This window comes from Autumnicola patrickiae, from assembly GCF_031846525.1.
GTDB classification, from domain to species: Bacteria; Bacteroidota; Bacteroidia; order Flavobacteriales; family Flavobacteriaceae; genus Autumnicola; species Autumnicola patrickiae.
Window position 1 is genome coordinate 115,343 of the sequence record NZ_JAVRHM010000005.1, and the last position, 86,846, is coordinate 202,188.

Consider the following 86,846-nt stretch of genomic DNA (forward strand, 5'->3'; position numbering starts at 1 on the left):
TAACAAAATAAAACCGAATTCGTCGAAATTCAACGATTTTCGACGGAATAAAACCTTCTTTTCTTAAATTTTCCCAAAAAAGGTTAAATAAAACCAAATAAAACTTTTTAAAAGAAATTCGGCAAAAGTTCGTCGCAATTCGGCGGAATTCGTCGCCTTCTCATTTTCACCTTCCCATCTTAGCAGTCTCTAAAAATCTCAAAGTTGTGAAACTTCGAAATTAAATGGCTGGAAAACAAGACATATCAACGGCATTAAAGCGCCAATTGCGTAGCGGTAAAGAGTACGAGAAACTTATGCCCGCGGTTAAATGCGAGAGCACCCCACTTGGTGAGGGTGACACTTTTTTTACCGTTGATCAAATGCGTGCCTGGGTTGAAAAATACCGCTGGCAAACTGCAAAATTAGCCCTTGTTCTGGAAGGCCAATCATTACAGGAAACTATTGCTAACATCTATAAGTTCTTGTATGACCATGTACAATATACAGCCGATGGCGCACTACAACAGCTGCGCTCTCCGGCTTGTACGTGGTTACAGCGAAAAAACGGGACCGACTGTAAAAGTTTTTCTGTTTTCGCTTCTTCCATTCTTTCCAATCTAGGGATTAAACACGCTATCCGTCAGGTTAGGCAGCCGTATTTCTACCCCGAAGAATTCACACATGTATATGTAGTGGTTTACCAGGATCAAAACAAAGAAACCTATTCAGAAAATGCACCAACGTTTGTGATCGATGCTACGCGTCATCAAAATACTGAAGTCGAATTCATTGAAAAAGCAGACATTCCAATGCAAAAATTACAACATGTGGGCCTTAATGCGCCACAAGATGAGCGCGCGGCGCGAGTCATAGCAAACTTCAACAAGTTTTGCGATCACTTAATTGAAAATGGTGTACCCGTAGCCCAGGTAAATGCCATTAGACAGGAAGTGAATAAATACACTTCCAAGGGACGTGATCCTAAGTTCCGTTTCCATAAAGACGGGATTTCCATCAACGGGAAATTATTCGTTTTAAAATTCAAAAATGAAGAAGGTTTAGGATTTGTGGCTACAGGTACCGCATTAACAGCTGGAAAGAAGTTAATGGATATGCTACCGGCAGATTTTGTTGGTGACACCTTCTTAGCTGTCTTTGCAAATGGTATGGATTTTTCCTGCTGGAATGCAGCTAGTTCTCCACAAGAATCACAGGGAATTATTACCGAATCTATACAACCTTACTTTGAGCAAATTTCCCAAAGATTATCCAATCCTTCAGGTAATGATGATTTAATGCGGAATCTTAACCTTGCCCTGGAAGGCAGTCATAAACTTGCGGCATTGTACCGGGATATGACAAAAAATACCAGCTGGGCAAAATGTACCATAAAAGGTCATGAGGTAATTGCAAAATTTGCGGAAGGGATTAGAGATCATTTTTTAAGCGTGCTCAACAGTCCGGCTTTTAGTTTTTCCAAGAAAACCGTTAACGGAAATGCAGTATTTGCATTCAACGATTTTAAAATCGGGATCGGCGGTGCCGCTAATTTCCCGGTGAGTTATCCACAGGTTACGGCGATTACTCAAAAAGGTTCTTACACTCCACAGAAACCCACAACCCCTACTACCGGTAATGATTATTCTAACGATTATACCAACAATTACCAGCCAACGGGAAGTAACAACGGCGGTTCAACAGATGGCAACGGCGGATCAACGGCTAAGAAATCGAGCAATACCGGAATCATTATAGGGGGAATTACCCTTGCCGCAATGCCTTTTCTTCTTCCAATGATGAAGAAAGGTGCAACAGATAAGCCAGCAAGTAAACCTGCAAAAAAAGCGAAGAAGTAATGAGCTGTATTTCTGCCATAGTACGAAGATTGGAAGTTGCCGCAATAGGACCGGTAGCCGATGCCCTTAAAATTGTTTTAGAAGGGGATATCGAAACCACGTATAAGGCCGATGCTAATATTCTGGACGTTTCAGCTTCAGAAGATATGGAGATTTGGTTTAACAAGATCTTCTCCAGTTGGTTTTCAAGCTTAACCGCTAGGTTGACCGTGGCAGATGACTTCAAGGTTTTAACGGCCAATGATTTCACGCAGGAACTAAACCAGGTTATAGAAGCTTTGGAAGTTGCCCGTGCTTATTATGCGCAGCAAGCGAATTTCGAAATTATTTCCAGCCTGGAGAATGTAGCCCTGCAAAAAGCAGCGATTTGTGAAATAGCAGCTAAGGCAGTAGTTACAGCTTATGAGGTAGCCCTTAACACTTATGGTAGTGAATTTACCGGTAGGGAATGGGTTTCCATCCAGGCAAATTTTTTTGAAGGTTCTACACCTGAACCTTACCAGTGGCAGAAAAAAAACATCATTGTTAACCTCATAAACTTTAACAACGTGGCAGTAGAAAATTCAGAAAATCAGGAACAACCAGTGCAAACGCGGGTACCGCAATATTTGCCCTGGGTATTCACGGCGGCTTTTGGCATCATTGCCTGGAGCGCAGCCTCTAAAAAGTAAAAAAGCAGCAGTAACGGACACAAGTAAATTAATAATTAATCTTTAAATCTAAATCTATGAAGTTCGGAAAAATAACTTCTAAAACAGTCAGTAGTAATGCGGTTTCCTTTGGTGGCGCAATTGCTGGCGGTGCTTTGTCCGGTGGTATTGTTACCCTTGTGCCGGATGAGCAAAAGATCTATGCTCGTGGTGGTATTGCCGCAGCTGGATTATTGGGAGCTGCTGCCGTTAAGGGTACCAGTTCAAGTGATAACCTTGTAAAATTCCTTCTTGTTGGGATGGCTATTCGCCAGGGAACAGAAATGATCAAGGAATTTGCAGAAAAAGAAATGCAACCTGTAGACGAAAGTACTACTACTGCCAACAAGTTTGTTGCCGGGATGGTAGGTCTTGCCTGTCCAGATTGCGACAATCATGTGCGTGCTCTTAATGCTGCACCGGTGATCAATTTCGACGATATTTCTTCTGAAAGACCAACGCCACGTATCGCCGCATTGTATTCTGAAGCTCCGCAACGCGAAGTATCAGGAATGTTTTAGCAACCAATTTTTATCCATTTATAAATCATCATTCATCAACAATCATTCATTAATCAAAAACGAACATCAAAATGAAAAATAGAGAAAAACTTTTAAGCGCAGCAGCTTTTCTTATTGCCGTTGCATATGCTTTTTCAAACGAATTGGCGCAGCTTATTAATAGCGAACAGGTAAGGCTTACCCGTCATACCGTATTTGTGAGAAAAGAAGTTACCAACGCCGGTGGTCAAATCAGGATCATTGACGAAAACACGAAGAAAGTAGACGGTGTTTCTTCTATTAGTGAAACAAAACTTCCGAAGAACCAGGCACAAATCTTTGATAAGATCGCTATTGGTTTTGGTGAAGCAGATGCACAGGGAGAAGAAGGAACTGTAGATTACACAGCTTCTAAAGCTCCGGCAATTGCCAGGAATTCTAGTATTGTAATTACACAAAATGGCCGCGAAGTAGTAGATCTTCCTTTGGCAGATGTTGTAAAAGCAATTTCTCCTGGATCTCCAGAAGATTATTACCACGATTTAGAAGGCTTCAACTACCTGGTAGACGATCAGCCTATGGACTGGTACCTAAGACTACCTAACGGAAAAGTTTTAGCTCCTTCTGCTGCCGGTAAATTCGTTTACATGGAAGTTAGACTGCAAGGTTTCAAAACTTCCAGAAAAGCCTAAAAATAAAAATTTGGTTGGTTAAATAGTGTGAAAAGCCCTGGCCGCTATATGGGTTCAGGGCTTTTTTAATTCTCACCTCAAATACAACAAAATGAAAAAAGTAGAATGGAAAACCCTTAATGTTACCCTTAAAACAGGGCAAACATTAGCGGAAAAAGAAATTTCCCTTAATCAAGGGGATCGCATTGTTTCGGCGGCCTCTTTTAGCGGAAATAAAGATAAAGTCGTGAATCTGGAGCTCATGGAAAACGGTAATACTGTTTCTGCGGCTATGGATCTGGATTTTTGGAAAAAAAGCAATGCCGGGAAATATTTGGATGGTTTTAAGCCCATTGAATATAAAGGTGGTTCCACTGTGAAGGCTGTTTTGTTCACCGATACTGCATTGGGTGCAGATCTTCCTGTACAAGTAGTATTCGGGATCATAAAAGACGACACCACATGCTAGACAACGGACTAAAAAAGGCTCACCTGGGCTTTAAAAAGATTACTGAAGATACCACCTTCAGCATCAAAGGAATGATAGAACCAACATTCTACAACTTTGGTCCTGAGAATGTTCGTGTGTACCATACTGTAGTGAAGCCGGGCGAATCCTTTTTAGCCGGTGTTCATGGAATGGTGATGGAAGGGGAGTTTCCGATAGTATTCCAGGGAGAAAATAAAAATGCAAGGGACCTTTTGTGTTACTACGGAAGCCCAATTGATAACTGCGAATAATAAATTATGGCAAAGCAAAATATAGCAGAAATAATAGAATGGTTAAGCCGGAACGATCTTAACCGTCTGGAAGTCTTTAACGTGGATACCGAAAAGGAGGTAGACAAGTGTTTGAGTTACGAGGACCTTCAAAAGTTTGATGCCCCCAGGGATTATTTTTTAGCCCTGGCAGAAAAAGGAATCAGAGCTGTACAGGTACAACGGAAAATCAAAAATGGTTCTTCCTGGAGAAGGGAAGGCTGCGGATTAAACTTTGCCATAGATAAGAAGAACGTTGCTGCAAGTGGTGGTCAGGCTCAGCCGGCTGCCACGCCGCAACTCTTTGGAAATGCTTCACAAGGGCTTAACGGCTCAATTGCGGGATTAGGTTTCCCGGAAATCATGAGTATGCGAAGCCAGGCAGACCGCTTTACAGATGTTAAGGAATTGGCTGAAGAACTGAAGAAAAGAAATGCTGAACTGGAGGCCGATAATAAGCGTTTAGAGCGTGAGAACATGAAGTTGGAGAATGATGTAGAAAAACAATCCAAACCTTCAGCAGTAGATAAATTACTGGAAGCATTTGCTCAAAACCCACAGGCTATTTTAGGAGGTATTGCTTCGCTAAAATCAAACGGACAGCCGGGATTAAACAGCCCTCAGCCACAAGCTCCGCAATTGTCGGATGTAAAAAGCATGGTTGTAGATCTTATTTCCAATAACAGAGAGCTTAACGATGAACACGCCACCGGTGTGTATCATCTACTTTCCCAGGCATTGCAGGGAAATCAAAAATTTATCAATGATTATATCAAACTATTACAGGATCACAAAATAATAAAGAATGGCAGCAACGGTACTGGTAACGGGTAGTACGCCCGAAGAAGAAATAAAAAAAACTAAGGCTTTAAGTTTTATGGCCAACAATTTAACGCTTCAGGAAATTACCAGGCTTGAAGAAATGGCCAGAAGCGGAAAAGCCCGTGCAATGCTCAACGAGAATTGGGCAATGCTCCAAACTTTTATCTAAACATGATACCTCTAATCTTATCATCTATGGCTTTATCTGCAATTCCGATCGTTGGCAAAACACAATCCAAAGTAGCGAAATATGCAATTCCTGTTTTGGGGATTGTGGTTATTGGCGGTGTGGCTTACGTCGGCTACAAGTACCTGAAAAAGGACGAACCGCCGAAACTTAATGAAAATCCCAATTACGATAAGAGCACCATTAACCAGGTTCAGGCTTTATCAATTGCAGATCGCCTTTATGCGGCAATGGTTATAAGCGGAACTGATGAAGAAGCTATTTACGAGGCTTTAACCGATCTAAGCTACAATGACTTTGTAAAAGTGTATGAAGCCTTTGGCCGCCGGCAGTACTCCAAATTTTGGGGAAATGAAGGCGATCCTTTAACGAGCGATAAGCATCATTTAATTACCTGGCTTACAAATGAACTTTCTACGGAAGAAATTAAAGCCATAGAAAAAACAATTCCTAACCTGCTCAGCGTGGGCGTTGGCACCTAGAACTATGATCACCAGGCAATTTAAAATAGTAGATGAATTTGGAAGTCCGCTGTACAAGGCGCATGCTTCTATATCTAGCCAGAACGGTGCCGTGGCAAACTCAACCGGGTTTGCCATGCTTACCGGGAATCCTGAAGATCAGGTAAGGATCAGTTTTGTTGGGAGAAAGCCCAAAGTATTTTCCCTGGAGAATATTCCTCCAGTCGTAACCCTTGAAATGAATATTGAAGCTATGCCAGAAGTAGTAGTACAATCAAACCCCAAAGAAACGCCGAAATATTTGTGGCCGGCAATAGGAGCCACAGTAGGACTTTTGATCTTAATGAGTGTGGGATCAGAACCTAAGAAAGTCACTTTGTAATGCTTATATACGAAGAAAATGTACCGTCGAGCTACAGAGCTCCTTTTATTGCAAAAGTGCAGGAAGTTAGCTCCAGATTGGGAATTAACCCAAACTGGTTGATGGCAATCATGAATTGGGAAAGTGCAAGGACCTTTTCTCCTTCTGTCAAGAACCCTCTTTCAAGTGCTACAGGCCTAATCCAGTTTATGCGTGATACCGCAATTGATCTTGGAACCACAGTTGAACAATTGGCGCAAATGTCCGCAGTTGATCAGTTGGAATGGGTGTATAGGTATTATGCCAGGTACAGATCTAAGCTAAATAGCTATACAGATCTATACCTAACAACTTTCTATCCGGTAGCTGTTGGAAAGCCTTCCAATTTTGTTTTAGGAACTTCAGATTCCAGGATTAGAGCTATTGCAAAAAGTAACCCGGCTTTTGACGTAAACAAAGATTTAAAGATCACCAAGGGCGAAATTGAGCAGGTAATGCTACGTAAGATCCCTTCTAACTGGATCAACGAGTTTAAAAAAAAAACGGCGCGCTAAACCTATTGTTAGTGGCCGGAATAGTGGCCGCCGGTTATGCACTTGTGCAAAGTGAAAGCGAAAATTCTAAACTAAAGAAAAAGTAAATGCCAGGATTAATAGTAGATAAAGTTGGGAAAGGAAGTGTAGTGAATAATACAAATATTCAGTACGCTTCGCCTGTTTATAATATTACGGAACTCAATGAACTAACCGCCGCAAAACCTGAAGCTGTTAAAGATCAGCAACGGCGTTTTGTTCGCGAGGAAAACTCCTATTACTACTATAATGCCGGCAACAATACCTGGGCGCCGGTAACTGAGGAAGTGGTTTCTCCCTCCAAGCCGAAAATCTATGCAGATCCGGTTAATGATCTACAAGAGCTTCAAGCCCTTCCGGAAAAAGATCTGGAAGATCAGCAACATAGATTTGTTAATCTGGAGAATGCTTACTTCTTCTATAATGGAGATATAAACAAGTGGGAGAAAGTTAATCCTGAAACCGAAATTCCATTTGCCCCAAAATCAAAAGAACTTCCTAAAGGTCGGAAGGATCAGCAGTATTTTATCACTGAACATGGAACGAATAAAGTGATTCCTGATTATCTGTTAAAGCGGGGAATTATTGTTCAAACCCAGCGGGAATTTGAAGTAGCCAGTAGTGCCGGGATTAATTTAGAGGAAGTTTTTAAGAGATGGGATATGTTTTCTCATTATTCCGGTAGTCATAATCCAGGAGATAGAACTTATGGAGATGTTTCCCCTTCAAGTTTTCCTGCATTAAATCCAAATGATGGTGATGCAGTAAGTTTGACTTCTGAAGAATTTTACAGACAAACGGCATGGGGATATGATCCAGTAAATGAAAGGATTTACTTAAATAAAAATTATCATCCATGCACGGGCTTTATTTCACCGCGCGAATTCGCTTATTACAATTTTGAAGCTACAATGTCCTCTCCGAATGCAGATGATGATTTTATGGCTTTAGTTATTGCTTTTTGGACAGATCCAAAAACAGGCTATGAACATACATTATCCGTTGTGAGGTGTATGATAGAGAATTCAGGGCAGGGGGATTATTCTTATAGCCTGATATATAACTTTTCTCAAACTACTGAAGAAACAATTATAGATGGTACTCACTTAGCGCCTTATCCTGTTGGTGGTTCAGGAGGTTGGAATACCTATGGGCCAACACGGGTTTCTGTAGTTAGAGCCGGAGATACTTTTCAAATTAAAACATCTCAATTCGGTTCGGATGTAATTGATGATGCTACTTTAATAGAATTAAATTTAGCTGATTTTCCACAACTAGAGGGCTTTTCCGTTGCAAGTAGAGTGGGTTTTGCTGCCAGATCTCAAAAAGATGCTTATTTCTCTGATGTTTATTTCTCTGGACTGACAGATTATATTTTTTGGCCTAAAGAAGATTTTTACGACACTTTTGAGTACAACCAGGAATTAGAAGAATTTATCCTTCAAGATCCGCAGACCGTGTTTTGTAAAGATTACTTTGGAATGAACAGATTTGTAGATTCATATATGTTCAGGAAGAAATTCTATATCACTGAACGTGATGAAATTATTTGTTTTCAAGGAGATGAAGGTGTTTCCTGGGACCCGAATAATGCTCTTGTTCTTGGTTCCGACTTAAAACCTTTCTTAAATAAAGCTGATTTAGGTTCTGGATCAGGAGCGGCAACAATTACGAAGGCTACTATTTCAGAAATGATTGCTGACCAGGGCAACCAGCTTCAAGGAGATATTGTAAAAGTAACTGATGCGAGTGAAGATCCTACAGTGGAAGCCGGAACCTGGTATTATGAATATTTAGGCACGCTCAATGGAACTTTAGAAGATTACAGGAAGCTAACCCAAGAGGAAATCAACGATATTAAAGGGAATTCTACTAATGATCCAGCACGTAGAGATTTCACAGGGGAATTAGATCTTTCTGAAGGTAAAAATGTTGCATATAAAGATTACGCGGCTGGGGATCTGGTTAATATTACAGCAAGTGCTGTTAAGAAAATTTGGAGTTTTGCTACAGTCCGAATAAAAGGGGATTTGGTTGGATCTATTCCTGCACAATGGAATTATTCAGGTCCTGCAATATCTCCTTCTCCTTTAAAAGTTAATGAGTTATCAGCATTATGTATCACAGATACCGATATCAGAATAGTTAACAGGATATTTGATTATTTCGACACAGAGGCACCTACAGTACCCCAAAATCTTACTTCATCAGCCGTAACAGATTCATCTATGCAACTTAATTGGGATGAATCTATAGATAATGTTGGAGTAGAAAGTTATAATGTAAAACGGGTAAGCCTTTCAGATAATAATGAAATTGTAATTTCAACTTCTACTAATTCTTTATTAGTGGAAAATTTAATTGCAGAGACTGACTATAGTGTTTCTGTAACGGCTATTGATTTAGACGGTAATGAATCTGATCCAAGTGATGTTTTACTTATTACTACTGAACCTGCTTCTTTATATACTTCAGAATATCAGGCTTGGCTTAATCATGCTGATCAAAATGGATATGTATTGCCTACAGATGAACAAAAATTAATAGACAATCAAAAAATAATTAATTTAAAAACTGAAGAAGTATGGGATGAACTAGATGTCCTATACTTTGGTGGAGCTGTTTATGAACCAACATCATTTGATACTAACTTTTATCGAATAAATGCTAAAAATCCAGGGACATTTACAAAAACTTCACCTGTGGGGGAAGAACCTAATCCAGATATTCATCAACCTACATGGGTAAGTGGAGTTGGTTTTACCGGAGGAAACGGGAAACATTTTAGAACAGCATTTAATCCTTCTCTTCATGCAAATAAATTATCCCAGATAAGTGGAAGCTTAATAATGAATGTAATTGTACCAGATCCTTACGATCAAAGTTGGATTATGGGGGCTAGAGATACAGTTAATGATAATCAAATACTTATTGGTAATACACCTCAGAATACTATGATGTGTAGATTATTAGAAAATGGGCCGAATGTAGTTCTAGAATCTCAAGCAGCATTAAATGGGCATTGGCATTTAGCAACTACAGGAACTAGTTTTAATATATATAAAGATGGCGAAAATGTTGGTTCAAAAAACCCAAATATTGGTAATTTACCTAATGCTGAACTTTATATTTTCGGATATAACGAAAACGGAACTCTCACAACAACTAATGGTATAACAACTTTGAAATATCTTGCCTTTGGTAGTGATTTGGAAGCAAAAGAAGCTGTAATAAGAAGTATAATGAACGAAACCTACTAATATGAATCCTTTTATACACGCTCTTTTTACTGAGTATGGAGAAATGATACAAGTTACAGAAGTAGGAGAAACACTTGCTTATACTTGGTTTGGTCGTCCAAATATTGTATTTTCTGAAGAAGCTAATAAATATTGGGTAGGTTCTACAAGAGATATTTTAGAAGGCACAACACAGCACGTTACGGAATTTGATCTAATCAATAATACATATACTCCTGTTAGAGTGGGTACAGTCTACGAGAAAGATGATCATAACCAAGCGCAAATTTTAATTCGATCAAGCGATAAAAGACTAATTGCTTTTTATTCTGAGCATAATGGAGCTGCTATAAGGTATAGAATTAGTACAAATCCTTTAAGCGGTTTAGAGTGGGGCGAAGAAAATATTCTGAATCCTGGAGGGACTTATACTTATCCTTCACCTTATCAGTCTACCAATGGAAATATATTTTTATTTTACAGAACCGGGCATTACTGGAGATACATTAAATCTACTGATGGTGGGGAAACCTTTGGATCACCAGTTCTGTTCTATGATAACAACAACAGAAAAGCGTATCTAATAAGTAGCCAGGACGGAGATAAGGTTCATTTTGTCGGTTCTTCCGGTCATCCCAATTTTAATTCTGATTTAAATCTGCATACTTGCCACTTCTATTTTGACTTAATAACAGAAACTTTTCACCAAACAACAGGAGAAGTAATACCTGTTCCCTTTGCTTCTGAAAATGCAACAACAGTAAACCAACCTACAAGGAATGATAGTTCTTGGATTTTAGATGTAACCACCAAAAACAGGAACCCAAGAGTCTTATATATATTATATCCTGATGCTTTTATAGCAGATTTTTTTGTGAAGCATTTATACTTTGCTGAATTCATTAATGGAAGTTGGGAAAAAACTTTCATAGCAGAAACTATGAGTGGATATATGTATTCCGGAGAAAAAGGTTATTCAGGTGCATCACGGTTTGATGCTTCAAATCCAGATATAATTTGGATGCCAAAACAAGTGGGCGGAATTTTAGAAATTCACAAAGTAGACCTTAATAAAACAGGAAGCAGAAAAATTGAGCAAATTACTTTTAATTCAGAAGTAGATAATTGGAGACCTATTTCCTGTACAGCTCCTAAAAATAATTTGCTTTGGCTCAAAAACAATAGGTATACCACCTTCACAGATTATGATATCAGCTTAATAGCTAAAACTGTTTAGGTTTAACAAAAAATCATTCATTTAATTCATCATCAATCATGTCAACATCACAAAAACCAAAAATCCTACAAATCATCGAAAATGAAAATTGGAAAAAACAGCTGCTTTATGGCTCGATACTGGCAATCTTCTTCCTGCTCTTATGCTGGTTCGGGGACGTTACCTCATTTTTGGCAGTTATCGCCGTTAGCGTAATCGCAGCAGGGAAAGAACACTACATGCACGATATTACCGGGGAACTTAATTACAGGAATTTTATGCTCCTGGTTTTTCCGGTTCTTATCATTCACATTATTCTGCACTGGTAAAAAGTTCTGCAGTAGCGCTTTTTTTGGCGTTGCTCGAGGAACGTCATTTTTGGCGTTAAGATCCTTGAATCAAAATTTCATCATCATTCATCAATCCCTTAATCATTCATCATGAAAAAATTCCCATTATTTTTATTACTCCTTTCCTTCAGTGCTTTTGCTCAGGAAGAAAACCGTTTTGATCAACCATTCGAGAAAGCAGATATTGCTTTTACAAACAGTTTAACTGAAGTTCCTGGAGCTTCACCCGCTGCGGTCAATGCCGTTCTGAAATTCATGGAAGAAAACAAATATTCCGGAGCCGCTAAGGAAGCAGCTGAATTAACAGATCAGCAACCGGAAGTTAAGGCTTTTGAAAAACAGCTTCAGGAAGATCTAAACGAAATTCAGAGAAAGGTTTTAGATCCGTTAAATAAGGAAACGGATATTGACACCATTACCACATTGTTTAGAGTTGTTTTTATCAATGGTGAAAGTGCAAAAATCACTTCATCTGCCGGCGGCAAAAATTTTAAAATTTCAGTAAATCCAGAGATTAATCCCTTCGGTTATGTTTTAGCTGTTGATCGAGAATATACGATTAGTATAGAAGTCGATAAAAACCTAATGTATGACTTGCAAACACGTGGGCAGACCGGTACTGTAGAAGCTCGTATGCTTTGGTTTGCAGTCTCAAAGTATCAATTGGGCCGCGATGTACGTCAGATGCAGGAGTATATGGAAGAAGAGCCAGGTTATGACCGCAGCCCTAGACACCACTAATAGTAGAAACCGCAAAAAGCCCCCGCCCTATGGTATTATTATTTCAATCGGCCTCAGATGCCGTACAGTTGCTATCCATAAAAGAAGTTAGCGGTTTTGGCCTTCTTATTGCCTTTGGTGCTTACCAGGTCTGGCAAAATAAGATCCTGAAGGATGATTTGAAGGATAAGGACGCCAAAATTGACGCCATTGTAAAAGAACATCTACAGGATCTTAGGGAAGGAACCCGAGACGCTGTTACCATGGCCACAAAATATGAAACCCTGGTTGCCCAGGTAAGTGCACTTAATACACACCGCCATGGCAGCAGACACAACTAACCTTTCTTACGTAGAGAAATACCGCAGGCAACGTAAAAAGATGCGTGCACTTCTGGAAATCATAGATGATCAGAAAAATGAATTCTTCCGGAAAGAAAAGGAAAAACAAAATTCGGTACCATGTTAGATAAAATCAAGACAGAGCATTTTATTATTGCTTTTCTGGTGGTTTTACTTCTCCTGGATGGATGCCAGGGAGAAAAAAAGCCGGACACAGTTATTGAAACTAAAATTACTGAGAAAATTATTACTGAAGTAGATAGCTCCAGTAATTCAGCTATTAAGGATCGTAAACCTGAAAAAGTTTCAGTTATAGAAAACCGGGATCATGTAGAAGTGGTTCCGGAACCGGAAAAGCTTTCTCCTGAAGAAAAGGAAAAAGTAAAGCCGGCTTTTCGGTACCAGGACACAACGCATTTCGATAATGCGACAATTTATAGTGATATTTTAAGCGAAGGAAGAATTCTGAAGCTGGATCTTAAAACTTCCATAGATCACCTGGAACGGACGATAGAAACCACAAAACAAACTACCAGGCAAGCCGGTGGTTTTTTTGTTTCTCCAGCTATCAGCTATACTCCAATGTTCGGAATAGAAGATATATCGGGAGGATTAACTTATATCAAAGGAAATTTCGGTGCTACGGTTTCCGGCTATTATAATTTCCGGCCATTTATAGCGCAAATGGAATTTCATCAAAGAAATCCGTTTGGTGTCCGGGTCCAAATTCATATAAAATTATAACATCATGAACATAAAAACAATACTTAGTGTAGGCGCACTTGCGATTACAGGTTTTAGTTATTTCGGAAAAGGGAAATACGATGAATACCGGGAGGTAGCAGATCGAATGGAATTTAACCTGAAAAATGTCAAAATTCATAACCCGCTTCAGGGAACGCTAAAAGTCAACGTCGAAATTGTGAATCCTACGGCTACCGCTGTTACCGTGCCTGGTAATCTTATCACTATTAAGAATATTCATTTTTACACGTTGTCCGGAAAGAAATTAGGAACTGCCAAAGCCAATATTTCAGATATTTCACTACCGGCTAATTCCTCCAGGGAAATACAAAATATCCCCGTGCAGCTCTCCCTTGCCAATATTGGCAATAGTTTTTCTGAGGTACTGGAAATTGCCCAGGACACAGACAAGTTGAAAATTTCCGCAGATATTCAAGCCTTCGGGAAATCATTCACAGTAAACGCCTAAGTATGAATTCAGCAGTAGAACAATTCAACGGACTCAACGGCACCGTTGCAGATAGAACAAAACTCAAAAGAATAGCCGTTGCAGCCGATTTGCAGGGGCAAAAAGTAATTTCCGCAAAGCTCGAAAAGTTACTTCGGGAAAATCCCGATGATGAAGAGTTTGATATTACGCTATCTCAGAAGGAAATTGACCGTCTTCCGGAAGAATGTTTAGGCGGTCTGGAATGCCTTCTTCCGGACGAAGATTATGAAGGTTTGGAAAAAGCCGTTTCTCCAGATGAAATTTACCAGTACATCACAGATTTAATGCTTAACACTATTAAAGAAGTTGGGCACCTTCCCTGGCAAAAAGAATGGAAGGAAAGTAGCCTGGCGAATGGGAGTGAAGCCCTAAACTGGAAGACAAAAAAGAAGTATCGCGGTATTAATTATTTCTTGCTGAATTTTGAGGAAAAATTGGTAGGAGGTAAAATAGTCATGGTCCCCAGAAAGTTTACCAATCCTTTCTTCTTGACTTTTAACCAGATCAAAGAATCTGGCGGAACCCTCAAAAAAGGAAGTAAAGGAACCCGAATTGTCTATTTTACCAGGCTTTACAAATATGAGCAAGCAGAACCAGAATTAAGTTTTGGAACGTACAGTTTTCCAAAAATGGTGAATTGGTTAAAGAAAAATCGTAGTAAAATCGGTTTGCTGAATAGTTTTTCTCCTGAAAGTATTGCTGCTCAAAATGCCATCCCGATCCTGAAATATTATAATGTTTTTTCAGCTGAAGATGTGGAGGGTGTGGAGTGGGAAATACCGGAACCGCCAAAACGCACTGAAGTCGAAAAAATTGAAAGTGCCGATGCTATTATCGATGCGATGCCAAAGGCTCCGAAGATTAACCATGGTGGCGGACGTGCTTATTATACCCCAGCAGTCGATTATATCCAGATGCCAAACAAAGAAAGCTTCAAGAAGGTTTTTGGTTATTATAGTACGCTCTTTCATGAAATGGTGCATAGTACCGGCCATCATAAAAGAGTTGATCGGGATATGAAAGGCGGCAAAGGAACAAAGGGCTATGCTTTTGAAGAATTAATTGCGGAAATGGGCGCAGTTTACCTTTGTGCCGAAAGTGGAATCTTGTTTGAAACCAGGGACAACAGTGCAAAATATCTAAAAGGCTGGAATAGCCGCCTGGTAAAAAACATGGAAGAAGATAACCGCTTTTTCTTCCGGGCAGCAAGTCAGGCTCAGGCCGCTTCAGATTTTATTCTGGATAGGGATAAAGAAGGTGTGCCGGCATATTTTAGTTCACTTAAAAGTGAATTGAAGAAGGAAGAAAAACCAGCTCCGGAAAAACCGAAAAAGAGGAAACCGGCTAAAAAGAAACCTGGTACCAAAAAATCTGTAAAACCCACAACAAATGATCTTCTGGAGGAACAGAAGAAAGCAAAGATCCAGGCGAAAACGAAAACTGAATTCGAAAAAGGCCTGCGTAAAATCGGATTTGAAATTATCAGTTACGAATCAGATCAGGTCAGCCCGAAAGAATGGGAACGGATGTACAAATTGAATTACAAGGATGTTGCCGGACTCGAATTAGAAATGAAGGTCAAGCCGGAAGGAAAAGAATTAGAAGGTGATTATAATTGGAAAGCCATAGGGATGAATGCCGGCAGCTTTGTAGATTATAAAAACTTCCAGGAATTCTATGAGGAAATTCTAAAGGATCTTCAGGAGGTTTTCGGAAAGATGACCATTAAAGAAGCTGAAGGAATCCGGGAAGAATACAAAAAAACGCTATTCAGTAAGAAGGAGGCGAAAAGTCAGTTAGGCCTTTTTGGTTCCAGGGCAAAAAAAAGGATCAGGAAAAAAAAAGGGCTAAAAGCACCGGTACAAACTGAAGCCGTTGCACCGGTTCCGCAACGGGAAGAAGAAAAGCCGTTGCCCGCCGTTGTTCAGGAAAAACCAGTAATCCAGGAGTCAAAACCATTGCCGGCAAAACCCGTTCCAACAGTGGTAGAAGAAAAGCCGGTACCAGTTGGAAATCCTAATAGTTTGGCCGCTCGAATGCAACGGAATCTGAACCGGGCTATTGAATATTACAAAATAGAAGATCCAGACATTGCTAAATTTCTCGGTCAGGTTGAAATTAAGGAAAAAGAAAGTGTAGGTATAAGTATCACCGCTCCCCAGGGCGCGGGAAAAACTCGATTTGCATTTCAGTTAATTAATGCCTTTGCGAAGAATTATAAGGTAGGACATGCTTCTATGGAAGAACATCCGGAAAGTGGTTTGTACACCGACAAAGCCGTAGAATATATTGATCCTGAAAATTTTGGCAATATTGATTCTCCGGACATTAATTCTATGAGCGATATTGAAAAGCTTATCCGGAATAACGATGTTATCGTGATTGATAGTTTTGAAAAACTCCGGGAAATGGATAAGAATGTTCAGGTAGATCAGGACTTCAGAAAAAAATATGATGGAAAACTGTTCATATTCATTTTTCAACTAACCAGTGATGGAAAAATGCGCGGCGGTTCCAAATCTCAATTTGATGTAGATATAGTTTTGTTTACGGAAAAATTTGATAATTATAAGGAGAACTACATTTATCCGGACAAAAACCGGTACAACAGTATTCCGCCTTCAGAATTGAAATTTAGCATTTATAATCGTGCTCTTATTTCAAATGAAACCACAGCAGATGTTTCAGATGTACATTTCGAAGAAGTAGAAGAAAGTTCATCAACAAATAGTAGAGTTCCGGAATTTGATCCCGGTGAGTTGATAATTACCCCAATTGATTAGAAGAAAAGCCCCGCATTGTCCGGGGCTTTTTTTATTAGCTATAAATCATTCTTTTTTTCTACTAAAAAAATTTTTTCATCAGTCATTATTCCATATTTAAATCTTTTTCTGCTTGAAAATTCCTTTGCATAATCAATAACAGACACTTTAAATCCGGCCTTTTCTAGTCGAAAAGGATAATCTTGGCCGTACCACCTCACATGATCTTTTTGACCGAAAGCTTTTTCACGGTCTTCTGGTTTAGTTATGGAAAAATCTTCATAGGTTTCTGTTCGTTTTTCATCTATAGGGACAAGAAAAATTCCCTTACCTCCCTTTTTCATCACTCTTAAAAGTTCACTCATCGCCTTTGCGTCATCTGGAATATGTTCTAAGACATGATTGCAGAGTATAAAATCAAAATGAATATTTTCAAACGGCAAGTTTGTGATGTTTCCTTGAATAATTTCAGGACCTTTTAGAAAATGATATTGGGTAGGATCAAGATCTAAAGGACTATAATTTATATTTTCTGACTTTTTAAAGATATTATAAAGGGATTTCTCTGGGGCTATATGGAGTAGGTTAACTCTTTTAGAACTATTAAAAAGTAAATTGTTTTTACTCAGAAACAAATATAAAAGTCGATGCCGTTCTAAACTCCAGCAGGAAGGACAGTTGGCATTCTCCCTAGTCCGTAATCCGAAAGGTTTGAACTTTTTAAACTGATTCTTACAGATAGGACATTTTACTCCCGTAACTTCAAGATTTTTCCTGACTAAATAATTTCTAATCTTTCTTCTTCGTTTATATGGAAGTACGGTGTCGATCATCTTTTTCACTTGGTCCAATAGAGCCATTGATAAATTTTTGAATTCACTGTGCAAACTACAAAAAACTTTATTACAGCTGACAACGCTAAAAATAACGTTGTTGGCCAGGATCGTTAAAAATGGCGTTGGATGATCACCAGGTTTAAATTTCCAGCGTAGAAATTTCGCTATGATCTTTAGGCATAAATTTTTTGAGGTTCCGGAGATAAGTCTTAACAGCTTTTTCGGTCTTGTGCCTGGTGATCGGCATAATTTTATGTACTATTTCAATTTCCGAATAACCTAATTTATCTAAATTCTCCTGAAGGTTAGCAATAGCCGAATGCCTAAAGCTGTACAATCCGTATTCTTCTCCAAATCCCAAGGCTTCTTTTACTGGTGCAAATCGTTTCCCAATATAGCCGACTTTACTATTAAGTTTACTGTTCCAGATCCCCGGTTTGTTTTCCGGAGTAAAAACATCATAGGTAGGAGGGAATGTTTTAAGGTCCATTCTCTCAATCACAGGTTTAATCTTTTCCCCGATTTTCACCGTGGCCAGGGCTTCTGTTTTTGTTTCAACGCGTAGAATAAAATCTTCCGTGTTAAGATCCTTAATTCTTAAACGCATTGCTTCACGTGGCCGCAATAGGCATTGGGTCATAAACGGAATGAAGTTGAGCATGTAAGGATCATGTTTCTCCAGGTATTTTTTAATTTTCCTGATTTCGTTTGGAGTGAAAGGAGTGTTTTGCTGCGGCTCGACGTCGAGCTTGGGAATATCCTTTATAAAATTGTGGTCAATGATCCTTTTATTTTTCAGCTGGGTAAAAAGGGAGGATAGCAGGCGTTTATGGTTCTCGATGGATGAATTACTGAGGCCGGTTCCTTTTTTGGTTTTGTGCTCCAGTAAAAGAAAATCGTAATACTCGTAAAAATTTTCTAGCTGAAATTTATGAACCTGAATTCCTAAATATCCTTTTTTCTTTGCCCAGGACTTGAAGAATTCCAGTCTTACATGATAATCTGCAACCGTACTTTCTTTTTTATTGGCACTCCTGAGCTGTAAGGCGTAGTCCAAAGCCTTTTCCAGCGTCATTAATTCGCTCCGCTTGGCCGTTGTTGGAGATTCTTTTATAAGAGGGTTCCAGCCTCTTTCTAAAGCAGTTGAGAGTGCCTTTTTCATTGCGGCACCAACAGCTTTTCTTTCTTTGACGGTTTTGTAGCGGTTTAATCCTTTGTACCGTTTAATCTTAATATCCAGTTTATCTGTTTCGGGATTTCTCCAAAGAAACCAGACATACCACCTTTTTCCCGGCTTTACAGTTTCAACTTCTTTTCCGTTGATTTTTTCCGTGGGAATGTACAATTGCGGCTCTGAATACTGTTTTTTATCCAATACGATCTTAAAAAAAGTTGGCTCGCTTGTTGGCTCGATCCTTACGAATTGCGGCTTTTTCATGCCGGTAAGAATATTACCAAAAACAAAGAAACCCCTTTGTTATAAAGGGGTTTCAGGCTTTCTGCTTCGGTGGTGCCTCCAGGAATCGAACCAGGGACACAAGGATTTTCAGTCCTTTGCTCTACCAACTGAGCTAAGGCACCAGTGCTTGTAAGCGGTGGCAAATATAATTTCATTTTTATTAACTGACAAAGGAAATATTGAAAAAATGCTTTTGTAATTTAGCAGCTTCAAAATTTTTTCAATGAATTTAATAGTAGATATAGGAAATACTTCAGTTAAAATGGCTGTTTTTCAGGGTAATAGCCTTCAGGAGAAATGGGTTTTTCCTTTGTCAGATTTTTTTAAAATTTTTCAGGAAATATTAAATCAGTATCCAGAAATAGGGGCTTCAATACTTTCCAGCGTAGTGAATTCTGTTTCCGAAGAAAAAAAACTACTGCAAAAGCACACCAAATTGGTAGAACTCACTCCCATATTATCTTTTCCTTTTAAAAATAAATATGCAACTCCGTCTTCCCTTGGTAAAGACAGGATTGCATTAGTGGCAGCTGCTACCGCCCAATTTCCGACAAAAAATACATTAGTTATTGATGCCGGTACCTGTGTGACCTACGATTTTAAAAATGCTAAGGAGGAGTATTTAGGTGGAGCTATTTCCCCGGGATTGGAAATGAGATTTAAAGCACTGCACAAGTTTACAGCAAAATTACCGTTATTAAAACCAGAGGGGAAATTTGAGTTAACCGGAAATTCTACAGAGACCTCTATTGTCTCTGGGGTGATAAATGGTTTGCTTTTAGAAATCGATGGAACAATAGCTGCGTACGCCACTGAATACGAAGATTTAACAATTATTTTAACAGGTGGGGATACGCAATTTTTGTCAATGCGATTAAAAAATGGCATATTTGCCAACTCGAATTTTCTCTTGGAAGGATTGAACTACATTTTAGAATTTAATAAGACTCAATGATAAAACGATTTCTGGTAATCGTCGCTATTCTATTTACCGCTTTAACGTCCGCTCAGGAGAACGTAGCTTCTCCCTACTCATACTACGGTTTAGGACTTACCAATTTTAAGGGAACTGTTGAAAACAGGTCCATGGGAGGATTAAGTATTTTTTCTGATAGTATTCATTTAAACTTACGCAACCCGGCTTCTTATGGAAGGTTAAGACTCACCACCTATAGTTTGGGGGCAAGCCATGAAAGAACTAATTTACAGTCTGATAGTGCCGAAAGTGATGCAAAAATTTCTTCACTGGATTACCTGGGAATAGGTATACCGGTTGGAAACAATTTGGGTTTTGGTTTAGGTGTGGTGCCGTATACTTCTGTGGGGTATAGAATCCTGGATATTCAGGACGATGTGTCAAGAAGGCTTACCGGCAGGGGAGGAATGAATAAAGTTTTCCTTACAACAGGATATCAGATAAATAAAAATTTTAGTGTAGGGGTTGATGCCCATTATAACTTCGGAAATTTTCAGAATAGGAGGATTGTTGTTCGTGAAGAGATTCAATATGGAACAAGGGATATCCGGAGATCCGATATACAGGGATTTAATTTTAATTTTGGTATAGATTATCAGGCAATGCTTTCTGAGAACCTTAGATTGCATGTGGCGGGAACCTATGCTCCTGAAGTAAATCTTTCTTCAGAAAATAAAAGGGAACTGGCTACAGTGGCGCTTTTGTCCACAGGTGAAGCCGTTGTAGAGGCAAGGAATTTAGAGGTGGCTGATACAGATTTTGCGCTTCCGGAGCAATACACATTTGGTGCAGGAATTGGAGACCCCAGAAAATGGTTTATAGGAGGGGAGTATAACGGCATTGGAAAAAGCTCCTTTCTAATTAATGCTTCAACAGATGGTGCCGTTTATAAAGACGCTTCTCAATATAAAATAGGAGGATATTTTATTCCACGGTTTAATTCTTATACAAGTTATTTTGGAAGATCGGTCTACCGTGCTGGTTTTAGATATGAAGAGACGGGACTGCACCTTAACAATGAAAGTATAGATGAGTTTGGCATATCTTTTGGAGTAGGCTTACCTGTAGGAGCCCAATTCTCTAATTTAAATCTTGGAATCGAGTATGGACAGCGCGGTACGACAGATTCCGGATTAATACAGGAAAATTATTTTAAGGTGTCAATAGGATTATCCTTAAATGATAAGTGGTTCGAAAGAAGAAGATTCAATTAACCAAATACATAAAAAATGAAAGCGAATTTTATAGCACTAGTTACGGGGGCATTATTAGGGTCAGGCGTTTTAAGTGCGCAATCTAATGATTGTCCAACAATGGCTGCCCTGGCTTACGATGATGCCAAGGCTAAAAATTATGATGCGGCATACCAGCCTTTAATGGACGTTAGGGAAAAATGTCCTGAATACAGTATGGCGACATACCAGTACCTTGAGAGAATTTTAGAAGATAAGATCGACAAAGCTGGAAGTGAAGCAGAAAAAAAACCTCTTATAGAAGAACTTATTTCTGTGTGGGAGCAACGTCTGGAGCTTTATCCTGAAAAGACAAGTAAAGGAAAGGTTTACGGAGATATTGCACAGCTTAAGTACGATAATAAAATAGGGACTAAAGAAGATCTTTATAATGCTTATGATAAAGCATATACTGAAGATAGTGAGAATTTTACCAGTGCAAAAGGTCTTTATGCTTATTTCGATCTGATGGTGGAGATGCAGGATGCAGGAGACAGAGAGCTTCAGGATGTTTTTGACATTTACGATAGGGTGATGGCTAAAATTGAAGAAGAAGAAAATGATGCGGCTGAAGATTTAGCTCCGCTTATCGAAAAGCAGGAAGCAGGGGAAGAACTTACCTCTAAAGAAGCAACTCAGATAAAATATGCTGAAATTAACCTGAACAATTACAATGCTGTAAAAAAGGCGCTTAATGCAAAATTAGGAGCAAGGGCAGATTGTGATAACCTTATTCCTTTATATGAAAAGGATTTCGAAGCAAATAAAACAGATGTTAGCTGGTTGCAGAATGCCAACGCAAGGTTGTCTGCCAAAGATTGTACTGAAGATCCATTATTCTTTGAGGTTTCTGAAGCCTTACACCAGTTAGAGCCTTCTGCAAATTCGGCTTTCTCTTTAGGGCAGTTAGCTGAAGCTGATGGAGACAGAGCTAAAGCTCTTGAGTATTACAACGAAGCTGCAGAGCTGGAAGAAGATCCTAGCGATCAGGCAAGGATATACTATAGAATCGCAAGTAACTATAAAGAAAGAGGAAACTTTGGGCAGGCAAGAACCTATTACAGTAGAGCTTTAAAGGCCAGACCTTCAATGGGGACTGCTTATTTACAGATTGCAAATATGATCGCTCAGAGTGCTAACAATTGTGGTGATACTCCATTTAACAAAAGAGCGGTATACTGGTTAGCTGCAGATTATGCTGCAAGAGCAGGAAGAGTAGATCCTTCTATTTCAAGTAATGCCAGCCAGGCAGCTGCAAGTTACAAAGGTAGAGCTCCACAGAAGTCTGAAGTTTTTCAGGCCGGTAGAAGTGCAGGGGAGGCTATCCAGATAGGATGTTGGATTGGAGAGACCGTGCGTATCCCTCAAATGTAAAATGAAGATTACATATAATCATATAATTTCAAGTATTGTCACGCTCCTCGGCGTGACAATACTTTTTTCATGCCAGGGTAATCTTAATGAAGTCCGTGAAATGGACATGAAGGGAGATGCGCCCCAGGCGGTTGCTGAAGGTTTGAACCTTAAATTTACCGATTCGGGAAGGCTGGTGGCTATTTTACGTAGTCCCAGGATGTTCGATTATACCAACAAAGAATTTCCCTACCGGGAATTTCCTGATGGGGTTGAGGTGGAATTTTTTGATGAAGAAAATGAAAAGAATACTGTAAATTCCGATTACGCAATTATTTACGATGAGACAGGATTAATAGATTTAAGAGGAAATGTAATAATTGTAACCAGCGACAGTACGCAGCTGGAGGCTGGTCAGCTTTACTGGGATCAGGATAGGAGCTGGGTTTTTACAGACAGGCCAAACACCATAAGATTTCCCGATGGCGGGGTAAACGAAGGACAGGGTTTTGATTCTAATCAAAATTTCGGTAATTTTCGTTCCAGGACAAATATTGGAGTACAAATAATAGACGAGAAAGAGGATGAGTAAATATTTCAAATTTTTTGAATATGCATATTTGGCTTTTGCCGCATTTTTCATCTTCGAAACAATTAGGATCTGGAATGTAGAAAGGGACCGGGCATATATTTTTATATTTTTTGCTCTTATTTCTATCTTCATGTTCTTTTTTAAAAGGCGCTTTAGGAAAAAGATTAAGGATCGTAACAAATAATCCAAATGGATATAAATGTGCTTATTATTGTTCTTTCCCTTATTTTCTCTGCTTTCTTTTCCGGAATGGAAATCGCATACGTTTCTTCCAACAAAATTTTTATAGAAATTGAGAAACGTCAGGATGATTTTCTGGCTAAAGTACTTAAACGGCTTACTAAAAAACCTTCCAAGTTTATAGCCACCATGTTGGTAGGTAATAACATCGCCCTGGTCGTCTATGGCTTTTTTATGGGTGATTTATTAATGGAATGGCTTGTAGGAATGCGGCCTGTAGAGAATGATCTTCTCAGGTATCTAATTGTAGATTTTAGTCTCTTTACCCAAACTGTAATATCTACATTAATAATTTTGCTTACTGCGGAATTTCTTCCAAAGGTTTTTTTTCAGATTTACGCCAACTCAATGCTTAAGCTTTTTGCAGTCCCGGCTTATTTCTTTTACCTGCTTTTCAGTTTTATTTCATCATTTGTTATCTGGGTATCAGATAAAGTCCTGAAAAGGTTCTTTAAAACCGAAGGGGACGAGGTGCAACTTGCTTTCACTAAAGTAGAACTCGGGAATTTTATAACCGAACAAATGGAAACAGTAGAGGAGAATGAGGAAGTTGATTCTGAAATTCAGATTTTTCAGAATGCACTTGAGTTTTCTGAAATTAAAGCCCGGGAAGTTATGATCCCCAGAACAGAAATTATTGCGGTAGATCAAAAAGAAAATCCGGGGGATTTAATTAATAAGTTTACTGAAACCGGACTATCAAAAATTCTGATTTACAACGAAACTATAGATGATATCATTGGTTATGTGCATTCCTTTGAATTATTTAGGAAGCCCACTTCCATAAAATCTGTATTATTACCGGTAGTTTTTGTTCCGGAAACTATGTGGGTAAAAGATGTCCTTAACGCGCTTATTAAGAAAAGGAAAAGTATAGCAGTGGTTATTGATGAATACGGTGGGACAAGTGGGATGATGACCGTGGAAGATATTGTAGAGGAGCTTTTTGGGGAGATAGAGGATGAGCATGATTCTGCTATTCTAATTGAAGAAAAAATAGATGAAGATCATTACCGATTTTCTGCCAGAACAGAAGTTGATTATTTAAATGAAGCTTACAAACTAGGAATGCCGGTAGGCGAAAATTATGAAACCCTTGGGGGCTATATCGTAAATCATACCGAAGAAATTCCGCAGCAGGGAGAAGTCCTGCGAATCGAAAATTTTGAGTTCCATATCCTGGAGGTTTCCAACACAAAAATCGAACTGGTAGAAGTAAAAATCAAACCTGCCGATTAATTTCCTTCTCGTTAATATTTTGCTAATTATAAGTTTTATAATTAGGCTAAAAACACTATTTTCGCCCACTATATTTTGATAAATAACAATTACAAATGGCAGTATTAAATAAAATCAGACAGCGTTCTGTTTTCTTGATTATCATCATTGCTTTAGCTCTTTTTTCTTTTGTTCTGGCAGATGTACTACGTAATGGAGGAATGTCTTCTCAGAAGTCGCAAAATACCATTGCAACAGTTAATGGAGAAGAGATTAGTCGTGAGGAATTTGCAATGCAGGTAGAGGCGCTTCAGCGTAATACCGGAGGAAATGTAAGCACCATTCAGGCTGCAAACAGGGTTTGGGAGCAAAAACTAAGAGAGGTGATTATTAAAGATCAACTTGAGGAAATAGGATTGAGAGCTGAAGAAGATCAGATCACACAAATGATCAGGCTGCAAATGGCAAATAATCCTAACTTTCAGAATGAAGCTGGAATGTTTGATGAGAACAGGCTAAAGGAATACGTGGCCAATATGAGAGCTACTTCTCCAGAAGCTTATGCCCAATGGCAGCAGTACACTCAAAACATGGCAGCAACTGCACGCCAAAATCTTTATTACAGTATGATTAGTGCCGGTGTTGGTGCTACAGTGACCGAAGCAGAGCAGACCTACAAATTAGAAAATAATAGCATAGACCTTAAATTTGTACAGGTTCCTTATTCTTCTATTTCTGATGACGAGGTAGAAGTGAGTAAATCTGAAATTAAAGATTACGTTAAAAACCATCCTGCCAGGTTTGAAACCGAAAAGTCCAGAAACCTTCAGTTTGTATATTTTGAAGAGACAGCTTCTTCCGAAGACAAATCTGAAGCACAGGAAGAAATTCAATCTCTTATGCAAGGTAGGGCAGAGTACAACGCTGCTTCAGGAGCAAATGACTCTATTGCAGGATTTGGTACTACAGAAGATGTAGAAAATTTTGTCAATCAATATTCCGATACACCATATAACGATCAGTTTCAGTTTAGAAATGATCTTTCCGGAGAGCATGCAGAGAGAATCTTTAACCTTTCAGAAGGAGAAACTTATGGTCCTTATGAAGAGGATGGTTATTGGAAGATCACAAGAATGCTGGAGACGCAACAAATCCCTGATTCTGTAAAAGCCAGTCATATTTTGGTGGCTTACGAAGGCACCCGAATTGATCCCGAGGCAACAAGGAGCAAAGCTGAAGCTGAAGCACTTGCAGATAGTCTTGCTAATGTGGTAAGAAGGGATAACTCAAAATTTGAAGAGCTTGTTTCTCAGTTTTCTTCAGATCGTTCTAAAGAACAAAATGCAGGGGATTTAGGATGGTTTTCACCAGGACAAATGATCCCTGCATTCGAAGACTACGTTTTTGCTAATGATGAAGGCGATATAGGAGTTGTGGAAACAGAACTGGGTTACCATGTGATTGCTATAGATGAGCAAACTGAAGAAGAAAAAGCTGTTAAAACCGCTACTGTAGCAAAAGAGATTATAGCATCAGAGCGTTCAAGAAGCGACTTGTTTAACGAAGTAACAAAATTCCAGATTGCAGCAAGTGAAGAGGATTTTGCAGAACAGGCAAAGAGTAACGATTACAATGTAAGAACAGTTCGACAGGTAAATGCATTGGACGAAAACCTTCCGGGTGTTGGTCCGCAAAGAGCTGTGATTCAATGGGCTTTTGAAGAAGATGTGGAAACAGGTGAAGTGAAGCGTTTCGATACTCCAAATGGTTACATTGTGGCACAATTAACAGCTAAAAACGATGCGGGATTAATGAGTGCAGAAGAAGCTTCTTCTACAGTAATTCCTATCCTTACCAAACGTAAGAAAGCTGAACTTATAAAGGAAAAAATTAGTGGCAATACATTAGAAGCCATAGCTCAAAATCAAAATACTATAATTCAGACTGCCAACTCTGTTAACCTGAACAATCCTACCTTGCCTGGTGCTGGTAACGAACCAGAAGTGGTTGGTACTGCATTTGGTCTTGAAACGGAAAATGTAAGTAAACCTATAGCCGGGGATAAAGGAGTTTATGTGGTTGAAGTAACAGCAAAAAATGAAGCTCCGGCTTTAAATTCATACAATGCTGTGGCACAACAGGAAACAATGCGTCGCCGTCAGGAAGCCAGTACACGAGTATTTGAAGCTTTAAAGAAAAAAGCTGAAATTGAAGATAACAGGTCCAGGTTCTATTAGAAGTTACGGCCTTTCAAATATAAAAAGTCTCCACTTCGGAGATTTTTTTGTTTTAAGTCGATAATTGCCATTTTAGGAGGTTGACTTTTTTGAGATATTTTTTCGTAAGGGTAAGATTGTCTAATGTGGTTTTAGAAACAACTTAATCACTAATTCACGGTTGAGTAAAATTCAGACCAGTCAGTTTTTAAAACCTGATAGGTTTGTTAGCTTAAATAAGATAATCCCTCAAGAATGGCAATTATCATCATTTGGAATTATAAGATTATATCGTCATAAGAGAAAATAGTGTCATAACCCTTACTTCTGAAGTATTTTTTATCACTTTCTCCTCCCGTTGCCATTATAAAATCACCGCCCCAGCCGCCAAGGCTTTTTATTTTTCCCGGATAGTCTTTAAAAAGCTTTGTTTTAACTTTAGGAAGGTTAATTGCCTGGGCAATAAGCGTTTCATGAATTTCAATAAGCATTTCAAACTCCTGAAGGTTTGTGCATTCAATAAATTGTAAGGTTAAATTGGAAATTTTATCAATAAGAACATCAAGGTTCTCCTGCGACTGATTTCGATAATGAGCAATTGCCTGCCTGCTGTTCTGTTTGTTGTTCAGATAAACAAAAAACAACTCCTCCTTAAAAGAAGGTCGAAAATTGGCATTTAAGACCGTCCTCCCGTTTTCTGTTAATTGATAAGTTACAGGAGCGTTGTTTTGAGCAGCAGCAATATCAAATCCGCTGCCGCCAAAGGTCTTTTCCAGGAGTTGATATGCATCAATTTCAAACCACTGGGCGATATTGTTGATAAGAGTAGAGGAGGTGCCCAAACCCCAGTTTTGATCAAAATTCAATTTCGATTCAACATCAAAACCACCGGAATTTAGAATTTTAGGATTTAATTGCTGTGCTACCTGTAGTATTTGAGTTAAGCGCGTGGCAACTTCAGAAGAAGCATTTTCTGAAGTACAGTTAACTTCACCATTTTCAATTTGAAATTCCGCTTCAAACCAAAGCTTGTCATCTTTATCAAAGCTTTTCCAGTACAGAGTTGGTTCTTCTCCCTTTTTCACTTCAAGATCCTGGAAAAATTTAGTTGGTATGGTCAGCGCTTTTGCTCCGTTTAAAACGGCATATTCTCCAGTTATAAGTAATTTTCCGTTGCTGTGGAATTTTTTCATTGTTGTCGTAATTTTTCAAGCTGGTCTATTACACTATTATGGGAAACAGTATTTTTTCTGAAGTAATCTATTATGGTCTCTTTTTCCTGAGGAGTTGCTTGTTGCTGATTTAAAATATTCATGAGGTGCATTTTCATGTGTCCCTGTTGAATTCCGGTTGTAATCAGAGACTTTACCGCTCCAAAATTCTGGGCCAGCCCTGCTACCGCTACGATTTTCATTAAGTCTTCTGCAGAAGGTTTTTGAAGAATTTGTAATGCCAGTTTTACCAGGGGATGAAGACTTGTAAGGCCGCCAACCGTCCCAAGTGCAAGAGGAATTTCTATCCAAAATTTAAAGATCTCGTTTTCTACAGAGGCATGGGTGAGGCTCGTATATTGCCCGTCTTTTGAAGCATAGGCGTGTATCCCTGCTTCCACTGCTCTAAAGTCATTTCCCGTGGCCAGTACAACGGCATCAACTCCATTCATAATTCCTTTATTATGGGTGACCGCACGATATTTTTCGATTTCAGCTATGCGGATAGCTCTTAGAAATTTATCAGCGAATTCCTGACCGTCCAATTCAGGACTATCAGAAAGTTCATCTAAAGGGCAGGAAACTTCTGCTCTTACAAGGCACTCCGGAACATAATTAGAAAGAATGCTCATCAGGATTTCGATATCTTTTTCTTCCGCAGTAAAATCTGCATAATTTTGAGCCTCATTTTGCAGCATTTCAGCAAACTTTTCCAGGCAGGAATTGATGAAATTCGCTCCCATAGAGTCACGCGTGTCAAAATTGCAATGCAGCTGATAATAATTTTCCAGTGCAGCTGTTTTATCCTTAAGCTCTATCTCCAGAACGCCGCCGCCACGCTTTTCCATATTTTTAGTGATAGGCTTTACCGCATCAAGTAAACGTGGTTTTAGCTCTTTAAAAAAGCTTTCGAATTTCCTGAAATCTCCATTATAGATAAAATGAACCTGACCTACTTTTTTTGTGTTAAGAACTGTAGCTTTAAATCCGCCCCGGGATCCCCAAAACTTCGCCGCTTTACTTGCCGCTGCAATCACCGAGCTTTCTTCTATGGCCATGGGTATAGCCAAAAGATTTCCATTAATTAGAAAATTTGGGGCAAGTCCAAACGGAAGGTAAAAATTGGAAATGGTATTTTCTGTAAACTCATCGTGCAATTGCTGAAGTTTTTCATCCTCATTCCAGTACTGCTTTAGCACTTTAACTGCCTCTGAATCATTATTGAGGTAAAGATTGCTGAGCCACTGGATCTTTTCTTCTTTGCTGAATTTGGAAAAACCGGCTACGGGTTCTGTCATTTTGGGTTGATTTTTGAAAATCCAAATATACAATTGTTATTTCTAGGAGTATAATTTGAAAGACCTGATAGGGATGCTTTACAGTGAAATCTTTCATTAACAAATTGTTAGCATTTAACACATAACCGCTCCTTTTTTTGCTGAAAATTTAGTAAACTTGGCATTCCGTAAAAATTATAAAAATAAATGAAGTTCCCTACACTCCTTGCTTGCATTTTTCTTGTTATAAGCTCTTTTGTTAACGCCCAGGAAAAGGAAATAACCCTTGAGCAAATCTGGAATGGTACATTTCGGCAAGAACGTTTGCAGTCGCTACAGTCGTTGAAAAATGGTGAAGAATATCTGGTGTTAAACCAAGACAGAAGCACCGGTACTACGGCTATAGATGTGTATAATTACAATACCGGCAAACAGGTTCGGACTATGCTAAGCAGTTCAGATTTAGCTGAAATTCCTTCATTTCAGGATTTTCAATTAAGTGAAGATGAAAATAAAATTCTCCTTACCACAGAGTCAGAGGGAATTTACAGGCGATCTTCCAGAGGAATTTTTTATCTGTACGATTTTCAGACTGAAGAATTAACGAAACTAACCGATAGGATGGTCCAGGAGCCAACATTCTCTCCAAATGCTTCCAAAGTAGCCTTTGTTTTTGATAACAATATTTTCATTTATGATATAGCTTCAGGCGAGGAAACACAAGTAACTTTTGACGGTGAAAAAAACGAAACCATTAACGGGGTGACCGATTGGGTGTATGAAGAAGAGTTCGCTTTTGTAAAAGCTTTTCAGTGGAATCCTTCAGGAGAAAAAATCGCTTATCTTAAGTTCAATGAGTCAAAAGTTCCGGAATTTTCAATGGATATTTTTGGTCAGGATCTTTATCCTTCAGAATACACATTTAAGTATCCTAAGGCCGGTGAAACCAATTCGCTGGTTTCATTACATATGTACGATTTGGCTTCCGAAGAAAATGAAGAAATCGATTTGAGCGAGTATAACGATTTTTATATTCCGCGGATTAAATGGACTACCGAGCCAATGCAGCTAAGCGTTCAGGTAATTAACCGTCACCAAAATGATCTTGATCTTATCTTTGTAGATGCTGAAGGTAATAGCAAGAAAGTAGTGTTAAATGAGAAAGATGAAGCTTATATAGATATTACCGATAACCTGACTTTTCTTGAGGATAACAGTTTTATCTGGACCAGTGAAAAAGATGGGTTCAACCATATTTATCATTACAACAAGAACGGCAAGTTGCTTAATCAGGTAACTTCAGGAGATTGGGAAGTGACAAATTATTACGGCTTTGACAAAAAGAATAAAAGGATTTTTTACCAAAGTACAGAGAATGGAAGTGTAAACAGAACGGTCTATTCCATTAATCCAAAGGGTAAAAAGAAGCAACTTTTAACTTCTAAAACAGGAACCAACAGCGCAGATTTTAGTGCGGACTTCACGTATTTCATTAATTCTTTTACAGATACAAAAACTCCTTACGTTTATACTCTACACCGCGCCAAAGACGGAAAACTGATTAGGGAAATCAAAGACAACAGTCAATTACTTAAACTTGAAGAAGCTTATAGTTTTTCTCCCAAGGAACTTTCTACTATTGAAGTGAATGGAAATGAGTTGAATATGTGGATGATCAAACCTGGTGATTTTGATGAAAATAAAGAATATCCTCTTTTAATGTTTCAATATTCTGGACCCGGCTCACAATCTGTTTCCAACACTTATTTTAATTCCAACGATTATTGGTATCAGCTTTTGGCAGATGAAGGTTATATCATCGCCTGCGTTGATCCCCGCGGAACAGGTTATAAAGGCGCTGCATTTAAAAAAGTTACTCAGCGCGAGCTGGGAAAATACGAAGTTGAAGACCAAATTGCAGCCGCGCAACAATTTGGCTCAAGAAATTATATAAATGAAGACAGGATTGGGATCTGGGGCTGGAGTTATGGTGGCTTTATGTCTTCTAATGCAATTTTGCAGGGGAGCGATACCTTTTCCCTGGCTATTGCCGTGGCACCTGTTACCAGCTGGAGATTTTATGACAGTATCTATACCGAAAGATACATGGCCACTCCACAGGAAAACCCTGCAGGATATGATGATAATTCCCCCATTAATCATGTGGAAAAATTGAAAGGGGATTATCTGTTAATACACGGCGGTGGTGACGATAATGTTCACCTTCAAAATACAATGCGTATGGTAGAAGCTTTAATCCAGGCCAATAAACAATTCGACTGGGCGATCTATCCAGATCGGGACCACAGTATCTACGGTGGAAATACGCGGCTTCATCTCTATACTAAGATGACAGATTTTATCAAGAATAAATTATAAAACCTAATTAAGGATCACATGGAATTCAAATTTGGAGGTTCAGAACAGAATCAGCGTACAGTATTAGGCCATCCTGCGGGATTGTTTATTCTCTTTTTTACAGAGATGTGGGAACGTTTTTCTTACTATGGGATGCGGGCACTCCTTGTTCTATTCCTCGTTGCCTCAATTATGGACGAAGGATGGGGTTGGGAACGAGCAGATGCCTTACTTCTATATGCGTGGTATACCGGGCTGGTTTATGTAACACCTATTTTTGGAGGATTAATAGCCGATAAGGTTACAGGATACCGAAATGCTATTGTTATTGGAGCATTTTTAATGACCCTGGGGCACGCATCCATGGCACTGGAAGTTTTTACTGATATATTTTTCTTTATAGGACTTGGATTGTTAATTATAGGTAATGGTCTTTTTAAGCCTAATATTTCTTCTATTGTAGGTCAGCTGTATCTAAATCAGGGTAAAGAAAAGGATGCAGGTTATACTATTTTCTATATGGGTATTAATGCAGGTGCTTTCTTGGGTATTTTACTTTGTGGTTATATTGGTGAAAGCGTTGGCTGGCACTGGGGCTTTGGTCTCGCCGGGATATTTATGTTCTTCGGGATGTTACAATTTTATTATGCTCAGGGAATTTTTGGCAGGATAGGTTTACGGCCTGATAAGATGGATGGATATGTTGATCAGCGTACCATAACTGGTGAAGTCAAAGATGAAACAGGAGGCAGGATTAAAGATAAAACTTACGAAGAAGCTAAACCTGCGGAAGAAGAAAGTCCGAAAGTAACAAGTGATAGATTAATAGTTATAAGTGTTCTCGCATTTTTTACCATCTTCTTCTGGTGGGCTTTTGAACAGGCTGGTGGATCCATGACTATTTTTGCAGCAGATTATACAGATAGGGTTCTGGTAGGTGGAGGTGCTTTAACCTTCAAGATATTTAATACCTTATTAACCATTATTCCATTAATGATTATCACGTGGGTTCTCATAATGCTGTTTAGACAGACTTTTAAGAATTTTCCTTTAGCGAGTTATGCGCTTGGAGCCAGTTTTGTTATTATTTGGGGGATAGTTATCTGGATGTTAATGAGACAATTTGAAGAAGAGTCACCTGAAGTTCCGGCATCGTGGTTCGGGATTCTTAACTCCTTCTTTATTATTGCCTTTGCGCCTTTATTTTCAAAAATTTGGCAGAGTAGATTTAATCCAACAGGACCGGTCAAGTTTGCTATTGGTTTGATCTTACTGGGTATTGGTTTTGCAATTCTTTCTTATGGTTCTATGGGTATTCCTGTAGGTGCAAAAACGGCATCTGTGAGTATGATATTTCTGGTCCTGGCTTATCTCTTCCATACTCTGGGAGAATTATGCGTATCGCCGGTAGGATTGTCCTATGTAAGTAAACTGGCGCCTGTAAAACTTGTGGGCTTAATGTTTGGTGTCTGGTTTGTCGCAAACTTTATTGCCAATCTTTTAGCAGGGGTTACCGGAAGTTATATTGATCCTATCGTTGAGGAGTACGGGATGACGACCTTCTTCTTAATTTTCACTCTTGTGCCAATAGGAGCCGGAATTGTGATGCTATTGCTGAATAAGACACTTATAAAGAAAATGCACGGAATTAGATAAATAAAAGAAGTACATGGTATACCTGAAGCATTCCTGAAATTTAGGAATGCTTCTTGCTTTACTGAAATAAAAAAGAAAATATGAAGCTTAAGATTTTTACTCTTCTGATAATTGCCATTTTTGGAACCGTGTCCCAGGCTCAGGAAATCAATTGGATAAGTATGAATGAGGCGTTAAAAGCCCAAAAAGAAAATCCGAAGGGTATTTTTATGGATGCTTATACCAGCTGGTGCGGCCCCTGCAAGATGCTGGATAAAAATACTTTTACCAATAAAGATCTTGTTGAGTATGTAAATGAGAATTTTTATGCGGTAAAATTTAATGCTGAAGGTACTGAAGAAATAGAATATAAGGACAGGGTTTTCAAAAATCCGAAATATGACGTAGATCGTAAAGGCCGTAATGGTACGCATGAATTTGCCAGTGCGATGCGGATTACAGGATATCCTACGATGGTATTTTTTGACGATAAAGGCGAAATGGTTGCTCCAGTTGTTGGTTACAGAACTCCTGAACAATTAGAGATATTTCTGAAGTTATTTGCCGGTGATGAGTATAAGAAATTCACCAGCCAGGAAGATTTCACCGAGTACAGGGAGAACTTTGTGGGTGAATTTACAAACTAGATTTTAGAAATAAAGCAGTCAATCTGACTTTGCTGAACTTACAAAAGCTCCCTTTTCACCGGTATAGTGGAAAGGGATTTTTTTATTTTCAGCGGTTTGTTTCCATTGTTCCACATAGGACCTGTAGTTACTTCCGTCTGCGATTATTTGCTTTAAATCTGTTTCTGAAGCAAGTCTGGCGAGGTTTATTTTCGGAGAATTCGTCAGCAGCAGAATATCAGGCTTAAAACCAGAAAAGTTATATACCGCAGCACTGTCTACTACCAAAAGTTTTTCTCCAGTGAAGTTATAGATATTATGCATTTTCTTTGAAATTACAGTGTCTGCTTTTGTGGCAACTTTGTAATTTTTCAAAAATAGTTCTTCATTTGATTGAATATTTTCAGAAGTAAAAAGAGTCAGCGTATCGTTGTTTCTGAAGCCGAGCACCGTTCCGCGGCTTTTATGGAAAACCAAGGCTTCAGATTGTCGAAAATGGAATTTTTCGAAGATCAATCCGAGTTGAAGGAAAATAATAGCAATTAAGAATAAGCTCAGATTTCTGAAATTCAGCTTATAAATCAAAATTATTCCGAAGATAATCAGGAGATAAGCGAGCACTGTTATTAAGGCTGAAAATGGAATGTCATCGAGAACAAATACTTCCTGCGCGGCAACAACATCTACAAAGCGGTTCATGGCGGCGATACAACTTCCGTAGAACTGCGCCAGGAAATGCGGCAGTGCGTTTATAAGCGCTAAGAAAATCACAAGAATCCCAAGGCCAAGAATAAGTCCTATAAACGGAAGAAGCACAAGATTAGTTACAAAAAACAATCCAGGGAATTGATGAAAATAATACAGGCTTAACGGCAAGACCCCAATTTGGGCAGCGATGCTAACGCTAAGGATCTTCCAGAAATAATCCGGAATTTTATTTTTTGGAACATACAGGTTGTAAAGCTTTGGTTGAATAGTTACGATTGCAAAAACCGCCAGGTAACTCAGCTGAAAACCGACCTGGAAAATATAATAAGGGTTGATCAGGAGCAGCACCAGCAGCGACATAAAAAGCGTGTTTAAGGCACTGGTTTTTCTTTTTAGTTGCATGCCAATTGCCAAAAAGGAGAACATGGTAACCGCGCGAATGACCGACGGGGACAGTCCGGCTATAAAAGCAAATCCCCACAACAGCAGCACGATAATTGCCATTTTAAGGTACCTGCCTTTGGGAAGGAATTCCACCGGACGCAGAAGCCAGTTTAGAATGAGCAGAATGATCCCCACATGCAGGCCAGAAACTGCCAGAATATGTACTGCACCTGCCGCAGCATAATTTTCGTAAGTTTCTGTGGAAATTTCCCTTCTGTTGCCCAGGATTAGCGCCTGAATAATTGCCATTTCTTCGGGTTGGAAAGAATACATGCTTAGCGAGGAAATACTTTTGTTTCGCCACTTTTCGGCGAGGGCTTTAAATTGCCAATTTTCGTCCTTCAGTATTTCTATTTGCGATTTTGAAAGGTCTATTTGCCGAAGAACGCCCAAATTCTCCATATACTTCCGGTAATTGAACTGGTACGGATTCAGAGGTTGATTGATTTCCTCCAAATCAGCTGGAATTAGCAGTTCGTCGCCTACTTTCAGGTTCAAATCGGCGGAATCTTTGGAAATATTGATCAGAATTTTACCAGTGAGCTTTTTTCGGCTAAATTTTTCTTCTTCGGAAAGGTTTTTATGAGCTTCAGAGGCTTCTGCAATATATTTCTCGGCGTAAAATCCGTCTTTTAGCCTTTCGGTAATGGTGACTTTAATAATGTCTTCAGAGTTGGCATTTTTAGCATAATGAATATAGTGATTTGGCTGGTTTTCGGGCTTATGAAGGTAAACAGTGACCAGTCCTATGCAGAAAAATACAAGGTAGGCTGTTATTTCGAAGAAAACATCCTGAAAAATATTTTTGGTAGCTCTTATAAAGGCGAAAATGAACAAAAAAAGGGCAGTGCCAAAAATGGCAATTATCGACCCACTGGAGAATTCAGCATAGAATCCGATTAAGACACCGAGTAGAAAAACAAGGCAAAGCTTTATTAAAGCAACATTCAGAAATCTCAAGACACAGAAGAATTTACTTCTGAAGATATATAAAAATTAAATTACGCGGCGCGCCATCACAAAATTATTATGCCAATAACTTTCTGAAAGTGAAGAAATTATTACTCCGCGTGAACTCGTGGAGTGGATAAAGAGAATATGATCTGGCAGTACGTCTACCACCAGGCCAACATGATTAATTACTTTTTTGTTTTTATTGGTTTCGAAGAAAAGCAGGTCACCAATGGTTACTTCCTTTAGAAATAATCTTTTGCCTTCCAGAGACATTGCCCGCGAGGTTCTTGGCAGTGGAATATCTTCTTCCAGGTATGCTGTATAAACCAATCCGGAACAGTCCATTCCTTTTTTTGTAGTTCCGCCATATTTATATCGAGTTCCTTCAAACTTTTTAGCTGTGGAAATGATATTATAGACTCTTTTATCTGCCGGTTCAATTTCAGGATTTGTATCAAATTTTTCTTCTGAAGAGACCATTTTTTTTGATCCGTTTTCGGAAATTGCCCTGGATCTTGAAGAGCCACAGGAAGTAAGAAAAACAACAAAGAAAAGGAGGAAAAATACTTTTAGAAGTCCGTTCTTTAAAAGATGTGATTCATTTTTTCTGAAGATAACCTGATTCACGGCTGATTTCTTTTTCATATATCAAGGTTTAGCGGATCTGTAAATAAGTTCGGCAGTGGTTTTACTTGCACCTGCACCTCCTAATTTCTGCTCCAAAAGATAATAATCTTCAATTATTTTTTCACGTTTTTTTCCTTCGAGGATTTTATCGAGTTCCTGTTTTAAATTCTTTTTGTTGAAGTCATTCTGAATGAGTTCTTTAACTACTTCCCGATCCATGATAAGATTTACCAGAGAGATAAACTTCAGCTGAATAATTCGTTTAGCGATATGGTAAGAAATAAAACTGCCTTTGTAACAAACCACTTCGGGAACTTTAAAAAGTGCAGTTTCCAACGTTGCGGTGCCCGAAGTTACCAGCGCAGCATGTGCAAGGTCCAAAATATCGTATGTACGGTTCATTACCAGATTTACATTGCTCTTTTTGATGAACTGCTGGTAAAATTCCATGTCCTGGCTAGGTGCGCCTGCAATTACGAACTGGTAATTTTTATAATCTTCAGAAATACTCAGCATCACCTCCAGCATTTTAGAAATTTCCTGTTTCCGGCTACCCGGTAAAATGGCAATTATGGGCCTTTCATCTAAATGCTGCTCTTGTTTGAAAATTTCAGCATCTATATTTTTCCTGTTGGAAATAGCATCAATTAAAGGATGCCCCACAAAGTGCACAGGAAAATTGTGCTTCTTTTCATAAAAGTCCTTTTCAAAAGGAAGGATCACGTACATATGGTCGATATCCCTTTTAATATCGGTAATGCGATTTTCTTTCCAGGCCCAGATTTGTGGGGAAACGTAGAAGTGAGTAGGAATGCCCTGCTGCTTTGCCCATTTTGCGATGCGCAGATTAAAGCCGGGATAATCCACGAAGATGAGTACGTTTGGCTTAAAATTGGAAATATCTTCTTTGCAAAAGGAAATATTCTTCAGGATGGTCCGCAGGTTAAAAAGTACTTCTACAAAACCCATAAAGGCAAGCTCCCGGTAATGCTTTACCAGCGTACCGCCCTGCTGCTGCATAAGATCCCCACCCCAAAACCGGAATTCGGCATTTTCATCAATCTCTTTTAGAGCTTTAATGAGGTTGGAGGCGTGGAGGTCACCTGAAGCTTCTCCTGCAATAATGTAGTACTTCAACGTCTTTAGGTGTTAAATTCTTCAGCTTACAATTTTATATATTGCAATGGCTATAGCTACACAAATCGTGGCTAACAGGACTCCGCGGGCATGATAGTGTTGATTTTTCTTCAGAAACACAAAAAACGGAAGAAAATTAAGGATTGCTCCCAATGCTATTAATTTTCCCAGATATTCGTTTCTCATAGCATCGGCCAGGGTGTTGTCGATATTCATTTCAGAAAAAACAGAGATATAGAGAAAGACTCCGGCAATATTTGCGGCAAGGCCTACTAAAAATCCTACAAAAAGATCTTGTTTAGACATTAAGATCGCGGCTGTTTAATTCTTTAATAAAATGATGAGCGGTGAGATCAAACTGTACCGGGACTACAGAAACGTATCCATTTTCTAATGCCCATTCGTCTGTATCTTCTCCCTCATCTTTATTTACAAATTTTCCCGAGAGCCAGTAATAATCCCGTCCCTGGGGATTTGTTCTTTTATCAAATTCTTCTTCCCAATGGGCGTTGGCTTGTCTGCACACTTTAATTCCTTTTATTTTTGAAGCACTTAATTTTGGTAAGTTTACATTTAAAACCACACCTTTCGGAAGTCCGTTTTTTAGAACATCCTGTGTAATTTTCTTCACGTATTTTTTAGAAGGCTCAAAGTCTGCCGTTAGGGAGTAATCCAATAACGAGAATCCAATGGCGGGAATTCCTTCTACGCCAGCTTCCACAGCTGCACTCATGGTCCCGGAGTAAATGACATTAATTGAAGAATTTGAGCCATGGTTAATTCCGCTAACACAAAGGTCGGGTTTGCGGTGCAGGATTTCCTGTGTTGCAATTTTTACACAATCTGCCGGGGTTCCGGAGCAACTGTATTCTTTGTGTTTATAATTCTTTTTTATTGTTACCGGCTCACAAAATAAGGTGTCGCTTATAGTAATTGCATGACCCATCCCGCTTTGCGGGCTATCGGGTGCAACTACGATCACGTCCCCTAATTCTTTCATTACTTCAACCAAAGCTCGTATTCCGGGGGCGGTTATGCCATCATCATTGGTCACTAATATTAAAGGTTTTTCTTTAGGCATAAACAGGTTTTTTGCTTCAGCTAAAATAGTAATTTCCAAATGAAAGCTTATCTTAGTAGTTTAACAAATTATTAGTAGCGACTATATTTGTTGGCACAGTTTTTAATGTATTTTGGAAGACGATAATGAAGAAATTTATGCGGTATATGAAAAGAAATTTTAAAGTCCTAATAATGCTGATGGTAATGGCTGCCTCAGCATGTAGTTTTACAACTAAAAAGTTCGACGATCCCAATAAAGATAAGCTCCTGATAGATCTTATTACTTATGTATTAAATCAGGGGCATTATGATGCCAGAGAAATAAATGATGAATTTTCCAGTGAAGTTTATAGAGATTTTCTGGAGGCAATGGATCCTTCAAAACGTTTTCTCTACGCGAGTGATGTGGAAAAATTGAGTGAATACGAGAATCTTATAGATGACGAAATTAAAAATAAGGAGATAGAATTCTTTAATCTTTCTTATAGCACTTTAAACGATCGCATGGAAGAAGCGCGTGGTTTGTATAAAGAAATTCTGACCCAACCCTTTGATTTTTCTGAAAAGGAAGATATTAATACAGACTACGATCAATTAGATTATGTTTCTTCTAAAAAGGAAATGAAAGAGCGTTGGAGAAAGCAATTAAAATTCTCTACGTTAATAACTTATAGGGATAAGAAAGAACAGGAAAAACAAAAGAAGGAGAATGATGCAGATTATGAGATAAAATCTGATGTCGAACTTGAAAAGGAAGCACGCGAAGTGACTTTGGAAACACTAGACGAATATTATGACTTCACAGATGATCTTGACAGAGAGGATTATTTTTCGGTTTATATAAATGCTATTGTGGAAGAGTTTGATCCGCATACTTTTTATTTCGCACCACAGGATAAAGATCGTTTTGATATTGCTATGTCTGGTAAACTTGAAGGAATAGGAGCAAGGCTTCAGAAGAAAAGCGATAATATCACGATTACTGAAGTTATTTCTGGTGGTCCAGCCTGGAGAAGTGAAGAACTGGGCGAAGGGGATGTTATCCTAAAAGTAAAGCAGGAAGATGAAGATGCCGCTGTAAGTATAGTAGGAATGCGTCTTAACGATGCGGTAGATTTAATTAAAGGCCCTAAAGGAACTGAAGTAACCCTCACAGTAAGAAAGAAATTGATGGGTAATATTGAAGATATTACTCTTACCCGCGATATCGTGGAGATAGAAGAAACTTATGCCAAAACCTCTATGGTAGAGAAGGAGGGAAAGAAATTTGGGGTAATTAATCTTCCGAAGTTTTACTTTAATATGGAAGATTATGAAGAGCGCAATGCAGCTTCAGACATTAAACAGGATATTATTCGTTTGAAAGAAGAAAATGTAGAAGGTCTTGTGTTGGATTTGCGAAACAATGGCGGAGGATCTTTGAAAACCGTAGTGGATATTGCAGGATTGTTTATTGAAGAAGGGCCAATTGTACAGGTGAAATCCAGCGGAGAAAGAAAAGAAGTGCTGGAGGACGAAGATCCTGAAGTACTTTGGGATGGTCCGCTTGTTATTTTAGTAAACGAACTATCAGCATCGGCTTCAGAAATTTTGGCTGCCGCAATGCAGGATTATAAAAGAGCAATTATAATTGGAAGTAAGCAGACCTATGGAAAAGGAACTGTTCAGAATGTAATTGATCTTAACCGTTGGTTAAGAAATAACGACTACGGAGATCTGGGAGCTTTAAAATTAACTACCCAAAAGTTTTATAGAGTAAACGGAGGCTCTACACAACTTGAAGGTGTAAAGAGTGACGTTGTTGTTCCGGACCGCTACAGTTTTGTAGATATAGGAGAAAAAGATCAGGAAAATCCATTACCATGGGATAAAATAGATCCTGCCAAATATGAAGAATGGGATGGTTATGTGGATCTGGAGGGGACTATAGAGCAAAGCAAAGAGCGTATGAATGAAAACGCTCAGTTAAAGCTTATTGAGGAAAATGCGAGATGGATAAAGGAGCAAAGTGAGGATAACAATTATTCTTTGAATTTTGATGAATATTCAGCAAGCATTGAGCAAAGAACGGAACAGGCTAAAAAGTATGATTCGGTAAGAGAATATGAAACTGACCTCACCTATATATCTCTTCCTTATGAAGTGGAGGCTTTTGAAACAGACACTATACTGAAAGAAAAAAGGGAAAGATGGCACAAGAGCCTTGGCGGTGATGTTTACATGGAAGAGGCGGTAAATGTTTTAATGAGTATGAAAATGAACAATATTGAAAGTTCTAAATATGCGAATATTAAAGATTAGTTGAAATAAATCTTAGATTTGCAACAACGCCCTGAAGTTTCAGGGCGTTGTTATTTTTTTAAGTCAGTTTAGTATGAAGAGAAAGATACTCTATCCTGTTATTATCTTGCTGGTTGCAGCAATACTTCTGGTGGTTGAGCAGTGCTCATAGAGCATTGGGATATTATAACAGGTTTTCAGATTCTACGGCTTTAAGTATCCTGCCGTCAGAGAGCTTCCATTCTGTTAGCCCGTTCGCACTTCTTCCTTAGCAATAGCAGCGGTCTGTCAAAATTTTTCACTTTCTCGGAATTAGCTTCTGTGTGTTGGGGGTTTAAAATGATAATCTTTCAGAGTCCAGTTTAATAAATATAAAAAGGAGGATGGTAAAACCCCATAGCCCGGAACCTCCATAGCTTAAGAAAGGGAGAGGGATTCCAACTGTAGGAAAAACGCCAATTACCATCCCGATATTTACCAGGAAGTGCATAAAAATTATTCCTGCCACACTATAGCCATAAACCCTGTGAAATTGATTTTTTTGTCTTTCAGCAAGAATAATAAGTCGCAATAAAAGTGCGACAAAGAGGATTATGAGCAGTGAACTGCCAACAAAACCCCATTCTTCTCCAACTGTACTGAATATGTAGTCTGTATGCTGCTCCGGGACAAAATGTCCTTTAGTTTGTGTGCCTTCGGTCCATCCTTTCCCGGTCCATCCCCCACTACCTATAGCGATTTCACTTTGATTAGTGTTATATCCAATTCCGCGGGAATCCACTTCCTTTCCCAACACAATATTAAACCGATCGCGGTGGTGTTGCTTAAAAACATTTTCGAATACATAATTTACTGAGAAGGAAAAGCCAATTGCCACTATGCTAATGAGTAAATACTTAAATGTACTGGGTCGCTTTCTTTTGTTAATAAAGTAAAGTAACATTATCGTAAGTAAAGTACCACCTATCACCCAATAAGGACCAAAAAGAAGTGTGGTTACAAAGAGTAGGACAGCAAGAAAACCTAGAAGGATATATTCAACGTGGAGACCTTCCCGGTATAGGGGAAAAATAAATGAAAAATAAATAAGGGCACTTCCCGCATCTGGCTGCATGAGCACCAGGAAAACGGGGATTCCAATAATTAAAAAAACCTTTAGTTGATCTGAAAAATTCTGTAGCTTAACATCAATCCCGCTAAGGTATTTAGCCACGGCAAGCGATGTGGCTACCTTGGCAAATTCAGCTGGTTGTAAACTTATCCCTCCAATCACATACCATGCAGTTTGTCCCGCAATTGTTTTTCCGAAAACAAATAAGCCTGCCAGTAAAACAATATTTATAACATAAATAACACTGGCGAAACGTTGATAGAACTTGGCTTCTATAGACAGGATTATAATAATCAACAAGAAGCTTAGTCCAATCCAGAGTGCCTGCTTTCCATGAACTTCATTGAGGTCAAAATAAGATGGTGAGGTGCCGCTTAAAGATGCAGAATAAATGTTGGCCCATCCAAAAAGTACCAGTGCCAGATAAATTAAAATGCTTGTCCAGTCGAATCCTACTGAGCTTTTAGCCATACTAACGGTTAATTATAAAAGGTTCTCCGCTTAATGGTTTGGCATATTCGTCCTGAAGGCTGTGAGATAGGATCCAATCCTCCATATCTGTTCTGGTAATATTTCCACGAATATATTTTTCTATCATAAGGCTGGCAATCCTGCCTGCATATCTGCTTCCCCAATAACCATTTTCAACAAAAACAGCAATTGCGATCTTGGGATTATCCACCGGGGCAAAAGCAACAAATATCGAGTGATCTGTCAGCTGCGTTCTTTTACCATCTATTCTCGTAAAATTCTCGGCTGTTCCAGTTTTTCCGGCAATTTCGATCCCGGGAATTCTTAGAGTTGAAGCTGTGCCATTGGTATAAACCTGATGCATTCCTTCTACTATAGGTTCAAAATGCTTTGGATCTATAGTGGTATGGTTTTTAACCGTGAATTTCTCATCCTTTATTTTTTTACCATCTATTTCTTTAAGTAAATGCGGAGTATAATACCATCCTCTGTTTGCAATAGTGGCGGTCATGTTTGCCAGCTGTATTGGCGTAAGTAATACTTCGCCCTGCCCAATCGCATTGGATAAAGTAGCTGTTGAATACCACTTATAGGTGGGATAATTATAAATCCTGTTATAATATTCAGAATCCGGAATTTTTCCCGGTCTTCCGTTCTGAAGGTCATTTCCTAAATAATCTCCCAGTCCGAAACTTTTTAAATGAGCATTCCATCTATCGATCCCTTCCTGTGGAGTAGGATATTTTTCAATAATCCTTCGGTAAACATTGGCAAAATAGGCATTACAGGAATTAGCGATCCCCGGTATCATGTCCAACGGACTAGGGTGAGCGTGACAACCCATTTTACGACCTCTTCCATAGCTGTAACCATGATTACAGGAGAATTTATCATCAAGGTCCACAACACCTTCCTGAAGTCCTATTAGGCCAGTCATTGTTTTAAATGGAGATCCTGGGGGATATTCAGCCAGGAGCCCGCGGTCATAGAGAGGTTGGGCAATGGTATCGTACCAGAGTTTTGTGAAATTTTCTGAGCGTTTCCTGCCTACAAGCTTAGCGGGATCATAGTTTGGAGCTGTAACAAGCGATAGAATTTCGCCTGAAGACGGCTCGATAGCAACAATTCCGCCACGCTTATTTTCCATTAATTTTTCTCCATAGGCCTGTAAAGTAGCATCTATGGAAATCTTTAAATCTTTTCCTTTCTCGGGAAGCGTATCAAAAATACCTTCTTTATAAGGACCTATATCTCTGTTGAACCTGTCCTTCTGAATATGTTTTACGCCTTTTACTCCCCGAAGTAACTCTTCATACTGCTGTTCAACACCTTGCCTGCCCATCAAATCCCCGGAAATATAATATGGGTTGTTATTTACAGTCTTTTGGTTTACTTCAGAAATATATCCCAAAATATTCGCACTATGATCTACCTGGTAATCCCTTAAAGATCGCTTCTGAATATAAAATCCGTCATATTTCCGCATTTTCTCCTGCAGGTAGGCATATTCCCCTTTGGTAAGCTGAGGTACGACCACTGAAGGTAGCATTGGTGAATATATTTTAGCCTTATCCAATTTTTTTCCGAGCTGGTCGGGTGTAAGACTAAGAATTTCACAAAATTCTGTAGTGTCAAAAGGTTTTAAATTTCTTGGGATCACCATAACATCGTAAGAAGGCTGGTTGGAAACCATTAAGTCACCGTTACGGTCGTATATGTAACCGCGCTGCGGATAATCATATACCACCTTAATGGCATTATTTTGAGATCTTAGGGCAAAAGAAGTATCCACAACCTGTAGATAAAACAAGCGGCCAAGAAAAATAATTCCGGTGGTGATTATTAATATGTAAAGGAGTACTCTTCTCATCTAAATTTTTTACTGAATAGAGCGAGGCTCAGGAAAACTAAAATTATTGTAAAAATACTAGAGTATAAAGTCTTTTCCAGAATTAATAGAACATGGTTAAAACTAAACATTTCCAGTGAAAAAAGTACTAAATGGTGAATAACAACCATTAGAAAAATATAGCTCAACTTTGCTCCAAACGGCGTGGCAGAAAGGCGCAAGGTTTGGTGATCATAACTAATTCCAAAAGAAAATCGTAAAAATTGCGGGCGAATAAAAGCAGCTATTAAACAGGCTGCAGCATGGATCCCGCCGCTGTCCTCAAAAACATCAATACTTATGCCAAGGAGGAAAGCTAATAAAAGGAATAAGCTTCTATTGGAATTAAAAGGATAAAGAAGAATGAACAGAAAATATAGATAAGGGTTTATAAACCCTAGGAAGTTTATATTATTCAGCACCAGGACCTGTAGGAAAATCAGACCAAAAAAACGGGCAATATTTGATATGGTGCTGCTATTCATTTTGTTGTTCCAGAGCCTCGATTTCTTCTTTGTTTCTGTTTTCTATTACATAGACATAACCAATATTGGTCATATCATTAAATAGATTGATGTTTATTGTATAATAACTACCGGTGGCATCCAGGCTAAAATCCTCTATACTACCAATAGGAAGACCTTTTGGAAAAATTAAAGATCGTCCTCCTGTAACGATAGTATCTCCTGTTTTTACAGGAGCCTGCCTTGGTACATCTATTAACTGTATAATATTCGGATCTTTACCATCCCAGATTAAACTTCCAAAATGGTTGGTCTTGTTAAGCTGGGCGTTGATTTTCGACCGACTATTTAATATTGAAATTACCCGGGAAAAATTACCATTTACACGATCTACAATTCCAATAATGCCCTGGCTAGTAATCACACCATATTCGGGAACGATGCCATCATTCTCTCCTTTGTCTATAGTTAGATAATTGTCGAGTTTTGAATAGTTATTATTAATAACTGTAGCTGCCCTAAAAAAATAATCCCCTCTAAAGGAGGTAGTATCAAGATAACTTTCTACCGCAGTAGTGTCAGTTAAATTCGTAAGAATATTCCGAAGTTCTTTGTTTTCTTCCAGAAGGCGCTTGTTGTATTCGTCAAGGTGCAGATATGTCTGGAAATCATTTGCCCAGGAATAGACGCCGCCTGTAACAGCGTTGGCAGAACTTATAAACTTGCTTTTGTGAAAGGAGTGGGTCTGAATAGTTAAAAACAAAGACAGCGCAAGCAGTAATAAGAAAAGAATATTGTTCTTATTCTGGATAAGAAAATTAAAAATCTGCTGCATAACACGCTATTTCCCTATTTAATCAATATCCCTTTGTAGCGATGTAATGTTTTTAGGGTTATTCCGGTACCTCTTACAACGGCTCTCAAAGGATCTTCCGCAATGTAAACGGGTAAATCTGTTTTTTGTGATAATCTTTTATCCAAACCTCTAAGCATAGAACCTCCACCTGCGAGATAAATTCCGGTATTATAAATATCGGCAGCCAGTTCTGGTGGTGTTTGGGATAAAGTTTCCATTACTGCATCTTCTATACGAAGAATGGATTTGTCCAGTGCTTTGGCAATCTCACGGTAAGAAATATTCACCTGTTTAGGTTTTCCGGTAAGTAAATCCCGTCCCTGTACACTCATTTCGTCTGGTGGGACTTCAAGATCTTCAGTGGCAGCACCTATCTGAATTTTAATTTTTTCCGCAGTACGTTCCCCTACATAAAGGTTATGCTGCGTACGCATATAATAAACAATGTCATTGGTGAAAACGTCTCCTGCAACTTTAACCGATTTGTCACAAACAATCCCTCCAAGGGCGATAACTGCAATTTCTGTAGTACCACCTCCTATATCCACAATCATATTACCTTTTGGCTGCATAATATCCACCCCAATTCCAATTGCAGCAGCCATAGGCTCATGTATAAGATAAACCTCTTTCCCGTTTACACGCTCTGCGCTTTCTTTTACCGCACGCATTTCCACCTCTGTAATTCCAGATGGGATACAAATTACCATACGAAGGGCAGGAGTAAAGAGTTTTTTCTTTAGTGCCGGGATTTCTTTAATAAACATCGTAAGCATTTTCTCACTTGCGTCGAAATCGGCAATTACTCCATCTTTTAAGGGGCGAATGGTCTTGATGTTTTCATGGGTTTTACCCTGCATCATGGCGGCTTCTTTTCCTACCGCGGTAATTTTTCCAGTAGTCCTGTCGCGGGCTACTATGGAAGGACTGTCTACCACAACTTTATCATTATGAATGATAAGTGTATTCGCAGTTCCTAAATCTATTGCTATTTCTTCAATGAGAAAATCGAAAAATCCCATATAATAATTGTGTGTTGAGGTTTGGTAAATGTACTAAAATTAATGTTTGAAATGACGTGTTCCCGTCAGCACCATTGCAATATTATTTTGGCTACAGTAGTCTATACTGTCTTTGTCTTTTATCGAGCCACCGGGCTGTATAACTGCCGATATTCCTGCGTCACCCGCAATTTCAACACAGTCTGGAAAAGGGAAAAAAGCATCACTTGCCATTACCGCTCCTGTTAAATCAAAATCGAACGAATTTGCTTTTTCAATACTGTGGCGCAGCGCATCCACACGGGATGTTTGTCCTGTACCGCTCGCCAAAAGTTGTTTGTTTTTCGCTAAAACGATAGTATTCGATTTGGTGTGCTTGCAAATCTTAGAAGCAAATATCATATCAGATAACTCCTTATCTGTAGGTTTATTCTCTGTTGCAAAAGTTAAATCTTCAACAGAATCTGTGATATTGTCTTTATCCTGAACTAAAACGCCATTAAGACAGGTTCTTACCTGATGTTGCGGCAGTTCTGTTTCCTTCTGAACAAGTAAAATCCTGTTCTTTTTTCCTTTTAAAATTTCTTCTGCTTCCGAAGAAAAAGAAGGAGCGATCACCACTTCACAAAATAACTTGTGTATTTCTTCTGCAGTCGCTTTATCAATTTCCACATTACTAATCAATATTCCGCCGAAAGCTGAAACAGGATCACCGGCCAAAGCATCTAAATAGGCTTGGTGAATGCTATCTCTTTGTGCTAATCCGCATGCGTTATTATGCTTCAAAATTGCAAAAGTAGGAGCGTCTGCTTGAAATTCACTCATCAGGTTTACCGCTGCATCTACATCGAGAAGGTTGTTGTAGGAAAGTTCTTTTCCGTGAAGTTTATCGAATATCTCCTTAAATTTACCAAAAAAAGTTCCTTTTTGATGTGGATTCTCACCATATCGCAAAGCTTTTGCAGTCAGGATACTTTCTTTGTATGCGGGAATTTCTATTTCAGTATTAAAATAGTTGAAGATCGCAGTGTCATAGTGAGAGGAAATGTTGAAGGCTTTAGCTGCAAATTTCTTACGATCTGCAAGGCTCGTTTCTCCATTTTTCTCATTTAGCAATCCTTCAAATTCCTGGTAATCATTTACTGAAGAAACGCAAATTACATCCTTAAAATTCTTCGCTGCTGCACGGATTAAAGAAATTCCGCCAATGTCAATTTTTTCTATAATATCCTGTTCTGAAGCACCGGAAGCAACGGTTTTTTCAAAAGGATATAAATCCACAATCACAATGTCTATTTGAGGAATCTCAAATTTTTCCAATTCGCTAACGTCACTTTCATTATCCTGGCGGTTAAGAATTCCTCCAAAAACTTTTGGATGAAGGGTTTTTACCCTTCCACCCAGAATTGATGGGTAAGAAGTAACATCTTCAACAGGAATTACTTTAATTCCAAGATCCTTTATAAATTGCTCGGTACCACCGGTAGAATAAATGGTAATCCCAAGATCATTTAATTTTTTGGCGATTGGTGCTAAACCTTCTTTACTGAAAACAGAAATTAGGGCAGATTTAGCTTGTTTTAAGTTACTCATTATGTTGTGTTTGTTAGGGTGGCAAAAGTAAGTAATTCACTCAAAAATATTAAAGGCTGTTGTTCTTATTTGTAAAGAAATTTTGTAACGAATAATTAATGCCGTCGTCTTATCTGTAATCCCTAAAAAAACAGTGGTTTCTCATGCTTATTTATCTTAGAGTTTTAAAGGAAAGTTTCTTTTTTGCATTAAATGCACTTCGGAATAACAAACTGCGTACTTTTCTTTCTTTGCTGGGAGTTACAATAGGGATATTTTCCATTATCGCGGTACTTGCTGCCGTAGACTCTTTGGAACGGGAGGTGAAAGGTAGTCTTAGTGCATTAGATAACAGTACCGTAATTGTTATGAAATACTCTTTTGGTGCTACAGATATTCCACAATGGAAAAGAGAGCAGTTTCCCAATGTTTCTTATGATGAATACCAGCACCTTACTCGTAGTGTTCCAGATGTGGAAGCTTCGACTTTCGCTCAGGGTGTGCCAGATGAATCCATCAAATTTAAAGATATTACCAGTACTGGTGTTAGTGTAATTGCTATTACCAGCGGTTACTACGATATTGAAGAATTTGAAATTGCCGAAGGACGATTTTTTAATGAATCTGAATCTGCCAGTGGAGCACCTGTAATTGTTATGGGCTACGAAATTGCCAATAACCTTTTTGAAAATACTAATCCGTTAGGAAAGCAGGTTAGGATGTATGGCAGGAGGTTAACGGTGATTGGTGTCCTGGAAAAACAAGGGTCCGGATTATTTGGAGATTCCCGGGATGGCCAGGTGATGGTGCCGGTGAACTTAACGCGCCGGATATTCGGAGATAATAATCAGAATATTTTTGCACAAATAGTTCTAAAGCCTGAAGATGGAGTAGATAATGACGAATTTCTTGCCGTAGTTGAGCAGCAACTTAGGAATTACAGAGGGTTAAAACCAGATGAAGTCAATACTTTTTTTGTTAACCAGGTTCAGGGATTTGCAGATACAATAGACGTAATCACTGGGCAACTCAACGTTATCGGTTTAATAATTAGCGGATTTTCACTTTTAGTGGGTGGCTTTGGAATTGCAAACATCATGTTCGTAAGTGTAAAGGAGCGAACTAATTTAATCGGAATTCAAAAATCGCTGGGAGCCAAGAACCGCTTTATTTTGTCACAATTTCTGTTTGAAGCCATAATTCTGTCGGTGATTGGAGGATTAATCGGACTATTCTTTGTTTGGGTGGTTTCTCTTATTGCTTCGCAGTTTACCGGGGATTTTGAATTTGTGCTTTCTCCAACTAATATTTTGATTGGAACGGTAGTTTCTGCAGTTATCGGTCTTATTTCCGGAATTATTCCGGCTGTTTCCGCTTCAAGATTAGATCCCGTGGAAGCAATCAGGACAGGAATGTGATTTTTGAAGTTAGAAGTACGAGGTACGATATACATTAAATGTTGAATTTTAAATTTTGAATTTTCTTCCTCACTTCCTTTTGCCAGGAGTGAGTAGTGAGTAGTCTTTCCACTCTCCTCTCTCCACTATAACAGCATCCAAAAACTGCAATTATCGATCTCCTGAAAGTTGTTCCGCTTCGAACTACGAACAAAAAACTTCGAACTCCAAAGAGCATGCTCTAAATTGGCAATTATCGGCCTGCAGAGAAGGAAAAGAGTAAAAGGAGTGAAAAGTGAAGAGTGAGTAGTTCAATGAACTTTCCACTTTCCTCTCTCCACTATAAGAGCATTTAAAAACGGCAATTTTCGATCTCCTTAAATGAACCACGAACAAAGAACTCCGAACTCCAAACTCCAAACAATCTAAGCTACAATCCGTGCTACCTTCTCATTCACCCATTCTAAAAACGCTTCATCTTCTTGAGTAAAAGGATCGGGAGTATTGGAATCGATATCTATTTGTCCTATGTTCTCACCGTCTACAAAAAGGGGAACAACAATTTCTGCCTTTACATTTATACTGCAGGCGATATAGTTATCCTGTGCTTTAACATCTGGCACCACAAAATTCTGGTTAGAAACAGCAACCTGACCACAGATACCTTTTCCGAAAGGAATTATGGTGTGATCTGTTGGTTCACCGGCAAAAGAATGTAATTTAAGTTCTTCTTTATCGCCATTCTTAAAATAAAAACCAACCCAGTCGTAATAATCCACATTCTCCCGCAATAGCTCGCAAATTTCAGTAAGTCGTTCTTCTACAGAAGCCGAATTTCTTGCAATTATTTCTTCAACCTGGGTTTTTAATTTTTCAAATGCCATAGCTTTATATTTTCTGCAAAAGTATTTACTTTTTTATAGTCGGCAAGCTTTAGTATTTGTATAAATTTGTTAAAACCCATTACTTATTTGCTTCAGCTATTTCGGAAATACAGTTCGGTGCTTCGGTTCATTTTTATGTTCCTCGGGAGCTACTTTGTGTTTTCGATGTTTTATAATGCCTACCTGATTTTCTTTAAGTCCGACTTCTATTTTCCGGATTATCTTACTCATCTTGTTGGCGTCCAAAGTGAATCGCTTATAAATTCGTTTGGCTATAGCGCGACTGTACTTCCGCATCAAACAGAGCCTTCCATGAAGCTGTTTGTAAATGAAGTTTACCTGGCCAGGATTGTGGAAGGTTGTAACTCAGTTAGTATTATTATTTTATTTACGGCCTTTATTCTGTCGTTCTTTGGAAAGCTTAAAGCCACTTTATTGTACATTCTGGCGGGATCGGCGATCATTTATGCGATGAATATAATAAGAATTGCCATTTTAGCCGTCGGTCTTTACGAATATCCGCAGTACTCTTCGATCCTGCATAGTGTGGTTTTTCCGCTTATTATTTATGGAACAGTCTTTATCCTTTGGGTGCTTTGGGTACAGATTTTCTCTAAATCATTTCAGAAATGAGGCAAAAACGTAGAATAGCAGGCATTTCTTTACTGGTGATTTTACTGGTAATTGTACGTTATTTTGAAAATTCGCTTTTTTACGATCCCTTGATTTGGTTTTACCAGGGAGATTACCTGAATAACAAAATTCCGGAATTTGACTTCTGGCCGTTGGTGCTGAATGTCATGCTGAGGTTCTTCATCAATACAGCCATTTCCCTTGTCATCTTGTACGTTGCTTTTCTGAACAAAAACATTCTAAAATTCAGTGCCCTTCTCTATGGAATCCTTTTTCTCCTCGCCGGCAGTATCTTTATCTATCTTCTGCTTAATATCGAAAATGAGCATTTTCTCGCCCTCTTCTATGTAAGAAGGTTTCTTATTCATCCAATTTTCATCCTGATTTTACTCCCGGCTTTTTACTACTATCGCCTTAGAAACACAAATTCCGGTAAAACTGAAAGTTTTTCCAATAATAGCTAAAGCTGGCCTGCTGTTATTCTGCTATTTTTGTCACTTCCAACTTTTTAGAAAACGGTTTATTAAAAAAGTTGTATTTTTGTAGCCGATGAAAAAGTCACTTCATAATAGTATTTCTATATTAATGGCCTTTGTAGTGCTGTTTTCCACCGTTTCTTTTACGGTAGATAAACATTTCTGCGGAAGCATATTGGTAGACACTGCAATTTTGGCAAAAGCTGAAACCTGCGGGATGGAAATGTTGTCTTCCAAAGATACGATTGATGGAGATGCTTGTTGCAGCAACGAAAAAGTAGCTGTAGAAGGGCAGGATGAATTAAAACATAACTTCCAGTCTTTCGATCTGGATCAACAAATGTTTTTAACCACGTTTACCTGGTCTTACATCAACCTGTTCGAGGGACTTCCGGAACAGGTAATTCCTTTTAAAGATTATTCCCCTCCTTTGCTGGTCTCAGATATACATCTGGTAGACAGCGTTTTTCTTATTTGATAATTTATAGATGTTGTAGTTGGTAAGCTAAAGCTCTACCAGCAGGCACAGTTGTGTCTATTTCAGAAATCTTCCTTCGGACATTTCTGAAGCATTTCATCCTTAAATTATTAAAAGAATGTTCAGTAAAGTTATTAAGTATTTCCTGTACAACCGGTTGGTGGCCGTGATCCTGCTATTATTTCTGGTAGGATGGGGAATTGTTACAGCACCATTTAATTGGGACACCGGATTTTTACCCAACGATCCTGTTCCTGTAGATGCCATTCCCGATATTGGTGAAAATCAGCAGATCGTATTTACAGACTGGCCGGGCCCGTTCCCCGCAGGATATTGAGGATCAGATTACCTATCCGCTTACCACTTCCTTACTTGGGATTCCCGGAGTGAAATCCATACGGAGTTCCTCGATGTTTGGGTTTTCCAGTATTTACATAATCTTCGAAGAAGATGTGGAATTCTACTGGTCACGTTCACGCGTCCTGGAAAAACTGAATTCTCTTCCGGCAGGTTTACTTCCTCCCGATGCACAACCGGCGCTGGGGCCAGATGCTACCGGCTTGGGGCAGGTTTTCTGGTACACACTTGAGGGCCGTGATCCTGACGGGAACGTTACCGGAGGCTGGGATCTTCACGAACTTCGAAAAATTCAGGATTATTATGTGAAGCTTGGTCTAAGCGGAACCCGAGGTGTTGCCGAAGTTGCTTCGGTTGGTGGATATGTTCAGGAATATCAAATAGATGTTAATCCAGATGCTTTAAAAGCTTACAATATCGGTATAGATCAGGTGATGATGGCCGTTAAAAATTCCAACCGGGACGTAGGTGCAAAGACAATGGAAGTAAATAAGGTGGAATATCTTGTGCGTGGGCTTGGATATATAGAATCCATTGAAGATATAGAGAACACAGTTGTTTCAGAAAATGAAAATACTCCGATCTTAATACAGGATATTGCAGAAGTTCATCTTGGGCCGGCACAACGCCGCGGATTACTGGATAAAGGGGGAGCCGAAGTTGTAGGCGGGGTGGTGGTTGCCCGGTATGGTTCAAATCCGTTGCAGGTAATTGAGAATACGAAAGAGAAGATCGCAGAAATTTCATCAGGCTTACCAACAAAAACCTTAGCCGATGGAACTGAGAGTCAGCTTACCATTGTTCCGTTTTATGATCGTACACAGCTGATCAACGAAACGATTGGAACGTTAGAAACTGCACTTTCTCACGAGATCCTTATTAGCATAATTGTAATAATTGTGCTGGTGCTTAGTATTAGAGCGTCCTTCCTTATTTCAAGTTTGTTGCCAATCGCCGTCTTAATGACCTTTATCGTGATGCGGTATTTTAATGTAGATGCTAACGTAGTTGCGCTTTCTGGAATTGCAATTGCAATTGGGGTGATGGTGGATGTCGGGATCGTCTTTGTCGAAAACACTATCCGGCACCTGGAATTCCCTGATAATAAAAATGCCACCGGAAATAAACTGCTGGAAGTGATCCACAGAGCTACCATAGAAGTGGCACCTGCGGTGACCACTGCTTTGGCGACCACTGTAGTTAGTTTTCTTCCGGTTTTCTTTATGGAAAATGCTGAAGGAAAACTTTTCCGTCCGCTGGCGTTTACAAAGACTTTTGCTATTGCTGCGGCTTTCGTGGTAGGAATCCTGATATTACCGATGCTTTCCTACTTCGCTTTCAACTTTAAAATAGACAAAAAACGGACTCAGAGAATCTGGAACATTATCCTGATAATTTCAGGGATTGCACTGGCTATAATTTTTGGATTCTGGCTTCCGCTGGCACTTACGCTTATCGGGATCCTCAAAATAGTGGATGCTCAAAAACCCCAATTATTGGGCAAATATTCAGAAAATATTATTCTCGGGATCATTGTCGCAGTAAGTGTACTTTTCCTTTCGGAAGAATGGATGCCGCTCGGTTTTCAGAATTCTTTATTTTCAAACTACATATTTGTTATCATTTTGCTGGCGCTCACGCTGTTGTTTTTAATGGCGATCGTGAGATACTATGAGCCGATTCTTACATGGTGTCTGGAAAATAAGGGCAAATTCCTGCTTTTACCGCTTATCACTATTTTCTTCGGAATAATGATTTGGTTCGGGTTTCCGAGGATCTTCGGTTTTGTAGCTAACGGACTCGAGAAAACGGGATGGGAAGTGAGAAAAACAAGCGTCTGGTCTGGTCTCACGCACACATTTCCCGGTGTGGGAAAAGAATTTATGCCTTCGCTAAATGAAGGAAGTTATTTGCTGATGCCTACCACGATGCCACACGCGGGGATAGAAGAAACCCAAAAAACTGTTCGTCAGTTAGATATTGCAGTTTCTTCAATTCCTGAAGTTGAAGTGGCCGTGGGCAAAATGGGAAGAGTGGAAAGCGCTCTGGATCCTGCGCCTATTTCTATGTTTGAAAATATCATCAACTATAAGCCGGAATATCTCCTTTCTGAAGTAGGGAAGCCAATGGCTTTTAAGGTAGATGAAGATGACAGGTTTATCCTGAAGTCCGGTGATACTGTAACAAACTCCGAAGGAATTGAGCGGGATATTCTAAAGGAGCAGCTTATTGCAGATGAAGACGGCGAGTATTACCGAAACTGGCGGGAACACATCAGGAGTCCTGATGATATTTGGGACGAAATTGTGCAAAGGACGAACCTTCCGGGTGTCACCTCAGCGCCAAAACTTCAGCCTATAGAAACACGCCTGGTCATGTTGCAGACCGGAATGCGTGCTCCTATGGGAATTAAAATCTACGGGCCGGATCTGCAAAGCATTCAGGAGTTCGGAATTCAGCTGGAGCAGTTATTAAAAGAAGTTCCTGCAGTTAAATCTGAAGCTGTTTTTGCAGATCGGGTGGTTGGGAAACCTTACCTGGAAATAGACATCAACCGTAATGCCATTGCGAGGTATGGATTGAGCATAGAAGATGTTCAGCAAACTATCGAAACTGCAATTGGCGGAATGGAGATCACCTCTACTGTAGAGGGACGGGAACGTTTTCCGGTTAGGGTCAGGTATCCGCGGGAACTTCGGGACGATCCCGAATCTATAAAACGGATTCTGGTACCAACGCGTTCCGGAGCGCAGATTCCTCTGGGAGAACTTGCCGATCTTAACTATGAGCGTGGGCCGCAAATGATAAAAAGTGAAGACACCTTTTTAACCGGTTATGTTCTTTTTGATAAACGCGAAAATTACGCAGAAGTAGATGTCGTGAATGATGCGCAGGCATATATCCAGGAGAAAATAGATGCCGGGGAGCTGGTAGTTCCTGCAGGAATAAGCTATAAATTTTCGGGAAATTATGAAAATCAGGTGCGGGCGGTAAAACGTCTTGCCATACTAATACCTATTTGTCTGATCATTATTTTCCTGTTGCTGTATTTTCAATTTAAAACAGTGATAGCCTCTACGATCCATTTTTCGGGAGTTTTTGTGGCTTTTGCCGGTGGTTTCATCATGATCTGGCTTTACGGGCAGGAATGGTTTATGGATTTTGCGGTCTCGGGAATGAATATGAGGGATTTGTTTCAGATGGGGACAATTAATCTTAGTGTGGCAGTCTGGGTCGGATTTATTGCGCTCTTCGGAATTGCCACCGATGATGGGGTATTAATGGGAACTTATATCCACCAGGTTTTTGAAGAAAGAAAACCCACCACGGTTCCGGAAGTTCGGGATGCTGTAATGGAAGCTGGTAAAAAGCGGGTAAGGCCGGCCATGATGACTACTGCAGTGACAATAATTGCCTTATTTCCGGTGTTAACTTCCACAGGAAAAGGTTCCGATATTATGGTTCCAATGGCCATCCCAATAGTTGGCGGAATGCTGATTCAGATAATGACCATTTTTGTGGTGCCGGTATTACAGGCGTATTGGCGGGAACATTCCCCCTCTGACTCCCCCGAAGGGGGAGAATAAAAATGGTTCTCCAAAACAAAAATTATTATGAAATTATATATAAAAATATTCTTTAAATCATTGAGGCTCCCCCTTCGGGGGCTGGGGGGATTTTTGTTTTTCTTCTTTTGGGGGCTGGGGGGATATGCCCAGAATTTGGACAACTATCTCCAGGTTGCTGCAGAGAATAATCCCGAGGTGCAATCTGCTTACACCGCTTTTGAAGCGGCTATGCAGCAGGTACCTCAGGTTTCGTCCCTGCCCGATCCTACGCTCACCATGAGCGCCTTTGGAAGGATGGTAGAAACGCGACTGGGAGCACAGGAAGCGCGGTTTTCTTTAATGCAGATGTTCCCGTGGTTTGGAACTTTGGAAGCAAAAGCGACTACGGCAGAATTAATGGCTAAAGCAAAATTCCAGGAATACCTGGATGTGCGGGGAAACCTAAGTTATCAGGTGAAATCGGCCTATGCTGAAATTTTCCAGTTATCGGCAACTATTGCGGTAAAGGAGGATAACCTAGAAATCCTGGATTCTTACCGGGAACTGGCCTTGAGAAAATTTGAAGCCGGGAGCGCACCCATGGTAAATGTGGTGAAAATTGATATACAGCGGGAGCAGGCAATCACTGAAATTTTGCTGTTGAAAGAGGAACTCGAAACATTAAGGACTCAGTTTAACTTACTCTTAAACCGAAGAATTAATGAAGAAGTTTTTGTTGCAGATACGCTGATGGTTGAGGAGCTATTTAATGAGATGAAGCCGGAAATAATCAATGAGCAGAATTTTGAAGATCATCCTGCGATAGAGCAGTTTAACCGGCAGGCTGAAGCATATGAGAGTCAGCAAGTGGTAGCCAGGAAAAACGGACTCCCGCAAATCGGAATTGGAGTGGACTACTCGGTAATTTCAGAAAGAACAGATGCAAATCCTGTCAATAACGGGCAGGATGCAATCATGCCGATGCTTTCGGTAAGCCTGCCCATCTTCAGAAAAAAATATAAAGCAGCGCAAAAAGAAGCTGAACTTATGGAAACTGCAACAGAACAAAACAGGGAGGCGAAAATTAACAATATGAAGAGCGAACTGGAGATGACACAGTACAAACTTCGGAAGGCACAGCGGCTAATTTCGCTTTACGACAGGCAGCTGGAAAGTTCGAAGCAGGCCAATAAATTACAAATATCGGCCTTCAGTAATGCGACCGGTAATTTTGAAGAAGTTTTGCAAATGAATCAGGATATTCTAATGCTTCAGCTTCAGAAAATAGAAGCAATAAAAAATGCTTTTGTGGCCAATGCAAAACTGGATTATTTCTTCATTAACAAAAATCAGGACTAATGAAAAACAGAAAAAATATCATAATTATATTGATCACATTGCTGATTGGTGGTTTTATTGGCTGGCTGGTAAAACCTTCAGGCGATACTGCAGAATCTTCTGAACATGATCATGCAGCGATGGAAGAAGATCAAATCTGGACCTGTTCCATGCACCCGCAGATTCGGCAACAGGAGCCGGGAGATTGTCCAATTTGCGGGATGGATCTTATTCCGCTTTCAGAAGACAATGCTACGGGAGATCCTGAAGTGTACAGGATGAGTGAAAATGCGCTGAAACTTGCGAATGTAAGAACGATGATCGTGGGCAGCGGAGATGCTCAAAAGGAAGTTCGTTTAAATGGAAAAGTGGTGGTAGACGAGCGAAATGCCTATACCCAGGCTACTCATATTCCCGGTAGAATAGAGCAGTTGCGGGTGAATTTTACCGGCGAAAGTGTGAGCCGGGGTCAGACGCTGGCGACAATTTATTCTCCGGAATTAGTCACAGCGCAGGAAGAACTTTTGCAGGCGCAGGAAATTAAAGAAGGTCAGCCCGAACTTTTCGAAGCTGCAAAACAGAAGCTAAGAAACTGGAAAATTGGTGAAAATCAGATTCAGCAGATTTTAAATAATAATCAGGCGATACAGCGCTTCCCGATAACTGCTGATGTCAGCGGAATTGTTACTGAAAAAATTGCCGATCAGGGAGATTACCTTGAGCAGGGAATGCCGGTGTATGAAATTTCCAATCTTGAGGAAGTGTGGGTGGTTTTTGACCTTTACGAAAGTGAACTCGGCTGGATTGAGGAAGGCAGTACAGTAGAATATACCATCAGGTCGCTTCCTGGAGAGACATTTACAGGAGAAATAAGCTTTATCGACCCTTTGCTGAATTCCAATACCCGCGTTGCCATGGCGCGAGTTGAGGTAGAGAATGAAAACGGAAGGTTAAAGCCCGGAATGTTTGCTTCGGGAGTAGTAGAAAATCAGGTGGGACAGGAGTCTTCCGAAGAAATTGTAGTGCCGAAATCTGCGGTGTTGTGGACAGGGGAACGTTCCCTGGTTTACATAAAATCAGAGTTGGAAGATGGTGCAGGTTTTAAATTGCGGGAAGTAACCCTTGGCCCTTCGCTGGGAGATTCTTATGTGATAGAAAACGGACTGCAGGTAGGGGATGAGATTGTAGTAAACGGAACTTTTACCGTAGATGCGGCCGTGCAACTGGCAGGAAAGCCCAGTATGATGAATCCTGATATTAACCAGGAAGTTTTGAATGAGACTTTTACACTGCCGGAAGATGCCAGGAGCAAAGCGGCAGCTGTTGTAGAAAATTATCTGCAGCTAAAAGATGCGCTAGTGAATGATGACTTTGATTCTGCAAAGGAGTCAGCGTCAAGCCTGGGTCGAAAATTGGCAAATATCGACCCCAATACATTTTCAGAGGAGGCAAGGGCTACAATGGAACAGTTTAAGACACAATTGCAAAACCGGCACAAAGCAGTTGCTGCAGCCGGTGATATTTCAGCAATGAGAAGTAATTTTGACGAATATTCTGAAGTGATGATCAACTTTGCTTCCACTTTTCAGCCTCTGGATCAAAAACTTTTTGTTCAGCATTGCCCTATGGCAGATAATGATAACGGTGCCAACTGGCTTAGCCTTTCCGGTGAGATTCGAAATCCTTATTATGGAGAAGCGATGTTAACCTGTGGTGAGGTTTTAAAAGAAATAAATTAACTTTAAATATTAAATAGACAGAAAATGAAAAAAGTACTTAGAAATGCAATGTTTTTTGCTGCGATCGCAGGAAGTATAAGTTTAACCTCCTGTAAAGACAATAAAGAAAACGAGGAAGTGGCGCCGCCAATGCAGAATGAAATGCATCAGGATACTATGACTGAAGAAAATGAGGAGGTTACCGAATCTTCCCCGGAATTTACCGAAGAAGCTACCGCAGAGGTTTATAATGCGTATGTAGAAGTTAAAGATGCTTTGGTAGATACTGATGCTTCAGAAGCACAGAATGCTGCGGAAAATCTGGTAAGCCGTTTAGAAGAAAATTCCGAAGAATCTGAACTTTTAGAACCGGCACGTAAAATTGCTGAAACTGAAGATGTAAATCTACAGCGGGAAGCTTTTTCAGAATTAACTGCAGCGATGCAGCCTGTTTTGGAAGGAGCTTTGGCTTCGGGAGAAATTTATAAGCAATACTGTCCCATGGCTTTTGAAGGACAGGGAGACTACTGGTATTCCAGTTCCAAGGAAATCAGGAATCCATATTTTGGTGACAAAATGCTTAACTGCGGAAGGGTAGATCAGACCTTAAATTAATTATGTAATTCAGAAGAGCTGCCTGTTCGATTAAATAAATCCGACAGGCAGTTATTCTTTTAAAATTTTCTTTTGGAGAAAACTACTATTCATATCAAAAATGTGGTTTGCGGCCGCTGTAAAACAACGGTGCGTGATATCCTAACAGGCTTAAAGATTCCGTTTAGTGAGGTTTCACTTGGAGAAGCCATTCTCGAGAGACCGCTAACAGATATGGAAACACACGATCTTCAGAAAGAATTTAATAAAGTAGGTTTTGAACTGCTTCAGAAGAAGCAGGAGCGCATTATTAACAGCATCAAATCGATCATTATCGAACAGGTGTATGAAGAAGGGCTCAGAAATGTCAATCTTTCGGAAATACTTAGTGCAAGGCTTAATTATGATTACAGCCATCTCACCAACTTGTTCAGCAAGAGCGAAGGACATAGCATACAAAGTTTTCAGAATTCCATAAAAATTGAAAGGATAAAAGAGCTACTGGAGTACGACGAACTCAGTATTTCTGAAATTGCTGCCGATATGGGTTATTCCAGCTCGGCCTATCTTTCTACCAGTTTTAGAAAAGCAACTGGTATTAGCCCTTCCGCTTATAAAACAAAACATCTAAACAGCCGAAATAGTCTGGATTCTGTTTAAGTTCCCTTAAAACTGTAAAATCTTACCATAATTTTAAAAGTCATTTCCATTTTTCATTCTTAATTTAGAGATAAACCAATAAAAACTAAGTTATTATGAGAAATGAAAAATTTATTCACACATTAGGAAATTGTATTAATCACTGTAATTATTGTGCAGACGCCTGTTTGGGTGAGGACGATGTAAAAAAAATGGTTCCTTGCGTAAGAAAAGATAAAGTTTGTGCTGAAGCCTGTGCGGCCCTTGTACAAATTTTAGCTGTACAAGATGCCGATGCAAGAGGACTTGTAGAGTACTGCCAGAAAGTTTGTAGAGATTGCGCTGAAGAATGCGAAAAACATGAAGCTCAACATTGTAAAGATTGTGCAAAAGCATGTAGGGAATGTGAACAGGCTTGTAAAGCTTATTTAGCATAACCTAATTATCAGTTACTAATCAATAAAACCCAGTTTTGCTGGGTTTTATTCTTTAACGAAAATTTCTATGAGTCAATACGAAAAGAACAGTCTTAGCCTCGGAAACGCGGTGGCAATGGGAACCGGAGTAATGATAGGTGCAGCGATTTTTGCCCTTTTAGGACAAATAGCAGAACTTGCAGGTGAATATTTTGCCCTTGCTGTTGTAGTGGGAGGGATCATTTCCGGCTTCAGTGCCTATTCATATATCAAGATGGCGCACGCCTATCCCTCTGCGGGAGGTATTGCCATGTTCCTTCAAAAAGCCTACGGAAAAGGAACTATTACTGCCTTTGCGGCATTGCTAATGGCTTTTTCAATGGTTTTAAATGAAAGCCTTGTTGCCCGTACTTTTGGTACCTATACCATGCAGTTGTTTAACGGAAGCGAGGATAGCTTTTGGGTTCCTGTGCTTGGGGTAGGGCTTTTGGTGGCTGCTTTTATAATAAATATCCTTGGAAATGAAGTAATTGGAAAAACCGCTATGACTACTGCAACCATTAAAATTGGTGGAATTCTGGTTTTTGCTGTTGGTGCGCTTTGGGCAGCCGATTTTACTGTGGGTTCTGCTATGCCTTCTGAGGCACCCGAAAACAGTTTTACGAAATACATAGCCTCTCTGGCACTTGCTATTCTTGCTTACAAAGGCTTTACTACTATTACTAACAGTGGCGGAGAAATAAAGGAGCCTCATAAAAACGTGGGGAGGGCAATTGTCTGGTCGCTGGTGATTTGTGGTGCGGTATATTTTATTACTGCCCTTGCCGTAGGAGCCAACCTGGAAATTCCTCAGATCATAGAGGCTAAAGATTATGCCCTCGCAGAAGCTGCACGTCCTCTCTATGGAAATTTCGGTTTGTGGTTTACGGTTGGAATTGCTATTGTGGCCACCATAACTGGTGTTATTTTCAGCATTTTTGCCGTTTCAAGAATGACGGCGATGCTCACAAATATGAAGTTAATTCCACATTCTCACCTGGGATTGCCGGGAAATATTCAGCAACATATGCTGGTATATATTGTGGTACTTTCTATTGCCTTAACCGTTCTATTTGATCTTTCGGGGATTGCAGCTATGGGCGCAATCTTTTATCTCATCATGGATATCATCATTCATGTTGGTGTACTACGACATATGAAAGACAAAGTAAAAGCGAATCCTGTAATTGTAATTACGGCCATTGTGCTGGACGTTGTTGTATTGATAGGTTTTGTGTGGGTAAGAGCACAAACAAATCTTACTGTTATTATTGTTTCCGCAGCCTTAATCGTAGTTACATTTTTTGGCGAAAAATTGTTTCTGAAGAACACAGATCAGGAAGGGAAACTGGAAGATTCTAATCAGGATCAAGACGAAAACAGCGGTAAAGATTAACAGCGAATCATGAAGCTTTATATTAAAAATATGGTCTGTAACCGCTGTGTAATGGTGGTGCAATCTCAACTTGAAAACCTGGGCCTGCCTCCCGTTTCAGTAGAACTGGGGGAGGTGGAGATTCAGGACGATCTTAACGAGGATGGAAAAGAGGCTTTAAACAAAGTGCTCAATGAGGTGGGTTTTGAGCTCATTAACGATAAAAAAAGCCGCTGGATCGAGCAGATAAAAAAGGCGGTAATTGAGCTGATTTATTTGAAGGAGGAACAGCTAAAGACAAATCTCTCCACATATATTGCTGAAAAACTTAACCACGATTATTCATATTTAAGCAATCTTTTTTCTGAAGTTCAGGGGATTACTATAGAGCAATATTACATTGCTCAAAAGATCGAAAAAGTAAAGGAATTGCTGGTTTACGATGAACTGTCCTTAAGCGAAATAGCAAACAAACTCAACTACAGCAGCGTTTCCCATCTTAGTAAACAATTTAAAAAAGTTACCGGCTTAACTCCGTCGTATTTCCGTAAGGTAAAGGAAAAGAAGCGCAAACCCATCGATGAGCTTTAAATTGTACCAAAAGCTTCCAAAATTGTATAATACCTTAAGCTGATCTTTTTCCGAAATTTGTAAAGTAAAGAAGAGAACAATGAAACATACCTATAAAATCACCGGAATGACCTGCAACGGCTGTCGTTCTCATGTTGAGGAGGCCCTAAATACAGTTGAAGGCGTCACAAATGCTTCCGTTGATCTCGAAAAAGCCGAAGCTGAGATTGAAATGGAACGGCACATTAAAATTGGTAAATTTCAGCATGCATTAAAAGAAGCGGGCGGGAATTATGAAATTATGATGCCTTCAGAATCTTCTTCTGAAGGAAAAGAAGGTGAAAATGTGATGAAACACACGTACAAAATCACCGGAATGACCTGCAACGGCTGCCGATCGCATGTTGAGGAAGCCCTAAATACAGTTGAAGGCGTTACAAATGCTTCAGTCGATCTGGAAAAAGCCGAAGCGGAGATCGAAATGAAGCGGCATATCGAAATTGGCAAATTTCAGCATGCATTAAAAGAAGAGGGCGGAAATTATGAAATTATGATGCCTTCAGAATCTTCTTCGGAAGAAAAAGAAGGTCAAACTGTAATGAAACATGCCTATAAAATTACCGGAATGACCTGCAACGGCTGTCGTTCTCATGTTGAGGAAGCTTTGCGCAAGGTTGAAGGCGTGACGAATGCTTCAGTGGATCTTGAAAAAGCCGAAGCTGAGATTGAAATGAAGCGACATATCGAAATTGGCAAATTTCGGCATGCATTAAAAGAAGCGGGTGGGAATTATGAAATTATGTTGCCTTCAGAATCTTCTTCGGAAGAAGAAAAAGGTAAAGATCTGATGAAACATACCTATAAAATCACCGGAATGACCTGCAACGGCTGCCGTTCTCATGTTGAGGAGGCTTTGAGCAATGTTGACGGCGTGACAAAGGCTTCAGTTGATCTTGAAAAGGCCGAGGCTGAGGTCGAAATGAAGCGGCACATCAAAATTGGCAAATTTCAGCATGCATTAAAAGAAGCGGGCGGGAATTATCAGATTTTCGTTCCGGGAGAGGAAGTGTACCATCCACATACCGAAAAATCGGAATCAAAAGGTAAAGGCACAGGAACATTTTACTGTCCCATGCATTGTGAAGGGGAGAAAACCTATGATGAACCCGGCGATTGTCCGGTCTGCGGAATGGATTTGGTGGAAGAGATGAGTTTAAATTCCGGAAGCGGGAAATATACCTGCCCCATGCACCCGGAAATTGTAGAGGACGAGCCGGGAGATTGCCCAATTTGCGGAATGGACCTGGTACCGTTGGAAACAGATGTCTCTGCCGAGAAGAAGACTTATCAAAAACTACTGAAGAAATTTTGGATTGCTGCAGGTTTTACTTTGCCGATTTTCTTTATTGCAATGAGCGAAATGCTAACCGATAACCCGCTGTACGATGCGCTGGATATGTATTACTGGAACTGGATTCAGCTTGGGCTGTCCATTCCGGTGGTGTTCTATGCCACCTGGATGTTTTTCGAACGGGCATGGAAATCTGTAGTTTCCTGGAACCTGAATATGTTCACACTAATTGGAATAGGCGCCGGGATCGCGTGGATCTTCAGTGTTTTCGGATTACTCTTTCCTGATTATTTTCCGGAGCAATTTAAAACCGACGCAGGAACAGTTCATGTTTATTTTGAAGCGGCCACAGTTATTTTAACGCTGGTTTTACTCGGCCAGTTACTGGAAGCCCGTGCTCATAGTCAGACGAATTCCGCAGTAAAAGAATTGCTGAAACTTGCACCCAATAAAGCCATTCGTGTTGTAAACGGAGAGGAAGAAGTGATTGCCACAGATAAAATTCAGGTTGGGGATATTTTACGGGTAAAACCGGGAGATAAAATTCCGGTGGACGGAATTATAGAAAAAGGGGAAAGCAGCCTGGACGAATCGATGATTACCGGGGAACCCATTCCGGTGGAGAAAAGCAAAGGTGACACAGTTACTTCCGGAACTATAAACGGAAACCAGAGCTTTACCATGAAAGCCGAAAAAGTAGGTGATGAAACCCTGCTGGCGCAGATTGTAAAAATGGTAAACGACGCAAGCAGATCGCAGGCTCCTATTCAGAAACTCGCAGATAAAATTTCGGGATATTTTGTGCCGGTGGTGGTCATAATTTCGGTGGTCACTTTTATAATCTGGGCGATTTATGGGCCGGAGCCGAGTTATGTATATGCCCTCATAAATGCTATTGCAGTGCTGATTATTGCTTGCCCGTGTGCTCTGGGACTCGCAACTCCAATGTCGGTCATGGTAGGAGTTGGAAAAGGTGCGCAAAACGGTGTATTGATTAAGAATGCACAGGCGCTGGAACAAATGGATAAAATAGATACCCTTATCATTGATAAAACGGGAACGATCACCGAAGGAAAACCATCTGTGGAGAAAGTTGTTGCAGTTTCAGGTTTTTCTGAAGAGAAAGTTTTGGAAAAAATAGCTTCGGTAAATTCGCAAAGCGAACATCCTTTAGCTGAAGCCACCGTAAATTATGCTAAAGCAAAAAAGATAAGTCTTTCTGAAGCTGAAAATTTTAATGCGGTTACTGGGAAAGGAGTAATGGCGCAGCTTCAGAATGAAAAAATAGCGATTGGCAATGAGAAAATGATGGAAGAAGCCGCGGCTGAAATTCCTTCAGAAATAAAAGAAAAGGTCGCTTCAGAACAACATCTGGGTAAAACAGTTTCTTATTTGGCGGTAGACGGAAAAATCGCCGGATATATCACCATTACAGATCCAATTAAGAAAACCAGCCGGGCGGCAATTTCAGAACTGATAAGCCGCGGAGTTGAGGTAATTATGCTTACCGGTGACAATAAAAACACAGCTGCCGCGGTTGCAGAAGAACTGCATCTTACTTCTTTTAAAGCCGGAATGTTGCCGCAGGATAAACAAAATGAAGTAAAACGATTACAGGCAGAGGGGAAAAAAGTTGCTATGGCCGGTGATGGAATCAACGATGCACCCGCTCTCGCACAATCTGATATTGGAATTGCTATGGGAACCGGTACAGATGTGGCGATAGAAAGTGCAAAGATTACGCTAGTGAAAGGAGATCTACACGGAGTGGTTAAGGCTAAAACCCTGAGTAAAAAGGTGATGAAGAATATAAAGGAAAATCTGTTTTTCGCACTGATTTACAATTCTCTTGGAGTGCCAATTGCTGCCGGGATTTTATATCCTTTCTTTGGAATTTTACTTTCTCCAATGATTGCTGCGCTGGCAATGAGCTTTAGTTCTGTTTCAGTAATTGCGAATGCTTTAAGACTGCGAGGCGCGAAAATAGGAAATTGAATGAGCTTTGGCTGATGCTATGAGCCTGACTTTACATTTTCAGACATAAAAAAACCGGAGATTTTTTCTCCGGTTTTAAAAAAAAAAATTGATTTTCTCAATTTAAATTTTTACATATCGGCTCCAGGTCCGGTTCCAACTCCTGTGTTTCCAACAGTGAAACCACCTGGTGTTGCAGTAGTACCGCTGTTTCTTACAAAACGACCTGTACCTAATGTTGGGTCATAACCATAAGTCTCCGGGATATCCTCTGCTCCATCAGATGTATAATAGGTATAGCTTTGATCAGCAGGATTGTCGGTATATAATCTTGGATAATAAGTTTGTCCAGTTTCATAACCGTAACCTTCATTAAATCGTGCAGTTACATTTTCACTGGCACCAGGTTGAATGTATTCGCTTACACCTACTTGTTCTTCATAATTAGGCGTACCATCTTCATTCTCACCGTAAAGGCCAATATAACCACCGGTAGAACCAGTGTTTACGTTACTAAACATAACATCACCTTCTTCAGTTACCATTTGATCATCATCAGCATAAATACTGGGTGCAGTAGTGTTTACAGTTTGCGTTACATCTGCATCATTAGCGTCCATAATTGGATCATCAATACTTTCATCGTAAGTTCCCGGTGTTCCTTCGGTAGGATTATCAGAATAAAGAGAAACGTCAAAGTCATCACCATCGGCATCTCCGGTTAGATTTGCGTCTTCATTTAATTCGATTCTTACCTCTCCGTCTTCATCATCTTCGATAAGGTAAGGTTCGGCTGCCATTGTCTGGTCGTCGGTATTTCTTACCACGACCCAGCTGTCCTGGCCAACTGTTACATCTTCTATAACAAGCGTATTACCGGATAATGTTTGATCACTTGCTGTGATTGTTCCTGTTGCATCTGGCATTGGGTCTGGATCTGTCACATCATCATCGTTGTCACAACTAGCCATTCCAACGGAAAGGGCTAAAATGAAAAAGTACTTACTGTATTTTTCAAAGTTCATCATTGATTTCATAGTCATCTTTATTTTATGGTTAATAAATTATAAAGGCAAAATTGTGAAACAAAAAGGGTCTGACGAAATTTTATATGTTGTTTAATCTTACTTTAACTCGAATCTTAAAGCGGTTACAAATTTAACTGCTGAATACAGAAGTATTGTGAAAAACCGTTAAACAAATGGTGCTGCTATACCATTTAAGCAAGAAGATAGAAATAAAAAAGCCTGCCATTTTGTGAATGGCAGGCTTTAAAATTCTTAAACCAATCGGATTATCCTTTCGCGATAGGATTTAGGATTAAATCGATACGTTCTAATGCGTCCTGTAAATGGTACCAGGTGAGTGTATCCCCCGAATTATAAACAGAATTTCTTATCTGTCTTTGCAGCACTTTAAGTTCTCCACGCACTACAGGGCGAATGTCACTTTGTGCAACATCAATGCTACTCTGGGTCACCCATTGCCGGTATCTTGCAGGGATTTCTGCCTGCTCTTTGGTCATAAGATATTCCATCCTGTCCAGGTATGCACGCTGAAGGTTTCTGCGATATCTGTCTGTTTTTCCTCCTGAAGATAATTCGCTCCAGATCCCTTTCCTAAGATCGGTCATCATATTTAGCAGGGAATAAGCTTCGCTGCCGTTAACCTCTTCATTTTCCATTAAACGCGCCATTCTTCCGAAATCCAGGATATTATTTAGCGCCCTTTCCTGCATGTTTCTGATCCTTTCAATATTGCCGTCAAATTCAACTTTATTGAAAATACTGGGATCCATAAGCCATTCCGGAGTTTCAAAAAGCTGGGTGTGCAAAAAGTTCATGGCCCGCTTTTGTTGCTCTTTATCCACATGCGTATATACGGCACCTTCCTGATCGTAAGTTTTATAATTTTCGTATACTCCTCCAATATTGGCAGCAACATGACCCATGTACCTGTTGTATTGGCCTACGATCTGACCGTAAAGATCATCAAGATCTTCATAATCTTTACCATCTTCAGCAGTCCATTCCAGTAAATTTGGTAGAATACGTTTTAGGTTTTTAATTCCGTATTCACTTGCAAGTACAGCGTCGTCACCTAAATCTTCGGTTTGTGAACTGGGATCTATAACTCCGCCGCTTTGTTGTCTTCCGAAGCGATACATAGGATCACCGGCATGTTCGAGAATCCACTGGTCAAGAATTTCTTTTTCTTCTCTTCCTTCTTTCTCCGGAATAGGACGGTAACCCCATTTTATTGCATACTTGTCGTAAGGGCCGATATTTGGCATTAGAGCCACATCACCATCACCGGGCTGTGCGATATAATTGAAACGTGCGTAATCCATAATCGAAGGAGCAGTTCCAAATTCTGCCGTAAAAACAGGATCACGCAACTTCTCTACAGGATAAGCCACACTGCTTCCCATGTTATGCGGAAGCCCAAGTGTGTGACCAACCTCGTGGGAAGAAACAAAACGGATCAAACGTCCCATAACTTCATCTTTAAAGGCTACACTTTGTGCATCTTCGTTAATTGCAGCCGTTTGTACAAAAAACCAGTTTCTTAGCAAAGTCATTACGTTGTGGTACCAATTAATATCAGATTCTAGTATTTCCCCTGAACGTGGATCGCTCACGTGGGGACCATTGGCGTTAGGAATAGGGGAAGCCAGATAGCGCACTACAGAATAACGCACATCCTCCGGACTCCAGTCTGGATCTTCTTCTTTTGAAGGTGGATCTTTGGCGATAATTGCGTTTTTAAAGCCTGCTTCTTCAAAGGCCACCTGCCAGTCTTCTATACCTTGTTTAATATAAGGAACCCATTTTTCCGGGGTTGCCCTGTCTATATAATAAACTATCGGTTCTTTTGGCTCTACAAGTTCCCCGCGTTTAAATTTTTCCATGTCTTCTTCCTTTACCTCCAGTCTCCAACGGTCCAGGTAACGTACTTCTTCGCTTTTTTGTGCCTCCAGGCCGTAATCTACCTGTTCTCTTGCGAACCAGCCAACACGTTGGTCGAAATAACGGCGTTCCATTGGCTCTTCAGGCAGTAAGATCATGGAATTACTGAATTCCAAAGAAATAGAGCCTAAACTACTGTTAGAAGGTGGATTTCCTGCGCTATATGTCTTAACGTGTCTTACTTCTACATTTTCAGGATAACTTCTTATCGTGTCGATGTAAGAACGCTCGTCGTCCAGGCGGGAAACTTTATATTCTTTTCTTTCATCATCCTGAAGGCCAAGAGCCATAATATCTTTAGTGTAAAGATCAGTAACATCAATAACAACATTATTGGACACTGAATCTTTTCTCATCGTCTGGATAGGAAACTTCTGAAGGATTGGCTCAAAATTAGAATTCACCACAGCCTCGTGAACAGGTAAAGAATCTGCCGCGTAAACTTCATAAGAAACTACGCGAAGTAAAACATCGTCACCTTTCTTTTCCCACTTATGAACTTGTGTATTCTGTTTTCCACCACCAAAACCAATTCCGCTGGCAGTTTTCGCTATCCTGGTTACGGTTAACATTTCGCGATTAAATAGACTGTCCGGGATTTCGTAAAAATATTTGTCGTCTACCTTATGAACGGTAAACAATCCTTTATCGCTCTGTGCATCTTTGGTTATTATTTTGTTGTAAGGTTTTAGCTTGTCTTTACTCTTCGCTTCTGTATCTTCTGAAGCCTGAGCGGTGTTTTCAGAACTTCCTGCCTGAAAAACAGCACAACCGGAAACAGAAACGGACAAAGCCACAAGAAGTGCCTTGTAAGAAAAATGTTTAATCATGAAAATTTATTTAATTGTGGTTTTAATTAAGCGGAGATATTATATAAAGAATTATCTGCCGCGTTTCTTTGACTCCTCAGAGCCTGAAAGGTTTAAAAATTAGTTAAAAATCCGGACTTAAAATCCTTTAAATACAGGAAATTAAAAGTTTTATTTCTGAAGGTCTGGTTGTGCTTAACATACGATATTTTCCTTTTAATAAGATAAAACCATGAGGAACAGTATAATAATGCTTTGTTAAGCCGGATCTGATGTTAGAAAACCTGGATAAAATTAGGTAAATTGAAGAGGAAAATAAAAAAAGAATTATGAAAAAAGTAGTGCAATTAGTAGCTCAAAGAGCAGGAATTACAGAATCACAGGCAGAAACTGCAGTAAGAACGGTAGCTTCCTTTTTAAAAGACAGATTGCCTCCCGGAATTGCAGGGCAGGTGGATAAATACCTTGAGGATGATGCTGAAGGAGATAATGTAGGAAAGAAATCTGATGATGGACTTGGAGGTCTTGGAAATAAAATTAGTGGAGCCTTTGGTCCTAAATAGGTGCGCTTAAATAAAAGCAAAAACCCTCTCGTTCTAATGGAAGAGAGGGTTTTGTGTTTTACAAATACATGCAGGCTCTATGGCTTTTTATTACAATCTCCACTTCGACAAACTCAGTGTGGCACCAGAGGTGCAGTCCGGCTCAGCCTGTCGAAGCCTGTTCATGTTTAAATCCAACAGCGCTTAACATCTAAAACCACTTTTCAACATCTTCCAGTTGAAGGGCAGCTATAGGTAATTTGTTCTTTTTCCTTAGTCCGTTAAGTTTTTGGTGCACCTGAGTCGGTTTGTTTTCCTTTAATTTGGAAACACTTATAAACTCATGCATTACCACATCCACCCATTCCTGTGGAACTCCAATTTTGATGAAATCTTCAGGTTTTGGAGTAGGTGCTTTCTTTTCAGGTTTCATTTGGGGGAAGAACAGTACTTCCTGGATGGATTGGTTATTGGTAAGGAACATAATTAACCTGTCCATTCCAATTCCCAGTCCGGATGTTGGTGGCATTCCATATTCCAGCGCACGAAGAAAATCATCATCAATAAACATTGCTTCGTCATCACCTTTTTCAGAAAGCTTTAGTTGCTCCTCGAAACGCTCGCGCTGGTCTATAGGATCATTTAATTCAGAATAAGCATTTGCAATTTCCTTTCCGCAGACCATCAGCTCGAAGCGTTCGGTTAATTCCGGATTATCGCGATGTTCCTTACATAGCGGACTCATCTCTTTCGGGTAATCTGTAATAAAAGTCGGCTGGATAAAGTTGCCTTCGCACTTTTCACCAAAGATTTCATCGATAAGTTTTCCTTTACCCATCGTCTCATCCACTTCTACTCCCATTTCTTTAGCAGCTTCAAAAAGCTCCTTTTCAGATTTTCCGAAAACATCATAACCGGTAAACTCTTTTATCGCATCAATCATCGTGATGCGTTTGTACGGAGCCTTAAAATCTACCTGGTGCTTTCCAAAAGTTGCCTCTGTGGTGCCATTAACCGCAATCGCACAATGTTCAAGGAGTTTTTCGGTAAAATCCATCATCCAGTTGTAGTCTTTATAGGCTACATAAATTTCCATGGCGGTAAATTCCGGATTATGGGTTCTGTCCATTCCTTCATTTCGGAAGTTTTTCGAAAACTCATAAACACCGTCAAAACCACCAACAATTAATCGCTTCAGGTATAACTCATTCGCGATTCTCAAGTAAAGCGGAATATCCAAGGCGTTGTGATGCGTAATAAACGGTCTTGCTGCGGCACCACCGGGAATAGATTGAAGGATAGGAGTTTCTACTTCAAAATATCCTTTATCATTAAAGAAATTTCGCATCGCGTTGAACAACTTGGTGCGTTTCACAAAAATTTCTTTTACCTGTGGATTCACGGCCAAATCTGCATAGCGCTGGCGGTAACGGTGTTCAGGATCTCTGAATCCGTCGTGGGTATTTCCTTCTTTGTCTGTTTTAGGAAGTGGCAGCGGGCGCAAAGATTTGCTCAGCAGGCTGTAATCTTTTACCATTACCGTCATTTCCCCAACCTTGGTCTTAAAAAGTTCTCCCTGAATTCCAATAAAATCACCGATATCGAGCAGCTTCTTATAAACTTCGTTATACTTGCTTTTATCCTCTCCCGGGCAAATTTCGTCCCTGTTAAAATAAACCTGGATTTTACCTTTTGAATCCTGTAATTCAGCAAAAGATGCTTTTCCCTGGATACGTCTGGACATTAAACGGCCCGCAATTACCACTTTTTTACCTTCTTCAAAATTGGATTTTATTTCAGAAGTAGTGTGGTCCACCGGGAAAAGTTCGGCTGGATAAGGGTTAATTCCGGATTTTCTAAGGGCAGATAATTTTTCCCTTCTTACGATTTCCTGTTCAGATAGCTGCATGATGTTATTTTGTCAATTATTGCCAGGCTTATACCTTTGGCAGGTGCAAATATAATGACAATCAGGCTATCCACCAATGCGAGTGAAAGCCGAAATTTTAATTCTATCTTTGTGCCGAAAAATTTGAGTAAAATGAGTATCTGGCGCGCTATTTTGTCGGTTTTATTTCCTCCGCTGGCGGTTTACGACAAGGGTTGTGGTTCAATAATTATTGTTCTTATCCTAACACTTTTGGGCTGGATTCCCGGTGTGATTGCCGCGCTTATTATTCTGAATAATCCAAAGAGGTAGAAAAATGAACAGGAAAGTAGAAATCCAGAGGTTGGGATTGCAGGATTATAAGGAGGCCTGGGATTATCAGGAAAAGTTGTTTAAAGCCACACTTGACAAGAAAATAAAGAACCGAAGGGAAAATTTAAATGAAGCGACTACAAATTATTTGCTTCTGGTAGAACATCCACATGTGTACACTCTTGGAAAAAGCGGGGACGCTGCGAATTTGCTGATTTCTGAAGAAGAATTGAAGCATAAAAACGCCAGTTTTTATAAAATAAACAGGGGAGGGGATATCACCTATCACGGCCCCGGGCAATTGGTGGCTTATCCTATTCTCGATCTCGATAACTTTTTTACTGATATTCATAAATACTTACGCCTGCTGGAAGAAGCAGTGATCCAAACCCTTAAGGAATACGGATTAAAAGCCGAAAGGAGTGAAGGCGAAACAGGAGTCTGGCTGGATGTAAATACGCCTTTTGCAAGAAAAATCTGCGCGATGGGGGTAAGAGCAAGCCGCTGGGTGACCATGCACGGACTTGCACTCAACGTGAATTCCGATCTGGGATATTTCGATAATATTGTACCCTGCGGGATCCAGGACAAGGCAGTAACATCCCTTAATGTAGAACTGGGTAAGAAAGAGATTCCGTTGCCAGAAGTTCAGGAAAAATTACTGATACATTTTGAAAATCTTTTTGAAGCTGAGTTGAATTAGGTCTGCACAAACGAAAACATTTCTAAATTTTTTTCATTTTATTATTCTGGAATTAAAATAATTCTATTTTTGTTAAATTATTTAACAAAAGGGCTTTTTGCTCTGTAATTTAATTCATCACCAGCGTTCTTCACATCATTAAAATGAAAGATATACTTCTTGTCCTTTTTACCTTTTTTTGTCTCAGTAGCTATGCACAAAACGACTTCCAGAAGGGATTTTTAATTACTAATTCCGGGGATACTTTACATGCTTTAATTAAAAAAGAGGTTTGGATAAATAATCCAACGCAACTGGAATTTAAATCATCAGAAAGTGTGGATATTCAAACCCGTACCATTGATCAGGTACGTGAATTCGGGGTGCCGGAGCATTACCATTATATGAGGGTGGATGTAAGGATGGATAGGAGCGATAGTGATTATTCTAAATTGAGCAACGATAGAAATCCAGACTTTCAGGAAGAGAGGGTGTTTTTACAAAGCCTTGTGGAAGGGGCGGCAAATCTTTATTTTTATCGCGAGGGCGGTTTGGAACGATTTTTTTATTCAGTAGAAGGATCAGATCCAGAGCAGTTAATTTTTAAAAAATATAACACGGCAGAAAACAAAGTTGGGATCAACTCCAGGTACAAACAGCAATTATGGCAGGATGTAAAATGTCCTTCTGCTACTATTAATTCTTTTAAAAATCTCGATTACAGGCGTGGAGAACTTGTGCGCTATTTTGTAAATTATAACGAGTGTACCAGTTCTAATTATGAGAATTTTACCCAAAGAAAGGATACAGATTTTTTTAATGTCAAGGTTAAAGTAGGGGCCGGTATTTCCGCTTTAAAGATAGACCAGGGAAAATTTGGAAATATGGTTGAGGGGCAATTGCAGACAAACCTCAGGCTAGGAATGGAAGCCGAATACTTCTTTCCATTTCTTAATAGAAAATGGTCATTTTTTATTGAACCGACTTATTATAAATTTAAGAGTGGAGATGAAGGTGTCGCTTATTTTACTATTGCTAATGTGCCTTCCAATCCTAATGCCACTTATGCAAGAGTAGACGCATATTTCGAAATAGATTATGCTGCAATAGAAATACCGCTGGCTTTCAGATATTACGTTTTAACAAAAGAAAATTCCAATTTTTTCCTTAATGGTGGCGTTGCAGTTGAAAAAATACTGAATTCTTCAACAAAAGCAACGAGAATAGATGGATCTGATTTAAATAGAAAATTTGATCTCAAGGATGCTGGTGCGGCAAGTCTTTTATTTGGTTTGGGATATTCCTTTAAATCCTTTAGTATAGAAAGCAGGTATTATATAGGTAGATCCTATAAAACGCCCCAATGGAAAGTTGGCCATAGCAATAACTTTACCCTAAGCCTCGGTTACAGGATTTTCTAAAAATAAGTATAAGCATGTTCTTCGGAAGAAAATTCTATCACAAGAGAATCAAAATTTGTAATATAAAATCGCATTATCATCTCCCTGCACCACAAACTCCAGGTTTCTGTCCAGATCTGCATTATTGAGGTCGATTTGAGAAGTGCCGTAAACAGGAAAGCCTTCTAAAAGCTCAGCATTGGAATTGAAAATGTACACCCGCTTCGCCTGAGTGTCTGTCACCGAAATTAAAACCCGGTTGTTAACGTAAAATATCTGCGGTTTGGTGTAAAGTCCAAAATCAAGCTCTACTTTTTTTCCTTCAATAGAGAGGATATTATCCGAAAGCGTTACCAAAGTTTTTGGAGTAGCGTTCAGATAGTGGTTTTCTGCAAGATTCCTGTTTTCTTTCTGCACTTTTCCCAGCTGATCAATACTTATTAATTCCCCTGCAGCACTGGTAGAAATAAACCTGTCCTGGTATTCATACCAGTCATTTCCCGATAAATCAAAAGTTTCGGCTACAGGAACACGTACATCTCCCTGCCGGCTCAGGATATTAATTTTTCCGGAGTTTTCAGCGATCAGGATGTAATCTTTGGTGCCGATTCGTATATGCTTTGGCGGATTAGTAATTTCTGAAGCCGCTTTGCTGAAGTCGAAACCTTTTACAGGTTTTCCGTCGCCGTTGTACATATAAATACGGTCTTCCTGCGTGACGACAAAACGAAACTTTCTGTTGTTGTCATAGTCAAAAACAGAAAGTGGTTGAGTAATAGGATCGTTAAACTGAAGGGGAAAAGGTTTCACGTTATTTCCGTTCCGGTCAAGTATTTCTACAGAATTCTGTGTGCCGAAGGCAAGCTGAAATTTACCATTTTTTAGGAGGTCCATTTCGTGGACGTTTCCGATAATTCTGCTTTTTAGCTGTTTTTTCCAGTAAATATTATTCTTGTTGGAGATGAGGTATAGCGTGTTGTCTACATCCTGCACCGCGATATCCATCTGGTTGGTAAGATGATTTTTAAAGAAAAACGGACGTGTGGCCAATTCGGCTTCCAAAGCAACAGAGAATACCTCTTCAGGCGCTGCGTTGGAACTCTGCGTCTGCTCAGACTCATGAATAATGCCGTGAATATGCGCAAAATCATCTTCCTGGACAAATTGTACCGCGCCAATCCTGTAATTCTGAAGGTCTATATTAAGGACATCAGATTTTGCGTTTTCAGGAACAGCCTTGGTTAGTAATGGTAAAAAATCCTTTCCGTTTGCAACCATAAGCATAGAAGATTCCGAAGAAAGTTGCTCCATCGCTTCCTGGTAATATGCCTTTTCGCTCAGGGAATTGTTGTTTAGAAAGTCAACAATTACTTTTTCCAAAACATTTGTGCTACTGCCAAAAATCAGGAAATTATTCAGCCGGATAAAGTATTTTGGATTTTCAATAGTAATTAAAGAAGAAAAACTTCTGACGAATTCCGGAGTTTCATCGATTGAAAAAATTTCTGTATCCCGATAATTGCCAAATTTGGCACTGCTCTTAGAAAGCACCTTCTGAAAAGTTTTTTCAATATTAATGGATTTCATTATGAAAAGGGGATTTCCCTCTATATATATAAGACCTACTTCATTTACTTCAGAATAAAGATCAACAGCTTCAAAAATGGTGTCATGTTGAGTCTTTTTAAGGTTTTGCTGAAGTATTTCCGCATTATTAAAGGTAAAAGAGAGAAAACCTGAAGCAGAAGATGGTGTTATTTGTGCAATTTCGTTCCGGTTTACTCCAGTACCTTTAAAAATATTCAGAATTGATGCAGAATCCTGCGCTGTAATGGCAATTCCGTTAAACCTGATTGCTTTTTCTTCCAATTCGAGATCAACAGCACTCCAATTTGCCAATTTTTGATCCCGTCCTACTTGTAAGCCTTCAAAAAATGCCTGTATACCTGTATTCGTTTGATGATTGATAAATACTGAAGTTTTTGCTTTATCTGTCGCCGCAACTAACTGCCGAAAATTGCCATTTTCGACATTGCTTTTATCCTGAAGGCTTTTCTCCAGTACTTCCCGGGAATTGCTGGCCAAAAAATTCCCTCCTTTTTCTGAAATATAAGTGCTGATTCCTTCTAAAGTGTAGTGCTTAATTTGCCAGTTTTCGGCCTTAAAAGTTTCCAAAGACTTATTCCCAATAGAATCCAGGTTGATTTTTGGCTGTCCTTTGGTCACCAGCAGGTAATGGGACTCCTCCTTTTCAGTCTTCCGGATACTTATTATACTTTCTCCTATGCTATCTATGTGTTCGATAAAATTCAGTTGATCCTTCAAATCTTCAATTTGAAAGACTTTGTCGGAAAGAAGAGGATTTTGAGAAACCTGGGAAAAAAATTCCTTTAAATCGGGTGATTGAATAATAACAGATGCGTCCTCATGGATCTCATTATATATAGGTAAGTTTTTTTCCGCATCATTTTCACATGCGGTAAATAATAATAGGTATAAAAGGAAGAATAAAAATCTCTTCATTAATGTAAAAGTTAATATTTAGAGTTGAAATCTAATTCCAGTTGCTCTGGTAATAGTCTGAAGCTTTTTCTGTGATATTTCGTAATGCCAAATTCTTTGATTGCCGCCCGGTGTTCTAAAGTTGGGTAACCCTTATTTTGTTTCCAGTTATACATGGGAAATTCTTCATGAATTTTCTCCATATAGGCATCGCGATGCGTTTTTGCGAGAATTGAAGCTGCTGCAATACTCAAATATTTGCCATCTCCTTTAATAATACAGTCATGTGAAACGTTTTTATAGGGTTTAAATCTGTTTCCATCCACTAAAATATGTTCGGGACATTTAGACAGTTTTTCAATGGCTCTGTGCATGGCAAGAATGGAAGCATTAAGGATGTTAATTTCATCAATTTCGTCCATAAAAACATGAGATACACCGAAACATACTGCGCGACGCTCAATTTCAATTTTTAAGATATTGCGATTTTTGAGGCTTGTTTTTTTTGAATCATTTAAAAGAGCATACCTGAAATTACGAGGTAGTAAAACAGCAGCAGCAGTAACCGGTCCGGCCAGGCAGCCGCGGCCTGCTTCATCTGTTCCTGCTACGCTAAAGGAAGATCTGAATTTTTTAAGCATTTTTAAGAAATATTCCGCGTTGATTTCGGTGCCAAATTTAACAAAATATGCGATGAAGTTAGAGTGATGTTGAGGTTTTAAGAAATTAAAAATGAAATATATTTTGTTTTATTAGTAATTTATTATGATTTTTGGCGCAGGCTAATTCAAATTAAATAATAATGAAAAGAAGATTAAATGGAATGCTGACGCTGTTACTGGCGTTGGTGGTGCAAATTACTTTTGCGCAGGAAAAAACTGTCACCGGGACAGTTACGGATGATCAAGGTTTGCCTCTACCTGGGGTGAATGTAATTGTCCAGGGAACAAACCAGGGTGTACAAACAGATTTTGATGGGGAATTTAGTATTTCCGTAGATCAGGGTCAGGTTTTGGTTTTTAGTTACATCGGTTTTGCTACACAAGAAGTTCCAGTAGGAGCAGGTAGTAGTATTAATGTTGAACTTGATGTTGATGCCGCAGCTTTGGAAGAAGTTGTTGTTACCGGGTATAGTACCAGTACAAAGCAGTCCTTTACCGGTTCGGCAAAAACTGTGGATGCTGAGTTGCTAAACCGTAAAAACGTATCTAACGTTGCTCAGGCTTTAACAGGTGAGGTTGCCGGTGTTAGGGTAATTAACTCATCGGGACAGCCGGGTAGTACGCCTGATATTCGTATTAGGGGTATAGGTTCTGTAAATGGTAACACTTCTCCTCTTTATGTGGTAGATGGTGTTCCTTATGCAGCTAATAATCCTGGTACTACAGACAATCCTGCTGGGGATGTTAGTCTTGCCGGTATTAACCCAGAAGATATTGCTTCTACCACTATTCTTAAAGATGCCGCTGCAACCGCTATTTACGGTGCTCGTGGGGCTAACGGTGTGGTTGTAATTACTACCAGAAAAGGTAGGGCTGGAAGATCACAAGTCGAGGTTAGTACCAGAACTGGTGTTAACTTTAGTCTTTTGCCTCGATATAATACAATAGATTCTCCGGAGCAATATATTGCTCTTGGTTGGGAAGGTCTATATAATCGTGGTGTTGCCGAAGGTAGGGATCCTATTGCTTTTGCTAACCAAACTTTATTTTCTGGGTCTGGTGTTCAGCCACAATACAACATGTGGAATGTTGAAAATGGTGGGCAATTAATTGATCCTGAAACAAGGATGGTAAGGCCTGGAGTTACAAGAAGATACGATCCGGAAGATTGGGAAGATTATGGTTTCCAGACTTCAACCCGTACAGAAGCTAACCTTAAGATTAGTGGAGGTAACGAAACTACCAGCTACTATTCATCTGTTGGTTACCTTAATGATGTAGGTTATATTATCGATTCAGATTTTGAAAGGATTTCAGGTCGTTTAAACTTGACGCACCAGGTTAAGGACTGGCTTTCTGGTTCTGTAAACATGGGCTACTCTCTTTCAGAAACGAATAATAACGGACAGTCTGAAGATTCTGGTAGTGTTTTCTGGTTTGTAGATAACATTCCTTCTATTTATCCTTTATTCCTTCGTGATGCAGAAGGAGGAATTGTAAATGACCCTATTTATGGTGGGCCACAGTACGACTATGGTGAAGGTCGTGGTTTTGGAGGTCTTACCAACTCTATCGCAGATGCAAATTACAGTGGTAGTAACTCTAAAAGACATACATTTGATACCAATGCTTTCTTAAAAGCAGATATTACTGACGGATTAAGTTTAGAAACCAGGTTTGGTACACAGTACTATAACGACAGCTTCAATAGTCTTCAGAATCCATTTTACGGTCCTAGTGCCGGACAGGGAGGTTCTATTTATAAAGAAAAAACAGAGCTTTTTACTTATAACTTCTTACAGTTGTTGAGATACAGCAAGAGTTTTGGAGGACATACTATAGATGCTCTTGTTGCTCATGAAAGTAATTCCTGGGCAAGACAGACGTTGTTTGTTTCTAAAAATAACTTAATAAATCCTGATGGAACAGAGTTGAACAATGCTGTTGTAGGAAGTTCTCTTCCGGGTTCTTATACAGATGATTTCACACTAGAGAGTTTCTTTGGTCAGATTAACTATAATTTTGATGATAAGTATTTTCTTTCTGGTAGTGCCAGAAGGGACGGTTCTTCAAGATTCTTACAAGATAAATGGGATACTTTTGGATCTATAAGTGGTGCATGGGTACTTTCAAATGAAGGTTTTATGCAGGATCAGGGTCTCTTTACATTCCTGAAATTAAAGGCTAGTTATGGTCTTATTGGAGAACAGGGAGGTATAGGTTTTTATCCTGGATATGATAGATTTGATATTGGAAACTTAAATGATGAACCTTCTTTTTCTTTTGATGCAGTTGGAAACCCGGATTTAACCTGGGAAACTTCAAAAATGTTCCAGACGGGTGTAGAGTTTAGTCTTGGAAGATTTCTAGATGGTTCTGTAGATTTTTATAGAAAAAATACTGACGATCTTCTATTTGAAAGAAGGATTCAACCTTCAAGTGGTAGGGCTATTATTACCGTAAATGACGGGGAATTGTTAAACCAGGGTATTGAATTTGATCTTACAGGACATATTATAAAAACCACAAATGCATTTTTTGATGTAAGCATAAACGGGGAGATAATTGAGAATGAACTGTTGAGAATGCCTATAGATCCTTCTACCGGAGAACCAAAGGTTTTAGATCAGCAGGGACTTTATGGTAGGTCTGCAGGTCATTCCATTTATGATTTTTACACAAGGGATTTTGTAGGTGTAGACCCTGCAGATGGTACTTCTCTTTGGAAAGTGTATTATGTTGATGGAAATGGGGATGGCTCATTCCAAACTGGTGAGCAAATTGCAAATATGTTAAATTACCTTGAAGCAAACCCAGATGTGGACCAGAGTGATATTATGGAATCTACAACAAAGGTTTATAGCCAGGCGACAGAACATTATACAGGTCAGTCTGCAATTCCAGATGTACGTGGTGCCTTTAATTTGGCTGCAGGTTACAAAGGCTTTAGTTTAAGCGCGCAGTTCCTTTACAGTATTGGTGGATATTCTTATGACGGTGCTTATGCCGGCTTAATGCATAACCGCGTTGTGGGTGGAAACAACTGGCATACAGATATCCTTAACAGATGGCAGGAGCCAGGTGATATGACTAACGTTCCACGTTTGTCTAATAATCTGGACCAAAACGTTAACGCATCCTCAACTAGGTTTATAACTAAGGCAGATTATCTTGCGCTTAATAACGTACAATTGGCCTACAGTGTTCCTGGTGCTTTTACTGAAAGTATAGGATTAAACTCATTGACTATTTCCCTTAGTGGAGACAATTTATTCTTATTGTCTGAAAGAGATGGGTTCAACCCGTCTACTGCAGAGGCAGGGCAGTCCAGTACTTACAGGTACTCTCCGCTTTCCACATTCACTGCAGGTGTAAGAGTGAACTTTTAATTAAAAAAAATGAAAATGAAAATTAGATATTATTTAGGAATAGCTATAGCCTCCCTTGCTTTCACTGGCTGTAGCGAAGAGTTTCTGGAAACCGAACCAACGGAGTTCGTTTCTAGCAGGCAAATTGCTGATTATTCTGATAAGAATCCTGGTCTCCAGGCAGCAAACATCTCTGGTATTTATGCATTAATGTATAATACTGGTACGGGTGGAACAGATTTGGATCATGATGATTTTGGACAGAAAAGTTATGATATTTATGGGGATTTACTGTCTGCAGACATGGTTTTGGCAGGATTAACCTACGGTTGGTATTCTGGTATTTCCCAAATGCAATCAACTATTGATTATACAGATATTGACAACTATAAGCCATGGAGATATTACTATAGAATTGTTTTCTCGGCAAATTTAGTTATTGAACAACTTGGTGGTAACGATGCTGTGCCAGAAACAGAAGAAGGACAGTATTTTATGGGTCAGGCAAAAGCCCTTAGAGCTTATGGGTATTTTTACCTTGCACAGTATTTTTCTGAGGAATATAATCCTTCAGAACCTATTTTACCTCTTTACACTACAACTGATGTTGCAGCTTTGCCTTTAAGCCCAACTTCAGAGGTTTATGATGTAATGGTTTCTGACTTGCAGGATGCTATTGAGCTTTTAGATGGCTTTAACAGATCTGCAAAGCAGGAAGTTAACAAAGAAGTTGCTCAAGGCTTATTAGCATACGTTTATGCTGCTATGGGGAATTATGAAGAAGTTAAAACAGTAACCCGTGATGTTATCGATAACGGTGGTTTTTCTCTTATGACTGCTGAAGAAGTTTCTTATATGCGTCACGATGGTCCTGATACAGATCCTTATGGTGGTGGTTTTAATGATGTAAATATTCCAGGATGGATGTGGGGTGTAGATATCACTCTTGACCAGGGACTTGATTTGGTTTCATGGTGGGGACAGGTAGATCTTTTTTCTTACAGCTATGCCTGGGCAGGAGATCCAAAATCTATAGATGCTAATCTATATGCTGCAATTCCTGCAGATGATGTTCGTAAAGCACAGTTTGCAGATGCACGTGGTAATGGTATCTTATTTCCTGTAAATAAGTTCTATGATCCTGCACGTACTATTGGAGCACAACGTAATATTACTACCGATTACCTTTATATGAGGGTTGCAGAAATGTATTTACTTCATGCTGAAGCTGCTGCCAAGACCGGTGACGAAGCTACTGCAAGAGAAACATTAAAAATGCTTCTTGACGAGAGAGTGGATGATTCTTCTTATGTAGATGACCTGTCTGGTGCAGATCTTGAAGAGGAAATTTACCTGCAAACAAGAATTGAGCTTTGGGGTGAAGGTAAGAGTTACCTGGCGATGAAAAGAAATATGGCTACGATTACCAGAGGACCTAATCACCTTACTAATGCCGGAGAATCTATTCCTTATAACGCCGATAAGTTGACTTTGGAAATTCCACTTAGTGAGATTCAAAATAATCCAAGTATTAACTAGTCCTCGGGATTAATTTGGCTGGGAGGCGCAAATTGGGTCTCCCTAAAGCCAATATTTAATTTCTAATAAAATATATATTACATTATGAAAAAATATTTATTAATCATGGCTGCCTTCGTTTCCACTTCCTTCTTTGTTGGGTGTGAAACAGACGATGAGTTTACGGCGCCTAATTATGCAGCGCTTGAAATGGGTCCTGTAAATACTACGGTTCCACTTAGTGGAAGTACAACTTATGACGTGAGTGTTTATACTGCTAATATCGTAAGTAACGACAGGATTTTTGATATTGAAGTAAGAGATGCTACTACTTTAAGTGAAGAGGCTTATTCAATTCCAGAAACAGTTACAGTTCCCGGTGGTACAAATGAAGGTGTATTTACTGTAAATGTTGACGATGTTAATCTTACTCCTAATGGAGCAGCCCTTATTTTAGGTATTTCTTCAGCAGAAGACGTTTTAGTAGGAGATGATTTCCGTTTAAATGTATCCTGGTCTTGTGATAATCCATTAACAGTTGATTTTGCATTTGATGCTTATGCCAGCGAAACCTCATGGAATGTTGTAGATAACGATGGAACTGTGCTTTTATCAGGAGGTGGTTTTGCAGATGGAGCAGAAGCAGCTAATGTTTCAAGATGCCTTCCTGACGGGGAATATACGTTTACAGTTTTTGATTCTTATGGAGATGGTATGTCAGAAGCAGGTTCTGTTACTTTAAGTTATGCTGGTGAGGAGCTTGTTGTAATTCCTGGTGATTTTATATCTGAAAGAAGCGTAGATTTTACTCTTGGAGAAGATGCTGGTGCAGGTGATCCTTATGTGAATGAAGACGAAGACACTGATGATTCTGAGGGAGACGATTCTGAAGGAGATGATTCTGAGGGAGACGATTCTGAAGGAGATGATTCTGAGGGAGACGATTCTGAAGGAGACGATTCTGAAGGAGACGATTCTGAAGGAGATGATTCTGAAGGAGATGATTCTGAAGGAGATGATTCTGAAGGAGATGATTCTGAAGGAGATGATTCTGAAGGAGATGATTCTGAAGGAGATGATTCTGAAGAATAATAAATAAACCAATTTTAGGTTATTAAGCCACCCTTCGGGGTGGTTTTTTTGTTTAGACCATTTTCTGGTTCAATTCATTTAATATTATACTTTTGTGTTATCTCAAATTCACTAATGAAACAAGCGTTTTTCACTTTAATTTTTGTTTTCACTTCATTGTTTTCACAAGCCCAGGAAAGGACACTTTCCCCAACCGGGAATACCCAGGGTGAACCCGGTGCAGCACAAGCAGATTCTGTTGCGGTACCACCTATAGATCTGTTTCAGATCATTTCTTACGATAATGATACGACTTACGTAGATACCACACTTAATATAAAAAAGGATTATCGGTTTAATTATCTTCGGAAGGATAACTTTGAGCTTCTACCGTTCTCAAACACAGCACAGCCCTATACTTCTCTTAGTCATAACCCTGAATTTAATACAATAATGCCTCAATTCGGGGCACAGGCAAGGCATTTTGGTTTCTTTGAGACTGAAGATATTAGCTATTACCGCGTTCCCACGCCATTAACCGAACTTTATTTTAAAACCGTCCCCGAGCAGGGACAGCAGTTGGATGCATTTTTCACGATAAACACAAGCGACAGGTTAAACTTTTCAGTAGCCTATAAAGGAGTGAGGGCGCTTGGTAAATTTCAACATATCCTAACCAGTACAGGGATCTTCCGTACCACCGCCAATTACCAAACTGCCAATAACAAGTATCAGCTCCGCACTCATTTTGTATCTCAGAACCTTCTGAATGAAGAAAACGGAGGATTGTCTGACCAGGCACTGGAACAATATTTAAATGAAGAAGAAGAATTTGATGACCGTTCCCTATTAGACGTTAGGTTTGAGAATGCCGAAAGTACTTTACACGGCAAACGATTTTACCTTGATCACAAGTACTTTTTAACCAATCCGGCGTCAGATAGTTTAAATAGTCTTTCGGTTGGGCACGTGTTTAAATCCAACTACAGAAAATTTCATTTTTCCCAGGAATCAGCAGCGCCAGATTTTTTCGGAAAATCCTTCGAGACCACTAACCTTCGGGATGAAACAAGGCTGCAAGAAGTTTACAACGAGGCCAATGTCAATTTCCGAAATAATATTCTGGGAGAATTTAAATTCCGGGCAGGCTTTAATCGTTACAACTACGGTTATAATTCTATTTATGTCCTGGAAAACCAAACCATCACGAATAGATTGATGGGTTCAGTAGTTTCTGTGGGAGGAGAATATAAAAAGAATATTCAGGGCTTTAATCTTGATGCCGAGGCATCATTAAACATAGGTGGCGATTTGTCGGGAAATTTTTTAAGGGCCACCGCCTCTTATGCGCTTAATGAGGAAAATCAAATAGAGTTTGGATTTAACCAAAGCAGCAGAAACCCTAATTACAATTTTCTGCTATATCAAAGTGATTATATAAATTACAATTGGCAAAACGATTTCGACAATATTAATTCCCAAAATCTCCATTTTAAAATAGATTCTAAAAAGCTATTTAATGCTACAGCCAACCTTACCCAAATCCAGAACCACACGTATTTTGAATTAACTGATGCTGGTGTGGTAAAGCCTTTCCAATATGGCGATCAGGTAAGATATTTAAAGGTGAAGGCAGAACGGGAACTGGAATATGGCAAATTTGGAATGTATCATACCTTGATGTATCAGAATGTGTTTAATGGTGCAGATGTACTAAAATTACCAGATTTTGTTACCCGTAACTCTTTTTATTATCAGGATCACTGGTTTCAAAAAGCCTTATATCTACAGACAGGATTCACATTCAAGTATTTTTCAAAATATGAAATGAATGGATATGACTCTGTTTTAGGAGAATTCTTTGTTCAAAATCAACAGAATTTAGGAGGTTTCCCCGTTGTGGATTTCTTTTTTAACGGAAAAGTTCAGCAAACCAGGATATTTTTCAAACTGGAACATCTCAATTCCCTCATCACCGGAAATACCCACTTTTCTGCACCCGGTTATCCCTACACCGACTTCCTTGTCCGTTTTGGACTCGTTTGGAACTTCTTTATGTAAATTTTTAGAATTTATTTAGACGTTTCCGCTCCCGGAAAAGGTCGCGGCCGGGCTATCCGCTCTATCTTATAGCGGTTTTAGGAATAGTGAGGAAGTAAGTATATATAAAGAGGCCGATAATTGTCAAATTTGGGCATAGACTTTTTTCCGCTATAAGGATGCCGCTGCTATCCCTAACGCAAAAGGAGTGAAGAGTTTTGAAAAAGAGTCTGCGATAGCTGCGGGAGATTTTTTGAATCAGGAAGCAGGAGACAAGAACCAGTAGGTTTTGAAAAGAGGAAGCCTGGGATTTTAAACCCTCTTTTCACACTTTTCTTATAACAGAGACCTGTGCCAATAATTGCAAAATTTCGACGGCGACTTAAAAATAGTGTCCATTCATATTATTAATTTTAAAAACGAATATGGTTGACAATTCTTCTCGGCCTATCGAAAGTTTATCGTAAAATTTAAAGTGAAGATTCCGTAAAATTTTAGGCTGTTTGAGCCAAAGGAATCATGAAGCTTCATCTTAAATTAGTGGCGAGTTCCTAAAATTTAAAAATTGAACGATAAATTTAGATAAAGTTTCGTGAGCCTAGACTTTTTTGTTTCTTTTTCTGCATCCGACGACTGAAAGGAGAGGAATGCAAGCAAAAAAAGAAAGAGGTCCTTGGAGTATAATGGACTTAGCATATAATAAGGAGCGCCTGATAATTGCCAAATTTCGATATCCCGTTAGGGACAAGGCTATGACTGCTGCTAGTAAC

Annotated in this window: 71 protein-coding genes, 1 tRNA gene and 1 pseudogene; 51 read left to right on the forward strand and 22 right to left on the reverse strand. The window is 39.4% G+C overall.

The genetic code is table 11. The features are described 5' to 3' along the window. The first annotated feature begins 224 nt into the window (after positions 1 to 224). The 20 genes from RM549_RS06175 (at position 225) to RM549_RS06270 (ending at position 16,743) form a co-directional block, all read left to right on the forward strand. Positions 225 to 1,838: a hypothetical protein gene (locus RM549_RS06175; protein ID WP_311682851.1), complete on the forward strand. Its 1,614-nt coding sequence runs from the start codon at positions 225 to 227 to the stop codon at positions 1,836 to 1,838. Continuing rightward, a complete protein-coding gene (locus tag RM549_RS06180; RefSeq protein WP_311682852.1) occupies positions 1,838 to 2,509 on the forward strand; it encodes a hypothetical protein in 672 nt (223 codons plus the stop codon). The genes RM549_RS06175 and RM549_RS06180 overlap by 1 nt, the downstream gene beginning before the upstream one ends. A gap of 56 nt (positions 2,510 to 2,565) precedes the next feature. Continuing rightward, positions 2,566 to 3,048: a hypothetical protein gene (locus RM549_RS06185; protein ID WP_311682854.1), complete on the forward strand. Its 483-nt coding sequence runs from the start codon at positions 2,566 to 2,568 to the stop codon at positions 3,046 to 3,048. A 71-nt stretch (positions 3,049 to 3,119) separates the two neighbouring features. Further along, positions 3,120 to 3,719 (forward strand): hypothetical protein, encoded by a 600-nt coding sequence (locus tag RM549_RS06190; RefSeq protein WP_311682856.1) that lies wholly within the window; start codon positions 3,120 to 3,122, stop codon positions 3,717 to 3,719. A 91-nt stretch (positions 3,720 to 3,810) separates the two neighbouring features. Then, the gene (locus RM549_RS06195; protein ID WP_311682858.1) at positions 3,811 to 4,167 is read left to right on the forward strand and encodes a hypothetical protein; all 357 of its coding nucleotides are present in this window, start codon (positions 3,811 to 3,813) and stop codon (positions 4,165 to 4,167) included. Next, positions 4,161 to 4,439 (forward strand): hypothetical protein, encoded by a 279-nt coding sequence (locus RM549_RS06200; RefSeq protein WP_311682860.1) that lies wholly within the window; start codon positions 4,161 to 4,163, stop codon positions 4,437 to 4,439. Before RM549_RS06195 ends, RM549_RS06200 begins: the two co-directional genes overlap by 7 nt. 6 nt (positions 4,440 to 4,445) lie before the next feature. Further along, positions 4,446 to 5,291: a hypothetical protein gene (locus tag RM549_RS06205; protein ID WP_311682862.1), complete on the forward strand. Its 846-nt coding sequence runs from the start codon at positions 4,446 to 4,448 to the stop codon at positions 5,289 to 5,291. Continuing rightward, positions 5,263 to 5,448, forward strand: a complete 186-nt coding sequence (locus tag RM549_RS06210; protein WP_311682864.1) for a hypothetical protein — start codon at positions 5,263 to 5,265, stop codon at positions 5,446 to 5,448. Before RM549_RS06205 ends, RM549_RS06210 begins: the two co-directional genes overlap by 29 nt. Before the next feature lie 2 nt (positions 5,449 to 5,450). Beyond that, positions 5,451 to 5,948 (forward strand): hypothetical protein, encoded by a 498-nt coding sequence (locus RM549_RS06215; protein WP_311682866.1) that lies wholly within the window; start codon positions 5,451 to 5,453, stop codon positions 5,946 to 5,948. A 4-nt stretch (positions 5,949 to 5,952) separates the two neighbouring features. Then, a complete protein-coding gene (locus tag RM549_RS06220) occupies positions 5,953 to 6,309 on the forward strand; it encodes a hypothetical protein (RefSeq protein ID WP_311682867.1) in 357 nt (118 codons plus the stop codon). After that, on the forward strand, positions 6,309 to 6,842 hold the full coding sequence (locus RM549_RS06225; protein WP_311682868.1) for a transglycosylase SLT domain-containing protein: 534 nt from the start codon (positions 6,309 to 6,311) through the stop codon (positions 6,840 to 6,842). The genes RM549_RS06220 and RM549_RS06225 overlap by 1 nt, the downstream gene beginning before the upstream one ends. 86 nt (positions 6,843 to 6,928) lie before the next feature. Then, a complete protein-coding gene (locus RM549_RS06230) occupies positions 6,929 to 10,120 on the forward strand; it encodes a fibronectin type III domain-containing protein (RefSeq protein WP_311682869.1) in 3,192 nt (1,063 codons plus the stop codon). Between the two features lies 1 nt (position 10,121). After that, a complete protein-coding gene (locus RM549_RS06235) occupies positions 10,122 to 11,336 on the forward strand; it encodes a BNR-4 repeat-containing protein (protein WP_311682870.1) in 1,215 nt (404 codons plus the stop codon). Positions 11,337 to 11,374: 38 nt separating this feature from the next. Continuing rightward, a complete protein-coding gene (locus RM549_RS06240; protein ID WP_311682871.1) occupies positions 11,375 to 11,644 on the forward strand; it encodes a hypothetical protein in 270 nt (89 codons plus the stop codon). Between the two features lie 111 nt (positions 11,645 to 11,755). Further along, the gene (locus RM549_RS06245; RefSeq protein ID WP_311682872.1) at positions 11,756 to 12,406 is read left to right on the forward strand and encodes a hypothetical protein; all 651 of its coding nucleotides are present in this window, start codon (positions 11,756 to 11,758) and stop codon (positions 12,404 to 12,406) included. Between the two features lie 29 nt (positions 12,407 to 12,435). Then, positions 12,436 to 12,726 (forward strand): hypothetical protein, encoded by a 291-nt coding sequence (locus RM549_RS06250; RefSeq protein WP_311682874.1) that lies wholly within the window; start codon positions 12,436 to 12,438, stop codon positions 12,724 to 12,726. Next, positions 12,707 to 12,853: a hypothetical protein gene (locus RM549_RS06255; RefSeq protein WP_311682876.1), complete on the forward strand. Its 147-nt coding sequence runs from the start codon at positions 12,707 to 12,709 to the stop codon at positions 12,851 to 12,853. The genes RM549_RS06250 and RM549_RS06255 overlap by 20 nt, the downstream gene beginning before the upstream one ends. Continuing rightward, complete coding sequence (locus RM549_RS06260; protein ID WP_311682878.1) at positions 12,847 to 13,470, forward strand: hypothetical protein; 624 nt, start codon at positions 12,847 to 12,849, stop codon at positions 13,468 to 13,470. Before RM549_RS06255 ends, RM549_RS06260 begins: the two co-directional genes overlap by 7 nt. A 4-nt stretch (positions 13,471 to 13,474) precedes the next feature. Further along, entirely contained in the window at positions 13,475 to 13,939 is a 465-nt protein-coding gene (locus RM549_RS06265) for a hypothetical protein (RefSeq protein ID WP_311682880.1), read from the forward strand. A gap of 2 nt (positions 13,940 to 13,941) precedes the next feature. Further along, positions 13,942 to 16,743 (forward strand): zincin-like metallopeptidase domain-containing protein, encoded by a 2,802-nt coding sequence (locus RM549_RS06270; RefSeq protein ID WP_311682882.1) that lies wholly within the window; start codon positions 13,942 to 13,944, stop codon positions 16,741 to 16,743. Between the two features lie 38 nt (positions 16,744 to 16,781). Here the strand turns inward: RM549_RS06270 and RM549_RS06275 are convergent, their stop codons facing one another. The 3 genes from RM549_RS06275 to RM549_RS06285 form a co-directional block, all read right to left on the reverse strand. Then, positions 16,782 to 17,555, reverse strand: a complete 774-nt coding sequence (locus RM549_RS06275) for a class I SAM-dependent methyltransferase (protein WP_311682884.1) — start codon at positions 17,553 to 17,555, stop codon at positions 16,782 to 16,784. Between the two features lie 142 nt (positions 17,556 to 17,697). Next, entirely contained in the window at positions 17,698 to 18,996 is a 1,299-nt protein-coding gene (locus tag RM549_RS06280; protein ID WP_311682886.1) for a tyrosine-type recombinase/integrase, read from the reverse strand. Between the two features lie 70 nt (positions 18,997 to 19,066). Then, positions 19,067 to 19,139, reverse strand: a tRNA-Phe gene (locus RM549_RS06285). Between the two features lie 101 nt (positions 19,140 to 19,240). Between RM549_RS06285 and RM549_RS06290 the strand changes: the two genes are divergently transcribed. The 6 genes from RM549_RS06290 (at position 19,241) to RM549_RS06315 (ending at position 26,865) form a co-directional block, all read left to right on the forward strand. Next, positions 19,241 to 19,972 (forward strand): type III pantothenate kinase, encoded by a 732-nt coding sequence (locus tag RM549_RS06290; protein ID WP_311682888.1) that lies wholly within the window; start codon positions 19,241 to 19,243, stop codon positions 19,970 to 19,972. After that, positions 19,969 to 21,207: a BamG family beta-barrel-assembly machinery protein gene (gene bamG / locus RM549_RS06295; RefSeq protein ID WP_311682890.1), complete on the forward strand. Its 1,239-nt coding sequence runs from the start codon at positions 19,969 to 19,971 to the stop codon at positions 21,205 to 21,207. Before RM549_RS06290 ends, bamG begins: the two co-directional genes overlap by 4 nt. A gap of 15 nt (positions 21,208 to 21,222) precedes the next feature. Continuing rightward, complete coding sequence (locus RM549_RS06300; protein WP_311682892.1) at positions 21,223 to 22,599, forward strand: hypothetical protein; 1,377 nt, start codon at positions 21,223 to 21,225, stop codon at positions 22,597 to 22,599. Position 22,600: 1 nt separating this feature from the next. Next, positions 22,601 to 23,170, forward strand: a complete 570-nt coding sequence (gene lptC, locus RM549_RS06305) for an LPS export ABC transporter periplasmic protein LptC (protein ID WP_311682894.1) — start codon at positions 22,601 to 22,603, stop codon at positions 23,168 to 23,170. 189 nt (positions 23,171 to 23,359) lie between these two features. After that, positions 23,360 to 24,649 (forward strand): hemolysin family protein, encoded by a 1,290-nt coding sequence (locus RM549_RS06310; RefSeq protein WP_311682896.1) that lies wholly within the window; start codon positions 23,360 to 23,362, stop codon positions 24,647 to 24,649. 95 nt (positions 24,650 to 24,744) lie between these two features. Beyond that, positions 24,745 to 26,865 (forward strand): peptidylprolyl isomerase, encoded by a 2,121-nt coding sequence (locus RM549_RS06315; RefSeq protein WP_311682897.1) that lies wholly within the window; start codon positions 24,745 to 24,747, stop codon positions 26,863 to 26,865. A 257-nt stretch (positions 26,866 to 27,122) separates the two neighbouring features. Here RM549_RS06315 and RM549_RS06320 read toward each other — a convergent pair whose 3' ends face one another. Both RM549_RS06320 and RM549_RS06325 read right to left on the reverse strand, forming a co-directional pair. Further along, a complete protein-coding gene (locus RM549_RS06320; RefSeq protein WP_311682899.1) occupies positions 27,123 to 28,037 on the reverse strand; it encodes a GYDIA family GHMP kinase in 915 nt (304 codons plus the stop codon). Then, complete coding sequence (locus tag RM549_RS06325) at positions 28,034 to 29,353, reverse strand: hydroxymethylglutaryl-CoA reductase, degradative (protein WP_311682901.1); 1,320 nt, start codon at positions 29,351 to 29,353, stop codon at positions 28,034 to 28,036. Before RM549_RS06325 ends, RM549_RS06320 begins: the two co-directional genes overlap by 4 nt. A 186-nt stretch (positions 29,354 to 29,539) precedes the next feature. Here RM549_RS06325 and RM549_RS06330 point away from each other — a divergent pair, with 186 nt between their 5' ends. From RM549_RS06330 to RM549_RS06340, 3 genes are all read left to right on the forward strand, one after another. Then, positions 29,540 to 31,711: a S9 family peptidase gene (locus tag RM549_RS06330; protein ID WP_311682903.1), complete on the forward strand. Its 2,172-nt coding sequence runs from the start codon at positions 29,540 to 29,542 to the stop codon at positions 31,709 to 31,711. An 18-nt stretch (positions 31,712 to 31,729) separates the two neighbouring features. After that, complete coding sequence (locus tag RM549_RS06335; RefSeq protein WP_311682905.1) at positions 31,730 to 33,346, forward strand: peptide MFS transporter; 1,617 nt, start codon at positions 31,730 to 31,732, stop codon at positions 33,344 to 33,346. 80 nt (positions 33,347 to 33,426) lie between these two features. Then, positions 33,427 to 33,972, forward strand: a complete 546-nt coding sequence (locus tag RM549_RS06340; protein WP_311682907.1) for a thioredoxin family protein — start codon at positions 33,427 to 33,429, stop codon at positions 33,970 to 33,972. A gap of 18 nt (positions 33,973 to 33,990) precedes the next feature. Here the strand turns inward: RM549_RS06340 and RM549_RS06345 are convergent, their stop codons facing one another. From RM549_RS06345 to surE, 5 genes are read right to left on the reverse strand one after another with little or no spacing between them, the layout of a single operon-like run. Continuing rightward, the gene (locus tag RM549_RS06345) at positions 33,991 to 36,063 is read right to left on the reverse strand and encodes a ComEC/Rec2 family competence protein (RefSeq protein ID WP_311682908.1); all 2,073 of its coding nucleotides are present in this window, start codon (positions 36,061 to 36,063) and stop codon (positions 33,991 to 33,993) included. Positions 36,064 to 36,099: 36 nt separating this feature from the next. Continuing rightward, positions 36,100 to 36,702 carry a C40 family peptidase gene (locus RM549_RS06350; protein WP_311682910.1) on the reverse strand — a complete coding sequence of 201 codons (603 nt, stop codon included), beginning with the start codon at positions 36,700 to 36,702 and terminating at the stop codon, positions 36,100 to 36,102. 3 nt (positions 36,703 to 36,705) lie between these two features. After that, positions 36,706 to 37,821 carry a lipid-A-disaccharide synthase gene (lpxB, locus tag RM549_RS06355; RefSeq protein ID WP_311682912.1) on the reverse strand — a complete coding sequence of 372 codons (1,116 nt, stop codon included), beginning with the start codon at positions 37,819 to 37,821 and terminating at the stop codon, positions 36,706 to 36,708. 21 nt (positions 37,822 to 37,842) lie between these two features. Then, positions 37,843 to 38,127, reverse strand: a complete 285-nt coding sequence (locus RM549_RS06360) for a hypothetical protein (RefSeq protein WP_311682914.1) — start codon at positions 38,125 to 38,127, stop codon at positions 37,843 to 37,845. Next, positions 38,120 to 38,902, reverse strand: coding sequence for a 5'/3'-nucleotidase SurE (gene surE / locus RM549_RS06365; RefSeq protein ID WP_311682916.1), 783 nt, complete (start codon positions 38,900 to 38,902; stop codon positions 38,120 to 38,122). The genes RM549_RS06360 and surE overlap by 8 nt, the downstream gene beginning before the upstream one ends. A 146-nt stretch (positions 38,903 to 39,048) precedes the next feature. On the opposite strand from surE, the gene RM549_RS06370 reads away from it, so the two are divergent. Further along, on the forward strand, positions 39,049 to 41,184 hold the full coding sequence (locus tag RM549_RS06370; protein WP_311682917.1) for a carboxy terminal-processing peptidase: 2,136 nt from the start codon (positions 39,049 to 39,051) through the stop codon (positions 41,182 to 41,184). A gap of 313 nt (positions 41,185 to 41,497) precedes the next feature. Here the strand turns inward: RM549_RS06370 and rodA are convergent, their stop codons facing one another. From rodA to purH, 6 genes are read right to left on the reverse strand one after another with little or no spacing between them, the layout of a single operon-like run. After that, the gene (gene rodA, locus RM549_RS06375; RefSeq protein ID WP_311682918.1) at positions 41,498 to 42,745 is read right to left on the reverse strand and encodes a rod shape-determining protein RodA; all 1,248 of its coding nucleotides are present in this window, start codon (positions 42,743 to 42,745) and stop codon (positions 41,498 to 41,500) included. Position 42,746: 1 nt separating this feature from the next. Further along, positions 42,747 to 44,615 carry a penicillin-binding protein 2 gene (mrdA, locus tag RM549_RS06380; protein WP_311682919.1) on the reverse strand — a complete coding sequence of 623 codons (1,869 nt, stop codon included), beginning with the start codon at positions 44,613 to 44,615 and terminating at the stop codon, positions 42,747 to 42,749. Further along, positions 44,612 to 45,118: a rod shape-determining protein MreD gene (gene mreD / locus RM549_RS06385; protein WP_311682921.1), complete on the reverse strand. Its 507-nt coding sequence runs from the start codon at positions 45,116 to 45,118 to the stop codon at positions 44,612 to 44,614. Before mreD ends, mrdA begins: the two co-directional genes overlap by 4 nt. Then, positions 45,111 to 45,932, reverse strand: a complete 822-nt coding sequence (gene mreC / locus RM549_RS06390; RefSeq protein ID WP_311682923.1) for a rod shape-determining protein MreC — start codon at positions 45,930 to 45,932, stop codon at positions 45,111 to 45,113. The genes mreD and mreC overlap by 8 nt, the downstream gene beginning before the upstream one ends. Positions 45,933 to 45,946: 14 nt before the next feature. Next, positions 45,947 to 46,975, reverse strand: a complete 1,029-nt coding sequence (locus tag RM549_RS06395; RefSeq protein ID WP_311682925.1) for a rod shape-determining protein — start codon at positions 46,973 to 46,975, stop codon at positions 45,947 to 45,949. 39 nt (positions 46,976 to 47,014) lie between these two features. Then, positions 47,015 to 48,547: a bifunctional phosphoribosylaminoimidazolecarboxamide formyltransferase/IMP cyclohydrolase gene (purH, locus tag RM549_RS06400; RefSeq protein WP_311682927.1), complete on the reverse strand. Its 1,533-nt coding sequence runs from the start codon at positions 48,545 to 48,547 to the stop codon at positions 47,015 to 47,017. Between the two features lie 143 nt (positions 48,548 to 48,690). Here purH and RM549_RS06405 point away from each other — a divergent pair, with 143 nt between their 5' ends. Next, complete coding sequence (locus RM549_RS06405; RefSeq protein WP_311682929.1) at positions 48,691 to 49,944, forward strand: ABC transporter permease; 1,254 nt, start codon at positions 48,691 to 48,693, stop codon at positions 49,942 to 49,944. Positions 49,945 to 50,348: 404 nt separating this feature from the next. Here the strand turns inward: RM549_RS06405 and RM549_RS06410 are convergent, their stop codons facing one another. Further along, the gene (locus RM549_RS06410; protein ID WP_311682931.1) at positions 50,349 to 50,807 is read right to left on the reverse strand and encodes a GAF domain-containing protein; all 459 of its coding nucleotides are present in this window, start codon (positions 50,805 to 50,807) and stop codon (positions 50,349 to 50,351) included. Between the two features lie 87 nt (positions 50,808 to 50,894). Here RM549_RS06410 and xrtF point away from each other — a divergent pair, with 87 nt between their 5' ends. From xrtF to RM549_RS06470, 12 genes and pseudogenes are all read left to right on the forward strand, one after another. Further along, complete coding sequence (gene xrtF / locus RM549_RS06415) at positions 50,895 to 51,440, forward strand: exosortase family protein XrtF (RefSeq protein ID WP_432264703.1); 546 nt, start codon at positions 50,895 to 50,897, stop codon at positions 51,438 to 51,440. Further along, on the forward strand, positions 51,437 to 51,904 hold the full coding sequence (locus RM549_RS06420) for an exosortase F system-associated membrane protein (RefSeq protein ID WP_311682935.1): 468 nt from the start codon (positions 51,437 to 51,439) through the stop codon (positions 51,902 to 51,904). Before xrtF ends, RM549_RS06420 begins: the two co-directional genes overlap by 4 nt. Positions 51,905 to 51,989: 85 nt before the next feature. Next, positions 51,990 to 52,394 (forward strand): HYC_CC_PP family protein, encoded by a 405-nt coding sequence (locus RM549_RS06425; RefSeq protein WP_311682937.1) that lies wholly within the window; start codon positions 51,990 to 51,992, stop codon positions 52,392 to 52,394. 118 nt (positions 52,395 to 52,512) lie between these two features. Then, positions 52,513 to 56,338 (forward strand): annotated as a pseudogene (locus RM549_RS06430) (efflux RND transporter permease subunit). A 27-nt stretch (positions 56,339 to 56,365) separates the two neighbouring features. Further along, the gene (locus RM549_RS06435; protein WP_311682940.1) at positions 56,366 to 57,658 is read left to right on the forward strand and encodes a TolC family protein; all 1,293 of its coding nucleotides are present in this window, start codon (positions 56,366 to 56,368) and stop codon (positions 57,656 to 57,658) included. Next, entirely contained in the window at positions 57,658 to 59,376 is a 1,719-nt protein-coding gene (locus tag RM549_RS06440; RefSeq protein WP_311682942.1) for an efflux RND transporter periplasmic adaptor subunit, read from the forward strand. Before RM549_RS06435 ends, RM549_RS06440 begins: the two co-directional genes overlap by 1 nt. 24 nt (positions 59,377 to 59,400) lie before the next feature. Then, a complete protein-coding gene (locus RM549_RS06445; RefSeq protein WP_311682944.1) occupies positions 59,401 to 59,970 on the forward strand; it encodes a DUF3347 domain-containing protein in 570 nt (189 codons plus the stop codon). Between the two features lie 72 nt (positions 59,971 to 60,042). Next, positions 60,043 to 60,609, forward strand: a complete 567-nt coding sequence (locus tag RM549_RS06450) for a helix-turn-helix domain-containing protein (protein ID WP_311682946.1) — start codon at positions 60,043 to 60,045, stop codon at positions 60,607 to 60,609. 95 nt (positions 60,610 to 60,704) lie between these two features. After that, positions 60,705 to 61,025: a four-helix bundle copper-binding protein gene (locus RM549_RS06455; protein WP_311682948.1), complete on the forward strand. Its 321-nt coding sequence runs from the start codon at positions 60,705 to 60,707 to the stop codon at positions 61,023 to 61,025. A gap of 67 nt (positions 61,026 to 61,092) precedes the next feature. Further along, positions 61,093 to 62,439 (forward strand): APC family permease, encoded by a 1,347-nt coding sequence (locus RM549_RS06460; protein WP_311682950.1) that lies wholly within the window; start codon positions 61,093 to 61,095, stop codon positions 62,437 to 62,439. Between the two features lie 9 nt (positions 62,440 to 62,448). Beyond that, complete coding sequence (locus tag RM549_RS06465) at positions 62,449 to 63,009, forward strand: helix-turn-helix domain-containing protein (RefSeq protein WP_432264701.1); 561 nt, start codon at positions 62,449 to 62,451, stop codon at positions 63,007 to 63,009. 79 nt (positions 63,010 to 63,088) lie between these two features. Further along, positions 63,089 to 66,334: a heavy metal translocating P-type ATPase gene (locus tag RM549_RS06470; RefSeq protein WP_311682952.1), complete on the forward strand. Its 3,246-nt coding sequence runs from the start codon at positions 63,089 to 63,091 to the stop codon at positions 66,332 to 66,334. 110 nt (positions 66,335 to 66,444) lie between these two features. On the opposite strand, the gene RM549_RS06475 is transcribed toward RM549_RS06470, so the two are convergent. After that, complete coding sequence (locus RM549_RS06475; RefSeq protein ID WP_311682954.1) at positions 66,445 to 67,350, reverse strand: DUF7282 domain-containing protein; 906 nt, start codon at positions 67,348 to 67,350, stop codon at positions 66,445 to 66,447. Between the two features lie 257 nt (positions 67,351 to 67,607). After that, positions 67,608 to 70,112 (reverse strand): zinc-dependent metalloprotease, encoded by a 2,505-nt coding sequence (locus tag RM549_RS06480; RefSeq protein WP_311682956.1) that lies wholly within the window; start codon positions 70,110 to 70,112, stop codon positions 67,608 to 67,610. Positions 70,113 to 70,420: 308 nt separating this feature from the next. Between RM549_RS06480 and RM549_RS06485 the strand changes: the two genes are divergently transcribed. Next, entirely contained in the window at positions 70,421 to 70,654 is a 234-nt protein-coding gene (locus tag RM549_RS06485) for a DUF2267 domain-containing protein (protein ID WP_311682959.1), read from the forward strand. A gap of 190 nt (positions 70,655 to 70,844) precedes the next feature. On the opposite strand, the gene lysS is transcribed toward RM549_RS06485, so the two are convergent. Then, a complete protein-coding gene (gene lysS, locus RM549_RS06490) occupies positions 70,845 to 72,542 on the reverse strand; it encodes a lysine--tRNA ligase (RefSeq protein ID WP_311682961.1) in 1,698 nt (565 codons plus the stop codon). Positions 72,543 to 72,674: 132 nt separating this feature from the next. Here lysS and RM549_RS06495 point away from each other — a divergent pair, with 132 nt between their 5' ends. From RM549_RS06495 to RM549_RS06505, 3 genes are all read left to right on the forward strand, one after another. Then, positions 72,675 to 72,833, forward strand: coding sequence for a YqaE/Pmp3 family membrane protein (locus RM549_RS06495; protein WP_311682964.1), 159 nt, complete (start codon positions 72,675 to 72,677; stop codon positions 72,831 to 72,833). 4 nt (positions 72,834 to 72,837) lie between these two features. Beyond that, entirely contained in the window at positions 72,838 to 73,536 is a 699-nt protein-coding gene (gene lipB, locus RM549_RS06500) for a lipoyl(octanoyl) transferase LipB (RefSeq protein ID WP_311682966.1), read from the forward strand. 143 nt (positions 73,537 to 73,679) lie between these two features. Continuing rightward, positions 73,680 to 74,936, forward strand: coding sequence for an outer membrane beta-barrel protein (locus RM549_RS06505; protein ID WP_311682968.1), 1,257 nt, complete (start codon positions 73,680 to 73,682; stop codon positions 74,934 to 74,936). Between the two features lie 48 nt (positions 74,937 to 74,984). Here the strand turns inward: RM549_RS06505 and RM549_RS06510 are convergent, their stop codons facing one another. Together RM549_RS06510 and rnhB are read right to left on the reverse strand one after the other, a co-directional pair. Continuing rightward, complete coding sequence (locus RM549_RS06510; protein ID WP_311682970.1) at positions 74,985 to 77,438, reverse strand: hypothetical protein; 2,454 nt, start codon at positions 77,436 to 77,438, stop codon at positions 74,985 to 74,987. 11 nt (positions 77,439 to 77,449) lie between these two features. After that, positions 77,450 to 78,058, reverse strand: a complete 609-nt coding sequence (gene rnhB / locus RM549_RS06515) for a ribonuclease HII (protein WP_311682972.1) — start codon at positions 78,056 to 78,058, stop codon at positions 77,450 to 77,452. A 161-nt stretch (positions 78,059 to 78,219) separates the two neighbouring features. Between rnhB and RM549_RS06520 the strand changes: the two genes are divergently transcribed. From RM549_RS06520 to RM549_RS06535, 4 genes are all read left to right on the forward strand, one after another. Continuing rightward, complete coding sequence (locus tag RM549_RS06520; protein WP_311682974.1) at positions 78,220 to 81,468, forward strand: SusC/RagA family TonB-linked outer membrane protein; 3,249 nt, start codon at positions 78,220 to 78,222, stop codon at positions 81,466 to 81,468. A gap of 15 nt (positions 81,469 to 81,483) precedes the next feature. Next, on the forward strand, positions 81,484 to 82,986 hold the full coding sequence (locus RM549_RS06525; protein WP_311682976.1) for a RagB/SusD family nutrient uptake outer membrane protein: 1,503 nt from the start codon (positions 81,484 to 81,486) through the stop codon (positions 82,984 to 82,986). An 84-nt stretch (positions 82,987 to 83,070) separates the two neighbouring features. After that, on the forward strand, positions 83,071 to 84,057 hold the full coding sequence (locus RM549_RS06530) for a hypothetical protein (RefSeq protein ID WP_311682979.1): 987 nt from the start codon (positions 83,071 to 83,073) through the stop codon (positions 84,055 to 84,057). 114 nt (positions 84,058 to 84,171) lie between these two features. Continuing rightward, the gene (locus RM549_RS06535; RefSeq protein ID WP_311682981.1) at positions 84,172 to 86,097 is read left to right on the forward strand and encodes a putative porin; all 1,926 of its coding nucleotides are present in this window, start codon (positions 84,172 to 84,174) and stop codon (positions 86,095 to 86,097) included. Positions 86,098 to 86,846: the final 749 nt, after the last annotated feature.

Coding starts and splice junctions, on each gene's coding strand:
- RM549_RS06175 (WP_311682851.1), top strand. CDS start 225: ATGGCTGGAAAACAAGACATATCAACGGCATTAAAGCGCCAATTGCGT.
- RM549_RS06180 (WP_311682852.1), top strand. CDS start 1,838: ATGAGCTGTATTTCTGCCATAGTACGAAGATTGGAAGTTGCCGCAATA.
- RM549_RS06185 (WP_311682854.1), top strand. CDS start 2,566: ATGAAGTTCGGAAAAATAACTTCTAAAACAGTCAGTAGTAATGCGGTT.
- RM549_RS06190 (WP_311682856.1), top strand. CDS start 3,120: ATGAAAAATAGAGAAAAACTTTTAAGCGCAGCAGCTTTTCTTATTGCC.
- RM549_RS06195 (WP_311682858.1), top strand. CDS start 3,811: ATGAAAAAAGTAGAATGGAAAACCCTTAATGTTACCCTTAAAACAGGG.
- RM549_RS06200 (WP_311682860.1), top strand. CDS start 4,161: ATGCTAGACAACGGACTAAAAAAGGCTCACCTGGGCTTTAAAAAGATT.
- RM549_RS06205 (WP_311682862.1), top strand. CDS start 4,446: ATGGCAAAGCAAAATATAGCAGAAATAATAGAATGGTTAAGCCGGAAC.
- RM549_RS06210 (WP_311682864.1), top strand. CDS start 5,263: ATGGCAGCAACGGTACTGGTAACGGGTAGTACGCCCGAAGAAGAAATA.
- RM549_RS06215 (WP_311682866.1), top strand. CDS start 5,451: ATGATACCTCTAATCTTATCATCTATGGCTTTATCTGCAATTCCGATC.
- RM549_RS06220 (WP_311682867.1), top strand. CDS start 5,953: ATGATCACCAGGCAATTTAAAATAGTAGATGAATTTGGAAGTCCGCTG.
- RM549_RS06225 (WP_311682868.1), top strand. CDS start 6,309: ATGCTTATATACGAAGAAAATGTACCGTCGAGCTACAGAGCTCCTTTT.
- RM549_RS06230 (WP_311682869.1), top strand. CDS start 6,929: ATGCCAGGATTAATAGTAGATAAAGTTGGGAAAGGAAGTGTAGTGAAT.
- RM549_RS06235 (WP_311682870.1), top strand. CDS start 10,122: ATGAATCCTTTTATACACGCTCTTTTTACTGAGTATGGAGAAATGATA.
- RM549_RS06240 (WP_311682871.1), top strand. CDS start 11,375: ATGTCAACATCACAAAAACCAAAAATCCTACAAATCATCGAAAATGAA.
- RM549_RS06245 (WP_311682872.1), top strand. CDS start 11,756: ATGAAAAAATTCCCATTATTTTTATTACTCCTTTCCTTCAGTGCTTTT.
- RM549_RS06250 (WP_311682874.1), top strand. CDS start 12,436: ATGGTATTATTATTTCAATCGGCCTCAGATGCCGTACAGTTGCTATCC.
- RM549_RS06255 (WP_311682876.1), top strand. CDS start 12,707: ATGGCAGCAGACACAACTAACCTTTCTTACGTAGAGAAATACCGCAGG.
- RM549_RS06260 (WP_311682878.1), top strand. CDS start 12,847: ATGTTAGATAAAATCAAGACAGAGCATTTTATTATTGCTTTTCTGGTG.
- RM549_RS06265 (WP_311682880.1), top strand. CDS start 13,475: ATGAACATAAAAACAATACTTAGTGTAGGCGCACTTGCGATTACAGGT.
- RM549_RS06270 (WP_311682882.1), top strand. CDS start 13,942: ATGAATTCAGCAGTAGAACAATTCAACGGACTCAACGGCACCGTTGCA.
- RM549_RS06275 (WP_311682884.1), bottom strand. CDS start 17,555: ATGATCGACACCGTACTTCCATATAAACGAAGAAGAAAGATTAGAAAT.
- RM549_RS06280 (WP_311682886.1), bottom strand. CDS start 18,996: ATGAAAAAGCCGCAATTCGTAAGGATCGAGCCAACAAGCGAGCCAACT.
- RM549_RS06290 (WP_311682888.1), top strand. CDS start 19,241: ATGAATTTAATAGTAGATATAGGAAATACTTCAGTTAAAATGGCTGTT.
- bamG (WP_311682890.1), top strand. CDS start 19,969: ATGATAAAACGATTTCTGGTAATCGTCGCTATTCTATTTACCGCTTTA.
- RM549_RS06300 (WP_311682892.1), top strand. CDS start 21,223: ATGAAAGCGAATTTTATAGCACTAGTTACGGGGGCATTATTAGGGTCA.
- lptC (WP_311682894.1), top strand. CDS start 22,601: ATGAAGATTACATATAATCATATAATTTCAAGTATTGTCACGCTCCTC.
- RM549_RS06310 (WP_311682896.1), top strand. CDS start 23,360: ATGGATATAAATGTGCTTATTATTGTTCTTTCCCTTATTTTCTCTGCT.
- RM549_RS06315 (WP_311682897.1), top strand. CDS start 24,745: ATGGCAGTATTAAATAAAATCAGACAGCGTTCTGTTTTCTTGATTATC.
- RM549_RS06320 (WP_311682899.1), bottom strand. CDS start 28,037: ATGAAAAAATTCCACAGCAACGGAAAATTACTTATAACTGGAGAATAT.
- RM549_RS06325 (WP_311682901.1), bottom strand. CDS start 29,353: ATGACAGAACCCGTAGCCGGTTTTTCCAAATTCAGCAAAGAAGAAAAG.
- RM549_RS06330 (WP_311682903.1), top strand. CDS start 29,540: ATGAAGTTCCCTACACTCCTTGCTTGCATTTTTCTTGTTATAAGCTCT.
- RM549_RS06335 (WP_311682905.1), top strand. CDS start 31,730: ATGGAATTCAAATTTGGAGGTTCAGAACAGAATCAGCGTACAGTATTA.
- RM549_RS06340 (WP_311682907.1), top strand. CDS start 33,427: ATGAAGCTTAAGATTTTTACTCTTCTGATAATTGCCATTTTTGGAACC.
- RM549_RS06350 (WP_311682910.1), bottom strand. CDS start 36,702: ATGAAAAAGAAATCAGCCGTGAATCAGGTTATCTTCAGAAAAAATGAA.
- RM549_RS06360 (WP_311682914.1), bottom strand. CDS start 38,127: ATGTCTAAACAAGATCTTTTTGTAGGATTTTTAGTAGGCCTTGCCGCA.
- surE (WP_311682916.1), bottom strand. CDS start 38,902: ATGCCTAAAGAAAAACCTTTAATATTAGTGACCAATGATGATGGCATA.
- RM549_RS06370 (WP_311682917.1), top strand. CDS start 39,049: ATGAAAAGAAATTTTAAAGTCCTAATAATGCTGATGGTAATGGCTGCC.
- rodA (WP_311682918.1), bottom strand. CDS start 42,745: ATGGCTAAAAGCTCAGTAGGATTCGACTGGACAAGCATTTTAATTTAT.
- mrdA (WP_311682919.1), bottom strand. CDS start 44,615: ATGAGAAGAGTACTCCTTTACATATTAATAATCACCACCGGAATTATT.
- mreD (WP_311682921.1), bottom strand. CDS start 45,118: ATGAATAGCAGCACCATATCAAATATTGCCCGTTTTTTTGGTCTGATT.
- mreC (WP_311682923.1), bottom strand. CDS start 45,932: ATGCAGCAGATTTTTAATTTTCTTATCCAGAATAAGAACAATATTCTT.
- RM549_RS06395 (WP_311682925.1), bottom strand. CDS start 46,975: ATGGGATTTTTCGATTTTCTCATTGAAGAAATAGCAATAGATTTAGGA.
- purH (WP_311682927.1), bottom strand. CDS start 48,547: ATGAGTAACTTAAAACAAGCTAAATCTGCCCTAATTTCTGTTTTCAGT.
- RM549_RS06405 (WP_311682929.1), top strand. CDS start 48,691: ATGCTTATTTATCTTAGAGTTTTAAAGGAAAGTTTCTTTTTTGCATTA.
- RM549_RS06410 (WP_311682931.1), bottom strand. CDS start 50,807: ATGGCATTTGAAAAATTAAAAACCCAGGTTGAAGAAATAATTGCAAGA.
- RM549_RS06420 (WP_311682935.1), top strand. CDS start 51,437: ATGAGGCAAAAACGTAGAATAGCAGGCATTTCTTTACTGGTGATTTTA.
- RM549_RS06425 (WP_311682937.1), top strand. CDS start 51,990: ATGAAAAAGTCACTTCATAATAGTATTTCTATATTAATGGCCTTTGTA.
- RM549_RS06435 (WP_311682940.1), top strand. CDS start 56,366: ATGAAATTATATATAAAAATATTCTTTAAATCATTGAGGCTCCCCCTT.
- RM549_RS06440 (WP_311682942.1), top strand. CDS start 57,658: ATGAAAAACAGAAAAAATATCATAATTATATTGATCACATTGCTGATT.
- RM549_RS06445 (WP_311682944.1), top strand. CDS start 59,401: ATGAAAAAAGTACTTAGAAATGCAATGTTTTTTGCTGCGATCGCAGGA.
- RM549_RS06455 (WP_311682948.1), top strand. CDS start 60,705: ATGAGAAATGAAAAATTTATTCACACATTAGGAAATTGTATTAATCAC.
- RM549_RS06460 (WP_311682950.1), top strand. CDS start 61,093: ATGAGTCAATACGAAAAGAACAGTCTTAGCCTCGGAAACGCGGTGGCA.
- RM549_RS06465 (WP_432264701.1), top strand. CDS start 62,449: ATGAAGCTTTATATTAAAAATATGGTCTGTAACCGCTGTGTAATGGTG.
- RM549_RS06470 (WP_311682952.1), top strand. CDS start 63,089: ATGAAACATACCTATAAAATCACCGGAATGACCTGCAACGGCTGTCGT.
- RM549_RS06475 (WP_311682954.1), bottom strand. CDS start 67,350: ATGAAATCAATGATGAACTTTGAAAAATACAGTAAGTACTTTTTCATT.
- RM549_RS06480 (WP_311682956.1), bottom strand. CDS start 70,112: ATGATTAAACATTTTTCTTACAAGGCACTTCTTGTGGCTTTGTCCGTT.
- RM549_RS06485 (WP_311682959.1), top strand. CDS start 70,421: ATGAAAAAAGTAGTGCAATTAGTAGCTCAAAGAGCAGGAATTACAGAA.
- lysS (WP_311682961.1), bottom strand. CDS start 72,542: ATGCAGCTATCTGAACAGGAAATCGTAAGAAGGGAAAAATTATCTGCC.
- RM549_RS06495 (WP_311682964.1), top strand. CDS start 72,675: ATGAGTATCTGGCGCGCTATTTTGTCGGTTTTATTTCCTCCGCTGGCG.
- lipB (WP_311682966.1), top strand. CDS start 72,838: ATGAACAGGAAAGTAGAAATCCAGAGGTTGGGATTGCAGGATTATAAG.
- RM549_RS06505 (WP_311682968.1), top strand. CDS start 73,680: ATGAAAGATATACTTCTTGTCCTTTTTACCTTTTTTTGTCTCAGTAGC.
- RM549_RS06510 (WP_311682970.1), bottom strand. CDS start 77,438: ATGAAGAGATTTTTATTCTTCCTTTTATACCTATTATTATTTACCGCA.
- rnhB (WP_311682972.1), bottom strand. CDS start 78,058: ATGCTTAAAAAATTCAGATCTTCCTTTAGCGTAGCAGGAACAGATGAA.
- RM549_RS06520 (WP_311682974.1), top strand. CDS start 78,220: ATGAAAAGAAGATTAAATGGAATGCTGACGCTGTTACTGGCGTTGGTG.
- RM549_RS06525 (WP_311682976.1), top strand. CDS start 81,484: ATGAAAATTAGATATTATTTAGGAATAGCTATAGCCTCCCTTGCTTTC.
- RM549_RS06530 (WP_311682979.1), top strand. CDS start 83,071: ATGAAAAAATATTTATTAATCATGGCTGCCTTCGTTTCCACTTCCTTC.
- RM549_RS06535 (WP_311682981.1), top strand. CDS start 84,172: ATGAAACAAGCGTTTTTCACTTTAATTTTTGTTTTCACTTCATTGTTT.